This is a genomic window from Streptomyces globisporus C-1027 (genome assembly GCF_000261345.2).
GTDB lineage: Bacteria > Actinomycetota > Actinomycetes > Streptomycetales > Streptomycetaceae > Streptomyces > Streptomyces pakalii.
Map to the genome: position 1 here is coordinate 1,084,022 of NZ_CP013738.1, position 115,343 is coordinate 1,199,364.

The 115,343-nt window shown below is 71.8% G+C and carries 89 protein-coding genes, 3 rRNA genes, 1 pseudogene and 2 riboswitches (2 of these 95 running past the window's edge); of the genes and pseudogenes, 32 read left to right on the forward strand and 61 right to left on the reverse strand.

The genetic code is table 11. The features are described from left to right. Nucleotides 1–41, forward strand: partial view of a substrate-binding and VWA domain-containing protein gene (locus WQO_RS04640; RefSeq protein WP_193407167.1) — the end only. The gene continues 1,753 nt to the left of window position 1, outside the view; the window shows 41 of its 1,794 coding nt (coding positions 1,754–1,794); its start codon lies beyond the left edge, outside the window; its stop codon occupies nucleotides 39–41. A 114-nt stretch (nucleotides 42–155) separates the two neighbouring features. Here the strand turns inward: WQO_RS04640 and WQO_RS04645 are convergent, their stop codons facing one another. After that, the gene (locus WQO_RS04645; protein ID WP_010062210.1) at nucleotides 156–1,661 is read right to left on the reverse strand and encodes a glutamate-cysteine ligase family protein; all 1,506 of its coding nucleotides are present in this window, start codon (nucleotides 1,659–1,661) and stop codon (nucleotides 156–158) included. A gap of 484 nt (nucleotides 1,662–2,145) precedes the next feature. On the opposite strand from WQO_RS04645, the gene WQO_RS04650 reads away from it, so the two are divergent. Both WQO_RS04650 and WQO_RS04655 read left to right on the forward strand, forming a co-directional pair. Continuing rightward, nucleotides 2,146–2,730: a hypothetical protein gene (locus WQO_RS04650; protein WP_010062209.1), complete on the forward strand. Its 585-nt coding sequence runs from the start codon at nucleotides 2,146–2,148 to the stop codon at nucleotides 2,728–2,730. A gap of 335 nt (nucleotides 2,731–3,065) precedes the next feature. Further along, the gene (locus WQO_RS04655; protein WP_010062208.1) at nucleotides 3,066–3,272 is read left to right on the forward strand and encodes a DUF5999 family protein; all 207 of its coding nucleotides are present in this window, start codon (nucleotides 3,066–3,068) and stop codon (nucleotides 3,270–3,272) included. Nucleotides 3,273–3,391: 119 nt separating this feature from the next. Here the strand turns inward: WQO_RS04655 and gcvP are convergent, their stop codons facing one another. After that, complete coding sequence (gene gcvP, locus WQO_RS04660) at nucleotides 3,392–6,277, reverse strand: aminomethyl-transferring glycine dehydrogenase (RefSeq protein WP_010062206.1); 2,886 nt, start codon at nucleotides 6,275–6,277, stop codon at nucleotides 3,392–3,394. Between the two features lie 195 nt (nucleotides 6,278–6,472). Continuing rightward, nucleotides 6,473–6,570: riboswitch (glycine riboswitch) on the reverse strand. A 132-nt stretch (nucleotides 6,571–6,702) separates the two neighbouring features. Between gcvP and WQO_RS04665 the strand changes: the two genes are divergently transcribed. Then, nucleotides 6,703–7,077, forward strand: coding sequence for a PRC-barrel domain-containing protein (locus WQO_RS04665; protein WP_032748890.1), 375 nt, complete (start codon nucleotides 6,703–6,705; stop codon nucleotides 7,075–7,077). Here the strand turns inward: WQO_RS04665 and WQO_RS04670 are convergent. From WQO_RS04670 to WQO_RS04730, 13 genes are all read right to left on the reverse strand, one after another. Then, nucleotides 6,996–8,456: a DNA polymerase IV gene (locus WQO_RS04670; RefSeq protein WP_010062203.1), complete on the reverse strand. Its 1,461-nt coding sequence runs from the start codon at nucleotides 8,454–8,456 to the stop codon at nucleotides 6,996–6,998. The two genes, WQO_RS04665 and WQO_RS04670, sit on opposite strands and share 82 nt — an antisense overlap. A gap of 110 nt (nucleotides 8,457–8,566) precedes the next feature. Next, a complete protein-coding gene (locus WQO_RS04675; protein WP_029182452.1) occupies nucleotides 8,567–9,193 on the reverse strand; it encodes a MerR family transcriptional regulator in 627 nt (208 codons plus the stop codon). 171 nt (nucleotides 9,194–9,364) lie between these two features. After that, complete coding sequence (locus WQO_RS04680) at nucleotides 9,365–9,838, reverse strand: bifunctional nuclease family protein (protein ID WP_006123076.1); 474 nt, start codon at nucleotides 9,836–9,838, stop codon at nucleotides 9,365–9,367. 53 nt (nucleotides 9,839–9,891) lie between these two features. Next, nucleotides 9,892–10,635: a transcriptional regulator FtsR gene (gene ftsR / locus WQO_RS04685; RefSeq protein ID WP_010062201.1), complete on the reverse strand. Its 744-nt coding sequence runs from the start codon at nucleotides 10,633–10,635 to the stop codon at nucleotides 9,892–9,894. Nucleotides 10,636–10,676: 41 nt separating this feature from the next. Continuing rightward, nucleotides 10,677–11,456 carry an FHA domain-containing protein gene (locus WQO_RS04690; protein WP_029182451.1) on the reverse strand — a complete coding sequence of 260 codons (780 nt, stop codon included), beginning with the start codon at nucleotides 11,454–11,456 and terminating at the stop codon, nucleotides 10,677–10,679. 190 nt (nucleotides 11,457–11,646) lie between these two features. Beyond that, on the reverse strand, nucleotides 11,647–12,459 hold the full coding sequence (locus tag WQO_RS04695; protein WP_029182450.1) for a DUF881 domain-containing protein: 813 nt from the start codon (nucleotides 12,457–12,459) through the stop codon (nucleotides 11,647–11,649). A gap of 20 nt (nucleotides 12,460–12,479) precedes the next feature. Beyond that, nucleotides 12,480–12,812: a small basic family protein gene (locus WQO_RS04700; RefSeq protein ID WP_003970459.1), complete on the reverse strand. Its 333-nt coding sequence runs from the start codon at nucleotides 12,810–12,812 to the stop codon at nucleotides 12,480–12,482. Then, nucleotides 12,809–13,723 carry a DUF881 domain-containing protein gene (locus WQO_RS04705; protein ID WP_079055526.1) on the reverse strand — a complete coding sequence of 305 codons (915 nt, stop codon included), beginning with the start codon at nucleotides 13,721–13,723 and terminating at the stop codon, nucleotides 12,809–12,811. The genes WQO_RS04700 and WQO_RS04705 overlap by 4 nt, the downstream gene beginning before the upstream one ends. A 97-nt stretch (nucleotides 13,724–13,820) precedes the next feature. Beyond that, nucleotides 13,821–16,316, reverse strand: coding sequence for a mannose-1-phosphate guanyltransferase (locus WQO_RS04710; protein ID WP_010062195.1), 2,496 nt, complete (start codon nucleotides 16,314–16,316; stop codon nucleotides 13,821–13,823). A gap of 112 nt (nucleotides 16,317–16,428) precedes the next feature. Then, nucleotides 16,429–17,037, reverse strand: coding sequence for a CDP-alcohol phosphatidyltransferase family protein (locus tag WQO_RS04715; RefSeq protein WP_010062194.1), 609 nt, complete (start codon nucleotides 17,035–17,037; stop codon nucleotides 16,429–16,431). 156 nt (nucleotides 17,038–17,193) lie between these two features. Then, nucleotides 17,194–17,310, reverse strand: a 5S ribosomal RNA gene (gene rrf / locus WQO_RS04720). A gap of 78 nt (nucleotides 17,311–17,388) precedes the next feature. After that, nucleotides 17,389–20,513: ribosomal RNA gene (locus WQO_RS04725) — 23S ribosomal RNA — on the reverse strand. A 302-nt stretch (nucleotides 20,514–20,815) separates the two neighbouring features. Continuing rightward, nucleotides 20,816–22,341 (reverse strand): 16S ribosomal RNA (locus WQO_RS04730). Together the 16S, 23S and 5S rRNA genes form the textbook arrangement of a ribosomal RNA operon. 679 nt (nucleotides 22,342–23,020) lie before the next feature. Here WQO_RS04730 and WQO_RS04735 point away from each other — a divergent pair. Further along, the gene (locus tag WQO_RS04735; RefSeq protein WP_010057444.1) at nucleotides 23,021–23,470 is read left to right on the forward strand and encodes a PTS sugar transporter subunit IIA; all 450 of its coding nucleotides are present in this window, start codon (nucleotides 23,021–23,023) and stop codon (nucleotides 23,468–23,470) included. A gap of 76 nt (nucleotides 23,471–23,546) precedes the next feature. Next, nucleotides 23,547–25,217 carry a phosphoenolpyruvate--protein phosphotransferase gene (gene ptsP / locus WQO_RS04740; protein WP_010057443.1) on the forward strand — a complete coding sequence of 557 codons (1,671 nt, stop codon included), beginning with the start codon at nucleotides 23,547–23,549 and terminating at the stop codon, nucleotides 25,215–25,217. A 76-nt stretch (nucleotides 25,218–25,293) separates the two neighbouring features. Here ptsP and WQO_RS04745 read toward each other — a convergent pair whose 3' ends face one another. Beyond that, nucleotides 25,294–26,265 (reverse strand): hypothetical protein, encoded by a 972-nt coding sequence (locus WQO_RS04745; RefSeq protein WP_010057442.1) that lies wholly within the window; start codon nucleotides 26,263–26,265, stop codon nucleotides 25,294–25,296. Nucleotides 26,266–26,328: 63 nt separating this feature from the next. Continuing rightward, the gene (locus tag WQO_RS04750; protein ID WP_010057441.1) at nucleotides 26,329–28,308 is read right to left on the reverse strand and encodes an acetoacetate--CoA ligase; all 1,980 of its coding nucleotides are present in this window, start codon (nucleotides 28,306–28,308) and stop codon (nucleotides 26,329–26,331) included. A 217-nt stretch (nucleotides 28,309–28,525) separates the two neighbouring features. On the opposite strand from WQO_RS04750, the gene WQO_RS04755 reads away from it, so the two are divergent. Continuing rightward, nucleotides 28,526–30,889: a glycoside hydrolase family 31 protein gene (locus WQO_RS04755; protein ID WP_029181991.1), complete on the forward strand. Its 2,364-nt coding sequence runs from the start codon at nucleotides 28,526–28,528 to the stop codon at nucleotides 30,887–30,889. A 75-nt stretch (nucleotides 30,890–30,964) separates the two neighbouring features. On the opposite strand, the gene WQO_RS04760 is transcribed toward WQO_RS04755, so the two are convergent. Further along, on the reverse strand, nucleotides 30,965–31,531 hold the full coding sequence (locus WQO_RS04760; RefSeq protein WP_010057439.1) for an NUDIX domain-containing protein: 567 nt from the start codon (nucleotides 31,529–31,531) through the stop codon (nucleotides 30,965–30,967). Nucleotides 31,532–31,592: 61 nt separating this feature from the next. On the opposite strand from WQO_RS04760, the gene WQO_RS04765 reads away from it, so the two are divergent. The 4 genes and pseudogenes from WQO_RS04765 (at nucleotide 31,593) to WQO_RS04780 (ending at nucleotide 34,610) form a co-directional block, all read left to right on the forward strand. Then, entirely contained in the window at nucleotides 31,593–32,399 is an 807-nt protein-coding gene (locus WQO_RS04765) for a M15 family metallopeptidase (RefSeq protein WP_032747709.1), read from the forward strand. Between the two features lie 107 nt (nucleotides 32,400–32,506). Further along, nucleotides 32,507–32,871 (forward strand): annotated as a pseudogene (locus WQO_RS04770) (Mpo1-like protein). Between the two features lie 84 nt (nucleotides 32,872–32,955). Then, nucleotides 32,956–33,423 (forward strand): Zn-ribbon domain-containing OB-fold protein, encoded by a 468-nt coding sequence (locus tag WQO_RS04775; RefSeq protein WP_237274106.1) that lies wholly within the window; start codon nucleotides 32,956–32,958, stop codon nucleotides 33,421–33,423. Next, on the forward strand, nucleotides 33,420–34,610 hold the full coding sequence (locus WQO_RS04780; protein WP_010057434.1) for a lipid-transfer protein: 1,191 nt from the start codon (nucleotides 33,420–33,422) through the stop codon (nucleotides 34,608–34,610). Before WQO_RS04775 ends, WQO_RS04780 begins: the two co-directional genes overlap by 4 nt. Nucleotides 34,611–34,773: 163 nt before the next feature. On the opposite strand, the gene WQO_RS04785 is transcribed toward WQO_RS04780, so the two are convergent. Genes WQO_RS04785 through WQO_RS04800 form a run of 4 tightly spaced genes read right to left on the reverse strand, consistent with a single transcriptional unit; the run spans nucleotide 34,774 to nucleotide 39,338 of the window. Beyond that, complete coding sequence (locus WQO_RS04785; protein WP_010057433.1) at nucleotides 34,774–35,382, reverse strand: GTP-binding protein; 609 nt, start codon at nucleotides 35,380–35,382, stop codon at nucleotides 34,774–34,776. Then, nucleotides 35,363–35,800: a DUF742 domain-containing protein gene (locus WQO_RS04790; RefSeq protein WP_010057432.1), complete on the reverse strand. Its 438-nt coding sequence runs from the start codon at nucleotides 35,798–35,800 to the stop codon at nucleotides 35,363–35,365. The genes WQO_RS04785 and WQO_RS04790 overlap by 20 nt, the downstream gene beginning before the upstream one ends. Before the next feature lie 11 nt (nucleotides 35,801–35,811). Continuing rightward, a complete protein-coding gene (locus WQO_RS04795; RefSeq protein ID WP_010057431.1) occupies nucleotides 35,812–36,255 on the reverse strand; it encodes a roadblock/LC7 domain-containing protein in 444 nt (147 codons plus the stop codon). Next, nucleotides 36,252–39,338, reverse strand: coding sequence for a sensor histidine kinase (locus WQO_RS04800; protein ID WP_058953874.1), 3,087 nt, complete (start codon nucleotides 39,336–39,338; stop codon nucleotides 36,252–36,254). Before WQO_RS04800 ends, WQO_RS04795 begins: the two co-directional genes overlap by 4 nt. Before the next feature lie 572 nt (nucleotides 39,339–39,910). Here WQO_RS04800 and WQO_RS04805 point away from each other — a divergent pair. After that, the gene (locus WQO_RS04805; protein ID WP_030722553.1) at nucleotides 39,911–40,264 is read left to right on the forward strand and encodes a hypothetical protein; all 354 of its coding nucleotides are present in this window, start codon (nucleotides 39,911–39,913) and stop codon (nucleotides 40,262–40,264) included. Nucleotides 40,265–40,354: 90 nt separating this feature from the next. On the opposite strand, the gene WQO_RS04810 is transcribed toward WQO_RS04805, so the two are convergent. From WQO_RS04810 to WQO_RS04845, 7 genes are all read right to left on the reverse strand, one after another. Next, on the reverse strand, nucleotides 40,355–45,211 hold the full coding sequence (locus WQO_RS04810; RefSeq protein ID WP_010057427.1) for a coiled-coil domain-containing protein: 4,857 nt from the start codon (nucleotides 45,209–45,211) through the stop codon (nucleotides 40,355–40,357). Nucleotides 45,212–45,277: 66 nt separating this feature from the next. Next, nucleotides 45,278–46,264 (reverse strand): hypothetical protein, encoded by a 987-nt coding sequence (locus WQO_RS04815; RefSeq protein ID WP_010057425.1) that lies wholly within the window; start codon nucleotides 46,262–46,264, stop codon nucleotides 45,278–45,280. 97 nt (nucleotides 46,265–46,361) lie between these two features. After that, nucleotides 46,362–47,891, reverse strand: coding sequence for a hypothetical protein (locus tag WQO_RS04820; RefSeq protein ID WP_010057424.1), 1,530 nt, complete (start codon nucleotides 47,889–47,891; stop codon nucleotides 46,362–46,364). 45 nt (nucleotides 47,892–47,936) lie between these two features. After that, nucleotides 47,937–51,599: a hydantoinase B/oxoprolinase family protein gene (locus WQO_RS04825; RefSeq protein WP_010057422.1), complete on the reverse strand. Its 3,663-nt coding sequence runs from the start codon at nucleotides 51,597–51,599 to the stop codon at nucleotides 47,937–47,939. Nucleotides 51,600–51,657: 58 nt separating this feature from the next. After that, the gene (locus tag WQO_RS04830) at nucleotides 51,658–52,230 is read right to left on the reverse strand and encodes a DUF4240 domain-containing protein (RefSeq protein ID WP_010057420.1); all 573 of its coding nucleotides are present in this window, start codon (nucleotides 52,228–52,230) and stop codon (nucleotides 51,658–51,660) included. Nucleotides 52,231–52,292: 62 nt separating this feature from the next. After that, nucleotides 52,293–53,711: a HEAT repeat domain-containing protein gene (locus WQO_RS04835; RefSeq protein ID WP_058953875.1), complete on the reverse strand. Its 1,419-nt coding sequence runs from the start codon at nucleotides 53,709–53,711 to the stop codon at nucleotides 52,293–52,295. Nucleotides 53,712–54,000: 289 nt separating this feature from the next. Continuing rightward, nucleotides 54,001–54,393: an ankyrin repeat domain-containing protein gene (locus WQO_RS04845; protein WP_010057417.1), complete on the reverse strand. Its 393-nt coding sequence runs from the start codon at nucleotides 54,391–54,393 to the stop codon at nucleotides 54,001–54,003. A 330-nt stretch (nucleotides 54,394–54,723) separates the two neighbouring features. On the opposite strand from WQO_RS04845, the gene WQO_RS04850 reads away from it, so the two are divergent. Both WQO_RS04850 and WQO_RS04855 read left to right on the forward strand, forming a co-directional pair. Continuing rightward, the gene (locus WQO_RS04850) at nucleotides 54,724–54,918 is read left to right on the forward strand and encodes a hypothetical protein (protein WP_006123109.1); all 195 of its coding nucleotides are present in this window, start codon (nucleotides 54,724–54,726) and stop codon (nucleotides 54,916–54,918) included. A 37-nt stretch (nucleotides 54,919–54,955) separates the two neighbouring features. Then, the gene (locus tag WQO_RS04855; RefSeq protein ID WP_058953876.1) at nucleotides 54,956–56,626 is read left to right on the forward strand and encodes a hypothetical protein; all 1,671 of its coding nucleotides are present in this window, start codon (nucleotides 54,956–54,958) and stop codon (nucleotides 56,624–56,626) included. An 80-nt stretch (nucleotides 56,627–56,706) separates the two neighbouring features. Here the strand turns inward: WQO_RS04855 and WQO_RS04860 are convergent, their stop codons facing one another. After that, nucleotides 56,707–58,206: an SCO1417 family PLP biosynthesis transcription factor gene (locus tag WQO_RS04860; RefSeq protein ID WP_010057415.1), complete on the reverse strand. Its 1,500-nt coding sequence runs from the start codon at nucleotides 58,204–58,206 to the stop codon at nucleotides 56,707–56,709. Between the two features lie 102 nt (nucleotides 58,207–58,308). On the opposite strand from WQO_RS04860, the gene yczE reads away from it, so the two are divergent. The 4 genes from yczE to WQO_RS04880 all read left to right on the forward strand — a co-directional run bounded on the left by yczE (nucleotide 58,309) and on the right by WQO_RS04880 (nucleotide 61,847). Then, nucleotides 58,309–59,028 (forward strand): membrane protein YczE, encoded by a 720-nt coding sequence (gene yczE, locus WQO_RS04865; RefSeq protein WP_010057414.1) that lies wholly within the window; start codon nucleotides 58,309–58,311, stop codon nucleotides 59,026–59,028. Then, nucleotides 59,025–59,786, forward strand: coding sequence for a glycerophosphodiester phosphodiesterase family protein (locus tag WQO_RS04870; protein ID WP_010057412.1), 762 nt, complete (start codon nucleotides 59,025–59,027; stop codon nucleotides 59,784–59,786). The genes yczE and WQO_RS04870 overlap by 4 nt, the downstream gene beginning before the upstream one ends. Nucleotides 59,787–59,833: 47 nt before the next feature. After that, nucleotides 59,834–61,207 (forward strand): MFS transporter, encoded by a 1,374-nt coding sequence (locus WQO_RS04875; protein WP_010057411.1) that lies wholly within the window; start codon nucleotides 59,834–59,836, stop codon nucleotides 61,205–61,207. Between the two features lie 265 nt (nucleotides 61,208–61,472). Further along, nucleotides 61,473–61,847, forward strand: coding sequence for an RNA polymerase-binding protein RbpA (locus tag WQO_RS04880; protein ID WP_003959706.1), 375 nt, complete (start codon nucleotides 61,473–61,475; stop codon nucleotides 61,845–61,847). A gap of 85 nt (nucleotides 61,848–61,932) precedes the next feature. Here the strand turns inward: WQO_RS04880 and fxsA are convergent, their stop codons facing one another. From fxsA to WQO_RS04900, 4 genes are all read right to left on the reverse strand, one after another. After that, on the reverse strand, nucleotides 61,933–62,541 hold the full coding sequence (fxsA, locus tag WQO_RS04885; RefSeq protein WP_010057409.1) for an FxsA family membrane protein: 609 nt from the start codon (nucleotides 62,539–62,541) through the stop codon (nucleotides 61,933–61,935). Nucleotides 62,542–62,662: 121 nt separating this feature from the next. After that, nucleotides 62,663–63,430: a polyprenol monophosphomannose synthase gene (locus WQO_RS04890; protein ID WP_030722520.1), complete on the reverse strand. Its 768-nt coding sequence runs from the start codon at nucleotides 63,428–63,430 to the stop codon at nucleotides 62,663–62,665. Nucleotides 63,431–63,913: 483 nt separating this feature from the next. Beyond that, nucleotides 63,914–65,560: an amidohydrolase gene (locus WQO_RS04895; RefSeq protein WP_010057406.1), complete on the reverse strand. Its 1,647-nt coding sequence runs from the start codon at nucleotides 65,558–65,560 to the stop codon at nucleotides 63,914–63,916. 91 nt (nucleotides 65,561–65,651) lie between these two features. Beyond that, complete coding sequence (locus WQO_RS04900; RefSeq protein ID WP_010057405.1) at nucleotides 65,652–66,092, reverse strand: Lrp/AsnC family transcriptional regulator; 441 nt, start codon at nucleotides 66,090–66,092, stop codon at nucleotides 65,652–65,654. A gap of 202 nt (nucleotides 66,093–66,294) precedes the next feature. Here WQO_RS04900 and WQO_RS04905 point away from each other — a divergent pair, with 202 nt between their 5' ends. After that, nucleotides 66,295–66,690: a hypothetical protein gene (locus WQO_RS04905; protein ID WP_010057404.1), complete on the forward strand. Its 396-nt coding sequence runs from the start codon at nucleotides 66,295–66,297 to the stop codon at nucleotides 66,688–66,690. A gap of 422 nt (nucleotides 66,691–67,112) precedes the next feature. On the opposite strand, the gene WQO_RS04910 is transcribed toward WQO_RS04905, so the two are convergent. Continuing rightward, complete coding sequence (locus WQO_RS04910; RefSeq protein ID WP_010057403.1) at nucleotides 67,113–68,285, reverse strand: acyl-CoA dehydrogenase family protein; 1,173 nt, start codon at nucleotides 68,283–68,285, stop codon at nucleotides 67,113–67,115. A gap of 385 nt (nucleotides 68,286–68,670) precedes the next feature. On the opposite strand from WQO_RS04910, the gene WQO_RS04915 reads away from it, so the two are divergent. After that, nucleotides 68,671–69,945 carry a glycoside hydrolase family 18 protein gene (locus tag WQO_RS04915; protein ID WP_058953877.1) on the forward strand — a complete coding sequence of 425 codons (1,275 nt, stop codon included), beginning with the start codon at nucleotides 68,671–68,673 and terminating at the stop codon, nucleotides 69,943–69,945. A gap of 86 nt (nucleotides 69,946–70,031) precedes the next feature. Here WQO_RS04915 and WQO_RS35615 read toward each other — a convergent pair whose 3' ends face one another. Then, on the reverse strand, nucleotides 70,032–70,184 hold the full coding sequence (locus WQO_RS35615) for an SCO1431 family membrane protein (protein ID WP_010057398.1): 153 nt from the start codon (nucleotides 70,182–70,184) through the stop codon (nucleotides 70,032–70,034). 281 nt (nucleotides 70,185–70,465) lie between these two features. Here WQO_RS35615 and WQO_RS04920 point away from each other — a divergent pair, with 281 nt between their 5' ends. The 3 genes from WQO_RS04920 (at nucleotide 70,466) to WQO_RS04930 (ending at nucleotide 73,514) form a co-directional block, all read left to right on the forward strand. Continuing rightward, nucleotides 70,466–71,065 carry a DinB family protein gene (locus WQO_RS04920; protein ID WP_010057397.1) on the forward strand — a complete coding sequence of 200 codons (600 nt, stop codon included), beginning with the start codon at nucleotides 70,466–70,468 and terminating at the stop codon, nucleotides 71,063–71,065. 351 nt (nucleotides 71,066–71,416) lie between these two features. Then, on the forward strand, nucleotides 71,417–71,902 hold the full coding sequence (locus tag WQO_RS04925; RefSeq protein WP_010057396.1) for a hypothetical protein: 486 nt from the start codon (nucleotides 71,417–71,419) through the stop codon (nucleotides 71,900–71,902). Nucleotides 71,903–72,011: 109 nt separating this feature from the next. Beyond that, entirely contained in the window at nucleotides 72,012–73,514 is a 1,503-nt protein-coding gene (locus tag WQO_RS04930) for a PepSY-associated TM helix domain-containing protein (RefSeq protein WP_010057395.1), read from the forward strand. Between the two features lie 61 nt (nucleotides 73,515–73,575). Here the strand turns inward: WQO_RS04930 and WQO_RS04935 are convergent, their stop codons facing one another. From WQO_RS04935 to WQO_RS04945, 3 genes are all read right to left on the reverse strand, one after another. Continuing rightward, nucleotides 73,576–74,358 carry an SAM-dependent methyltransferase gene (locus WQO_RS04935; protein ID WP_010057394.1) on the reverse strand — a complete coding sequence of 261 codons (783 nt, stop codon included), beginning with the start codon at nucleotides 74,356–74,358 and terminating at the stop codon, nucleotides 73,576–73,578. 84 nt (nucleotides 74,359–74,442) lie between these two features. Next, nucleotides 74,443–77,160: a DEAD/DEAH box helicase gene (locus tag WQO_RS04940; RefSeq protein WP_010057393.1), complete on the reverse strand. Its 2,718-nt coding sequence runs from the start codon at nucleotides 77,158–77,160 to the stop codon at nucleotides 74,443–74,445. Nucleotides 77,161–77,627: 467 nt separating this feature from the next. Further along, the gene (locus tag WQO_RS04945) at nucleotides 77,628–78,995 is read right to left on the reverse strand and encodes a peptidase C39 family protein (protein WP_010057391.1); all 1,368 of its coding nucleotides are present in this window, start codon (nucleotides 78,993–78,995) and stop codon (nucleotides 77,628–77,630) included. A gap of 233 nt (nucleotides 78,996–79,228) precedes the next feature. Between WQO_RS04945 and WQO_RS04950 the strand changes: the two genes are divergently transcribed. Together WQO_RS04950 and WQO_RS04955 are read left to right on the forward strand one after the other, a co-directional pair. Beyond that, entirely contained in the window at nucleotides 79,229–79,858 is a 630-nt protein-coding gene (locus tag WQO_RS04950; protein WP_010057389.1) for a uridine kinase family protein, read from the forward strand. Nucleotides 79,859–80,217: 359 nt separating this feature from the next. Continuing rightward, nucleotides 80,218–82,122, forward strand: coding sequence for an AAA family ATPase (locus tag WQO_RS04955; protein WP_029181988.1), 1,905 nt, complete (start codon nucleotides 80,218–80,220; stop codon nucleotides 82,120–82,122). Between the two features lie 66 nt (nucleotides 82,123–82,188). On the opposite strand, the gene WQO_RS04960 is transcribed toward WQO_RS04955, so the two are convergent. From WQO_RS04960 to ribD, 10 genes are all read right to left on the reverse strand, one after another. Continuing rightward, entirely contained in the window at nucleotides 82,189–83,295 is a 1,107-nt protein-coding gene (locus WQO_RS04960; RefSeq protein WP_010057386.1) for a hemolysin family protein, read from the reverse strand. Then, the gene (locus WQO_RS04965) at nucleotides 83,292–84,650 is read right to left on the reverse strand and encodes a hemolysin family protein (protein ID WP_058953878.1); all 1,359 of its coding nucleotides are present in this window, start codon (nucleotides 84,648–84,650) and stop codon (nucleotides 83,292–83,294) included. Before WQO_RS04965 ends, WQO_RS04960 begins: the two co-directional genes overlap by 4 nt. A 191-nt stretch (nucleotides 84,651–84,841) precedes the next feature. Then, nucleotides 84,842–85,312 carry a PH domain-containing protein gene (locus WQO_RS04970; RefSeq protein ID WP_010057384.1) on the reverse strand — a complete coding sequence of 157 codons (471 nt, stop codon included), beginning with the start codon at nucleotides 85,310–85,312 and terminating at the stop codon, nucleotides 84,842–84,844. Between the two features lie 38 nt (nucleotides 85,313–85,350). Then, nucleotides 85,351–86,199, reverse strand: a complete 849-nt coding sequence (gene hisG / locus WQO_RS04975; protein WP_006123138.1) for an ATP phosphoribosyltransferase — start codon at nucleotides 86,197–86,199, stop codon at nucleotides 85,351–85,353. A 50-nt stretch (nucleotides 86,200–86,249) separates the two neighbouring features. Beyond that, on the reverse strand, nucleotides 86,250–86,522 hold the full coding sequence (locus WQO_RS04980) for a phosphoribosyl-ATP diphosphatase (protein WP_003970410.1): 273 nt from the start codon (nucleotides 86,520–86,522) through the stop codon (nucleotides 86,250–86,252). A gap of 35 nt (nucleotides 86,523–86,557) precedes the next feature. Beyond that, nucleotides 86,558–87,043, reverse strand: coding sequence for a 6,7-dimethyl-8-ribityllumazine synthase (gene ribH / locus WQO_RS04985; protein WP_003970409.1), 486 nt, complete (start codon nucleotides 87,041–87,043; stop codon nucleotides 86,558–86,560). A gap of 31 nt (nucleotides 87,044–87,074) precedes the next feature. After that, nucleotides 87,075–88,373 carry a bifunctional 3,4-dihydroxy-2-butanone-4-phosphate synthase/GTP cyclohydrolase II gene (locus WQO_RS04990; RefSeq protein ID WP_010057378.1) on the reverse strand — a complete coding sequence of 433 codons (1,299 nt, stop codon included), beginning with the start codon at nucleotides 88,371–88,373 and terminating at the stop codon, nucleotides 87,075–87,077. Then, nucleotides 88,370–89,014: a nicotinamide mononucleotide transporter family protein gene (locus WQO_RS04995; protein WP_010057377.1), complete on the reverse strand. Its 645-nt coding sequence runs from the start codon at nucleotides 89,012–89,014 to the stop codon at nucleotides 88,370–88,372. The genes WQO_RS04990 and WQO_RS04995 overlap by 4 nt, the downstream gene beginning before the upstream one ends. After that, nucleotides 89,011–89,619, reverse strand: coding sequence for a riboflavin synthase (locus WQO_RS05000; protein ID WP_010057376.1), 609 nt, complete (start codon nucleotides 89,617–89,619; stop codon nucleotides 89,011–89,013). Before WQO_RS05000 ends, WQO_RS04995 begins: the two co-directional genes overlap by 4 nt. Then, nucleotides 89,620–90,720, reverse strand: coding sequence for a bifunctional diaminohydroxyphosphoribosylaminopyrimidine deaminase/5-amino-6-(5-phosphoribosylamino)uracil reductase RibD (ribD, locus tag WQO_RS05005; RefSeq protein WP_010057375.1), 1,101 nt, complete (start codon nucleotides 90,718–90,720; stop codon nucleotides 89,620–89,622). It lies immediately after the preceding gene. 174 nt (nucleotides 90,721–90,894) lie between these two features. After that, nucleotides 90,895–91,025: riboswitch (FMN riboswitch) on the reverse strand. 321 nt (nucleotides 91,026–91,346) lie between these two features. On the opposite strand from ribD, the gene WQO_RS05010 reads away from it, so the two are divergent. After that, a complete protein-coding gene (locus tag WQO_RS05010) occupies nucleotides 91,347–93,698 on the forward strand; it encodes a chitinase C-terminal domain-containing protein (protein ID WP_010057374.1) in 2,352 nt (783 codons plus the stop codon). Between the two features lie 111 nt (nucleotides 93,699–93,809). Then, a complete protein-coding gene (locus WQO_RS05015) occupies nucleotides 93,810–94,556 on the forward strand; it encodes an SDR family oxidoreductase (RefSeq protein WP_010057373.1) in 747 nt (248 codons plus the stop codon). A gap of 16 nt (nucleotides 94,557–94,572) precedes the next feature. On the opposite strand, the gene WQO_RS05020 is transcribed toward WQO_RS05015, so the two are convergent. After that, nucleotides 94,573–95,763 carry an ROK family transcriptional regulator gene (locus WQO_RS05020; RefSeq protein WP_058953879.1) on the reverse strand — a complete coding sequence of 397 codons (1,191 nt, stop codon included), beginning with the start codon at nucleotides 95,761–95,763 and terminating at the stop codon, nucleotides 94,573–94,575. Nucleotides 95,764–95,960: 197 nt separating this feature from the next. Between WQO_RS05020 and WQO_RS05025 the strand changes: the two genes are divergently transcribed. Continuing rightward, nucleotides 95,961–97,190, forward strand: coding sequence for an MFS transporter (locus tag WQO_RS05025; RefSeq protein WP_010057371.1), 1,230 nt, complete (start codon nucleotides 95,961–95,963; stop codon nucleotides 97,188–97,190). A 229-nt stretch (nucleotides 97,191–97,419) separates the two neighbouring features. Beyond that, nucleotides 97,420–98,820, forward strand: a complete 1,401-nt coding sequence (locus tag WQO_RS05030; protein ID WP_010057370.1) for a uracil-xanthine permease family protein — start codon at nucleotides 97,420–97,422, stop codon at nucleotides 98,818–98,820. 49 nt (nucleotides 98,821–98,869) lie between these two features. On the opposite strand, the gene WQO_RS05035 is transcribed toward WQO_RS05030, so the two are convergent. Further along, nucleotides 98,870–100,072, reverse strand: a complete 1,203-nt coding sequence (locus WQO_RS05035; protein WP_010057369.1) for a glycoside hydrolase family 6 protein — start codon at nucleotides 100,070–100,072, stop codon at nucleotides 98,870–98,872. A 97-nt stretch (nucleotides 100,073–100,169) separates the two neighbouring features. Here WQO_RS05035 and WQO_RS05040 point away from each other — a divergent pair, with 97 nt between their 5' ends. Next, complete coding sequence (locus tag WQO_RS05040) at nucleotides 100,170–100,880, forward strand: DUF5995 family protein (protein ID WP_029181987.1); 711 nt, start codon at nucleotides 100,170–100,172, stop codon at nucleotides 100,878–100,880. 25 nt (nucleotides 100,881–100,905) lie between these two features. Here the strand turns inward: WQO_RS05040 and WQO_RS05045 are convergent, their stop codons facing one another. From WQO_RS05045 to WQO_RS05065, 5 genes are all read right to left on the reverse strand, one after another. Beyond that, nucleotides 100,906–102,600: a flavin monoamine oxidase family protein gene (locus tag WQO_RS05045; protein WP_010057365.1), complete on the reverse strand. Its 1,695-nt coding sequence runs from the start codon at nucleotides 102,598–102,600 to the stop codon at nucleotides 100,906–100,908. 48 nt (nucleotides 102,601–102,648) lie between these two features. Next, nucleotides 102,649–103,446 (reverse strand): carbon-nitrogen hydrolase family protein, encoded by a 798-nt coding sequence (locus tag WQO_RS05050; protein ID WP_010057363.1) that lies wholly within the window; start codon nucleotides 103,444–103,446, stop codon nucleotides 102,649–102,651. 184 nt (nucleotides 103,447–103,630) lie between these two features. After that, nucleotides 103,631–104,089, reverse strand: a complete 459-nt coding sequence (locus tag WQO_RS05055; protein ID WP_003970382.1) for an Lrp/AsnC family transcriptional regulator — start codon at nucleotides 104,087–104,089, stop codon at nucleotides 103,631–103,633. Between the two features lie 115 nt (nucleotides 104,090–104,204). After that, nucleotides 104,205–105,662: an aldehyde dehydrogenase family protein gene (locus WQO_RS05060; RefSeq protein WP_010057361.1), complete on the reverse strand. Its 1,458-nt coding sequence runs from the start codon at nucleotides 105,660–105,662 to the stop codon at nucleotides 104,205–104,207. Nucleotides 105,663–105,826: 164 nt separating this feature from the next. Beyond that, on the reverse strand, nucleotides 105,827–107,293 hold the full coding sequence (locus tag WQO_RS05065) for a GuaB1 family IMP dehydrogenase-related protein (protein WP_010057360.1): 1,467 nt from the start codon (nucleotides 107,291–107,293) through the stop codon (nucleotides 105,827–105,829). Between the two features lie 297 nt (nucleotides 107,294–107,590). Between WQO_RS05065 and WQO_RS05070 the strand changes: the two genes are divergently transcribed. Continuing rightward, the gene (locus WQO_RS05070) at nucleotides 107,591–108,667 is read left to right on the forward strand and encodes a terpene synthase family protein (RefSeq protein WP_010057359.1); all 1,077 of its coding nucleotides are present in this window, start codon (nucleotides 107,591–107,593) and stop codon (nucleotides 108,665–108,667) included. A gap of 85 nt (nucleotides 108,668–108,752) precedes the next feature. On the opposite strand, the gene WQO_RS05075 is transcribed toward WQO_RS05070, so the two are convergent. From WQO_RS05075 to fmt, 4 genes are all read right to left on the reverse strand, one after another. After that, on the reverse strand, nucleotides 108,753–109,748 hold the full coding sequence (locus WQO_RS05075) for a sugar-binding transcriptional regulator (protein ID WP_058953880.1): 996 nt from the start codon (nucleotides 109,746–109,748) through the stop codon (nucleotides 108,753–108,755). 133 nt (nucleotides 109,749–109,881) lie between these two features. Continuing rightward, nucleotides 109,882–110,565: a ribulose-phosphate 3-epimerase gene (rpe, locus tag WQO_RS05080; RefSeq protein WP_010057358.1), complete on the reverse strand. Its 684-nt coding sequence runs from the start codon at nucleotides 110,563–110,565 to the stop codon at nucleotides 109,882–109,884. Nucleotides 110,566–110,713: 148 nt separating this feature from the next. Next, entirely contained in the window at nucleotides 110,714–112,147 is a 1,434-nt protein-coding gene (locus WQO_RS05085) for an RsmB/NOP family class I SAM-dependent RNA methyltransferase (protein ID WP_010057357.1), read from the reverse strand. A gap of 118 nt (nucleotides 112,148–112,265) precedes the next feature. Next, nucleotides 112,266–113,198, reverse strand: coding sequence for a methionyl-tRNA formyltransferase (fmt, locus tag WQO_RS05090; RefSeq protein WP_010057356.1), 933 nt, complete (start codon nucleotides 113,196–113,198; stop codon nucleotides 112,266–112,268). Nucleotides 113,199–113,489: 291 nt separating this feature from the next. Between fmt and WQO_RS05095 the strand changes: the two genes are divergently transcribed. Beyond that, the gene (locus WQO_RS05095) at nucleotides 113,490–114,056 is read left to right on the forward strand and encodes a hypothetical protein (protein WP_010057355.1); all 567 of its coding nucleotides are present in this window, start codon (nucleotides 113,490–113,492) and stop codon (nucleotides 114,054–114,056) included. Between the two features lie 127 nt (nucleotides 114,057–114,183). On the opposite strand, the gene WQO_RS05100 is transcribed toward WQO_RS05095, so the two are convergent. Then, nucleotides 114,184–115,343, reverse strand: the 3' portion of a protein-coding gene (locus WQO_RS05100; RefSeq protein WP_010057354.1) for a primosomal protein N'. It continues 985 nt past the right edge of the window; only the last 1,160 of its 2,145 coding nucleotides appear in the window; its start codon lies beyond the right edge, outside the window — the gene reads right to left on this strand; it ends in the stop codon at nucleotides 114,184–114,186.

The window sequence follows — 115,343 nt, forward strand, 5'->3', positions numbered from 1 at the left end:
TCATGGCGGCGGGACAGAACGGCCGCGCAGCCCAGGAGTGACCGCCCTGACCGGCCACGCCGCGCCGCGCAGATATGACCGCCCTCACCGGCCGCGCCGCCCAGGAGTGACGGGCCGCGAGCAGGTCCCGTCACTCCCTCGCGTACGTCCGCGCCTCAGGGCGCCGGGAACCCCACCGGCCAGGTGTGCACCGGCTCTCCGGCGTGCATCAGCTCGGCGTAGCGCCGCGTCATGGCCGCGAGGGCCGCCTCCCGCCCGAGCCCGGCGTCCAGGGCCCGGTCGTACGTGGCGACCTGCCAGGAGGCCCCGTTGACGCGCCGCCTGCACCGCTCCTCGATCACGCCGAGATAGTGGTCCCGGTCCGCGGGTTCGATGTGCCAGGCTTCCAGGCCGGCGGCGGCCAGCGGCAGCAGCTCCTCCAGAACCAGCTGTACGGCGGGGATCCTGGCCAGTCCGCCGGAGCGGCCGGACCGGGGCCAGAGCATCTCGGCCTCGATGCCGTGCCGGCAGGCCTCGGTGAAATTCTCCTCCGCGGCCTCGAACGGCAGCCGGCTCCACACCGGCCGGGACTCCTCGGCGAGTGCCCGCACGAGCCCGTAGTAGAACGCGGCGTTGGCGATCACGTCGGTGACCGTCGGCCCTGCGGGCAGGACGCGGTTCTCCACCCGCAGATGGGGAACGCCGTCGGCGATCCCGTACACCGGGCGGTTCCAGCGGTAGACGGTGCCGTTGTGCAGCACCAGCTCGCCCAGCTCGGGCACCCCTCCCTCGTCCAGCACCTCCAGGGGGTCCTCGTCGTCGCAGATCGGCAGGAGCGGCGGGAAGTACCGCAGGTTCTCCTCGAACAGCTCGCGCGCGGAGCCGATCCAGCGCTCCCCGAACCAGGTCCTGGGGCGTACACCCTGGTTCGCCAGCTCCGGCGGCCGTACGTCGGTGGCCTGCTGGAACAGCGGCGGCCGGGACTCGCGCCACAGCTCCTTGCCGAACAGGAACGGGGCGTTGGCACCCAGCGCGATCTGGACGCCGGTGATCGCCTGCGCGGCGTTCCAGACGTCGGCGAACCGCTCCGGCGTCACCTGGAGATGGAGCTGGACCGAGGTGCAGGCCGACTCCGGGGCGATCGAGGGCGAGGTACAGACCAGCCGCTCGACGCCTTCGATATCCAGGGCGAAATCCTCCCCCCGGGCGGCCGCCATTTGATCGTTGAGCAGGGTGTAGCGGTCCACGTCCGAGAGATTTGCGGACACCACGTCGTGCTCCCCCAGGGTGGGCAGGATTCCGATCATCACGATCCCCGCGTCCACCTCCCCCGCCTTCCGGTGCGCATAGGCGAGGCCGGTCCGCAACTCCTCCGAGAGCTGATCGAATACCCGGCCGCCGAGGCGGTGCGGGACGATATTCACTTCGAGATTGAACATCCCCAGTTCGGTCTGGAAATCCCGGCTCGCGATGCGCTGGAGCACCTGCTGATTCATCATGCGGGGCATCCCGTCGGAACCCGCGAGATTCAGCTCTATCTCCAGCCCCATCAGATTCCGCGGACGGTCGAACCTCCGCTCCTCCAGAAGCCTCCCCAGCCCCTCCAGGCACCGGTTGAGCTTCGTCCGATACGCCTGTCGATCGGACAGGTCAAGGGCTCCCGCCACGACCTTCTCCCCCATCGAGGGGTCCCTCCTCCAGTGGGCGGCCCGCGGCCCAGGCCGCTCGCATCACGATCGATAGTGCCCAGCGAGAGTGATCCGTAACGCCCCCACGGGCCTCCGATACCCGATAGTCTGGTTGCAGGAGACCGGGGGCACATTCCTACGGCATGCGGCACGGAGCATTTTCGGCTGGTTCATGCGTGGTGAAAACACCGACGAGTTTCGGCCGTCCGTGTCATCGGAAGGGTGCCAGGTCGCCATCGACCGCAGCCGGTGAAATCCGCAGGAATACCGCGATTCGAAGGCCGGATGAAGCCTTGCGCGACATATCCGCGACTGCTAGCGGAAACACTGTGTGAACACGCTTCATATAAACTCCGCTCAACGAGGCAGAGCGTTGATACGACTCGCCCGTCACCGGCCTCCTCTGGCCCGCACGCCGACAGCGCCGTCTGCACCCGCCCACGCTCCACCGTGTCTCCGAAGTGAGAGGCGACCCACTATGCCGCTGCATGTTCCCCCGGCTCCCGCGCCCGCCCTGCGCAGCGTTCTCGCGGCCCTCGGTTCTCCCACCGCCGTCCGCGAAGCCCGAACCCCCGGTCTCCGGTCCGTCCAGGGACCGCTGAGCCCCGAACTACCGCTTCCCGTGCATGTGCTGGACCGGATCGCTCCGACCGGGACGGCGCCGCTGACCCGCCTGGCGGCCTGGCGTTTCCTGATCCGGAGCGAGGGCCGCGCGGTCGCCGCGGCGGACACCGTGCTCACCCCCGACGGCTGGACGTTCTCGCACTTCTTCGAGGGGCCCTACCTCGCCTCGACCGAGCTGGCCGTCCGGCAGGCGGAGGCCTCGGCGCCCGGCTGCCAGGCGCGGCTGCTGTCGATCCCGGAGCTGTACATGCTCACCCTGTGGCTGCACGGCGACACCGAGGCCGATCCCTCCGGCGGGGTGCTCGCGCCTACGGACGTCCTGGTGCCCCTGGCGCCGGCCCCGCCGGGCATCGCGGCCCACCGCCCGCACCGGGTCGCCGATCTGCTGCCCGTCATCTCGCTGCGGGTGGCCCCGGGGCCGCTCCTCAGCTCGGCCTGACCGACGCCGGCAGGGCCCGGGCACAGCGCCCCCGGGGCGACCCCGATCCGCCCCCGCACGACGGGCGGCGGAGAGGGATCACTGCGGGGGCACTGTGCTGCCCGTTCGGACTAGTCCCATCCGGCCACCCCGAACCACCCGAAGGGACAGTGCAGTTGCGGTGAACCGTCCGCGCGGGTGATGCGTCATGGGAGGAGTACGGGTGCTGCAGCGAAATCCCTGCGGATTCTCCCCCGTAGGGCAACACTGGGACCGGACCGACTGATACGGGGGCGGCCATGAACGACTCATCCAGCCGCAGGACACTCGACTCAACGCAGCGAAAGAACCCATCCATGTGCCAGCACCAGCCACCCTGCCCCACCGCCGATTCGCCCGACCGGGAGGCCGCCCGCCTGACGGCCCACCACCCCGAACAGGGATGGAGCCTCCTGTGCAACGGCGTCCTGCTCTTCGAGGACACCGGCGAACTGCTGCCCGACGGACAGATCATCGCCCCGCACCGGCCGCTGGCATCCGGCCGCGTGGTGAAGGCCGCCTGAGAACGTCCGTACGGAAGAAGCCATACGGAAAACGGGGCCGGCCCGGAGAGATCTCCGCACCGGCCCCCACGCATGTCCGGCGCGCGCCGCGCCCGGCGCACGCCTCACGACAGGCTGATTCAGTTGTCGTACTCGTCCAGCGGCGGGCAGGAGCAGACCAGGTTCCGGTCGCCGAAGGCGCCGTCGATGCGGCGGACCGGCGGCCAGTACTTGTCGGCGGCGGACACCCCGGCCGGGAAGACGGCCTCCTCGCGGCTGTAGCCGTGCTCCCAGTCACCGCCGAGCGCGGCGGCGGTGTGCGGGGCGCTGGACAGCGGGTTGTCGTCCGCGCTCCACTCCCCCGACGCGACCTTCTCGATCTCGGCGCGGATCGCGATCATGGTGTCGCAGAACCGGTCGAGCTCCGCGAGGTCCTCGCTCTCCGTCGGCTCGATCATCAGCGTGCCGGCCACCGGGAACGACATGGTCGGCGAGTGGAAGCCGTAGTCGATCAGGCGCTTGGCCACATCGTCGATGGAGACGCCCGTCGCCTTCGAGATCGGGCGCAGGTCCACGATGCACTCGTGCGCGACCAGTCCGGCCGGGCCGCTGTACAAGATCGGGAAGTGCGGCTCCAGGCGCTTGGCGATGTAGTTCGCGGCCAGTACCGCGACCTGCGTGGCCCGCTTGAGGCCCTCGCCGCCCATCAGACGGACGTACGCCCACGAGATCGGCAGAATGCCCGCGGAGCCCCACGGGGCGGCCGAGATCGGGCCCACACCGGTCTCCGGACCCGCGGCGGGCTGGAGCGGATGGTTGGGGAGGTACGGGGCGAGGTGGGCGCGGACGCCGACCGGGCCGACGCCGGGGCCGCCGCCGCCGTGCGGGATGCAGAAGGTCTTGTGCAGGTTCAGGTGCGAGACGTCGCCGCCGAACTTGCCCGGCTTGGCCAGCCCGACCAGCGCGTTGAGGTTGGCGCCGTCGACGTACACCTGGCCGCCCGCGTCGTGCACCTCGCCGCAGATGTCGGCGACGTGCTCCTCGAACACCCCGTGCGTGGACGGGTAGGTGATCATGAGCACGGCCAGCTCGTCGCGGTGCAGCTCGATCTTGGCGCGCAGGTCCGCGACGTCGACCTCGCCGTCGTCGGCGGTCTTCACCACGACGACCTTCATGCCCGCCATGACGGCGCTGGCGGCGTTGGTGCCGTGCGCGGAGGACGGGATGAGACAGACGGTGCGCTGGTCGTCGCCGTTGGCCCGGTGGTACGCCCGGACGGCCAGCAGACCCGCGAACTCGCCCTGGGAACCGGCGTTGGGCTGGATGGACACCGCGTCGTAGCCGGTGACCTCGGCGAGACGCTCCTCCAGCTCACGGATGAGGGTGAGGAAGCCCTGCGCCTGCTCGGCCGGGGCGAAGGGATGCAGCGCGCCGAATTCGGGCCAGGTGATCGACTCCATCTCGGCGGTCGCGTTCAGCTTCATGGTGCAGGAGCCGAGCGGGATCATGCCGCGGTCGAGCGCGTAGTCGCGGTCGGCGAGCTTGCGCAGGTAGCGCAGCATCGCGGTCTCGGAGCGGTGCTGGTGGAAGACCGGGTGGGTCAGGATGTCGTCGGAGCGCAGCAGCGCGCCGGGCAGCGTGTCGGCGACCGTGGCGTCCAGGGCCTCGATGTCGCCCTCGGCGCCGAAGGCGGCCCAGACGGCGGAGATCTGGGAGCGGGTGGTGGTCTCGTCGCAGGCGATGGAGACCTGGTCGGCGTCGACGAGGCGGAGGTTGACCCCGCGCTCGCGGGCGTCGGCGACGATTCCGGCGGCCTTGCCGGGGGCCCGGACGGTCAGGGTGTCGAAGAACGCGCCGTGCACGACGTCGGCCCCGGCGGTGCGCAGGCCGTCGGCGAGGATCGCGGCGTAGCGGTGGGTGCGGCGGGCGATCGTCCGCAGCCCCTCGGGGCCGTGGTAGACCGCGTACATCCCGGCCATCACGGCGAGGAGTACCTGCGCGGTGCAGATGTTGCTGGTGGCCTTCTCGCGGCGGATGTGCTGCTCACGGGTCTGGAGGGCCAGACGGTAGGCCTTGTTGCCGTCGGCGTCGACGGAGACGCCGACGAGGCGGCCGGGCAGGGAGCGGGCGAACTTCTCGCGGACCGCCATGAAACCGGCGTGCGGGCCGCCGAAGCCCATCGGGACACCGAAGCGCTGGGTGGTACCGACCGCGATGTCGGCGCCGAGCGCGCCGGGCGAGGTGAGCAGCGTGAGGGCCAGCAGGTCGGCGGCGACGGTGACGATCGCGCCCAGCTCGTGGGCCTGCTCGATGACGGGCTCGATGGCGCGCACGGCACCGGAGGCGCCCGGGTACTGGAGCAGGACGCCGAAGACGCCGCGCTCGGCGATCTCGGCGGGGATGCCGTCGCTCAGGTCCGCGACGACGACCTCGACGCCGGTCGGCTCGGCGCGGGTCTCGATGACCGCGACGGTCTGCGGCAGGGTGTCGGCGTCGACCAGGAAGACGCCCTTCTTGACCTTGCCGACGCGCCGGGCGAGGGCCATCGCCTCGGCGGCGGCGGTGCCCTCGTCGAGCAGGGAGGCGCCGGAGGTGGGCAGCCCGGTCAGCTCGGCGACCATCGTCTGGAAGTTCAGGAGGGCTTCGAGCCGGCCCTGGGAGATCTCCGGCTGGTACGGCGTGTAGGCCGTGTACCACGCGGGGTTCTCCATGACGTTGCGCAGGATGACGGGCGGCGTGAAGGTGCCGTAGTAGCCGAGGCCGATCATCGGGGCCAGCACTTCGTTGCGGTCGGCCAGCGAGCGCAGCTCGGCCAGGACCTCCGCCTCGGTGCGCGCCGAGGGAAGGTTCAGGGCCTCCGCACTCTTGATCACGTCGGGCACCGCGGCGGCGGTCAGCTCGTCGAGGGAGCCGTAGCCGACCTGGGCGAGCATCTTCGCCTGGGCCTCGGCATCGGGCCCTATGTGGCGCTGCTCGAACGGAATGCCCTGCTCCAGCTGGGAGAGCGGAGTGCGACGGGGGGTCATGGTGGAGGCCTCCTGGTCTGTCACGACCTGCGAGGGGCACCACGGCGCGGGTGCCCGAACGGCCTCCCCCTCTGTCATCTCAACCTGAGAGCTTCACCGGCCCGCCCGGGGGGCGTGCCGGCTTTCACCGTCGGTGAGGGTCAGGGTCCACCCGGGCCTGCGCCCGCACGGATCCGCCCTGCTTTCCAGAGTGACCTCGTCCGTGCGGTACGGGGGCCTGAGAGATTCCGGGGAGGAGTTGCTCCTTCGGCGCCTCCGGATTCTCCACCGGAGGACTCTCCCGCACGGGGTCAGCAGCCACTGTCAGCGTACCAGCGGCCTCCGCGCCGGAGCTCTCGAGTGGCCGACACCACGGATCTGCATTTGTCTGGTGCTGGTGGAGCGACAGGACCGCCTTGAGCAGTCCGCGACCAGTGGGAGGCACCGTGCAGACGGATATCGATCCGCGCCGCCTGATCGGCCGCAAGGCCTTCGATCGCAAGGGCACCAAGATCGGAACGGTGGATGAGGTCTATCTCGACGACGCGACGGGTGTGCCCGAGTGGGCGGCCGTGCGCACCGGCCTGTTCAGCAGGGACGCCTTCGTCCCGCTGGAGCCCAGCGAGTTCGTCGAGGACGCGCTGCGCGTCCCCTTCGACCGGGCGCTGATCAAGGGCGCGCCGGACTTCGGCGTCGGCCGGCACCTGTCGCCCGAGCAGGAGCTGCAGCTCTACCGGCACTACGGGCTGGACTCACCGCCCCCGGAGGCCGCGGCGCCCGAGGACCGGGACTTCGGCAGGCTGGCGGGCCAGGAGGAGTAGTCGGGGCTCTCGCGGACGAGCGGCAGCGGATCGGCGGGCCGCAGCTGCGGGTCGTCGATCCGGAAGGTGAGGACCCGGCCGGGCGCGCTCCACGGTTCCTCGAACCGGACGGTGACCCGGCCGATCCCGCTGCCCTGCACCCAGCCGTGCCCGTGCTCCTCGTGGTGCACGTCGTGTCCGGCGGGCCAGCGGCGCGCGGCGAGCTGCTCGGCGCTGTCCGCCTCGGGCTCCGGGACGGCTTCCTCCTCACCGCCCTCAGCGGTCGGCGCGTGGTGTTCCAGGGCCCGCTGTGCGAGCTCCCGGGCGTCGGCGGCCTGGGCGAACAGGTCCTCCTGGGTGTAGTCGGCGAGTCCCGTGACGCCGACCCCCAGCAGCCTTACGCCGCCCGTGGTGTCGACGGACTCCAGCAGCCGCGCCGCCGCCTCGCGGACCACGGTGGGGTCGTCCGTGGGGCCTCTGAGCGTCTCGGAGCGGGTCAGCGTGGAGAAGTCGTAGCGGCGCACCTTCAGCACCACCGTGCGGCCCGACCGGTCGGCGGCGCGCAGCCGCTCCACGCACCGCACGGCCAGCCGCTCGACCTCGGCGCGCACCCGCACCCGGTCGTGCAGGTCCACGTCGAAGGTGTCCTCCACCGATACGGACTTGGCGTCCCGCTCGGCGACCACGGGCCGGTCGTCGAGGCCCAGCGCCATCCGGAAGAGCCCGTGACCGTGGGCCTTGCCGATCAGCCGCACGAGCTCCGCCTCGCCCGCCTCGGCCAGATCGTGGACAGTGGTCATCCCGGCACGCCGGAGATGGTCGCCGGTGGCCGGGCCGACCCCCGGCAGGATGCGAACGGACATGGGGGCGAGCAGCTCGCGCTCCGTGCCCGGCTCGATGAGGACGAGTCCGTCCGGCTTCGCCTGCTCCGAGGCGATCTTGGCGAGCATCTTGGAGCCCGCGAGTCCGACGGACCCGCTCAGGCCGGTCACGGCGCGGATGGCCACCCGCAGCCCCTCCCCCGTGGCGCGGGCCGAGGCCGAGTCGTCCGCCGTCCCGCCGGCCTCCAGGTCCACGAAGGCCTCGTCCAGGCTGAGCGGCTCCACCAGCGGAGACAGCCGCCCCAGCAGCTCCATCACCTGGTCGCTCACCGTCCGGTACAGGGAGAAGCGGGGCACCAGGTAGGCCGCGTTCGGCGCGAGCCGCCGGGCCTGCGCGGTGGGCATCGCCGAGTGCACGCCCAGCCGCCGGGCCTCGTACGAGGCGGTGGCGACCACTCCGCGCGGGCCGAGGCCGCCCACCACGACCGCCTTGCCGCGCAGACTCGGCTTGGCCGCCTGCTCCGCCGACGCGTAGAAGGCGTCCATGTCCAGGTGAAGGATGGTGGGCGCGGGTCTCACACCGTCGATGCTGCCCTACGGCACTGACAACGGGACGGTCCGGCACCCCGTGAGGCCCCGGACCGTCCCGTGTCCGTCGTTCTGTCGCGTCGTACTGCTCGCCGGGCCGCTCAGCCCGCTCGGTTACGCCGCCGGGCCAGCTCGTCCGCGGGGTTGTGGCCGATGAGCGTCTCGCCGGTGTCGACCCGCTCGCCGTGCAGCTGCGAGAGCGCCGCGTCCACGTCCCGCCAGACGACGCCGACGGCGATCCCGAAGACCCCCTGCCCGCCCTGGAGCAGGCTGACGACCTCGTCGGGCGAGGAGCACTCGTAGACCGAGGCGCCGTCGCTCATCAGCGTCATACGCTCGAGATCCTGGAAACCGCGGTCCCGCAGATGCTGGACCGTGGTGCGGATGTTCTGGAGCGCGACCCCGGTGTCCAGGAACCGCTTGACGATCTTGAGGAGGACCACGTCCCGGAAACTGTAGAGACGCTGGGTCCCCGACCCGTAGGCCGGGCGCACACTGGGTTCGACCAGTCCCGTACGGGCCCAGTAGTCCAGCTGGCGGTAGGTGATCCCCGCCGCCGCGCACGCCGTCGGTCCGCGATAGCCGATGTCGCCGGCATCGCTCGCCACTGCCTCGCCGCCCCCTGCCACCGCCGCCGGTTGAACCGGCTGCCTGATGGCGTGGTCGGCTCCACTGCCGTGCTGCGGATACGGCCCACCCGCCGCCGCTCCGTCGCCGCTGCTTCTCACGCCGACCTCCGTCCTTGACCTGCCCACTCGAAGGTAGGCAGTCACTCGGGGTGCGTCAACGATCGCCACACTCGGCACGCCGAGTGATAATCACCCTGAGGGTGGTTTCCCGTGTCTCGTTTCCGGGAAAGGCTTGCCGGATGCGCTGACGGCACCCCCCTTGCGGGACGGTCACTGGCTGTTCGTACCGAAGTCCTCCGGAGAGATCTGGTCGAGGAATTCGCGGAACTTCTCCACCTCGTCCTCCTGCTCGTCGGGGATCGCGATGCCCGCATCGTCCAGCACGCCGTCACTGCCGTAGATCGGCGTGCCGGTCCGCAGGGCGAGCGCTATGGCGTCGGAGGGCCGCGCGCTCACCTCGACTCCGCTGGCGAAGACGAGCTCCGCGTAGAAGACCCCTTCGCGCAGGTCCGTGATGCGGACCTCGGTGAGCTCCTGGCCCACGGCCTCGAGCACATCCTTGAACAGGTCATGGGTCAGCGGCCTGGCGGGAGCCATGCCCTGCTGGGCGAAGGCAATCGCGGTCGCCTCCCCCGGACCGATCCAAATGGGGAGGTACCGGTCGCCTCCCACTTCACGCAGGAGAACGATCGGTTGGTTGGAGGGCATTTCCACCCGGACACCGACAACGTCGAGCTCGTTCACACAGCAACCCTAGGACGTGCTCGCCATGTTTGGGTAGTCGGGCACCGCCGAGGTCAGTGCAGACGGGTGCGCAGAGCGCTCTGCACGAGCGCCGCGTGCAGCCGGACGGACAGCTCGGCGAGCTCGTTCGCGGTGGCCTCGGCATGGGCTCTGGTCTGCGGATTACGGTGCCGGCGCAAGGGTGCGACCACCTGCTCCACCAGGCCCGCCTCCCGGTCGGCCGAGGCCCGCATGGCCCGAAGATGACGTGGTTCCAGACCGAAACGACCCAGATCCGCCACCAGCCTGGCGACGGTCACCATCTCGGCGTCGTAGCCGCCGTCCGGGGACGGGACGATGAGCCCGTAGGACTCCCACTCGGTCAGCCGCTCCTCGTCGACCTCGGCGGCAGCGAGCAGCTCCGCCCGCCCGATCCGGGCGGCGGTCGGCCCACCGGGGCCGACCTCCCACACCCCGTCGGTGAGGTCGCGCTGCGCACCCGGCGAGGGCAGCACGGGCTGCTCCCCCCGGGCCAGCGCGTCCAGGTGCTCCCGGATGACCTTCAGTGGCAGATAGTGATCCCGCTGCATGCGGAGCACCTGGGCCAGGCGCTCCACATCACGCGGGGCGAACTTCCGGTATCCGGAAGGAGTGCGCTGCGGCTCGATGAGCCCCTCGGCCTCCAGGAACCGGATCTTGGAGATGGTGACTTCGGGAAACTCCTCGCGCAGCTGGATGAGCACCGTTCCGATGCTCATCGGTCGCGCTTCCGCGGTGGCGGTGCCGTGACCGGCACCGCCTGTCGGTGTTCGCAGCATGGGCCTTCCTGGGGGTCCCCCCGGACGAGGTCCGGGGCTGGTCACACTCCCCGCGGGCTCGCGTAGAAGACCAGGCGGTACTTCCCGATCTGGACTTCGTCGCCGTTGGACAGCGGGACCGAATCGATGCGCTCACGGTTGACGTAGGTGCCGTTGAGGCTGCCGACATCGCCCACTGTGAAGCTACCTTCCGGGCTCCTGCGGAACTCCACATGACGCCGCGACACGGTCACGTCATCGAGAAAGATGTCGCTCTGCGGGTGACGGCCGGCCGTGGTCAGATCGCTGTCGAGCAGGAAGCGGCTGCCGGAGTTCGGACCGCGCCGCACGACCAGCAGTGCCGAGCCCGCGGGCAGGGCGTCGACCGCGGCCTGGGCCTCCGGGGAGAGCGAGGGCAGAGCGGTCTGGCCGGTCGCCTCCGCCTCGTACGCCTCGAGACCGGAGATGGAGATCGTGGACGTCGTCTCCGAGGGACGCTCGGGAACGCCGCCCCGCAGCGGCGCACCGCAGTTGGAGCAGAACTTGCTGGCCTCCGCGTTGCGGTGACCGCACCTCGTACAGACCGGCATCGACGAGCCCTCCGGGGTGAACCCTCCACCCGTGCTCGAGGCTGATGGTGCGCCGAAACCTATGCGCCCGGCACCGGCAGGGTCAACAGACGACACGCCGTCACCCCCCGGGGCTCCGGACACCTCGTCGCGGAAGAGCGGACGCTCCGCCTCCTGCTCCTCGCCCTGGGCGTGGCGCGGAGCGCGGTGGCGGGCAGCACTGTTGCTGTCCTCGCGTGCACTCTTCCCGAACAACTTCGCAAACAACTTCACGGGCGATTCCCCTTGACCGACATAGACCCGCCCGTGGGGCAGGACGAACCCTGATTGAACACACCTGCCGACCCGGACATCTTCACAACGTCCGTATCCACCCGACAGTTTCCACCACGCACCACCAATCCGGTGCGGCGACCCCCCGCAACCGTTCGACCCGGTCGAGCGGCCCCCGCGCTCGCCCCGCTCACGGGGAGGACGACCGAGCGTAGTCAGGCCGCTGCGCCGGTCGCAAGGCGTCGACGACGATGTCGTCGGACCGCTCCACGAGCACGGTGGCCTGCTCCTTCTCCAGCGTCTGGACCACACCGCCGGGGATGTTGAGGGCGGGCTCCAGATCCTGCGGCTTGCCGATCACCGCGAACTCGTACGGTGCTTCGATCTTCTTTCCGTCGACCTGGACGTCCCCTGCGTCCCCGGAGAAGTAGGTGTTGGCCACCACCCGCACCCCGTTGACCTGAATGGCCTCGGCCCCTGCCGCCCTCAGCTCCTGAATGGCGTCCAGCAGCATGTCGGGCGCGACCGCGCGCGCGGGGTCGGTGATCGTCAGGGTGATGCCGGGGCCCTGTGCCGCGACGGTGCCCGCGAGGATGCCGAGCTGGCGTTCCTTCTCCAGCGTCTGTTTCCGGGCCTCCTCCGCCTGGTCGGAGCTGTTCTCCAGCTCGGTGCGCTGGTCGTCCAGGCGCTGCTTCTCGTCCTCCAGGCGCTGGGTCCGGTCGTCGACCTCGTCGAGGATGCGGACCAGGTCCTCCTGCCGGGCGCCGCGCAGCGCGCTGTCGTCGCTGGTGGACCGCACCTGGATGGCGAGCCCCAGTCCGAGGCCGAACAGCAGCACGGCGACGATCAGTTGGGCCCGGCTCAGCCGCGGTGGCCACAGACCCGCCTTGAGCCGCTGCCGGCCGGTCGCCTCCTTGGCCGGGTCCGGCGGCACGGGGGCGTCCGGGACGGCGTACGCGCCGCCCCCGGGCTGTTCGCTGCGGGGATTCTCGTCGCTGTTCATCGGCTCGTTGTTCATCGGCCTCACGCCCGGAAGACGTGCCGGCGGATCGCGGCGGCGTTGGAGAAGATCCGGATGCCCAGCACGACCACCACACCCGTGGAGAGCTGGGCGCCGACGCCCAGCTTGTCCCCCAGGAAGACGATCAGCGCGGCCACCACGACGTTGGAGAGGAAGGAGACCACGAAGACCTTGTCGACGAAAATGCCGTCGAGCATGGCCCGCAGACCGCCGAACACGGCGTCGAGCGCGGCGACCACCGCGATCGGCAGGTAGGGCTCGACCACCGCCGGTACCTCGGGCCGGACCAACAGTCCGACCACGACTCCCACGACGAGGCCCAGTACGGCGATCACGATGTGCCCTTCCCTGTGTCTGCCGCACCACTGCCGGCGGCCTTCGGCTCTGCTGTACGGACGATCAGGCTCGGCGCTGCCGGAAGCTGGACCTTCGCCTGGTCGGAGATGCTGGTGCGGATGTCGAAGCTCTCCTTGAGCGCCTGCAGGTACTGGCCGTCGGCGCTGTCCTGGAACGCGGTCGCGAGCTTCTTCCCGTCCCCCACCGCGAGCACCGTGTACGGCGGTACGAGCGGTCTGTTGTCGACCAGTATGGCGTCGCCGGCGGCCCGGATGGCCGACAGGGCCGTCAACCTTTGCCCATTGATGGCGATGGCCTCGGCGCCGGACTCCCACAGACCATTGACCACGCGCTGCATGTCCCGGTCGCGCACCCGTCCGGTGTCGGCGAATCCCGAGGACTCACGGGGCCCGCCGCCTCCCTGGTCGGTGTTCTTCGCGTCGTCGACGACCAGCTTCACACCGGGGCCCTCGACCGGGGTCGCCCCGGCCAGCAGGGCCACCAGCTGCCCCTGGTCCCCGCCGTGCTGCTCGAGCGCCTTGCGCTGGCGTTCGCTCACATCGGCGCGGAGCTTGTCGACATTCGACTCCAGGGTGTCCGCGGCCTCCGTCTCGGCGTTGATGCGGTCGATCAGCTCTTCGCGCTCCTTGGCCACGACCGGAGCCGAGATCCGCGCCTCCGCGGCACCGAGGGTGACCACCAGGGCGGCCACCACCAGTCCGGCCGCGAGGCCGAGCTTCGACTGGAGCGTCCGGGGCAGCCCCGCGCTCCCGTCGGCCTTGCGCCGCGCCGAGGCCTCCGCGTACCCGTCGTCGAGGCTGTGGTCCATCACGTTGTTCAGCAGCGACATGGAGGCGTCGGGGCGTGCGGACGGCGGGGCGGTGCTCCGATCGGGGGACTGCTGCGACATGCCGCACATCGTCGCACGTCATCACGGCTACCGCCGAATGGCCCCACCGGTGCGCCGCGGCCCCCTGTCCGGGGTGTCGCGGCGCACCGTTCTCACATCAGTCCCCCGCGCTGTCCACGACCGCGGCCCACTCGTCGAGGAGCGCCTGGGCCGAGGCGTCGTCCGGGCCCTCCGCCCACAGATGGGTGACGGCTTCCGCCCGGTCGGGCAGGACCATGATCCACCGGCCGTCCGCCTCGACCACCCGCACCCCGTCGGTGGTGTCCACGCTGCGGTCTCCGGCCGCTTCGACGACCCGGCGCATGACGAGCCCCTTGACGGCCCACGGCGTCGCCAGGTCGCGGCGCAGGACGTGTGCCCGGGGAATGCGCGCGTCGATCTGGCTCAGGGTGAGCTGGGTGCGTGCGACGAGCCCGATGAGCCGGACGAAGGCGGCGGTCCCGTCGAAGACGCTGCTGAATTCGGGAACGATGAACCCTCCGCGCCCGTCTCCTCCGAAGATGGTGTCCTCTTCACGGCCGACCCGGGTCAGGTCGTCGGGCGAGGTGGTCGTCCACTCCACCTGGGTGCCGTGGTAGGCCGCCACCTGCTCGGCGACGCGCGTGGTCGTCACGGGCAGGGCGACACGGCCGCTGCGCCGCTCGGCGGCGACGAGATCGAGAAGGACCAGCAGGGCCCGGTCGTCCTCGATGATCCGGCCGAGTTCGTCGACGAGGGAGAGCCGCTCGCCCACCGGGTCGAACCGCACTCCGAAGGCCGCCCGCGCGGAGGACACGATCTCCCCGAGCCGCACCAGACCGGCCCGCCGGGTGTCGGCGGACTCGGTGGGCCGCGCCTCGTCGAGCCCGGGGTTGATCGTCAGCGCGTCCACGCCGAGCCGTCCGAGCAGGCTGGGCAGAACGAGCCCGGCACTGCCGTTGGACGCGTCGACGACGACCTTGAGCCCGGATTCCGCGATGCCCTCGACGTCGACGTTCCGCAGGAGGGACCCGGTGTACGAGTCGAACACGCTGGACGGGAAGTGCAGGTCCCCGATCTCGCCGGGGAAGGCACGGCGGTATTCCTGACGTGCGTAGACCCGGTCGAGCTTGCGCTGCTGCGCCTGCGAGAGATCCGCGCCCCGCTCGTCGATGAACATGATGTCCACGGAGTCGGGCACGCCGGGCGACGTACGGATCATGATGCCGCCGGCGCTGCCCCGGGCGGTCTGCTGGCGGGCGACGGGCAGCGGTACGTTCTCCAGGTCGCGTACGTCGATGGCGCTGGCCTGGAGGGCCGAGATGACGGCCCGCTTGAGGGCGCGGGCGCCTCGGGAGTGGTCACGGGCGGTCGTGACCGTCGACCCCTTCTTCAGGGTCGTGGCGTAGGCGCCGGCCAGGCGTACGGCCAGCTCGGGGGTGATCTCGACGTTCAGGATTCCGGAGACCCCGCGCGCGCCGAAGAGGTGCGCCTGGCCTCGGGACTCCCAGATGACCGAGGTGTTGACGAACGCGCCGGCCTCGATGGTCTTGAACGGGTACACCCGGACGTTGCCCTGGATGATCGACTCCTCGCCGACCAGGCATTCGTCACCGATGACCGCGCCGTCCTCGATACGGGCCGCACGCATGATGTCGGTGTTCTTGCCGACCACGCAGCCCCGCAGGTTGCTGTGCTGTCCGATGTAGACGTTGTCGTGCACCACGGCCCTGTGGAGAAAGGCCCCGGTCTTGACGACGACGTTGGATCCGACGACCGTGTGCTCGCGGATCTCGACGTCGGCCTCGACCTTGGCGTAGTCGCCGATGTACAGCGGCCCGCGCAGCACGGCGTCGGGGTGGACCTCCGCTCCTTCGGCGACCCATACGCCGGGGGAGATCTCGAAGCCGTCGAGCTCCACGTCGACCTTGCGCTCCAGGACGTCCGCCTGGGCTTTCACATAGCTCTCGTGGGTGCCGACGTCCTCCCAGTAGCCCTCGGCGATATAGCCGTAGATGGGCTTGCCCTCCTTCATCAGCTGAGGGAAGACATCACCGGACCAGTCGACCGAGGTGTCGGCCTGGACGTAGTCGAAGACCTCGGGCTCCATGACGTAGATGCCCGTGTTCACGGTGTCCGAGAAGACCTGTCCCCAGGTCGGCTTCTCGAGGAACCGTTCGACCTGGCCCTCTTCGTCCACGATGGTGATGCCGAATTCCAGCGGATTGGGAACCCGGGTGAGGCAGACCGTGACCAGCCCGCCCTTTTCCTTGTGGAAGGCGATGAGATCGGTGAGGTCGAAGTCGGTGAGCGCGTCACCGGAAATGACGAGGAACGTGTCGTCCTTCAACGCCTCCTCGGCGTTCTTCACGCTGCCCGCGGTGCCGAGTGGCTTCTCCTCGTTGGCATAGGTGAGCTCCATCCCGAGCTCCTCGCCGTCCCCGAAATAATTCTTGACGAGGGAGGCAAGGAACTGGACGGTCACTACGGTTTCATTGAGCCCATGCCGCTTGAGCAGCCGCAGGACATGCTCCATGATCGGCCTGTTGGCCACGGGGAGGAGCGGCTTGGGCATGCTCGAGGTCATGGGGCGAAGGCGTGTGCCTTCGCCGCCAGCCATCACGACGGCCTTCATGTCGGAAACGTCCTCCTACAAGAGACGACGGTCAGCCGACTGCGCCCGTCGGGGCATCATTCGCACCATCTGCCGCGGGCCGGCCACATTGCGCGGCACCGCATCAACGAGCTCAATCGGCTACTGCGTCCGCCTTCACCAGTCGGCGGACCTGAACCACATACAAGATTCCTGCCCACCAGTAGAGGGTTGTACCCCATCCTGCGAACGCCCATCCGAAAACGGCGGCCAGTGTGGCCAGCCAACCACTCCCGTCGCTGAGCAGCAACAAGGGGAACGCGTACATCAGGTTGAAGGTTGCAGCTTTCCCGAGGAAGTTGACCTGCGGCGGCGGATAGCCGTGGCGGCGCAGGATGGCCACCATCACGAGAAGCAGCAGTTCCCGGGCGAGAAGCAGCGCGGTGACCCAGAGGGGCAGGATCTCCCGCCAGGTGAGGCCGACGAGGGTGGAAAGGATGTAGAGGCGGTCGGCCGCCGGATCCAGGAGCCGGCCGAGGCTGCTGATCTGGTTCCACTTGCGGGCGAGCTTCCCGTCGAGGTAGTCGCTGATGCCGCTGAGCATCAGTACCAGCAGCGCCCAGTTGTCGCTGTTGGGCCCTCCGAAGACGGGGCGAAGAATCAGCCACAGGAAGAGCGGTACCCCGACAAGGCGAGCCATGCTGAGGATGTTGGGGATGGTGAGGACCCGGTCCGTCTGGACCCGGGTCTCCTGGACCTCCACCCGGGAGCCTCCTGTGAAGAACGTGCCAATGATGCCCCCTGACCTTACCCTCAGCTTCCAGCGTCGGGTGCAGCGGGGTGGAGGGTGGACCTCGGGAAAGGGTCCGGAACGCAGAAAAGCCCCGCACCAGAAGGTGCGGGGCTTTCCCCAAAAATTGTTCGGCGGCGTCCTACTCTCCCACAGGGTCCCCCCTGCAGTACCATCGGCGCTGAAAGGCTTAGCTTCCGGGTTCGGAATGTAACCGGGCGTTTCCCTAACGCAATGACCACCGAAACACTATGAAACTATGAACACCGGATGTTTACACGGCTGTTCGTTACTTCAGAACTAACACAGTGGACGCGAGCAACTGAGGACAAGCCCTCGGCCTATTAGTACCAGTCAGCTCCACCCGTTACCGGGCTTCCACATCTGGCCTATCAACCCAGTCGTCTACTGGGAGCCTTAACCCCTCAAGAGGGTGGGAATACTCATCTCGAAGCAGGCTTCCCGCTTAGATGCTTTCAGCGGTTATCCTTTCCGAACGTAGCCAACCAGCCATGCCCTTGGCAGGACAACTGGCACACCAGAGGTTCGTCCGTCCCGGTCCTCTCGTACTAGGGACAGCCCTTCTCAATATTCCTACGCGCACAGCGGATAGGGACCGAACTGTCTCACGACGTTCTAAACCCAGCTCGCGTACCGCTTTAATGGGCGAACAGCCCAACCCTTGGGACCGACTCCAGCCCCAGGATGCGACGAGCCGACATCGAGGTGCCAAACCATCCCGTCGATATGGACTCTTGGGGAAGATCAGCCTGTTATCCCCGGGGTACCTTTTATCCGTTGAGCGACAGCGCTTCCACAAGCCACTGCCGGATCACTAGTCCCGACTTTCGTCCCTGCTCGACCCGTCGGTCTCACAGTCAAGCTCCCTTGTGCACTTACACTCAACACCTGATTACCAACCAGGCTGAGGGAACCTTTGGGCGCCTCCGTTACTCTTTAGGAGGCAACCGCCCCAGTTAAACTACCCATCAGACACTGTCCCTGATCCGGATCACGGACCCAGGTTAGACATCCAGCACGACCAGAGTGGTATTTCAACGACGACTCCACAACCACTGGCGTGGCCGCTTCAAAGTCTCCCACCTATCCTACACAAGCCGAACCGAACACCAATATCAAACTATAGTAAAGGTCCCGGGGTCTTTCCGTCCTGCTGCGCGAAACGAGCATCTTTACTCGTAGTGCAATTTCACCGGGCCTATGGTTGAGACAGTCGAGAAGTCGTTACGCCATTCGTGCAGGTCGGAACTTACCCGACAAGGAATTTCGCTACCTTAGGATGGTTATAGTTACCACCGCCGTTTACTGGCGCTTAAGTTCTCAGCTTCGCCACCCCGAAAGGCAGCTAACCGGTCCCCTTAACGTTCCAGCACCGGGCAGGCGTCAGTCCGTATACATCGCCTTACGGCTTCGCACGGACCTGTGTTTTTAGTAAACAGTCGCTTCTCGCTGGTCTCTGCGGCCACCCCCAGCTCAAGCAGCAAGTGCTATCACCGGTGATGGCCCCCCTTCTCCCGAAGTTACGGGGGCATTTTGCCGAGTTCCTTAACCATAGTTCACCCGAACGCCTCGGTATTCTCTACCTGACCACCTGAGTCGGTTTAGGGTACGGGCCGCCATGAAACTCGCTAGAGGCTTTTCTCGACAGCATAGGATCATCCACTTCACCACAATCGGCTCGGCATCAGGTCTCAGACTATATGCACGACGGATTTGCCTACCGTGCGTCCTACACCCTTACCCCGGGACAACCACCGCCCGGGCTGGACTACCTTCCTGCGTCACCCCATCGCTTACCTACTACAAGTCTGGTTCATCGGCTCCACCACTACCCTCAACTCCGAAGAGATCGGGCCGGCTTCACGGACTTAGCATCGCCTGATTCAGTACTGGGCGTTTCAAAGCGGGTACCGGAATATCAACCGGTTGTCCATCGACTACGCCTGTCGGCCTCGCCTTAGGTCCCGACTTACCCTGGGCAGATCAGCTTGACCCAGGAACCCTTAGTCAATCGGCGCACACGTTTCTCACGTGTGTATCGCTACTCATGCCTGCATTCTCACTCGTGAACCGTCCACAACTCGCTTCCGCGGCTGCTTCACCCGGCACACGACGCTCCCCTACCCATCCGTACTCCCGTTGGGGATATATGTACGAATGACACGACTTCGGCGGTACGCTTGAGCCCCGCTACATTGTCGGCGCGGAATCACTTGACCAGTGAGCTATTACGCACTCTTTCAAGGGTGGCTGCTTCTAAGCCAACCTCCTGGTTGTCTCTGCGACTCCACATCCTTTCCCACTTAGCGTACGCTTAGGGGCCTTAGTCGATGCTCTGGGCTGTTTCCCTCTCGACCATGGAGCTTATCCCCCACAGTCTCACTGCCGCGCTCTCACTTACCGGCATTCGGAGTTTGGCTAAGGTCAGTAACCCGGTAGGGCCCATCGCCTATCCAGTGCTCTACCTCCGGCAAGAAACACACGACGCTGCACCTAAATGCATTTCGGGGAGAACCAGCTATCACGGAGTTTGATTGGCCTTTCACCCCTAACCACAGGTCATCCCCCAGGTTTTCAACCCTGGTGGGTTCGGTCCTCCACGAAGTCTTACCTCCGCTTCAACCTGCCCATGGCTAGATCACTCCGCTTCGGGTCTAGAGCGTGCAACTCAAACGCCCTGTTCGGACTCGCTTTCGCTACGGCTTCCCCACACGGGTTAACCTCGCTACACACCGCTAACTCGCAGGCTCATTCTTCAAAAGGCACGCAGTCACGACTGACAGCACAAGTGCTGCCAGCGACGCTCCCACGGCTTGTAGGCACACGGTTTCAGGTACTATTTCACTCCGCTCCCGCGGTACTTTTCACCATTCCCTCACGGTACTATCCGCTATCGGTCACCAGGGAATATTTAGGCTTAGCGGGTGGTCCCGCCAGATTCACACGGGATTTCTCGGGCCCCGTGCTACTTGGGTGTCTCTCAAACGAGCCGTTAATGTTTCAGCTACGGGGGTCTTACCCTCTACGCCGGACCTTTCGCATGTCCTTCGCCTACATCAACGGTTTCTGACTCGTCTCACAGCCGGCAGACTATGAAAAAGAGATCCCACAACCCCGCATGCGCAACCCCTGCCGGGTATCACACGCATACGGTTTGGCCTCATCCAGTTTCGCTCGCCACTACTCCCGGAATCACGGTTGTTTTCTCTTCCTGAGGGTACTGAGATGTTTCACTTCCCCTCGTTCCCTCCACACTGCCTATGTGTTCAGCAGCGGGTGACAGCCCATGACGACTGCCGGGTTTCCCCATTCGGAAACCCCCGGATCAAAGCTTGGTTGACAGCTCCCCGGGGACTATCGTGGCCTCCCACGTCCTTCATCGGTTCCTGGTGCCAAGGCATCCACCGTGCGCCCTTAAAAACTTGGCCACAGATGCTCGCGTCCACTGTGCAGTTCTCAAACAACGACCAGCCACCCACCACCCCGTCCTTGCAGACGAGTTCACTGGGGCCGGATCAGAAGGACAGCCACATTCGGCCGCACCCTCAGATACCCAACAACGTGCCCGGCCCGATGCCCCGTTCACCACGTTCCACGCCGAAGCAGTACTAGTAGTGACCAGATCATCGTGCCGAATAGTCAACGTTCCACCCATGAGCAACCAGCACCGGACATTCGCCGATGTACTGGCCTCTGACCAAACCGAAGCCTGGTAAGAAGTGCTCCTTAGAAAGGAGGTGATCCAGCCGCACCTTCCGGTACGGCTACCTTGTTACGACTTCGTCCCAATCGCCAGTCCCACCTTCGACAGCTCCCTCCCACAAGGGGTTGGGCCACCGGCTTCGGGTGTTACCGACTTTCGTGACGTGACGGGCGGTGTGTACAAGGCCCGGGAACGTATTCACCGCAGCAATGCTGATCTGCGATTACTAGCAACTCCGACTTCATGGGGTCGAGTTGCAGACCCCAATCCGAACTGAGACCGGCTTTTTGAGATTCGCTCCGCCTCGCGGCATCGCAGCTCATTGTACCGGCCATTGTAGCACGTGTGCAGCCCAAGACATAAGGGGCATGATGACTTGACGTCGTCCCCACCTTCCTCCGAGTTGACCCCGGCAGTCTCCTGTGAGTCCCCATCACCCCGAAGGGCATGCTGGCAACACAGAACAAGGGTTGCGCTCGTTGCGGGACTTAACCCAACATCTCACGACACGAGCTGACGACAGCCATGCACCACCTGTATACCGACCACAAGGGGGGCACCATCTCTGATGCTTTCCGGTATATGTCAAGCCTTGGTAAGGTTCTTCGCGTTGCGTCGAATTAAGCCACATGCTCCGCTGCTTGTGCGGGCCCCCGTCAATTCCTTTGAGTTTTAGCCTTGCGGCCGTACTCCCCAGGCGGGGAACTTAATGCGTTAGCTGCGGCACCGACGACGTGGAATGTCGCCAACACCTAGTTCCCAACGTTTACGGCGTGGACTACCAGGGTATCTAATCCTGTTCGCTCCCCACGCTTTCGCTCCTCAGCGTCAGTAATGGCCCAGAGATCCGCCTTCGCCACCGGTGTTCCTCCTGATATCTGCGCATTTCACCGCTACACCAGGAATTCCGATCTCCCCTACCACACTCTAGCTAGCCCGTATCGAATGCAGACCCGGGGTTAAGCCCCGGGCTTTCACATCCGACGTGACAAGCCGCCTACGAGCTCTTTACGCCCAATAATTCCGGACAACGCTTGCGCCCTACGTATTACCGCGGCTGCTGGCACGTAGTTAGCCGGCGCTTCTTCTGCAGGTACCGTCACTTTCGCTTCTTCCCTGCTGAAAGAGGTTTACAACCCGAAGGCCGTCATCCCTCACGCGGCGTCGCTGCATCAGGCTTTCGCCCATTGTGCAATATTCCCCACTGCTGCCTCCCGTAGGAGTCTGGGCCGTGTCTCAGTCCCAGTGTGGCCGGTCGCCCTCTCAGGCCGGCTACCCGTCGTCGCCTTGGTAGGCCATTACCCCACCAACAAGCTGATAGGCCGCGGGCTCATCCTTCACCGCCGGAGCTTTCAACCCCGTCCCATGCGGGACAGAGTGTTATCCGGTATTAGACCCCGTTTCCAGGGCTTGTCCCAGAGTGAAGGGCAGATTGCCCACGTGTTACTCACCCGTTCGCCACTAATCCACCCCGAAGGGCTTCATCGTTCGACTTGCATGTGTTAAGCACGCCGCCAGCGTTCGTCCTGAGCCAGGATCAAACTCTCCGTGAATGTTTACCCGTAATCGGGTGCACACACACGAGAGCGGAACAACCGGTCGGAATAAGACCCGTTGTTCACAGCGTCCTCGCTGTGTATTTCAAAAGGAACCGCGTCCCAGCGTGATGCTGGAGACGGGGTATCAACATATCTGGCGTTGACTTTTGGCACGCTGTTGAGTTCTCAAGGAACGGACGCTTCCTTCGGTCCCGTATCACCGGGGCCCTCCGGGCGCTTCCCTTCGTCTTTACTTCTTTGTCCTGCTGTCTTGCGTTTCCGACTCTATCAGACTCTTTCGTGTCCGATTCCCGGTCGAAGCGGGCCATGCAGTTTCGCTTTCCAGGTTCTTCGCTTTCGCGTTTTCCCTTTCCGGCGAGTCCGACTCTATCAGGCCTTTTCCGTCCCCTTGACCACGGCCTGCGGGCACGCCGAAGGAAGGGTCATGGTTAGGATCTGGGCTTGAAAGTCGCCGCCGACCCACGACTCAAAGTCGCGTTGGGGTCAGGCAGGAGTACGACTGTACAGGTCGCCGGGGACCGAAGCAAATCGTTTCTGGTGCACCCCTAGGCCCGCCAAGCGGTAGGTCTCGGGCGGAACCGGGACTTCATATGACTTACTCTGCTGAGCAGTACGCCGTCCCCCATCAGTCGCGGCGGCGACACCTGAATCTCCACCCCCTGGGAGGCTCCCCATGACCAACGTGACGTCCCCTCTTGCTGGACGCGCCATCGGACTCACCGCGGTTCCCGACCCGGTCTTCTCCGGCGCGATGGTCGGTCCCGGCACCGCCATCGACCCCGTACGTGAGCCCTCCGAGGCCGTCTCCCCGGTCGACGGCATCGTCGTCTCCCTCCACCCCCACGCGTTCGTCGTCGTCGACGCCGACGGGCACGGGGTCCTGACCCACCTCGGTATCGACACCGTCCAGCTCAACGGCGAGGGCTTCGAGCTTCTCGTGAACAAGGGGGACACCGTGACCCGGGGCCAGGGCATCGTGCGCTGGGACCCGGTCGCCGTCGAGGCCGCCGGCAAGTCACCCATCTGCCCGATCGTGGCCCTGGAGGCCACCGCCGAGTCGCTCTCCGATGTCCGTGAGGACGGGGACGTGAAGATCGGCGACACGCTGTTCGGCTGGCAGTAGCGCCTCGGGCGCAGTCACCAGCCAGTTGCACAAACACCGCGGTGACTCGGTCGCCGCACAACCGGAGACGGGTGAAATGGAGACAACGCTGCGAGGCGTCGGCGTGAGCCACGGTGTGGCCATCGGCGAGGTTCGGCACATGGGTACGGCGGTGCTGGAGCCGCCCGCCAAATCGATTCCCGCCGAAGAGGCCGAGCGCGAACAGGGGCGTGCCCGGCAGGCGGTGGAAGCCGTGGCGGCCGATCTGGTCGCGCGCGGCAATCTGGCCGGCGGCGAGGCACAGCACGTGCTCGAGGCGCAGGCCATGATGGCGCAGGACCCCGAGCTGATGTCCGATGTCGATCGGCGTATCGCCGTGGGCAGCACCGCCGAGCGTGCCGTGTACGACGCGTTCGCCGCGTACCGTGCGCTGCTCGCCAATGCCGGGGAGTACCTGGCGGGGCGGGTCGCGGACCTCGACGACGTACGGAACCGGATCGTGGCGCGGCTGCTCGGTGTGCCGATGCCCGGCGTGCCGGACAGCGACGAGCCGTACGTCCTCATCGCGCGGGACCTGGCGCCGGCCGACACCGCGCTCCTCGACCCGACGCTGGTGCTCGGCTTCGTCACCGAGGAGGGAGGGCCCACCAGCCACAGCGCGATCCTGGCGCGGGCGCTCGGCGTTCCGGCCGTGGTGGCGCTCCCCGGCGCCGGTGAGCTGGCCGAGGGCACGGTCGTCGCGGTGGACGGCAGCACGGGTGAGATCTTCGTCGACCCGAGTGCGGAGAAGCGGGCCGAGATGGAGGCCGCCGCCGCCGCTCGTAAGGCCGCGCTGTCCGCCTCGACCGGTCCCGGTGCCACATCGGACGGGCACAAGGTACCGTTGCTCGCCAATGTCGGCGGTCCGGGCGATGTGCCCGCGGCGGTCGAGGCGGGGGCCGAGGGTGTCGGGCTGTTCCGTACCGAGTTCCTGTTCCTGGACGACAGCAAGCAGGCTCCTTCCGAGGAGAAGCAGGTCGCGGCCTACCGTGCGGTGCTGGAGGCGTTCCCCGAGGGACGTGTCGTCGTGCGGGTGCTGGACGCCGGTGCCGACAAGCCGCTGGACTTCCTGACCCCGGCCGACGAGCCGAACCCGGCGCTCGGCGTCCGTGGGCTGCGGAGCCTGCTGGACCACCCCGATGTGCTGCGTACCCAGCTGACCGCGCTGGCGAAGGCCTCCGAGGGGCTGCCGGTGTACCTGGAGGTCATGGCGCCCATGGTGGCCGACCGCATCGACGCCAAGGCGTTCGCGGACGCGTGCCGTGAGGCCGGGCTGCAGGCGAAGTTCGGCGCGATGGTGGAGATTCCGTCGGCCGCTCTGCGGGCGCGGTCGATCCTCCAGGAGGTGGAGTTCCTGTCGCTGGGCACCAACGACCTGGCGCAGTACACCTTCGCGGCGGACCGTCAGGTGGGCGCGGTGTCGCGGCTCCAGGACCCGTGGCAGCCGGCGCTGCTGGATCTCGTGGCGCTGTCGGCCGAGGCCGCTCGTGCCGAGGGCAAGAGCTGCGGTGTCTGTGGTGAGGCCGCCGCCGATCCGCTGCTCGCTTGTGTGCTGACGGGTCTGGGGGTCACCTCGCTCTCCATGGGTGCGGCGTCCATTCCTTATGTGCGGGCCACGCTGGCCAAGTACACGCTGGCGCAGTGCGAGCGGGCGGCGAACGCCGCTCGGTCCGCCGACTCGGCCGACGAGGCGCGCAGCGCTGCGCAGGCCGTGCTCTCGGGCGAGTAGGCGAGTGGACGAGTAGACCAGCAAGGGTTCCGGGGAGGGGCCTCCCGCCGTTGGCGGGAGGCCCCTCCCTCTTTTGTCAGTGGTGGGTTTCCGGGGGTTCGGCTCCGATGTCGAATCCCGCGCAGTACTCGACGCCGGATTCCGGGGAGACGGGCTCTCCGGTGTCCGCGTCCGTGCAGTAGGCGTTGAAGACCTCGCCGGCGGTGAGCGGGGCGAGGCCGCCGTGGGCCAGGCGCCAGCCGTGGACGCGGTCCGGGCTGTCGGGGGCGCTGGTGCGCAGGACCACGCCCCCGCGTGATTCCAGGGCCACGGCCACCGCGAGGACGGTGGCGAACTCGGCGCCCTCCGCGCTGTCGAGGCGGGCCGGTCCTGTGCTGTCGCGGTGGGTGTGGAGCACGGCCAGGAGCTGGTCGTTGTCCGTCGGGACGCTGCACACCAGGTGGTGGGTGCCCGGTCCCGCCGTCTCCAGCAGCCGCATCAGGAGGTGCGAGGCGCGGTCGAAGGCCGCGCGTCCGATGTCCTGGCCGCAGTCGGCGCAGGTGCCGAGGTCGGCGAGGAGGAGGGTGGCGTACTCCCAGGTGGCCTGGCGGACCGCGCGGGAGACGAGGACGGGGATGAGCTCGTCGATGCCCTGGCCGGTGTAGGCGACCGTGGCTCCGGCGGCGGCGATCTCCGCGGTGAAGCGGCTGCGGCTGGTCCCTCTGTCGGTGTCGAGGCCCGACTCGGCGCAGAACTCCTCGTAGTCCTCCGGGTCGAAGAGGGCGACGGTGGTGTGCACGCCCTGGGCCGCGAGCGCTTTGAGCAGGGCCTCGACCTGTTGGAGGTAGGCGGTGTGGTCGTCGAAGGGGAAGGTGCTGTAGCGCCGCATGGCCGCGAAGTCCTGGGCGTCGACGAGGAGGCCGACGGTGCTGGGTGCTTCGCGGCGCAACGTGCGTCGCAGGGTGGTGGTGCGCGGGGTGCCGTGCCTCCTGCCGTGCTTCTTGCGGTGTGCCGCTTTGAGCGTCGCCTTGTGCTGGGCGTTCTGCTTGGTGTTGTCGGTCTGCGCCATGTGTCCCCCTGTGCGCGGTGAATACTTGCTCACTCAGCGTAATCAGGGGGACTGACAGTGGCGTTACGCGCGGCGCTTCGCCGCCAGGTCGGCGTAGAAGTGGAGGAGGTCGAGGTTGTCGACGGAGCCCGGGTTGACCGCCTTGGCCAGCTCGGCGCCCTGGAGCAGGCGCTTGACCGGAACCTCGATGCGCTTGCCGGTGAGGGTGTGCGGGATGGCGGGGACCTCGATGACCTCGTCCGGGACGTGGCGCGGGGAGAGGTTGTCGCGGATGGTCTGCTTGATCGCCGCGCGCAGGTCGTCGTCGAGAGTGGCGCCTTCGGTGAGGTGGACGAAGAGCGGCATCCAGTAGCCGCCGTCGGGTTCCTCGAGGCCGATGACGAGGGATTCGCGGATCTCGGGGAGCCGTTCGACGGCTTCGTAGATGTCGGCGGAGCCCATGCGGACGCCCTGGCGGTTGAGGGTGGAGTCGGAGCGGCCGTGGATGATCACCGAGCCGTGGTCGGTGATGGTGATCCAGTCGCCGTGCCGCCAGACGCCGGGGTACATGTCGAAGTAACTGTCGTGGTAGCGGCTGCCGTCGGGGTCGTTCCAGAAGCGGATCGGCATGGACGGCAGCGGGTTGGTGACGACGAGTTCACCGACCTCGTTGATCAGCGGCTTGCCGGACGGGTCCCAGGACTGGAGGTCGGTGCCCAGGCAGGGGGCCTGGAGTTCGCCGATGTGGACCGGGAGGGTGGGGACGGCTCCGGCGAAGCAGGAGCAGACGTCGGTGCCGCCGCTGACGGAGGCGATCCAGAGGTCCTCGGCGACCTCGTCGTGGAGCCAGCGGAAGCCGTCGGGCGGGAGCGGGGAGCCGGTGGTGGCGACGCACTGGACGCGGGAGAGGTCGAAGTCGCGGCCCGGGTGGATGTCGGCCTTGCGGCAGGCCATGACGTACGCGGCGGAGGTGCCGTAGAGGGTGGCGCCGGTCTGTTCGGCGACCCGCCACTGGGCGCTGACGTCCGGATGGCCGGGGCTGCCGTCGTACAGGACGACGGTGGTGCCGGTGAGGAGGCCGGAGACGAGGAAGTTCCACATCATCCAGCCGGTGGAGGTGTACCAGAAGAAGCGGTCCTCGGGGCCGAGGTCGCAGTGGAGGCCGAGCTGCTTGAAGTGTTCGAGCAGGATGCCGCCCTGGGACTGGACGATGGCCTTGGGCAGGCCGGTGGTGCCGGAGGAGTACAGCACCCAGAGCGGGTGGTCGAAGGGGACCTGCTCGAAGACCGGTTCGGTGTCGGCGGAGGTGAGGGCGGCCCAGGCGAGGGCGCCTTCGGGGGCGTCGGTGCCGAGCAGCGGGATGTGCACGACGGCGCGCAGCGTGGGCAGTTCGCGCCGCAGCTCGGCGACGGTCTCCGTGCGGTCGTGCTCCTTGCCGCCGTAGCGGTAGCCGTCGACGGTGAAGAGGACGACGGGTTCGATCTGCTGGAAGCGGTCGAGGACGCTGCGGGCGCCGAAGTCGGGGGCGCAGGAGGTCCAGACGCCGCCGACGGCCGCGGTGGCGAGGAAGGCGACGACGGCCTGCGGGATGTTGGGGAGGTAGCCGCTGACGCGGTCGCCGGGGGTGACGCCGAGGGCGCGGAGTTCCGCGGCCAGGGCGCCGACCTGACGGCGGAGTTCGGCCCAGCTGATGGGGATCTGGGTGTGGGTCTCGTCGACGTACAGGAGGGCCGGGGTGTCGGCGCGGGCCGGGTCCTCGGCGGTGCGCAGGGCGTGTTCGGCGTAGTTGAGGGTGGCGCCGGGGAACCAGGTGGCGCCGGGCATCGCGCGGTCGCCGAGGACGCTCTCGTACGGGGTGGAGAAGCGGATGTCGAACCACTCGGCCACGGCCTGCCAGAAGGTGTCGAGCTCGTCGACGGACCAGCGGTGCAGGGCGGCGTACCCGCCGTCGGCCGGGGCACCGTACCGGGTCGCGGCCCAGTTCTGGAAGCGGGTGACGGCCGCGGCCTCGATGCGGTCGGGGCCGGGCTGCCAGAGCGGGGCGTCGGGCGTGGCTGCGGTCATGAGGGCTGCTCCCTGGCTGTACGGGTACGCGGGGTGGGCGTCGGCGCGCACGGGCTGGGGTGTGCGCGTGAGCGGCTGACACGGACGATGCCATGTGATCGTCTTCGGCACCAGGGTGGCTCCGCCCCCGGGGAGGCCGGGGAGCCTCGGCCGACATGGGTGAACGGGAGTTGAACGGAGGGTTCTGCGGGTCGGGCGGGGTGGCAGGGTGTGCGCCATGGACGGTCGTGACCTGGTGCGTCGGGTGAGGTTGGTCGGTTCGGTGCGGGGGCTGCGCACGGTGCGTTCGGCGTGGCGGCGCAGGGCCGCGGACGCGGCGGCGCTGCCGGCGCGCGGCGCGGAGCGGGCCCGGGTGCCCGGTGCGGCGACGGGTGCGGAGCCGGGGCCGGGCGGGGGTGTGGTGCGGTTCGCCCGTTCGGAGCTGCGCATCCGTGTGTCGGTGGGCGGTGCGGCGTTCTGGGCGTGGGACGGGGCGGACCCGCTGCCGTCGTACGCGGTGGCGGGCGATGCTCCCGCGCCGGACGAGCGGGCGGTGCTGGAGCCGGGCAAGGACGGCGGCTGGCAGGTGGTTGCGGAGCGGCTGACGGTGGTGGTGTCGCGGACCGGGGCGGTGGAGCTGCGGACGCCGGGCGGGGTGCTGTTGCGGCGTGAGCTGCCGCCGCGCTGGTGGGAGCCGGTGGGCGGGGGTCCGGTGCGGTGGGTGCAGCGCTCGGAGGTGCCGGCGGACGCGCGGTTCTTCGGGCTGGGCGGGCGTGCGGGCGGGCCCCGGTTGCGGGACGGGGTGTACCGGCTGTGGAACACGGATCCGGGCGGGCGTTTCGGTCCCGGGGACGATCCGCTGTATCTGACGATGCCGGTGCAGGTGGTGGTGTCGGACGCGGGGACGCATCTGGCGTTTCACGACAACTCCTGGGCGGGGCGGGTGGTGCTGCGGGAGGGCGAGGAGGGCGCCGGTTCGGGGCATGACCGGCCGGGCGCCTGCGAGGTGCGGATGGAGGGCGGGCCGCTGCGCTGCTGGGTGGTGGTGGGGACGCCGGCCCGGGTGCTCCAGGGGTGGACGGCGCTGACGGGAGCTCCGGCGCTGCCGCCGTCCTGGGCGCTGGGTCCGCAGCACGCCCGGTGGGGGTTCGGCAGCCAGGAGGGGGTGCGGCGGGTCGTCGACGGGTACCGGGAGCGGGGGCTGCCGCTGTCCGTGCTGCATCTGGACATCGATCACTACGACGGGCACCGGGTGTTCACGGTGGACCGGGAGCGGTTCCCCGATCTGCCCGCGCTGGCGAAGGAGCTGCGCGGGGACGGGGTGCGGCTGGTGTCGATCGTGGATCCGGCGGTGAAGGCGGAGCCGGGTGACGCGGTGTTCGACGCGGGCCGGGAGGTGGGTGAGCGCGGTGCGTACGTCCGGGACGCGCGGGGGCGGGTGGTGGTCGGGGAGGTGTGGCCCGGGGCGTGCGTCTATCCGGACTTCACTGATCCGGTTGTGCGGGATTGGTGGGGATCTCTGTACGAGGAGCGGCTTGCGCAGGGCTTCTCGGGGATCTGGCACGACATGAACGAGCCGGTGTCCTTCGCGGCGTTCGGGGATCCGTCGCTGCCGCGTTCGGCCCGGCACGTCCTGGAGGGCGCCGGGGGCGATCATCGCGAGGCGCACAACGTGTACGCGCTGGCGATGGCGCGGGCCGGGTACGAGGGGCTGCTCCGGCTGCGGCCCGAGGAGCGGCCGTTCCTCTTCTCCCGGTCGGGCTGGGCGGGGATGCAGAGGTACGGGGGCACCTGGTCCGGTGATGTGTCGACGGGGTGGCAGGGGCTGCGGGCGTCGTTGTCGCTGGTACTGGGGCTCGGCCTGTGCGGGGTGCCGTACTCGGGTCCGGACGTGGGCGGGTTCGACGGGTTCCCGTCGCCCGAGCTGTATCTGCGGTGGTTCCAGCTGGGGGCGTATCTGCCGTTGTTCCGTACGCACTCGGCGATCGACGCGGGGCGGCGGGAGCCGTGGGAGTTCGGGCCCGAGGTGCTGGAGCACGCGCGGGCGGCGCTGGTGGAGCGCGAGCGCCTGCACCCGTACTTCGTGTCGCTGTCGCAGGTGGCGCGGCTGACGGGTGCGCCGTATGTGCGGCCGGTGTGGTGGGGGGCGCCGGGCGACCGGGCGCTGCGGGAGTGCGAGGACGCGTTCCTGCTGGGCGACGCGCTGCTGGTGGCTCCGGTGCTGGAGCCGGGGGTACGGCGGCGGGCGATGCGGCTGCCGAGGGGGCGGTGGTACGACACGGCGACCGGGCGGGCGTACGAGGGGCCGGGCCAGGTACTGGTCGACGCCCCGCTGTCGGGGGTGCCGGTGCTGGCGCGGGCGGGCGCGGTGATTCCGGTACGGGGTGCGGACGGCGAACCGGAGCTGGAGGTGTGGGCGCCCGCGCCGGGGCGCACGGGCGGCGGCCTGGTGGTGCGGGACGCGGGTGACGGGTGGGCGGAGGCGGAGGTCGAGCGGTACGCGACGCGGTGGGAGGGTGACCGCGTGGTGGTGGAGCGGGACGGCGGGAAGGGTGAGGTCGACTGCCGGGTGCGGGTGCGGGGAGTGGCGGACGCCCCGTAGGTGGTTCCCCGGGGCCTGGGACGAACGTCTGTACGCGTCGGGCGGGGCGCCGGAGCCGTTCCCGGCGCGGTGCCCTCAGCCGTAGCGGCCCGCGAACCACGCGTCGGCGGCTTCCGTGTGCAGCGGGAACGCCAACGGCCTTGGGCCGTAAAGGATCTCGTAGCCGGATGTCTCGTCGGTCGGGGCCGACGGCGGCAGGCTCGCGAGGGGGCGGGGCGGGAGGAGGCCGAAGACCAGGAGGTGGCCGGCCGTGTCGCTGAGGACGTCGGCGAGCCGTACGTCCCGGGCGGCGGCCTCGATGCCGGTCTCCTCGCGGAGTTCGCGGGCGACCGCCGTACGCCAGTCCTCGGCGTGGTCGATGAATCCGCCGGGCAGGGCCGCGCCGCCCTTCTGCGGCTCGATGGTGCGGGTGATGACGACGAGTCCGGTGGCGCTCGGGCCGTCGACGGGGAGCAGGGCCACCGCGACGGGGAGCGGGTTGCGGTAGGCGGTGGTTCCGCAGTGCGTGCAGGTGCGGGGCCAGGTGTCGGCGGGCGGGAGGGCGGTGTACGGGGCGCCGCAGGTGCCGCAGTGGGAGTCCCGTACGTACCGGGGCGGCTGCTGCGGGGCGGTCGGGGAAGGGCGGTTGCCGGGTTCGGACACGGGCGGACTGTATCCGACGGGTTCTTCCGCGGGGGCCGCCCAGCTGATAGACGGTGTGCCCATGACAGGAATGCGTACCGCTCTGCGTGCCCTGGCCGTCACGGCCGCCGCCCTTCTCGCCGCCACCGCCCTCTCCCCCACCGCGCAGGCGCGTCCCGAACCGCGAGCGCCCGAGGAGTTCGTGGCGCTGCGTTCGGTGGATCCGACGATCATCCAGGAGATGCGCTACACCACGGCGCACACCTTCATGGGCGAGCGGGTGGACGGGTACCGGCAGCCGGTGTGCATCCTGACCCGGCCCGCCGCGCGCGCCCTGCACCTGGCGCAGAAGCGGCTGTTGCGTCAGGGGTATTCACTGAAGGTGTACGACTGCTACCGGCCGCAGCGGGCCGTGGACCACTTCGTGCGGTGGGCGAAGGATCTCGACGACCAGGCGATGAAGCGGGAGTTCTATCCGCTGGTCGACAAGTCGCGTCTGTTCGAGGACGGTTACATCGCGGAGAAGTCCGGGCACAGCCGGGGCAGCACGGTGGACCTGACCCTGGTACGGCTGCCGGCCCTGCCGACCAGGCCGCACCGTCCGGGCGAGCGGCTGACCCCCTGCTTCGCGCCGAAGGATGAGCGGTTCCCCGACAACTCGGTGGACATGGGGACGGGTTACGACTGCTTCGACACCCTCTCGCACACCGACGATCCCCGGATCCAGGGCGCTCAGCGCGCCAACCGGCAGTTCCTCAAGCGCACGTTGACCGAGGTGGGATTCGTGAACCTGCCGGAGGAGTGGTGGCACTTCACCCACAAACCCGAGCTGTTCCCGGACACCTACTTCGACTTCCCGGTGGAGCGCGGGTCGGTCGGCAGGCACTGAACGGAACGGGCGACCGGGACCACCCCCGTGGGCTCCGGCCGCCCGTTCTTCATCTCGGACGCGAAAGGGGCGTGTTCGGTTGCCGATCGGGCGGCTACGGTGCCCGTATGTCACAGCAGACGTTCGAAACGTACGAGGAATTCTGGCCGTACTACGTCGCGATGCACTCCCGGGCCGCCACCCGGTGGGTCCATCTGACCGGCACGCTGACCGGGCTCGCGCTGGCGCATACGGGCTCGCGCGGGGCCGGAAACGGTATCTGGCGGCCCTGCCGCTGATCGGGTACGGCACGGCGTGGCCCGCGCACTTCCTGATCGAGAAGAACAACCCGGCCACGTTCGGGCATCCGGTGTGGTCGCTGCGCGGCGACGCGCAGATGATCCGGACGATGCTCGCGGGCCGGGACGCGGAGCTGGCGGAGACCGCGGCGAAGTGGCTGGCCGAGCACGGGGATGACAGGAAGGGCGGCTGAGGCCCTGGGGCCGGACCCCTCGCCGGACGACGGCGCCCGTGGCACACTTCTGACGTTCCGTCAGATTCAGTGCCGGGAGGGGCTTTGTCGCGCACGCGTACACCCGTGGTGGCCGGTTGGTTCACCGAGGACGCCGCGGAGGAGGACTTCCGGCTGCTGGGCACCCGCTGCTCCGGCTGCCGGACGGTCCACTTCCCCCGGGAGGACGGCCGCTGCCGCAACCCGCACTGCTCCGGCGGTGAGCTGGAGGAGACACCGCTGTCAAAGCGGGGCACGGTGTGGTCCTGCACCGACGGGCGCTACCGGCCGCCTCCCCCGTACGTCAGCGACCCCGACGCCCCCTGGACTCCGTACACCCTGGTCGCCGTCGAGCTGGCCGTCGAGCGCATGGTGGTGCTGGGGCAGGCCGCCCCCGGAGTGGGCGTGGCCGATCTCCCGGTGGGCTCGGAGGTGGAGGTGGTGCCGGGCGTCCTGGACGAGGACCGGGCGACGGGCACCGTGCACGCGACCTGGCACTGGCGGCCGGTCGCGGCGGACGGGGACGCCTCATGAGCGGCGATGTGGCGGTCCTCGGGGCCGGGATGCACCCGTGGGGCAAGTGGGGGCGCGGCTTCGTCACGTACGGGCGGATCGCCGCGCACGCCGCGCTCGCTGACGCGGGCATCGGCTGGCCCGAGGTCCGGTCGGTGGTCGGCGCGCAGACGGTGCGCGGGGGCTATCCGGGGTACGTGGCGGGGGCGACGTTCGCCCGGGCGCTCGGGTGGCAGGGGGCGCGGGTGGCGTCCGTGTACGCCGCGTGCGCTTCCGGGGCGCAGGCCATCGACACGGCGCGGGCGCAGATCCTGGCGGGCCTGGCGGACGTGGTGCTGGTGGTGGGGGCCGACGCGGCGCCCAAGGGGTTCTTCGCCCCGGCCGGCGGGGAGCGGCCGGACGATCCGGACTGGCTGCGCTTCCGGGTGCTCGGGGCGACGAACCCGGCGTACTTCGGGCTCTACGCCCGCCGCCGCATGGCCCTGTACGGGGACACACCGGAGGACTTCGCGCTGGTCAAGGTGAAGAACGCGGCGGCCGGGGCGCTCAACGAGTACGCCCGCTACCGCACTGTGGTGACGGCGGAGGAGGTCGCAGCCTCCGCTATGGTCGCCGATCCGCTGCGGCTGCTGGACATCTGCGCCACGTCCGACGGGGCGGCCGCGCTGGTGCTGTGCAGCATGGAGTTCGCGCGAAGGCGCGGGGTGCGTGACCCTGTGCGGATCCGGGCCGTCTCCACCGTGACGCCGACCTTCCCGAGGACCGTCCTGGATCTGCCGGACATCGGCACGGATTCAGCGGTGGCCGTGGACCCGTCGCCCGAGAGCTTCCGGGCCTCGATCGCGCGGACCGCGTACGAGGAGGCGGGGATCGGGCCGGAGGACCTTTCGCTGGCCGAGGTCTACGACCTGTCCACGGCACTGGAGTTGGAGTGGTACGAGGACATCGGGCTGTGCGGCCCCGGCGAGGGGACGAAGCTCCTGCGTTCGGGGGCGACCGCGCCGGGCGGCCGGGTTCCGGTGAACACGAGCGGCGGTCTGGCCTCGTTCGGCGAGGCGGTCCCCGCCCAGGCCATCGCGCAAGTCTGCGAGCTGACCCGGCAGTTGCGGGGGCGGGCGGGGCAGCGGCAGGTGCCGGGCGCACGGGCCGGCATCACGGCGAACCAGGGACTGTTCGGGCACGGTTCGGCGGTGGTCGTGGTCCGCTGATCCACAGCGGCGTCTCAACAGGTTTTCCCTGCGCTTGGCTTGACTGCCCGTCACCGCAGCAGAACACTCAGGACCCGGCGCGCCGGGCGACGTGCGGCTCGTACCCCTGTCGGCGGGGGTACGGGCCGTACGCGTACCGGGGAACGGAGCTCGCTTTCCCGGCTCAGGTGGCGACGGGTTCGCGGGCCCGTGCCGCACGCTCCAGGGCGTGTTCCACGACCGCGACCAGGACGTCGCGCACGGAGGACCGGTCCCGTGCGTCGCAGACGAGCAGCGGGACCTCGGGGTCGAGGTCGAGGGCGGCCCGTACGGTCTCGGTGGGGAACCGCTCGGCGCCCTCGAAGGTGTTGACCGCGACCGTGAACGGGATCCGCCTGCGCTCGAAGTAGTCGACCGCGGCAAAGCAGTCCTCAAGACGCCGGGTGTCGGCGAGGACGACCGCGCCCAGGGAGCCCTGCGCCAGCTCGTCCCAGAGGAACCAGAAGCGGTCCTGGCCCGGGGTGCCGAACAGGTAGAGGACCAGGTCCTCCCGCAGCGTGATCCGGCCGAAGTCCATGGCGACCGTGGTGGTCGTCTTGGACTCGACCCCTGCCAGATCGTCCACCGGGCGGCCCGCCTCGCTGAGGCGTTCCTCGGTGCGCAGCGGTCTGATCTCGCTGACCGCGCCGACCGCGGTCGTCTTGCCGACGCCGAACCCTCCCGCCACCAGGATCTTCAGGGTGACGGGCTCGACAGGCCGCTGCTTGACGCGGCTAGAGCGCCCGAAGGCCATTGATTACCTCGCGAAGAATGTTCACGTCCGGCAGCTCGGCCGGTGGAACGGGACGGGTGACGTGCACCAGCTCGTCCTCGACGAGATCGCCGACCAGGACCCGTACCACCCCTACGGGGAGGTCGAGTTCGGCGGCGAGCTCGGCGATCGACTGGGGCCTGTCGCTGCAGAGTTCGACGATCGCCACGTGTTCGGGGGCGAGCGTCTGGTCCCGGCCGGGGTCGTCCGCGGCCGGTTCCGGCACGACGAGCGCGATCAGGTCGAGGCGGTGACGGGAGGCGCTGCTGGTCCGCCCCCGGGTCATCGCGTACGGGCGGACCACCGGCCCCGCGTCCGCGTCGTACCACCGGGAGGCCTGGGGGTCGACGGTCCCGTCCGGGGATCCGGGGCCGGTGCCCCGGGGGGAGTCAGCGCTCATGCCCGCCACACTCACCCTCCGGCGGGCGTACCGGTCGTCCGTGGGGCGTTGGCCAGGTGGGCCCCCACGCGCTTGACCATCAGCGTCATCTCGTACGCGACCTGGCCCACGTCGGAGTCGGCGTCGGCCAGCACGGCGAGACAGCTGCCGTCGCCGGCCGCCGTGACGAAGAGGAACGCCTCGTCCAGTTCGACGACGGTCTGGCGCACCCGGCCCGCGTCGAAGTGGTGGCCGACGCCCTTGGCGAGGCTGTGGAACCCGGAGGCGACGGCGGCGAGATGCTCACTGTCCTCGCGGGTCAGGTCCGCCGACGCGCCGGTGGCGAGTCCGTCGCTGGAGAGCACCAGCGCCTTGCGGATGCTGGCGACGCGCTGGACGAGTTCGTCGAGCAGCCAGTTCAGTTCGCCCGAGCCGTGGCGGGCGGGGTTGTGTGCTGCGGCGTTCGGTGCGGTCATCGACCGTCCCCTCCCGGAGTGGTTCCTGGTGCTGTGCCACCGGGGTCGCCGGCGTTCGCGGTGCCCTCGGCGGATTCGGCGGTTTCGGTGGTCGTGGTGGACGCGGTGTTCCCGGTCGTCCCGGTGTGCGCCGCGTTCTCGGTGGTCTCGGCGTTCTCCCGGCGGCCGCGCTGCCAGCCCCGCTGGAGCGAGGCCATACGGTTGCGGACCTCGTCCGCGTCGCGATCGGCGTCGTCGAACGTGTCCACGGGCGCCCGCTGCACCGTGCGCTCCGCCGAGTCCTCACGGAGCTGGCGGGCGAGGCTGGCCTGCCGGACCCGCCGGGGCAGTCCGCCGATGGTCTCGGGCGCCGGCGGGGCGGCCGGCACCGGGGCCTCCTCGCGCCCGGAATCCGGCGTGCGGGGTGGCTCGGGTGCGTGCGACGGCTCGGCCGGGCGGGACGGCCCGGTGGTGCGGGAGGCGTCCGACGTACGGGAGATGCCTGGTGCTCCGCGGTGGGCGGCGGCTCGCACGGTCCAGGGTGCGTCGGCGGTACGGGGCCCGTCGGCCTCCTCGGGGACGCGGTCCGCGGTGTGCGGGACCGGCCCTGTGGCCTTCGCGGGAGGCGTGGTCGCGTCGTCGTCCGCCGCGTCGACCCGGCGGCCCCGGTCGGTGACCAGCGTCGGCGGGGTGCGGCGGGGCAGCGGTACGGGCCCGGCGGGGCGCATCGGGCGGACCTCCGCCGTGGGCTCGTCGCCGTGGTCGCGGGCCTGCTGGTGCTGGTCCCGGTCGGTGTCCCGGCGCGGGCGGGCGCCGGGCTTGTCGCGGCGGGCCTCCCGGTCGCCGTCGCGGCGCACGTCCCGGGCGCGGAAGATGCCGCCGCGCTCGCTCTCGGTGTCCTCCAGATCGGACACGCCGTCCAGGACGGGGCCGAGGGCCGGGTCCAGGGCCGGATCCGGTGAGCGGTCCAGCGGGTCGCCGGCGAAGTCCAGCGGGCCGACCGGGGCTTCCAGCTCGACCGGCCCGTCCAGGACGCCCGGTCCGGTGAGCCCGGTGGGAACCGGCGACAGGACCGCGGACCTGCCGTTGACACGGCGCTCCCCGCCCGGGGCCGTGCCGGGCGCGCCCGGTGCCGTCCCGGGGTTCCGGCCGCTGCCGATGGCGCGCTCGGCCCGGCGGTCCAGGCGGAACCCGGTGCCGTGGGTGTCGGGGGCGTCGGTGAGCAGGGCCGCCGGGATGAAGACGACCGCGGTTGTGCCTCCGTACGGCGATTTCTGCAGGGAGACCCGGACGTTCTGGCGCTGGGCGAGCCGGCTGACGACGAAGAGGCCCAGCCGGTCGGTGTCGGAGAGCTCGAAGTCGGGCGTCTCGGCGAGCCGCAGGTTGGCGTCGAGGAGGACCTCGGGGGCCATGCCGAGACCGCGGTCGTGGATTTCGAGCGTGAAGCCGTTGGAGACGCGTTCGCCGTGCACCTGGACCGCGGTGTGCGGGGGTGAGAAGACGGTGGCGTTCTCCAGGAGTTCGGCGATCAGGTGGGTGAGGTCGGCCACGGCGGGTCCGCCGACGCCGATCCGGGCCAGGCGGCGGACCTCGATGCGTTCGTAGTCCTCGACCTCGGCGACGGCGGCCCGCACCACGTCCATCAGCTGGATGGGCTTGCGCCACTGGCGGGAGGGGGCGGCGCCGGAGAGGATCACGAGTCCTTCGGCGTGCCGCCGCATACGGGTGGTGAGGTGGTCGAGGCGGAACAGGTCGGCCAGTTCGTCGCTGTTCTCGGTGCGGCGTTCCATCGCGTCCAGCAGGGTGAGCTGACGGTGCAGGAGGACCTGGTTGCGGCGGGCGAGGTTGACGAAGACCTCGGAGACGCCGCGCCGCATGTCCGCCTGCTTCACCGCGGCCTCCACGGCGGCCCGCTGGAGGGTGTTGAGCGCCTGGCCGACCTGGCCGATCTCGTCGGGCTCGTAGCTGAGGTGCGGGGCCTCGGTCTCGACGTCGACCTGTTCGCCCGCGGCCAGTCGGCGCATCACGCTCGGCAGCCGGACGCCGGAGACCTCGTGGGCGTCCTTGCGCAGCCGGGAGAGGTCGCGGACGAGTTCACGGCCGATGCGGACGGAGACGAAGATCGAGACGATCAGGGCCAGGAATCCGAGGATCCCGGCGATCCCGGCCTGGGCGAGGACCCGGTAGGCGGCCGGTTCGGCACGGTCCTGGAAACGGTTGCCCATCTCCGTGGAGTCGCCCGCCAGCCGGTCGAGGACGGGCACGGCCGCCTCTTCCCAGCGCTCGGCGTCGACGGCGCCGGGGCGCTTCGTCGGCCCGGCCTCGATCAGCGCGTCCTCGGTGGTGCGCAGCGGTTCGGTGTCGGGGCTGCCCCAGAACTGCTCGACGCGACGGCGTTCGGCGGCGGGGAGGTTCTCCAGGCTGACCTCGTAGAGCAGCTCGCGCTGCGCCACGAGGCCGGATATCTGCCGCAGTTCGGCGGTGGTGAACCGGCCGGCGATGAGGCCGGAGGCGATGAGCGCGTCCTGGCGCGAGAGCATCTCGCGGGCCCGGGAGATGCCGACCAGGGCCCGCATCTGCTTGTCCATCGAGACGTTCTGGAGGGTGTGGAGGCCGTTGAGGAAGCGGTACGAGGGGTCGACGAGGCCGTTGTAGAAGTCCAGTGCCTTGGCCCGGCTGATGGTGCGCTTCTCGACCGATTCGCGCAGCGCCTCCAGTCCGTCGACAGCGCTCAGGATCGCGTCCAGGCGGCTGCTGTCGGCTGCGCTCAGCGAGTCCCGGACGTCCTGTTCCCGGGCGTTCTCCCTGACTTCGCCCACGATGCGGTCGGTGGCGGCGCGTTGGCCCATGAGGACGGGGAGCGCGTCGGAGGCACGGGGGTCGGCGAGGAAGACCAGGGTCTGCCGCCGCTCGTCCTGGACGGCGCGGACGGCGTCCTCCAGGGGTTCGCTCACCTTCTCCACGATGGATCCGGCGCTCATCAGTTCGTCGGCCTGACGGCCGGTGATGTAGGTGGCGAAGACCCAGAGGCCCGTGAGGGAGACGAGCGGCACCAGCAGCAACGCCACGATCTTCCTGCGGATGGACTTCCCGCGAAAGCGCATGGCCTCCCCCAGATCGGCCCCGCACGGCGGCTGCGGGGATCGCCCCCGCGCGTTGCTGCGCGGGTTGTCTTCTCCGTCAATAAACGGCGCGAGCCTACTACTGACACAGAGACAACTCGAAGACACGTCCGGATGATTTTCAGCCGTCCACCTTGGAGTTGATCATGAGTTGTCCCCATTTTCCCGGAGATGAAATTCGCGAAAGCGACAGAGAGTACCGGCCGGGCTCCTCAGCACCGGCACGTCTCAGTTGGCTGGAATTCTTCGCTCCGTGACCTTCTGTGCCCTGCGCGTGGTTTTTCAGGGGAATCTTCGGGACGGGTGGTTCGTCCATATGTACGGGGTAGGCGCACGGTGGGGTCGTGCGCGGCAGGACGGACGTGTTGCGCCCGCGTAGAACCGGCGCAAGCCGGGCAGCCACCCTGAAGTCGGACAGTGGCGGGGAGTTGAAGACCTTGAGTACGCAGGAACGCGGGGGCGCCGGAGCATCGGCTGCCGCGCGGACGGAAGCCGCGGAGGGGGCACGGGTCCCGCGGCAGTTGTGGGTGGAGGAGCCGGCCTCGAAGCGGCGGATGCCCGACGCGGTGCGGACGGCCGCCGTGCGCGCCGTTCTGATCATGTCGGTGACGATCATCCAGGCGATGGTCGCCTTCCTGAGCACGTTGACCGGCTCCTGGCTGGCCTTCCCGATGGTGCTCAGCAGTGTGGCCAGCACGGTGGTCGCCACCTGGGCGGTGCTCGACGTCTGGGTCACCCGGCAGGTGTGGAACCAGCGCAACGGCGTGGTGTCGGTGCCGAGCAGCACCGCCCGTCAGATACGCCGTGAGCGGCGCCGGTCGCGCCGGGCCGAGCGGGCGGCCGAGCGGGACGGCACGGGCGGTGGCATAGGCGGCCGCCGGAGGACCGGCGACCTCTCCCGCGCCTGACGGGCACCGCCGCCGCCCGCGCCCACGCCGGAACGACCGGCGGCCGTTGCCGGCCCGGCGGGCCACCGTCGGCTGCTCCCGGCCCGGCGGTTACGCCTCGGGCTCCGGGGCGGCCGGGGGCTCCGGGGCCGCCGAGGGCTCGGTCGTGGTCGCCGGGGGCTCGGGGGTGGTCGCCGGGGGCTCGGGGGTGGTCTGCTCGTTCCGCTTGAACATCCGGGTCGCCGTGATCTCGCCGTGGACCGTCTCGCCCTCCGGGTCCTGCTGCGGCAGGCCGGGCCGCAGATGCTCCTCCACGCTGATGTACTTCAGCCCGGCCCTCAGGTCGGCGTCGTTGCGCAGCCGGATGACGAGGGGGAATTCGGCGAGCGCGGTCGTGTCGAACAGGCCGGTGGTGTACAGGAGTTGGACGCCCAGCGCGTCCGAAACGGCCCGCTGGAGCTCCAGCAGATAGGTGGCGTTGGCGCGGCCGATCGGGTTGTCGAGGAACAGGGTGCCCGCGTGCCGGTGGCGGTCGCGGCCCCGGTCGTTGCTGCGCAGGGCCGCCATCGTGCAGTAGAGGGCGATGGCGGCGGTGAGCAGCTGGCCTCCGGAGAAGACGTCGCCCATCTGCCCGACCGGGACGCGCTCGGCGCGCAGCACGGCGTCCGGCTTCAGGATCTCCACCGCGATGCCCTTGGGCCGCAGGGCCGCCTCGACACCCCGCAGCAGCAGGGACATGCCGTCCCGGCGCAGATCGGAGTTCTTCTTGAGGGCGGCGCTGGTGGCCTCGTCGATGACCTCTCCGAGGCGTTCGGTGAGGGTGGCCTGGTCGGGTTCCTCGAAGCGGATCCGGAGGAATTCCTGACCCGACCACTCCCCCAGTCCTTCGGGGAGCTGGGAGAGCCGCTGGGCGGAGCGCAGGGTGGTGAGCGCCGACTCGACAAGTCCGCGCAGCCGGTCGACGATCGAGTCGCGGTTGCGCTCCAGCTGGACCAGCTCGTCGGTGAGGACACGCAGCCGGGGGGCGAAGGCGTCGGCCCACTTCTGGGCGTGCTCGGGCAGCGCGGAGGCGGGCAGTTCGCGGATCTGCTGACGGGCGGGGGTACGGACCTGTTCGTACCGGGTGGAGTTGGCGTGCCGGACGAGGATGTCACTCGCTTCCCTCACGGCGCTCTCGGCAGCCGAGAGGTCGGCGTTGCAGCCGCGCAGGGAGCGCCGGGACTCGGCCGCGGACTGCCGGGCCTCCTCCAGACTGCCGGGGTACGGGTCGGGGTCCTCGGTGCGCTCCTCCACGCCGTGGTCGCGCAGGAGGTCCCGCAGGAGGGCCGCGGTCTCGTCGAAGCCGCCGGCGGAGTCCTCGGCGGTGCGGTGGGCGTGCAGCAGCTCGCTGTGGGCGGCGCGGGCGGTGTCCAGGGTGGCGGTGGCGTCGGCCAGTTCGGCATTGGCGGTACGCAGGAGGGCCTGGGCCCCTTCGGCGTCGGCCGGGACCAGGCCGTCCGGCAGCTCGGTGTGGTGGGGGCGTTCGTCCTCGGGGGCGAGCCGTTCGGCCTCGCCGCGCAGCCGTCCCAGGTGCTCGCTGGCCGTGGAGGCGCGGGTCTCCAGGAGCTGGACGTGTGCTTCGGCGCGGGCGGCGGCGGCCTGGCGGGACGGGCCGTCGGCTCCGTCGGTGCCCTCCAGGAGCTGGGCGGCGCGGGTGCGGACCTTGTTGGTGAGGCGGTCCAGCTCGGCCAGGGCGGCGCTCTCGTCGCTCTCGGCGCGGGCCTGTTCGGCGCGCAGGTCGGCGCCGACGCCGACCTTCTCGTACAGCTGGGACGCGGCCCGGTAGGCCTCGCGCAGGGTGGGCAGGGCGGTACGGGCCTTCGACCCGTCCTCCTCGGGGAGGACTTCGGGGACACCGGCGATCTCGGCACGCTCGGCCCGCAGGGCGCGGGCGGTGCGGCGGGCGTCGTCCCCGGCGCGCTGGGCGGCGCGGCGGTCCTCGTCGGCGGCGCGGGCGAGGTCGAGGCAGACGGCTGCGCGGGCCTCGGACTCGGCGGCCTCGTCGACCAGTTCGCGCAGTCGGGCCTGCCAGCCGGAGCGCTCGCGGAGCCGGTGGGCGAGTCCCGCGAGGGCGTCGGCGGCGCGGCGGGCCCGCTGAGCGGCCTCCTGGCGGTCGTCGCGGACCCGGGCGGTGTCGGCGGCGGCCTCGTCGGCCTCGGCACGGGCGGTGCGGGCCTCGGCGAGGACGGCTTCGGCGCTCTCGGCTGCCGTACGGGCGGTGGCGGCGGCCTCGGCCAGTTCGGCGAGCATGCCGGGCGGGCAGTCGGCACGCCAGGAGCCGATCCGGGAGGCGAGGGCGCGGTCGCCGGAGAGGCGGGCGGCCAGCGTCCGGATGTCCTCGTCGCGGGCGGCGGCACGGCTGCGCAGCGCGTGGCGCTCCTCGTCGGCGGCGTGTTCGTCGTGCATGGCCGGGTTCGGCGGGACGAGGAAGACGCCGTCGCTCGCGGACTCGGAGCCGGTGCCGGGGGCCGGGACGGGGGCGAGGAGAGCGGCGGCGGTACCGACGGCGACGGCCGATCGGGGCAGCAGGGCGGCCCCGGCGAGGACTTCACGGGCGCGGGTGTGGGCGTCGGGGTCGGTGATGACGACGCCGTCGACCAGTTCGGGGCGGGCGGCGAGGACGGCGGCGTGGTCGGCCGGGTCGACGGCCTGTGCGAGGTAACGCCAGCCGGGCAGGGCGGGGATGCCGTGCTCGCCGAGATATTCGACGGTGGCCAGGACGTCGGGGCCCGGCGGCAGCAGCCCGCCCTCGCCGAGCGCGCCGAGGATGCGGGCGTCGTCGGCGGCGGCGGTGCGCAGGTCGAAGAGGCGGCGTTCGGCGGCGGCGACGGACTGGTCGAGGAGGTCGCGCAGTTCGTCGGCGCTGCGGTCGAACTCCTCGGCGGTCAGGGGCTGCTGGGCGGTGGGCTGGTCGGCGAGGGCGACGGCGCGGTCCGGGGAGGCGTCGGGCGCGGTGCCCGTGCCGTCGCTCCGGTGGCCGGTCGTCGTGGTGTCGTCGCCGGTGGTCGTGGTGCGGGCGGTGCCCTGGTCCTGGCCCGGCGTCTCGTCGCCGGACTCCCGGCGGGGGTGCGGGACGCCGGTGCCCGAGGGCAGGCCGAGCAGGTCCGCGAGGCGGGGGTCGGCGGCGATGGACGCGGCGGCCAGGTACTCGTCCTCGTAGGCCCGCTCCGCGGCCTTGGCACCGTCGGCGGCGCGGGCGGCGGCCAGTTCGGCGCGGCTCTCGGCTGCGGCCGCCTCGCGGGCGGTGTCGGCGGCGGAGCGGGCGGCTTCGCGGGCGGTGTCCCAGGCGGCGACGGCGGACTGTTCGGCGTCGCTGGCGGCGAGGGCCGCGCGGGCGGGGTCGGCGTCGGGCGCGGTGTCGTCGAGCCAGCCGGCCCGGACGGCTTCGGCGGTCTCCTGGCCGACCTCGGCGAGGCGCTGACGCAGGTGTCCGGCCTCGCTGCGGGCGCGCTGGGCCTCGGTGGCGGCGACCGTGGCGTCGCGGTGGGCGCGTTCGCCGGTGGCCTGGAGGGTGTCGGAGCGCTCCTCCTCCTCGTTGGCGAGGCGTTCGCCCTCCTCGGCGGCCTTGTGCAGGGCGCGGACGAGGTCGGTGGCGGCGGCGGAGCGGGCGGCGAGGGCGGGGGCGGCGTCGCGTTCGGCCTCGCGGATGGCGGCGGCGACCCTGGCCGAGCGGTCGGCGGCGGCGCGGTGGCGCAGGACGGCTTCGGCGGCCTGCCAGGCTGCGTGCAGGGTGCGGGCCTCGACCAGCTCCTTACGTCCGGCGGCGGCGCTCTTCTCGGCCGCGGTGAGGGCCAGTGAGGCGTGCCGGTAGGCCAGTTCGGCGGCGATCAGGGCGCGGCGGCCCCGGGTGGACTCGGCTTCGGTGACGGTGTGGGCGGCGGCGGTGACGCGTTCGGCCAGCTCGGCGGTGCGCCCGCGCTCCTCGGCGGCGCGGGCGGAGAGCCGGCGGGCCAGGGTGCGGGTGCGTCGTTCGGCCCCGGCGTGGATGTCGCGGGCCCGGGTGCGAGTGTCGGTGGCCTCGACGATCCGGCCGAGGAGGTCGACGGAGCCCGCGGTGAAATCGCGTTCGGCGGTCAGCTCGGCGCGCCGGCCCAGTTTGTTGCCGAAGCCGCTGACCAGGTCGGCGAGGCCGTCGGTGTCGCGGGTGTCGGTGACGGCGCGGAGCAGGAGGTCGGTGAAGTCGGAGTCCTTCTTCACCGCGAAGAGGCCGGCGGCCTCGCCCTCGTCGGCGTTCATCTCGCGCTGGTAGCGGAAGAGTTCGGGGTCGAGGCCGAGGTCGCCGAGGTGTTCGTTCCAGCGGTCGTGGATCTCTTCCCAGTGCACGTCGAGGTGCGCGTAGAACTTGCCCGCGTCCATCAGCGCGTCGCGGAAGCCCTTCATGGTGCGCCGCCTGCCACGGGCGCCGGAGACGCCTTCGGCGGGGCGGCCCACGGCGGAGGCCTCGGCGACGGGCAGGCTGTCCAGGCTGAGCCCGGGGCCTGGACGGAACGAATACCAGGCTTCGGCGAACTTGCGCGGGTCGTTGGAGACCTGGCGGCCCCGCCATTCACTGACCTTGCCCACGACGACGCACTCACCGGTGAGGGTGTGCTGCCACTCCAGGGCGACGTGCCCGCAGTCGTCGGCGAGGAGGAACTTGCGCAGCACGCCGGAGCTGGCCCCACCGAGGGTGTTGCGGTGGCCGGGGAGCATCACGGAGAAGATCAGCTTGAGCAGGACGGACTTGCCGCCGCCGTTCTCCAGGAAGAGGACGCCCGCGGGCGCGGGGCGGCGGGGCGGGCCGACCGGCTCGTCCTCGAAGAACTCCGCCTGGGCGGGGGCGGGGTTGGGGACGGGTGCGCCGACGCCGCGCAGGTCGAGGACGGTGTCGGCGTAGCGCGCACCGGCAGGCCCGATGGAGTAGAGGCGGACCCGGGACAACTCGTACATGGCGGCGGACTCTCGTCGTTCGGTGAGCGGGGGTGGTGCGGCGGGGGGTGTGCGGGTCGGTCGGGGTCAGGAGTGGAAGGGCAGGCCCGCGTCGGCGGCCAGCTCCACGCTGTCGGGGTCGGGCGGCGGCAGCAGGGTGGCGGAGCCGTCGGTGACGGGGACGACGCCGAGCTCCAGCAGTTCGGCCATGGCGGCGCTGCCCGCCAGGTCACGGACCTGGAGCTGGTAGCGGGCGGTGGTGCGGTAGGCGCCGCCCGCGTCGTCGCCGGTGCGCTGGAGGAAGCCGGAGTCGGTGAGGAAGGCGACGGCCTTGCCGATGATGCCGGTGGTGGATCCGGCGAGCCGACGGGCGTCCTTGGTGGCGCCGGTGGCGCTGCGGCGGGCGTAGATCCGCCAGCCGGCTTCGAGCCCGGGGGCGTCGCTGGCGGGGTCGGTGTTGTCGCCCTGCTCCTCGGCGCGCTCCTCCAGCCGTCGGCAGGCCTGGCGTACGAAGGCGTCGACGCCGTTGACCGTGATGCGGCCGATGTACGCGTCGTCGGCGAGGTCCTCGGGACGGGGGAAGGCGAGGGCGGCGACGGCGAGGTGGGCGAGGCCGTGCAGGAAGCGGTCGGCGGCGTCGGAGGAGGCGCGGCGGGCGTAGTCGCCCATGCGGACGGCGAAGACGGAGTCCTCGCCCGCCGTGACGGCCATCCCGGCGCGCGGGGAGACCTCCAGGACGACGAGGCCGAGGCCGGTGGCGACGGCGTCGGCGAGCCGGGCGAAGGCGCTCTCCTCCCGGTAGCGCCGCAGGAGGTCGGCGTACTCGGCGTCGCGGGCGGGCAGCAGCTTGGGCTGGAGCCCGAAGGAGACGAGCCGGGCGGCGTCGGCGGCGTCGGCCGGGGTGACGGGGGTCGGTCCGGCGGGCTCGGCGGTGTGCGGAGAGCTGGTGTGCGGAGAGCTGTGCGCGGAGTCGGGCCCGTACGCCGTGGAGGGAGCCCCGTACGTCGTGGCGGGGCCGGCGTGCGCGGAGGGCTCGGTCCACGCGTCGGGGTGCTCGGCGTCGTGGTCGCTCACGGCTGGGACTCCTCGGTACGGAAAGGGTGGTGCAGGTGGGGGGAACAGGCGGCGGGGCCGGTAGCGGTGGGAACGGCGGCGGAGGGCGCGGGGCCGGTCACGAGGCCTCCTGGCGGTCGGCGGCCATCCCGACGGCGTCCAGCAGCGCGGTGCCCACGATGAGGTCGGCGCCGCCGAACTCGGGGTCGTCCAGCTCCGCTCCGTCGTCCACGGCGAAGAGCAGGCGCCGCTCGCCCTGTCGGTAGGCAGTGCCGACGGGCGGGCTGGCGGCGTGGACGGCGAGCAGGGCGACCAGGTACGGCAGGTCGGTGTCGCCGGTGCGGCGGGCCTCGGCGAGCAGTCCGGAGAGCCGGCGCGGGGCGTCGTGCTCCAGGTCGAGAAGGATCATGGCCCGGGCGAGCTGCTCCTCACTGAACCGGCTGTCGTCGGGGGTGGCGATCAGATCGGGCTCGGGCATCTCCGCGCCCAGGTGCTCCCGCTCCAGGGGCGGGGTGAGCAGCAGGTCGACCAGGTCCCCGATCCGTACGGAGGTGGGGGTGCGCAGTCCGGTGCCGTGGGCGAAGAAGGCGTCGGTGGCCCGGGTGGACTGCTCGACGGGGAGCGGGAGGAGCGGGGCGAGGAGCTGCCCGTACAGATCGAGGCCCACGTGGGGGGCGGGCGGGGCGAAGGCCTGCCGGTCCTGCTCGGCGCGGAAGAGGGGGCCCGCCTCCAGCAGCCGTGACTGGAGCTGGGTGTGGCGGCGGATGCAGTCCTTGACGATGTCGACGAGCTCGGCGGCCCGGCGCTTGTGCTCGGGGTCCTCGGCCTCGTCGCGGGCCTTGCGGATGTTGGTGAGGATCGCGTTCTCGTGGCGGTAGCGGTCGGCCACGTGGTCGAGGGCCTCGGCGATCATGTCCGGGACGGTGTGGAGCCAGTCGACGGCGCGGACGTTGCGCCGGGTGGCCTCCAGGGTGCGGCGCAGGGTCTCGGCGTACTGCACGGTGCGGTAGCGGGCCTGTTCGGCGGCGAGCTGGGCGTCGGCGAGGCGGCCCCGGCTGATGAGGACCTCCAGCTTGACCTCGGCGGCGATCTGGGCGCTGGTGACATCGGTGTCCAGCGCGCCGACGAGGACGTTGACCGCTTCGTCGGTGGCGCGGAGGTAGACCGTCCCGCCGTAGCCGGGGACCTCTTCGATCAGCTTGAAGTCGTAGTCGCGGCGGACGTAGACCCCGTCGGTGTTGAAGGTGCCGTAGACCGCGCGGAAGCCCCGGTCGACACTGCCGACGTTGATCAGGTTCTCCAGGACCCAGCGGGCGACCCGTTCGTGCTCGGCGACGGGGCGGCCGGGGGCCTGGGCGGCGACGCGCGGCAGCAGCCTGGCCAGTATCTGGTCGTGGTCGGCCCCGGTGTCGAAGTCCATGTTGAGCGTGACGTGGTCGATCGCGGCGAGGGCGACCTCCGCCATGGCGTACACCGTGTACTCGCCGGCCAGATTCGCCTTGCGGACGTCCAGGTCGTGCAGCGGCGCCGTGCACGCCAGCGCGCGCAGCCGCCGCGAGAGCCCCTCGTCGGCGGCGGGCCCCGGGGCAGGCCGCGGCCCCGCGCTGAGCTGCGGCGCAGTGGTGTCCGTGTTGGCAGGCGAAGTCACGTGGGACAGATTAGGTCCTCGCACTGACAACGGTCGAAACGGCGTTTATGCGACCGGTCCCGTACGGGGAGGCGACGCCCCTGCGGGGCCGTATCCCCCGCCGCCCGGTGTGCGCACCACGAGCACATCTCCGGCCTCCAGTTCGGCGGTGTCGCAGCCCTCCAGCGGGACCGCCTCGCCGCCCGCCCGCTCGATGTACTGCTCCCCGAGCGCTCCCGGCTCCCCGCCGTCCGCTCCGTACGGCGGGACGCGGCGGTGGCCGGAGAGCAGGGCGATCGTGACGGGTTCCAGGAAGCGGATGCGGCGCTCGACGCCGTGGCCGCCGTGCCACCGGCCCGCTCCCCCGCCGTCCTCCCGTACGGCGAAGGACTCCAGGCGGACCGGAAGCCGCCACTCCAGGATCTCGGGGTCGGTGAGCCGGGAGTTGGTCATATGGGTTTGTACGGCGTCGGCGCCGTCGAAGCCGTCCCCCGCTCCGGAGCCGCTGGCGATCGTCTCGTAGTACTGGACGTGGTCGTTGCCGAAGGTGAGGTTGTTCATGGTCCCCGAGCCCTCGGCCTGGCCGCCGATCGCCCCGTACAGGGCTCCGGTGACCGCCTGGGAGGTCTCCACGTTGCCCGCGACGGTCGCCGCCGGATAGCTGGGGTCGAGCATGGAGCCGGCCGGAATGGTCACGTCCAGGGGCTCGAGGCAGCCGCTGTTGAGCGGGATGTCCGCTCCGACGAGGGTGCGGAAGACGTAGAGGACGGCGGCCATGACGACCGAGCGGGGCGCGTTGGCGTTGCCGGGCTGCTGGGGGGAGGTTCCGGTGAAGTCGAGGTGGGCGCTGCGGGCGTCCCGGTCCACGGTGAGGCGGACCTGGATCACGGCCCCGCTGTCGGTCTCGTAGCGGCAGTGGCCGTCACGCAGTCCGGCGACGATGCGGCGTACGGACTCCTCAGCGTTGTCCTGGACGTGCCCCATGTAGGCGTCCACGACGTCGGCCCCGAACTGGTCGGTCATCCGCCGCAGTTCGGCGATGCCCTTCTCGTTGGCTGCGATCTGGGCGCGCAGGTCGGCGAGGTTGGTGTCCGGGGAGCGGGAGGGGTACGGGGCGGAGGCGAGCAGGTCCCGGGTCTCCTCCTCGCGCAGCCGGCCGTCGCGGACGAGCAGCCAGTTGTCGAAGAGGACGCCCTCCTCGTGGATCGTCCGGCTGAAGGCGGGCATGGAGCCGGGGGTGATGCCGCCGATCTCGGCGTGGTGGCCGCGCGAGGCGACCAGGAACCGGAGCTTCCCCTCGTCGAAGACGGGCGTGACCACGGTGACGTCGGGCAGGTGGGTGCCGCCGTGGTACGGGTCGTTGACGGCGTACACGTCGCCGGGGCTCAGGGTGCCCTCGTTCCGCCGGAGCACCTCCTTGATGGACTCCCCCATGGAGCCGAGATGGACCGGGATGTGCGGGGCGTTGGCGATCAGGTTGCCCTCGGCGTCGAACAGGGCGCAGGAGAAGTCGAGGCGTTCCTTGATGTTGACGGAGTGGGCGGTGTTCTCCAGCCGGACGCCCATCTGCTCGGCGATCGACATGAAGAGGCTGTTGAAGACCTCCAGCAGCACGGGGTCCACGCGGGTGCCGACGGCGGTGCGTTCGGGGCGGGGCGTGCTACGGGTGAGGACGAGATGTCCGGTGGGAGCCGCTTCGGCCTGCCAGCCGGGGTCGACGACGGTGGTGGCGTCGTCCTCGGCGACGATCGCGGGCCCGGTGACGGTGGCGCCGACGGGCAGATCCGCCCGCCGGTGGAGCGGGGCGCGCTGCCACCGCTCCTCGGCGTACAGGTCCACGGTGTCGGCCGGGGGCGGCGGGGCGTTGTGGGAGTCGGGGCCGGAGCCGGTGGCGGGCGCGCTGCCGTTGGTCGCGTCGGCGGTCCCCGTGGTGTCCGTGACCCCGGTCGCCCCGGTGGCTTCCACCGAGACCGTCTCGACGACGACGGGCTTGTCCATCGTGAAGCCGAACCGGGCCCGGTGGGCGGCCGCGAACGCCTCGGCCATGGCGGCCTCCGTGTCCAGGACCACCGGAAGCGCCGCGTCCGTCCCCGCGTACCGCAGCAGGATCCGGGCCCGGGTGGTGATCGCGGAGTCGGGCACTCCGTCGGCGCGCAGGGCTTCGCGGGTGCGGTCGGCCAGTGCGGCGCAGAGCCGCTCGACCCGCTCCCGGCAGGCCGCGTCGAGCTGTTCCTCCACCGACTGTTCGCGCATCGCCGTCGCGTCGGCCAGGCCGATGCCGTACGCGGAGAGCACCCCGGCGAGCGGGGGTACGAGCACGGTGTCGATCCCCAGCGCGTCGGCGACCGCGCAGACGTGCTGGCCGCCCGCGCCGCCGAAACCGGTCAGCGCGTAGCGGGTGACGTCGTGGCCGCGCTGCACGGAGATCTTCTTGACCGCGTTGGCCATGTTGAGCACGGCGATCTCCAGGAAGCCCGTCGCCACCTCCGCCTCGTCCGGCCGCCGTCCGGTGGCTTGCCCCACCTCGTCGGCGAGCTCGGTGAACCGCTCGCGTACGCGGTCGGCGTCGAGCGGAAGGTCGCCGTCCGTCCCGAAGACGGCCGGGAAGTGGGCGGGCTGGACGCGGCCGAGCATCACGTTGGCGTCGGTGACGGTGAGGGGGCCGCCCCGGCGGTAGCAGGCGGGGCCGGGGTCGGCGCCCGCCGAGTCGGGGCCGACGCGGTAGCGACTGCCGTCGAAGTGCAGGACCGAGCCGCCGCCGGCCGCGACGGTGTGGATGCTCATCATCGGGGCGCGCATCCGGACCCCGGCGACCTGGGTTCCCCGTTCGCGTTCGAACTCCCCGGCGTAGTGCGACACATCGGTGGAGGTACCGCCCATGTCGAAGCCGATGACCCGGTCGTGGCCGGCCTGCTGCGAGGTGCGGACCATGCCGACGACGCCGCCGGCCGGTCCGGAGAGGACGGCGTCCTTGCCCCGGAAGCGGGCGGCTTCGCGCAGGCCGCCGTTGGACTGGAGGAACATCAGCCGGATGCCGTCGAGGCGGGCGGCGACCTCGTCGACGTACCGGCCGAGGACGGGTGAGAGGTAGGCGTCGACGACCGTGGTGTCGCCCCGGGGGACGAGCCTGATCAGCGGGCTGACCTCGTGGGAGCTGCTGACCTGGGTGAAGCCCGCTTCCCGGGCCGCCTCGGCGACGGCCCGTTCGTGGGCGGGGTGGCGGTAGCCGTGCATCAGGACGACGGCGGCGCTGCGCAGTCCCCCGGCGTGGGCGGCACGCAGCTGTTCGCGTACGGAGCCGAGCTCCAGGGGCCGTACGGTGCGGCCGTGGGCGTCGATACGTTCGGGGACCTCGATCACGCGCTCGTGGACGGATTCGGGCAGGACGATGTGCCGGTCGAAGAGGCGCGGCCGGTTCTGGTACGCGATCCGCAGCGCGTCCCGGAAGCCCTCGGTGATCAGCAGGACGGTCGGTTCGCCCCGCCGCTCCAGCAGGGCGTTGGTGGCGACGGTGGTGCCCATCCGGACGGCGGCGACCCGGTCGGCGGGCACCGGTTCGCCGGGGTCCAGGCCGAGGAGCAGCCGGATTCCTGCGACGGCCGCGTCGTCGTAGCGGCCGGGGTCGTGGGAGAGGAGCTTGCGGGTGATGAGCCGGCCGTCGGGGCGGCGACCCACGATGTCGGTGAAGGTGCCGCCCCGGTCGATCCAGAACTCCCAGCGTCCGGTCATGGCGCCATTCTGTGCCCGCGCCCATGACCTCGCAGGAGCGGAAGTCCTGGCGGGGCTCTCAGTCCAGGAAGAGCGCGGCCAGCCGGGGCAGCTGCCTGCGGTTCGCCTCGTCGTCCTCGGCGTCCCAGCTCTCGCCCGCCGGTGCCGCCGGGCGTATCCGCTCGCGCAGCGCCGCCTCCACCGCGGCGTCGAGCGAGTCGGTCTCGCCCCGGACGCGCCGGTAGGCCTCGGTCACCGGGACGCTCAGCGACTCGTATCCGATCCAGCCCCGCTCGCCGCGGCCCATCCGGACCACCACCGGCAAGGCGGCCAGCGAATCGGGGTCGGCGACCGCCCGGGTGAAGGTCTCCCGCCCGAGCAGGGCGAGCCCGTCGCGGAAGTCCATGAAGCCGTCGTCGCCGCAGCCGCCCTCGATCAGGTAGGCCGCGTTCCAGAGGGGCCACCGGCAGGCGGAATCGGTCACCCCGACCGCCGTGACGGCGAACGCCGCTATCCGCTCCGGCTCCAGGGCGGCGAGCACGTCCGTCAGCGCGACCGGCAGCGGATCGTCGGGCGCGTCCCGGTCGTCCGCCCGGTCCCCGACCGCCTCACGAGCCCGTTCGACGAGCCCCCACCACTCGTTGCTGTCCATGGTGAAAAGCCTAGGAGGAGGGTCTGACAACGACCCTCCTCCGGCATCCTTGAGCTCTGGCCTCAGACGGCCGACGCGTCCGGCCCGATCCGGCTGCGTACCGCCGTCTGGACCTCGGCCTCCTCGGCCGGGTCGGCGGCGAGACGGCGCAGGCGTTCGGCGACGCGGATGTCGCCGGTCTCGGCGTGCAGGGCGGCCACCTCGCGGGTGGTCTCCTCGCAGTCCCAGAGGCACTCCACCGCGAATCCGGTCGCGAAGGACGGGTCGGTGGCGGCCAGGGCGCGGGCGGCCCTGCCCCGCAGGTGCGAGGAGGACGTCTCGCGGTAGACGTGGCGCAGGACGGGGGCGGCGCAGCCGATGCCGAGGCGGCCGGCTCCGTCGACGAGGGTCCACAGCCGGGAGGCGTCGGGTCCGTCGCCGCGTACGGCCTCCCGGAGCGCGCCGAGGACTTGGGGAGCGTCCTGGGCGGTGCCTCGGCAGGCGAGCACTCCGGCGGCGGAGGCTCCGAGTGCGTCGGGGCGGTGGGCCCAGCGCCTGGCCCGCTCGACGGCGTCGGCGCCGGTCATCCGCTCGAAGGCGGCGATGGCCGTGTGGGCGACGGTACGGGAGGGGCTGAGGGCGGCGGCCTCGATGAGGTCGAGGACGACGGGTTCGCCGGCTTCCGCGAGGTAGTGCAGGGCGGCGCAGCGGGCGCCTTCGGGGCCGCTGCGGGCGGCCTCGACGATCTGGGGAAGGTCGTCGGGCCCGGCGACGGCGGTGAGGCAGCGGGCCGCGGGGACGTGCAGTTCGCTGCCGCGTTCCAGGGCCTGCTGGGCCCAGTCGAAGACGGCCTGGACGCTCCAGCCGGGGCGGGGACCCCCGGGGCGCATCTGGCGCTGCCATCGGTCGAACGAGCCCTGCTCGCCGGCGGCCCGGACGCGGGCGCCGACCGCTTCGCGCGGGTCGTCGGCCCACAGGCGCCAGGGTCGCGGCTCGAACGAGTCGCGTACGGCGGCGGCGAGGTCGGCCGCGCCCTGGTCGGTGGCCGGGAAGCGGGCGAGGACGGGCAGCGCGAGGGAGCGCAGGCCGGCGTCGTCGTCGCGCAGGGCCAGCTCGTCCAGGGCCCAGGTCCAGTTGGCGCCGGTCGTCGCGTAGCGGCGGAGCAGGGCCAGGGCGTCGTCGCGCCCGTAGGAGGCGAGGTGGCCGAGGACGGAGAGCGCCAGACCGGTGCGGGAGTCGTCGGTATCGATGTGGTCGTCGGGATCGGCGAGGTGCCGCTCGATCTCCTCGATACCGCCGTCGAGGTCGAGGTAGAGGCGCGCGTAGTAGAGGGAGCGGTTCTCCACCTGCCAGTCGTGGCGGGGGTCGCTCACGACGCAGTGGTTGAGGGCCGCGAGGGCCTCGGGGCGCGGTGCGGCGAGCGCGTGGAGCGTGCCGTCGCCGCGGCCCCTCTGCAGCAGGCCGAGCAGGGTGCCGCTCGGCGCTATGAACGGATCGAACATGGGAGAAAGCCTCACATCAAGCTGTCGACGCAACCGGGACTGTGCAGTGCCCCGTGCCTCTCGGCACGTGGGGGTGTCCGGGGGACACCGCTACGCCGCGCAGTGACATGATCGGCCGACCGCCGTCTTTCGCCTGGTGTAGAGCATCTTCCTCTGCCTCTCGTCGGTGGCCCTGAGCGGGCCCGCGACGTCATGATGACCCAGCCATTTCGCCACCGCGACCACATTTACGACGGACCGGTCAGCGAAGCCCACGGCGGACGCGCCCAGCGGCGCCCCCGCCGGCGTCTCACCGCGCACCGAAGCGTTCCAGCAGGTCGGACTTGCCGAACATCCGGGCCGTGTCCAGCGCGGACGGTGTTCCGGCGGCCGGGTCGGCGCCGGCGGCGAGCAGCGCGTCGATGACGGCGTCCTCGCCCTTGAAGACGGCTCCGGCCAGCGGGGTCTGGCCCCGGTCGTTGGCCCGGTCCGGGTCGGCCTCGCGGGCGACGAGGGCGGCGACCGTGGCGGCGTGCCCGTGGTAGGCGGCGAGCATCAGCAGCGTGTCGCCCCGGTCGTTGGTGAGGTTGGCGGGGACTCCGGCCTCGACGTACGCCGTGAGTGCCTCGGTGTCGCCGGTGCGGGCCAGGTCGAAGACCTTGGTCGCCAGCTCGACCACCTCGGGATCGGGGGTTTCGCTCATCGGGACGGGCCGCCTTCCTTCGACTGCTGCCACGGCTGCTCGCCGCCGTGGTTGACCTGGTGGGGAGTACGGCGGGGGCCGTACGAGTGAATCGACAGGGTACTGCTCCCGGGCCGACATGACCCGGCCCGGATGCGGCAAGGGATCATCGCGGCTGATCCCTGCCCGGCACGGACCGGGTGATGCCGCTCCCCGGGAGCCGACTTCTGTGAGCCAGTCAAGTGAAAGCGCGGGATATTCACTCGATTGCACCTTTTGTCGTATAGATACTTCCCGTGATCCTGGAAGGACTCATGGTGACTGTCCCCTTCAACCAGGAGAGAACCGCTCATGATCCTTTCCATCTCGGGCGTGGTACTGCTCGCCATCATCGTCTTCCTGTTCTTCAAGAAGGACGGGCTCAAGGCGTCCCACGCCATCGTCTGTGCCCTGTTCGGCTTCTACCTGGCCGGCACCGCCATCGCACCGAGCATCACGGCGGGCGGGGCGAGCCTCGCCGGCCTGCTGGGCGGGATCAAGTTCTGACGCTCCGCAACCGCTCCCACCCCTTCAGGAGACCGACGTGGCCCGGCGACCACTCCCCCGCATTCTGAGCAGCGGCAGCGCTTCGATCACTCGCAGCAGAGAGATCGCGCGCACGGCCGCCGACAGTGCCACCGATGTCCTCCATCCGCTGATCACGGTGGTCCGCGGACTGCGGCTGCTGGCCGTGTCAGGCCGGCAGAAGTGGATCGCCACCCCCAAGGAACGGCGTGGTCCCAAGCTGTTCCTCGGCGCGGCCTGCGTGCTGGTGGTGGCGCTCGTCCCGTACGGGCCGATCCTGGCCCTGATCACGGTGATGGGCGCTGCCGCGTGGAAGGGGCGGGAGCGGACCCCCGTGCGGACCGGGCCCGACGAGTCGGAGACCGCGCGCCTGCGGTCGCTGTACGAGGCGCTCGTGCCGTACTTCTCCACGGCCGACGACCCCGATCCGCTGTTCGCCCACGGCGGCGACTGGACGAAGGCCTTCGACGCGTACGCCTTCGATCAGGACGGGCGGCTCACCAGCCTCCGGATCTCCTACCCGGCGTACTTCATGGACGGCGAGGCAGCCGCCCGCTCCCGGATCGAGCAGCTGCTCCACACCAAGTCCGGCCGGGGCCGCGAGTACCACTTCGACTGGGACGAGGAGGCCAATCGCCTCGTCATGACCGTGCTGGACGCCCTCCCCACGACGATCGCCGCCCAGCGTTTCGTCGCCGCGCCCGGCGAGACGGTCCTCGGCTTCACCGACCCGGACTCCGTCTCGCGCACCGTCCCCGTGCGTGACGGCGACACCACGGTGGACGCCTCGCCGGTCGTCTGGCGGACCGGCGGCCGCTCCACCGAACCGCATCTGCTGGCCGTCGGACAGCCCGGCGGCGGCACCACGACCCTGGTCCGCTCGATCGCCCTGCAGGCCCTCCAGCACGGTGACGTGATCATCGTCGACGGCGGCGGGAGCGGTGAGTACGCCGCTCTCACCGGCCGGAACGGCGTCCTCGCCGTGGAGTCCGGCCTCGGCGGGGCGCTGGCCACCCTGGAGTGGGCGGCGCACGAGACGGAGCGCCGCCTGATCACCGCCAATCTGGCCCGCCAGAGCGGCCGCCCGGCACCGGACGACATCCGCCGCCCCCTGTGGATCCTGCTGGACCGCCCCGGTGTCCTCGGCCATCTCGCGGCGGCCGACGGCAGGCCCGACCCGCAGGAACTGCTGCGGATCCCGCTGCGGCACGGCCGGGCGGCCCAGGTCACCGTCGTGCTGGCCGAGCAGTTCGACGCGCTGGACACCCTCTCGGAGACCGTCCGGACCCACACCCGCGCCCGCGTTGTCCTCGGGACGGCCTTCCCGGAGCAGATCGAGGCCGTCCTGGGCGCCGGACCGCACACCACTCCGCCGCCCGAGGTCCCCGCGGGCCGCGGTTACGTCCGGCTGGGCGCGGGCCCGGTCCTGCGGCTCCAGGTGCCCGCCACCCCGGACCCGTACGACGACGCCACGAGCGACGCGCACCGGCAGGCGGTGCTCGACCTGCTGCCCGGCCGGGGCGAGGTGACGGAGGCGGCGCCCGTGCCGGAGCCCGCCGACGAGGGCCCGGCGACGGCACCGGTGCCCGTGGCCGCGGAGACGGTGGCCGTTCCGGTGGAGGCGATGGTGGCCGAGGCCCGGCCGGCCGAGCCGCTGGCGAAGGCGCAGCCGGCCGGCGCCGAGAGCTGATCCGGCGCACGCGAACAGCGCGGCGGGCGGGGAGCGGGCCATCAGGCCCGCTCCCCGCCCGCCGTCGTCGTACCGGCTCCTCAGGCCACGAAGGAACGCGGGGTGTCGGCCCCCGCGCCCGCCCCGGAGCGCACCAGGTCCACCGCCGCGGCCAGGCGTACGGCCGCCTCGTCGGCGACCGGCCCGCTCACCGTGAACGGCAGCCGTACGTATCCCTCGAAGGCCCCGTCGACCCCGAAGCGGGGGCCCGACGGCACCCGGACGCCGACGCGCTCGCCCGCCACGGCCAGCCGCGACCCGGAGATGCCGCCGGTGCGCACCCAGAGCGTCAGCCCGCCGCGCGGCACGGTGAACTCCCAGTCCGGCAGCTCCCGGCGCACCGCCGCGACCAGGGCGTCCCGGTTCTCCCGCGCCTGGCTCCGCCGGACCTCGACGGCCTGTTCCCAGCCGCCGGTGCCCATGAGCCAGTTGATGGCGAGCTGTTCCAGGACGGGCGTGCCCATGTCGGCGTAGGCGCGGGCGGCGACCAGGCTGCGGATGACGTCCGGGGCCGCGCGGACCCAGCCGATGCGCATACCGGCCCAGAAGGCCTTGCTGGCCGATCCGACGGTCAGGACCGTACTGCCGGCCGGGTCGAAGGCGCAGACCCGGCGCGGCATGTCGATGCCGGCGTCCAGGCGGAGTTCGTTCATGGTCTCGTCGACGACCAGGACCGTTCCGGCGGACCGGGCCGCCTCCACCAGGTCGCGGCGCTGCTGCTCGTCGGCGAGCGCCCCGGTGGGGTTGTGGAAGTCGGCGACCACATAGGCGAGCCGGGGCGCGGCATCCCGCAGCACCTGGCGCCAGCGGTTCATGTCCCAGCCGCCGAGCCCCTCCTGCATGGCGACCGGGACGAGGCGGGCGCCCGTCTCGCGCATGAGCTGGAGGATGTTGGCGTAACTGGGGGACTCGACCGCGATCCGTTCGCCGCGGCCGGCGAAGAGGTGGCAGATCGCGTCGATGGCGCCCATCGCGCCGGTGGTGACCATGATCTGTTCGGGCATGGTCGGGATGCCGAGGGCGGTGTAGCGGTCGGCGATCATCTGCCGCAGGGCGGGCAGCCCGGCCGGGTAGTCGCCGTGCGTGTGGGCGTACGGCGGCAGCTCCTCCAGCGCCCCCTGGACCGCCCGGGTCAGCCAGGGCTCGGGCGCGGGCAGCGCCGCGCAGCCCAGGTCGATCATCGAGCCGAGCGACTCCGGCGGCAGTGGTTCGAGGCCGCGGGCCGGCAGCGGGTTGCCGGCCGGGACGGCGGTCCAGCTGCCCGCGCCGCGCCGCGACTCCAGGAAGCCTTCGGCGCGCAGGGCCTCGTAGGCGGCGGCGACGGTCGTGCGGCTGACCGACAGGGCGAGGGCCAGTTCGCGTTCGGCGGGGAGCCGCGCGGCGACCGGAACGCGCCCTTCCAGGACGAGCAGCCGTACCCCGTCGGCGAGCGCGCGGTACGCGGGCGGCTTGCGGCCGCCAGGGCCGGTGGGCCGGGCCTGCTGCGACCGGAGCTGCCGGGCGAGCTGGGCCGCTCCCACCGTCGATGTCCACTGCGCCATCGAAATCAGTCCACCTTCCTCGAATTGGCCATAGTTGGTGGCCGATCCCCTGCCACAGAGTGACATGAAGCAGTCCACCACCACTACGTCAGGGGGCACAACGTGGCCAGGACCACCGACCGGAGCACCACTCATCTCACCCGGCGGCTGGTCCAGCTGTACGTCGGTCTGGCGCTGTACGGGGCGAGCTCGGCACTCCTGGTGCGCGCGGGACTGGGTCTGGAGCCGTGGGGTGTGCTGCACCAGGGCCTCGCGGAGCGGACCGGGATCTCGATCGGCGTGGTGTCGATCATCGTGGGGGCGGTGGTGCTGCTGCTGTGGATCCCGCTGCGCCAGCGGCCGGGGCTCGGCACCGTCTCGAACGTCTTCGTGGTCGGGCTTGCGATGGACGGGACGCTCGCAGTGGTCGGCGATCTGGACGCGCTCGGCGTCCGTATCCCGGTGATGGTGCTCGGCATCGTCCTCAACGGCGTGGCGACCGGGCTGTACATCGCGGCCCGGTTCGGCCCCGGCCCCCGGGACGGTCTGATGACCGGGCTGAACCAGATCACCGGCCGCTCGATCCGGCTGGTCCGGACGGCGATCGAGGTGGCGGTCGTGGTGACCGGCTTCCTGCTGGGCGGTTCACTGGGGGCGGGCACGGTGCTGTACGCGCTGGCCATCGGCCCGCTGGCCCAGCTGTTCCTGCGGCTGTTCGCGCTCCCCGAGGCTTCCGGCCCGGGTGTCGTCGTCGCCCCGCGCGAGCCGTCCACCCCCGCGCCGGCCGCCGGTTCCGGGCCCGTTGCCGCTCCGACGTCCGGGCAGGCCATACTGCCGCAGTGAAGCCGAGCCACCCCTACCTGGACCACCCGACGCCGATCGCCTTCGCCCATCGCGGCGGGGCGGCGGACGGTGTGGAGAACACCGTGACCGCCTTCCGCCGGGCGTCGGACGCGGGCTACCGCTACTTCGAGACCGATGTCCACACCACCGCGGACGGCCGGCTGGTCGCCTTCCACGACGCGACGCTGGACCGGGTCACCGACGCCCGGGGCCGGATCGCCGAACTCCCCTGGAGCGAGGTGAGCCGGGCCCGGGTCGGGGTCGGCGAACCGCTCCCGCTCTTCGAGGAGCTGCTGGAGGAGTTCCCCGAGGCCCGCTGGAACGTGGATCTGAAGGCAGAATCGGCGCTGGAGCCGCTGCTCGCCCTGATCCGCCGGACCGACGCCTGGGACCGGATCTGTGTCGGGTCGTTCTCGGAAGCTCGGGTGGCCCGCGCACAGCGCCTGGTGGGCCCTCGGCTGGCCACGTCGTACGGGGTAGGGGGCGTCCTGGCGCTGCGGCTGCGTTCGTACGGGATCCCGGCGCCGCTGCGGGCGGGCGCGGTGTGCGCGCAGGTCCCCGAGCGGCAGGGCCCCGTCCCGGTGGTGGACGCCCGCTTCGTCCGCACAGCGCACGCGCTGGGGCTCCAGGTGCACGTCTGGACGGTGAACGAACCGGAGCGGATGGCGGCGCTCCTGGACCTCGGAGTGGATGGCATCATGACCGATCACATCGAGACGCTGCGTACGGTGCTGAGCGAGCGGGGGGCCTGGTCCTGACGCCCGGTCCGTCCACGTCCACCGGGGACGAGCGAGGGGACGCGGGGATGAACACGGGGACAGCGGGGAAGGCCGGTACTTCGGGGCAGCCACCGGACGGCACGTCCGCCGCCGCCCGCAAGCGCGAGCAGCAGGGCTGGTACTTCTACGACTTCGCGTGCTCCGTCTACTCCACCAGCGTGCTGACCGTCTTCCTCGGTCCGTATCTGACGTCGATCGCCAAGGCCGCGGCGGACCCGGACGGCTTCGTGCACCCGCTGGGCATACCGGTGCGCGCGGGCTCGCTGTTCGCGTACTCCGTCTCGGCGTCCATCGTGGTGGCCGTGGTCCTGATGCCGATCGTGGGCGCGGCGGCCGACCGTACGGGGCGCAAGAAGCCACTGCTGGCGGCAGCCGCGTACACCGGGGCGGCGGCCACGGCCGGGATGTTCTTCCTGGACGGCCACCGCTACCTGCTGGGCGCCTTCCTGCTGATCGTGGCGAACGCGTCGATCTCCGTGTCGATGGTCCTGTACAACGCCTATCTGCCGCAGATCTCCGAGCCGGAGGAGCGCGACGCGGTCTCCTCGCGCGGCTGGGCCTTCGGCTACACCTCGGGCGCCCTCGTCCTGGTCCTCAACCTGGTCCTGTACACCGGTCACGACTCCTTCGGCCTCGCGGAGTCCGACGCGGTGCGGATCTGTCTGGCCTCGGCCGGTGTGTGGTGGGGCGCGTTCACCCTCGTACCGCTGCGCCGGCTGCGCGACCGCCGGGTGCGGCCGGACGGCGAGGGGGCGGTCGGCTCCGGCTGGAAGCAGCTGCGGGCCACCCTGCGCGACATGCGGCGCCACCCGCTCACGCTCTCGTTCCTGCTGGCCTATCTCGTCTACAACGACGGGATCCAGACGGTGATCTCGCAGGCCTCGCTGTACGGCTCCGAGGAGCTGGGCCTGGACCAGACGACGCTGATCGTCGCGGTGCTGCTGGTGCAGATCCTGGCGGTGGCGGGGGCGCTCGGCATGGGGCGGCTCGCCCGGACGTACGGCGCGAAGCGCACGATTCTGGGATCGCTGATCGTGTGGACCCTGATCCTGCTCTCGGCCTACCTGCTGCCCGCCGACGCGCCGGTGTTCTTCTTCGTCCTGGCGGCGGCGATCGGCCTGGTGCTGGGCGGGAGCCAAGCCCTGTCCCGGTCGTTGTTCTCGCATCTGGTGCCGCGCGGCAAGGAGGCGGAGTACTTCTCCGCGTACGAGATGAGCGACCGCGGACTGAGCTGGCTGGGGCCCCTGGTGTTCGGCCTGGCGTACCAGCTGACCGGCAGCTACCGGGACGCGATCATCTCGCTGGTGGCGTTCTTCGCCCTCGGCGCGGTGCTGCTCGCGCGGGTCCCGGTGAGGCGTGCGGTGGAGGCCGCGGGCAACCCCGTGCCGGAACGGATTTAGACGTTGAAGTCAAAGGCCGGTAGTATACGTCTTTGGCCTGCCCGGAGGACCGTTACTGCCAGTGGAAACGGCTCAACCGTTGAGTGACAACATCCACCAGAGGTTACAAACCGGGCATGGGCGGGTACTCAACCCAGATAAAGCAGCGGCACGACGGGCGACGTATGACCCGCAACGGGAATCTTTACCGCCGACCGGACGTTGACCGGATGACGACGACAGCGACATTTTGTCCTGTGGGCGACAAGCCCGGGAGGCACGATTCATGAGTGAGCGAGCTCTCCGCGGCACGCGACTTGTGGTTACCAGCTACGAGACGGACCGCGGCATCGATCTGGCCCCGCGCCAGGCGGTGGAGTACGCATGCCAGAACGGACATCGATTTGAGATGCCGTTCTCGGTAGAGGCAGAGATTCCGCCGGAGTGGGAGTGCAAGGCGTGCGGCGCCCAGGCACTCCTGGTGGACGGGGACGGCCCCGAAGAGAAGAAGGGCAAGCCGGCGCGCACGCACTGGGACATGCTCATGGAGCGGCGCACCCGCGAGGAGCTGGAAGAGGTGCTGGCCGAGAGGCTGGCGGTTCTCCGTTCCGGAGCCATGAACATCGCCGTGCACCCGCGGGACAGCAGGAAGTCTGCCTGACCGCGTAGCACCGCACAGCATCACGAGCCGCGGGCCGTGACACAGAACGTGTGTCACGGCCCGCGGCTCGTGTGCGTACGCCCCCTCAGGGCGTGAGGGGCGGGCGAGGCCCCTGGGGGCCGTCGTCGGGCCCGCCGGACGCCCGGGGGCCGTCCTCGCGGATGACCTCGCCCTGGACGACCTTTCCGTCCGGACGGTGCATCCGGGCCTGCTGGAACGCGTCCCCGAGGCTGCCGGGCGTCGCGGCCCGCATCCGGCGTTCCAGCGAGCGCTCCGCGTACCGGCTGATCATGGTGCGCACCGGCGGGACCAGCAGAAGCAGTCCGGCCGCGTCCGAGATCAGTCCGGGGATCAGGAGCAGCAGCCCGCCCAGCATCAGCAGCCCGTTGCCCCGGGTGCCCTTGCCGCCCGCGGGGGCCTCCGGCGGCGTGGCGGGAGCGCCGGGCTGTCCCGGCATCTGCTGGAGGGTCTCGGTGAGGTTCTTGAAGGCGCGCCGGCCGGCGCTCTTGATGACCACGGCGCCGAGCACGGCTCCGGCCACCAGGATCAGCAGGACCGTGAGGCCGCCCGCGGCCGAGGCGACCAGGGTCAGGAGCCAGATCTCCAGGACCAGCCAGGCGGCCAGGGCCAGCGGCAGGAATCTACGGGCGCGCGAGCGCCGGGGACGGGTCGGGGGCGGAGTGCCGGTCGTCATGCCCCCAGTGTGCCCGTACCGGCGTGCAAGCGGCGTAAGGGGGTGATCATGAAGCGGACCGGTCGGGCGGGCGACCGGGCGCGAGTCCCGGCGCCGCCCTCGGCCGCGGGCCCCGGAGGTGTCAGAGGGTCTTGCGGCCCAGGACCTTGTTCGCGCGGGAGGTGATGCCCCAGCCGGTGACCCGCCAGAGCGCCTCGACGAGGATGTCCCGGCTCATCTTCGAGTCGCCGATCTCCCGGTCGACGAAGGTGATGGGGACCTCGACGACGTGGTAGCCCGCCTCGACCGCGCGGCGGGCGAGGTCCACCTGGAAGCAGTAGCCCTGCGAGGCGACCTCGCCGAGCCCGAGGCCGTTCAGCGTCTCGGTGCGGAAGGCGCGGTAGCCGCCGGTGACGTCCCGGACGGAGAGGCCGAGGGCGAGCCGGGAATAGAGGCTGCCGCCGCGCGAGATGACCTCGCGGCTCTTGGGCCAGTTCACGACGCGCCCGCCGGGCACCCAGCGGGATCCCAGGACCAGGTCGGCGCCCTTGAGCGCGGTGAGCAGCCGGGGCAGCTCCTCGGGCTGGTGGGAGCCGTCGGCGTCCATCTCGACGAGGACGCCGTAGCCGTGCTCGGAGCCCCACGCGAAGCCCGCGAGGTAGGCGGCGCCGAGCCCTTCCTTGCCCTTGCGGTGCAGGACGTGGACCTGGTCGTCGGCCGCCGCGATCTCGTCGGCCGCCTTGCCGGTGCCGTCGGGGCTGTTGTCGTCGGCCACCAGGATGTCGGCGTCCGGGACGGCGGTGCGCACCCGGTCGACGATCGGCTTGATGTTCTCGACCTCGTTGTAGGTCGGAATGATCACCAGAACCTTGCCGAGCGGGCCGAACTGCCTCTGACCGCCGTCGTTCACTACTGCCCCTTAGAGTCCGAACACAGGGGGACACCATATCCAGCGCACCGGCCGGAAGGTCGCGCCCCCACGGGGGAACTGCGGATCGGGGCCCGGCGCCCTTCGGGCCGACCTGGGACCCGCTGGCTGCGGGTCGACCGAAAGCCGTTGTCTACTGAACGTCCGGGCCCCACCCGGATCCCACCCTCCGCCGGCTGAATCCTTCCCTCGCCCCCGAGGCGCGGGCGCTGAACCTGGCTGTCAGCGGTGGTGCGCCGGTGCGGCACACCGCCTCATGACCCAGCGGCGTTCGACGACTACGTGGAGGTTTAACCGGTCGGACGTCCTGTGGTGGACCCGGCCGAACCTACCGGCCCGTGGGCGCTTTCTGTCAACACCTGTGCGACCTGCGACTTTTACCGAAATGGCCTGGTCAGTGCCGAAGCGGCGCAGGTCGTGGACCGGTGATCGGGCCATCGATCGGCGGTACGAAATGTCCCGACGTCACTCGTTCGGTCGCACGTAGACCGTTTGTCCGAGGACCACGGTCCGCAGGCAGACGGGCAGGTCGGCCCCGGGAGTCAGGTCCGGCAGGCCGGGTGTGCCGGACCGGGGGTCGGTGGACCAGCGGGCGACCCGGTCGTCGGGGGCCTGGACCAGCAGTTCGGAGGTCCGCCAGACGGCGTAGTCGGCGGGGGCGCCGGGCACCAGGAGGCCCGCGTCGTCGCGGCCGATGGCGCGCCAGCCGCCCCGGGTGTGGGCGGTGAACCCGGCGCGGACCGAGACGCGGTGCTCCGGGGTGCGGTGGTGGGCGGCGGCCCGCACGGTGCCCCAGGGGTCGAGCGGGGTGACGGGGCTGTCGGAGCCGAAGGCGAGCGGCACTCCGGCGCGCAGCAGCGCGGCGTACGGGTTGAGGGAGGCGGCCCGCTCCGCGCCGAGGCGTGCGGCGTACATCCCGTCCGGGCCGCCCCAGGCGGCGTCGAAGGCGGGCTGGACGGAGGCGGTGAGGCCCAGTTCCGCGAAGGCGGCGATCGTCTCGGGGGTGAGCATCTCGGCGTGTTCGACACGGTGCCGGGCGGCCCGGATCCGGTCGAGGCCGAGCGTCCCGGCCACGGCCCTGACCCCGTCCACCACGGCGGTGACCGCTGCGTCGCCGATGGCGTGGAAGCCCGCCTGGAGGCCCGCCTCGGTGCAGGCGGTGACGTGGGCGGCGATCCGGGCGGCGTCCAGGTGGGCGGTGCCGGTGTGCGGGGCGTCGGTGTAGGGCTGGTGCAGGCAGGCGGTGTGCGAGCCGAGGGAGCCGTCGACAAACAGGTCTCCGGCCGCGCCGATCGCGCCGAGTTCGCGGATGCGACGGGCGTCCTTCTCGTCCGCGATCTCCTCGGCCCAGAGGCCGAAGACGCGGGGTCCGGGCCGCTCGGCGGCGAGGGCGAGGAGGGCGGTGAAGTCCTCCTCGTCGGAGATCTCGGGCCCGCCGCACTCGTGGACGCTGCCGATGCCGAGGGAGACGGCGTGGTCGAGGGCGGCGCGCTGGGCGGCGGCCCGCTGGGCGGCCGGAAGCGCGTTGTGGGCGGCGGCCCGCACCGCGTGGTGGGCGTCGCCGGTGAGCGGACCGTCCGGGTGATACCCGCTCATCGTGGTGACGCCGGGGACCAGGTCCAGCAGGGCCGTCGTGACGACCGCGGAGTGCACGTCGATGCGCGGCAGGTAGAGGGCCCGGCCGCCGGCCGCCTCGTCGAGTTCGGCGCGTGAGGGGTGCCGCCGCTCGGGCCAGCGGGCGGCGTCCCAGCCGTGTCCGAGCAGGACGTCCCCGGAGGCGCGGCCGTGGCCGAACGCCCGGACGAGGCCGAGCGCCTCGGGCAGGGTGCGGGCGCCCGAGAGGTCGAGCCCGGTCAGGGCCAGGCCGGTGGCGGTGGTGTGCACATGGGCGTCGGTGAACGCCGGGGTGACCAGGGCGCCTTCGAGGTCGACCACCTCGTCCACGCCGCTCGCGAAGGCGTCGGCGGCCCCTTCGGACCCCACCCAGGCGACGTGCCCGCGTTCGACGACCATCGCGGTGGCGAACGGGTCGGCGGGGCTGTGGACGTCTCCGCCGCGCAGCAGGACGGTGCGGTGGTCGGGGGTGCTCTGGGGGGCGGTGCTCTGGCTCATGGGACCAGTCTCGCGCCTGGCGGGGGCCGCCCGGACCGCGGCCCCCTCCGGAGGGGCGGGGTCCCGGACCCGGACCTGGAGCTCCGCGGCTTCAGATCCGCGGGGGCCGGGCCTCGTACGGGGTGGACAGGACGACCGTGGTCCGGGTGGACACGCCGGCGAGCGTACGGATCCGGGTGAGCAGGTGCTCCAGCTCCAGCGGGGTCGCCACCCGCACCTTGAGGATGTAGTTCTCGTCCCCGGCGACGCTGTGGCAGGCCTCCAGTTCGGGCACCCCGGCGAGCCGTTCGGCGATGTCGTCGGGGGCGCTCGGGTCGAACGGCTTCACCGAGATGAACGCGGTGAGGGGCAGCCCGACGGCCTCGGGGTCGACGACCGCGGCATAGCCGCGGATCACCCCGCGCTGCTCCAGCCTGCGGACACGCTGATGAACCGCCGAGGTGGACAGGCCCGTGGCCTTGCCCAGGTCGGTGTAGCTCATCCGCCCGTCCTTGACGAGCAACTCAACGATCTGACGGTCCAGCTCCTCCATGCGGATCAACCTATGGCCCCGGGCACCGCTCGGCACAGTCGCACGGGTCACGGAACGGCACCTGCGGGCGGCATGTGACGAACGCCACAGGTTCGCGGGTCGGTAGCGGACCGCCTCGCGGTTATCGGCCACCCGCGGCGGGAAGTGCTTGCTGTGGCCGAGGCCGTGTCGCCTTGTCGGCCCACCCGAGGGGGGAATTTCCATGCAGAGCCTGAAGCTCACCGAACGCACCGAACCGGAGCCTGTCGATCCGGACGACGACGGTTTCGACGCGTACGACATGTTCGAGATGTTCCGGGTGATCTGCCCGGACTGCGCCCAGCCTATCGCGCTGCTGGCCGACGAGGACGTCCTGCCGGAGCACGCCCGGTGCCCCACGCCGTGGAACCCCTTCGTGCTCACCGTCTGCGCCGGGACCGGCCGCGGCGCGAGCGAGGCCCGGCCCGCGGACGAGACGCTGGAGCTCCAGGAGCAGGAGGCCGGGCTGCTGCTGACGCTCCCCCAGGGCCTCGACTGGCGGATGCAGCCCTTCTCGCACGCCGGAGGTCCCGGCTCCCGCCCGCTGCGCGTGCCGCGGATGCGGCGCGAGGCGGCCTGACCCGCACCCCGTACGTCCTGCCCAGCACCACGACGGCCCGCCGCCGTGGTGCCCGCGGGCTCCCCCGGCCCTCGGCCCGGGACGTGGGCCCCGCGAACGAGCGCTCGAATCGACGGGACAGTTACCCCGGCCCGCCCCGAGGCGTTGGCCCCGTATGACCACGCTGCATTCACCAGTCGGTTCGGGTCGCCGCCGGCTCGCCGCACCCGCCCCCGAAGAATCGGTTCCGCAGCCGGGAACGCCCGCTCAGCCGCTGCCCCGCTCCACGGGGAACTCACCCATGGGAGCCCCCGTGGATCCACCGATCTACAGCGCTCTGCTCAGACAGTGGGAGAGTGCCGGAAGAACCGTGCCGGGGCGCCGCGACCCGGAGTGGACCCAGGCCGCGGCCCTGCCCGCGTGGTCGGAGGGGCCGCTGCGGTTCAGCGCGTCTCGGGGCCCGCGAGGTGGCGTGCGATGACCATGCGCTGAATCTGGTTGGTGCCCTCCACGATCTGGAGCACCTTCGCCTCGCGCATCAGCCGTTCGACCGGGAAGTCGAGCGTGTAGCCGTATCCGCCGAGCACCTGGACAGCGTCGGTGGTCACCCGCATGGCAGCGTCCGTGCAGAACAGCTTCGCCATGGCGGCCTGCCGGGAGAAGGGCTCCCCCGCGTCCCGCAGCCGTGCCGCCTCCAGATACAGCGCCCGGCCGGCCTCGATCTGGGTGGCCATGTCGGCGAGCATGAACCGCAGCCCCTGGAAGTCCGCGATGGGGCGGCCGAACTGGCGCCGGTCGGTGGCGTAGCGGACGGCCTCGTCCAGGGCGGCCTGGGCGACCCCGATGGCACACGCGGCGATGCCGAGCCGCCCGGAGTCGAGGGCGGACAGGGCGATGGCGAAGCCCTGGCCCTCCTCGCCGATGCGCCGGTCGTCGCCGACCCGTACGCCGTCGAAGTGGAGCTGGGCGGTGGGCGAGCCCTTCATCCCCATCTTCTTCTCGGGGAGGGCGGCGTTCAGCCCTTCGGCGTCGCCGGGCACGAGGAAGGCCGTGATGCCACGGGCACCCTCGACGCCGGTCCTGGCCAGCACCGTGTAGAAGTCCGCGACCCCGCCGTGGGTGATCCACGCCTTGGTCCCGGTGATGACCCAGTCGCCCCCGTCCCGTACGGCCTTGGTGCGCAGCGAGGCGGCGTCGGAGCCGGAGGCGGGCTCGGAGAGGCAGTAGGCGCCCAGCAGGCCGCCGGAGAGCATCGCCGGGAGGTGCGCGGCCCGCTGCTCGTCGGTGCCGTATCCGGCGAGCGCGTGACAGGCGAGCGAGTGGACGCTGACGCCGAGTCCCACGGTGAGCCGGGCGGCGGCCAGTTCCTCCAGGACCTGGAGGTAGACCTCGTAGGGCTGGTCACCGCCGCCGTGGTCGGAGCCGTACGGGAGTCCGAGGAGTCCGGACTCGGACAGGAGGGTGAAGACCTCGCGGGGGAAGACGCCCGCTTCCTCCTCCTCGGCCGCCCGGGGAGCGATCTCCTTGGACACGATGTCGCGGACGAGCGCGACGAGCTGCCGGGACTCCTCGGTGGGCAGACGGCGTTCCACCGGCTGCGGGGCACGGTCGGACATGACGGCGCTCTCCTCCCTGTCGGGCGTTGCGGCGGTCGCGCGCTCGGGGTGGGAGAGGCGCCGCCGGGTGATCTCCCGGAGATGGTCCCGGGAAAAGCAGACTGCGCAGCCGATCCTGCCCTCCCGGGTCACGGGTGGCGCGGTCATCGGCTGTGGCGGGTTGAGTATGCCCGATCGGACGCCCTCCGTCACGGGGGCAAAAGGCAGGTCGGAGGCGTGAAGAGGGCAGAAACGATCAGCGAATTGGTCCGAACCATTGACCCAACTGGTCTAGTCCTTCTACGGTTCCCCCCAACACCAACCGCGTTCATGTCAAACCGGGCGCACCTGCCCGGTGTTCGGCCAGCACCCCCCACGCACCAGCCCTCCCCCACGAGGAGCCACGATGCTCAAGCTGCACCGTCCCCGCGCCCGGCTCCGGGCGCTCGCCGCGGCCGCCTGTACGGCGGCCCTCGGCGCCACCCTGCTCGGCGTCGCGGGCACGTCCCCGGCCGGCGCGACCCCCACCGCCCGGTCCGACGCCGCCGCCGCGAAGGAGGCCGCCCCCACGGCCGCCGCGGGTGACAAGGTGATCGGATACTTCACCAACTGGGGTACGTACGACCGCAATTACCACGTCAAGAACATCGAGACGTCGGGTTCCGCGGACAAGCTGACCCACATCAACTACGCCTTCGGCAACGTGACCGGCGGCAAGTGCCAGATCGGCGACTCCTACGCCGACTACGAGAAGGCCTACACCGCCGAGGAGTCGGTCGACGGGGTCGCCGACACCTGGGACCAGGAACTGCGGGGCAACTTCAACCAGTTGCGCAAGCTGAAGAAGCTCCACCCCGACCTCAAGGTCCTGTGGTCCTTCGGCGGCTGGAGCTGGTCCGGCGGCTTCGGTGAGGCCGCGCAGAACCCGGCCGCGTTCGCGAAGTCCTGCTACGACCTGGTGGAGGACCCCCGCTGGGCCGATGTCTTCGACGGCATCGACATCGACTGGGAGTACCCCAACGCCTGCGGGCTCACCTGTGACACCAGCGGCCGCGACGCGTACGGCAACCTGCTGGGCGAGCTGCGCAAGGCCTTCGGGAACGACAACCTGATCACCTCGGCGATCACCGCGGACGGCTCCGACGGCGGCAAGATCGACGCGGTGGACTACGCGGGGGCGGCGCAGCACCTCGACTGGTACCTGCCGATGACGTACGACTTCTTCGGCGCGTTCTCGGCGCAGGGCCCGACGGCCCCGCACTCCCCGCTGACCTCCTACCCGGGCATCCCGTCGGAGGGCTTCAACTCCGACGCCGCGATCTCCAAGCTGAAGGGGCTGGGCATCCCGTCGGAGAAGCTGCTGCTGGGCATCGGCTTCTACGGCCGCGGCTGGACCGGCGTCACGCAGTCCGAGCCGGGCGGCAGCGCGACGGGCGCCGCGCCGGGGACGTACGAGGCGGGCATCGAGGACTACAAGGTCCTCAAGGACAGCTGCCCGGCCACGGGCAAGGTCGCGGGCACGGCGTACGCGCACTGCGGGAACAACTGGTGGAGCTACGACACCCCGGAGACCATCGGCACCAAGATGACCTACAAGAACGAGCAGAGCCTCGGCGGCACGTTCTTCTGGGAGCTGAGCGGTGACACGACGAACGGCGAGCTGATCAAGGCGATCGACTAGCCGGCCGCGCGGCTGTGGGGGGTGGCGGTTCGCCACCCCCCACAGCCGTTTCCGGCGGCAGTTCGACGCCGGGCCCAAGACACCTCCTAGAGCAGGCCGAGCTGGGTGACGAGCATCGCGAACACGACGACGAAGGCCCAGCCGGCGATGTGCTCCATCAGCTTCGAGCCGTCCTCGGGGCCACCGGTACGGGCCCGGCGGGCGTGGTGGGCGTTTCCTGCGGCGCTGGTCGCGGTCATGGGCGTCTCGCTCTTCGTACGGCTGCGGCAGGGGCCCCGCCCCCTTGGTGACCCGACCAGCGTGCCAGCGCCGGGGCCCGGACAGAACGAGATCCCGGTCACGGCGCGATGCGGCCCGGGGGACGGGTGCCGTACCGCTCCCCCGTCACGGCACGGAAAAGCCGCCGCGCCGGGAGCACGGGGCCGGGGTCCGCTGTGGGCGACGCCACAGCGTGGCGCCCCGCGATCCCGGCACGCGAAATCCCGGTGAACCCGGTCGGGCCGCCCGACATGCTGGGCCCATGAATGCATCAGCCCCCAAGGACATCCTCCGCCTCTACCTGCAGGCCGCCCGTGACGCCCTGCTCTGGAAGCTCGACGGGCTCTCGGAGTACGACATCCGCCGCCCCCTCACGCCCACCGGCACCAATCTGCTGGGCCTGGTCAAGCATGTGGCGAGCGTCGAACTCGGCTACCTCGGCGATACCTTCGGGCGGCCGTCCGGTGAGGCGCTGCCCTGGGTCGCGGAGGGCGCCGAGGCCAACGCGGACATGTGGGCCACCCCCGAGGAGTCGCGCGAGCAGATCGTGGGCCTCTACCGGCGGGCGTGGGCCCACGCGGACGCGACGCTCGACGCGCTGGAGCTGGACACGGTCGGCCGGGTGCCCTGGTGGCCGTCCGGCCGCGACGACGTGACGCTGCTCCACGCCGTCGTCCGCGTGACCGGCGATACGCACCGGCACGCCGGGCACGCGGACATCCTGCGCGAACTCATCGACGGGGCCGTCGGGATGAACCAGGCCAACACCGGCGTCCCGCCGGGCGACGCGGCGTACTGGGCAGGCCACCGGGAGCGACTGGAGCGGGCCGCCGTGGCCGCCGGGAAGAAGCACGGGGGCTGAGTCCCCGGCGGGGGGGGGGGAGACCTCGCGGGGACGGCCGGGACTGCGGTGGGCCTGCGGGGTCGGGGCTCGGGCACCGGCGTCGGTGCCGGGCTCCTTTCCGGATCCCAACACTGCGGGAACTTTTTCGGCCATCCGGCCGACTACTGCCCCATGGGAAGAGACCGCGGCACCGAGCCGCACGCCGTACCCCCCGCCGAGCCTCCCGAGGCGGCTGGCTACCTTGTGTCCATGCGTGCACCGGGCGGCCTGCCGAGGCGAGCGGCCAGGGGCCTGCTCTGCGGCTCGGCGTGCCTGGCCCTCGGTGCCGCGAGCCATGTCGCGGCGGGCGGGCGGCTGCCCGGCGCGGGGGTGCTCGCGCTCCTGTTCCTCGCTCTGACCGTGCAGGGCGCCCTGCTGCTCGGCGGGCGGAAGCGGCGCTTCGACGTCGTGGTGCCGGCGCTCGGGGCGACCCAGTTCGCCCTGCACAACGCGTTCCACTTCCTCCCGGCCCCCGGTGGCGGCACGCACCCCGGGATGCCCGCCGGGCACGGGCACCAGCACCACATGGCCGGGGCGTCCGGGGACCCCGGGGCCGCGCATGCCATGGACGCCGGGATGATCCTGGCCCACGCGGCGGCCACGCTCGGGGCGGCCCTCTGCGTGCTGTACGGGGAGCGGGTGCTGCGACGCCTCGGCGCGCTGCTCGCCCCGCGCCTCGTCCTCCGGTCCGCCCCGTCCCTCCCCTGCCCGTCCCGGTCGCGCCCGGTGCCGCCGGTGGCGGCGCGGATCCGGTTCGGGGCGCTCCTCGCCCGGTCCCGGTCCCGGCGCGGGCCGCCCGTGGCGGCCTCCGCCTGACCTCTCCCCTCACCTGTCCCGACGCCGGAACCGCTCCGGCGTCCCTGAGGCATGCGTGCGGGAGCCGTCGGGCGCGCGTCCGTCACCGTCCGCCCTCCGAGGAGCATCCATGTCCCACAGAACCGAAGAAATACCGCAGAACGAGGAAGAGCAGAACGAGGGAGAGGGGAAGGCCCAGGATTCGGCTGCCGGGAGACCGGGCGGCCCCGCGAAAGCCACGTCCGGGCGGCCGCGCCCGGCCCGCTCCTGGGCGGAGGTGCGGCATCTCCTGGTCCGGCTGCACTTCTACGCCGGGGTGCTCGTCGCCCCCTTCCTGGTGGTGGCCGCGCTGACCGGGCTGGCCTACACGCTGACGCCCCAGCTCGACCGGCTCGTCTACGGCGACCAGCTCCGGGTCGACCGGGTCGGCGACGACGTGCGCCCGCTGGCAGAACAGATCGCCGCCGCGCGGGCCGCGTACCCCGAGGGCACCCTGGCGTCGGTGATCACTCCGCCGGGCCCCGAGGACACCACCCGGGTGGTGCTCGCGGTGCCGGAGCTGGGCGAGAACCAGCGCACGGTGTTCGTCGACCCGTACACCGCGGAGGTGCGGGGCGAGCTGACGACCTGGTTCGGGTCGACACCGCTCACCACCTGGCTCGACGACCTGCACCGCAATCTCCACCTCGGCGAGACCGGCCGCCTCTACTCCGAGGTCGCCGCGAGCTGGCTGTGGGTGGCCGTCGCGGGCGGCCTGGTGCTGTGGCTCGGGCGAGCCCGGGGGCTGCGCGCCAGGTCGGCCCGCGGTGTGCTGCTTCCGGACCGTACGGCCAAGGGGGTACGGCGGACCCGCGGCTGGCACGCGGCCACCGGGGTGTGGCTGGCGCTGGGGCTTCTGTTCCTGAGCGCCACGGGCCTCACCTGGTCGAACTACGGCGGCGAGCGGTTCGGACGGCTGCTGGACGCGGCGAACGGCAACGCCCCGGCCCTGGACACGGCGCTGCCGGGCGCCGACGCCCCTGCCGAGGACCACTCGGAGCACGCCGGGCACGGCGGTTCCGGCGGAGCGAGTGCCGACGCCGATCCGGCGGACTTCGACGCGGCTCTCGCGGCGGCCCGGGGCGCGGGTCTCGGCGGGATCGTGGAGGTGACGCCCCCGGCGGACGCGGCGAGCGCCTGGGTCGTGGCGCAGACCGACAACACCTGGCCGGTGCACTACGACCGGGTGGCCGTGGACACGACGAGCGGCGAGATCACCTCGCGCACCCGCTGGGCCGACCACCCGGCCCTGAACAAGCTCAGCAAGCTGGGCGTGCAGGGCCACATGGGGGTGCTGTTCGGGGTCGTCAACCAGATCGTGCTGGCGCTGATCGCCCTCGGTCTGACCGCGGTGATCGTCTGGGGTTACCGCATGTGGTGGCAGCGGCGGCCCACCCGGGGCGACCGGCCCGCGCCGGTCGGCAAGGCCCCCGAGCGCGGGGCGTGGCGGCGGATCCCGCTGCCCGCCCTCGTCCTGGGCATCCCGGCCGTGGCGGCCCTGGGCTGGGCGCTGCCGGTCCTGGGGGTGACCCTGGCCGGGTTCCTGGTGGTCGACGCGGTGGTGGGGGCGGTGCGCCGACGACGTACCGCCTGACGGTGACGGGGTGAGGCTCCCGGGGCCGGCGGCGAGGAACGCCGGCCCCGGGGACGAACCGTCACTTGCGGCCGACGCCCGCGTACATCGCGACGTCCGGCGTCGGCGTCGGGGCCCGCCACGCGGAGCACGACACCACGCCGGGCTCCAGCAGTTCCAGGCCGTCGAAGTAGCGCTCGACGGCGTCCGGGGTGCGCTGCGTGAGCTTCGGGGTGCCGTGCTCGTTCCAGAACGCCACCGCCTCGTCGACGTCCGGCATGTCGGGGTGCGTGACCGTGTGGGAGAGGACCAGGTGGCTGCCGGGCGCGAGCGCGTCCATGAGCCGGCGCACGATCGCGTACGCCTGCTCGTCGTCCTCGATGAAGATGACGACGCCGAGGAGCATCAGCGCCACCGGCTGCGAGAGGTCGAGCGTCTTCGCCGCCGCGGCCAGGATGCCGTCGACGTCGCGCAGATCGGCGTCCAGGTAGTCGATGCGCCCCTCGGGCGTCCCGACCAGCAGCGCCTGGGCGTGCGCCAGGACGAGCGGGTCGTTGTCCACGTACACGACACGGGCGTCGGGGGCCACACGCTGGGCTACTTCGTGGGTGTTGTCGGCGCTGGGCAGCCCCGTTCCGATGTCCAGGAACTGCGTGATGCCCTCCTGCTCGGCCAGATGGCGCACCGCCCGCCCCAGGAACAGCCGGTCCGCCTTCGCGTAATCGCCGATCCCGGGGTGCAGCGCCCGGATCTCGTCACCGGCCGCCCGGTCGACCGGATAGTTGTCCTTGCCGCCGGTCCAGTAGTTCCAGATGCGGGCGGTGTGCGGCCGGGTGGTGTCGATACGCGATTCGATGTCGGTCACACGTTCAACATAGCGCGCCCCTCTGGCAACTCCGTTACGCCGGGGGCGCTTTGCTCACATCCGGTCCGGCCGCGGCCGCCCGGGTCAGACGGGCAGCGCCGCGTACGTTCCGAGCCATCCCGACGCCAGCCGGTCGCCACGGGTGAAGACGGCCGCGCCCCGGCATCCGTCCCCCGCACCGGCCGGGCCGGCGGGCGGCAGGAGCAGCGTGGTCTCCTCGCCGTCGGCGATGTGCAGCGTCGTGGTCGCCCCGCTCCACAGGCGGATGGCCGCCCCCGGCGGGGCCCAGACGCGGACTTCTTCGCCCTGGAGGGTGAGGCGGGTTCCGGTGACCCGCTCCGCGAGGAGAGCGCGGTAGCCGTCCCGGGAGATGGCGCAGTCGCCCGGCGGCGTCGTGCCGTTCCAGTCGGGCGCGTCGATGCCGCGGGCCCGGGCCGCCTTCCACATGCGGGGGACGAGGCCGGGCGCGAGCGGGGCCGTGGCCATGCGCTCGCACATCCAGAGGAGGCGTCCGGCTCCTCGGCCGGCCCCCAGCGTGCGCCAGCGGATGCGCAGCGAGAGGTCGGCGGCGACGACGGCCACCCACGGGTGGACCGTGCCGAGGGGGCCCTGCGCACCGAGCCAGGCCAGGTAGCGCCGGGCCTCCTCCAGGATGCCGGTCATGGAGTCCACGGGGATGCCCAGGACGTACGCGGGACGGCCGCGGAAGAGGGCGGGCCGGTGCGCCGCGAGGAGCAGGACCGCGCGGGCCAGGTCTCCGGCCCGGGGCCGCTGTTCGTCCTCGGCAGGCGCCGGTGCCTCCGCAGGGACCGGCCGCCGGGGGGTGTCCGGCTCGTCGGCCGCCCGTCCGGTCTCCCGGAGGGCCGCGCGCAGGGCCGTCTTCGCCCGCTCGGTGAACGGCGCCTGTTCGAGTACGGGCAGGCAGGTGCTGAGCAGGTCCGCGAGCAGGTTCTCGGCGGCGAGCGGGTCGTCGGGCACCGGGGCCTGCCGCAGTGCCGTCGCCAGGTCGTCGGCGAGCACGGCGTCGACCATGAAGCGGCTGGTCAGCCGGCCCAGCGCGCTGGGCTCCAGCCGGTCCTCGTCGGCAGCGGGCCGCAGACAGCCCACCGAGGCGAGGAACTTCGCCGCCTCGTGCAGCGGTTCGACACTGTCGTGGCCCTGGTACGCGGCGAACGTCCCGGCCCACCAGCTCCCCGCCTCTTCGAGGGTCGACAGCCGCTGCTGCACGGCCTCGGCGAGGCGATGGTCGGCCACGTGGTCGGCCAGACGTGACCGCACGGTGTATCCGGCGGCCAGCCTCGCCTGCCAGTGGGCCCGCTCCGCCGGGTCGGTGAGCAGGAACGCCCAGCCCTCACGCTCTCCGGCGCCGATGCGGCCTGCGCGGCCGAACATCTGCTGGACCATCGACACCTCGACGCGGTCCATGCCGAGGGTGGTGTCGCTGACGATCACCGCGCGGGCGGGCAGATTGACGCCCGCAGCCACCGTGGAGGTGGCGACCAGGACATCCGCCTCGCGGGCCCGGAAGGCCTGTTCGGCCTCCCGCTTGTACGGCCAGTCCCGGTAGTGCAGCCGCACCCCGGCCCCGGTGCACAGCCGCTCCACGGCTTCGGCGTCGTCCGCGTCCACGCCGACGGTGGAGACGCCCCGGTCGGCGGCCAGCGCGAGCGCCGTCGAGCGCACCCGGCGCTTGCTCCCGCAGAAGACGAGGACGCTGCCGCCGCCGTCGGTGACCTGCCGGGCGATCCGCACGGCGGCCCCGGTACGGACGGCGGCCCGCGCCGCCCAGTCCGTCTCGTCGACCGGGTCCAGGAGGGGCAACTGCCAGGTGAGCCGGGTCGGGCGCCAGGTGGTGCGGACCAGGCGGGCGCCCAGCCACCGGGCCACCTCCTCCGCGTTGGCGACCGTCGCGGACAGGCCGACGATGCGGGTGCCCGCGCTGTCCTCCCGGACGCGGGCGAGCAGCGCCTCCAGTACGGCTCCGCGCGTCGGGTCGCCGAGCAGATGGATCTCGTCCACCACCAGGCAGCCGACCTCCGCGAGGGCGTCCCGCAGCGAGCCCGCGCGGCAGATCGCCTCGAACTTCTCGGTCGTGGCCACCCAGACGTCGGCCGACCGGATCAACTCCGTGTCCACCGCGGCCTCGCCGGTCAGGCGCACCACCCGCAGCCCACGGCTCCGCCACAGCTGGAGGTCACGGTCGAGTTCGTCGGTGAGTGAACGCTGCGGCACCAGCCAGGCCGCCTTGCGCCCGCGGGCGTAGGCCTCCAGCGCCGCGACCATCCCGATCGGGGTCTTCCCCGCGCCCGTCGGCGCCACGACGACCAGATGCTTCTGACCCTCCAGCACCACCGGGACGGCGGCGGCCTGGACCGGGTTGAACGACGGGTGCGGCAGCAGCTCCGCCCAGTCCGCCGGCACCAGGGCGCCGACGGGCACGTAGGTGTCGGCGTCGCCCTCCGGCAACTCCTCCAACGCGTCCCACTGGGCGGCGAAGGCGTCCCGGGCGGCGACCGCCCAGGGCCCCGCCGCCGGGGCCGCGCCCTGGGGAACCGCGACCAACTCCGTACGGCCGCCGGTGTCGTTCACCGTGCCGACCTGCTCGGCCTCTTCCCAGTGGCGGCTGACGCGGTACGGGACGTCACGCTCCTTCAGCCAGCCCCGCAGCTCCTCGTACTCCGGGCCGTCGGGGAGGATCACCCGCGCGTCCTCGGCCGCCGCGAGCGCCGCTTCGGCCGGGCGCCACGTCGGGTCGGCGGCCTTCCACCACGCCAGGGCGCGCGGCTCGGCCCCCTCGGGCACGGGCAGGTCCTGGGGGCCATGCCGGGCCGCCGCCCGCGCGTGCCCCCGGCCCCGGCTGCGCCGGAACCTTGGCGATCGCCGTGATCGTGAGCCCCGGCCGCTCCTTGCGGGTCAGCTGGTCGTACCGCTTCACCCCGAGGTCGGCGAGAGTGAAGACGGCGGGGCAGGTGGGGCAGACGAGCGCCGTGTACTGGTAGATACGGCCCTGCGACTCGTACGGTCGGCGCAGGGCGTGCAGTTCGCCCTCGCACGCCGGACAGCGGCGGTCGACGGCCTCCTCATAGCTCCACCCCGCCTCGGCGAACCGCGCCGGGAACGGCTCTCCCAGCGCGACTCCCCACCGCTCCTGTGCCAGGTCGGCGACGGAACCCTGTGTGCCGACCTCGTCACTGCGCATGCTTCAACTGTGGCATCCCATGATCACCGCGCGCATACGTTTCGGGGGGATTCCCCTCGATCCGGCGGGGTCACACCAGCCCGAGCGACCTGAGGACCCGCTGCCGGGAAGGCGTCGGCCGGTCGGGCCAGTACACGTAACACACCCCGCCCGTCCCGCTCCTGACCTTCCCCTCGGCGTCGTACCGCTTGGTCCTGAGCCACACGTTCTCGAACTCGCGCCTGCGGTAGACCCGGCGTACCGCGTCGTTGTCGGGTGACGCGGGGTCGTTCGCGATGACGTCGCCCTCGGGGGTGAAGCCGATGACCGTCATCAGGTGGCCCGACGTGCCGTATCCGGCGCCGGTCAGCTCTTCCTTCAGGAAGGACTGGGAGGTGATGACGGGGATTCCGGCGCGGACCAGCCGCTCCACGTCGGTGAGCGAGCCGAGCCGGGTGACGACGGCGTTCATGTCGCGGTACGTGGCGGCGTAGGCGGCGTTGAACGGCCAGTTGCCGCAGCCCCCGTACTGGTAGTCGTAGGTGCTGCGGGCGGCGTGGCAGACCTGGGGGTCGGGCAGGCCGGGCTTGACCCAGGCGAGGTCCTCGGCGGTGGGCTTGCGGCCCCAGTACTCGATGATCATCTGCGAGGAGGTGGGGCTGCACCACGCCTCGCCGCCGTTGTCGTACTCGGGGTACTGCCCGATGTGGATGTTCTGCGAGTAGCGGGGCACGGGCAGTTCGCGGGCGGGCCCGGGGGCGGTCTCGGGCACGGTGAAGCGGTCGGGCACGCCGGAGGCCATCGCGCCGACCCGCCACACGGTCGGGGTGAGGCGGCTGCCGGGGGCGCGGTACAGCGTCAGCCGCAGCCGGAAGGAGACCAGGCGTACGCCGCTCGCCGGGTCGTCCACCGAGAGGGTGTCCGTCCACACGGTGCTGCGCGGGTCGCCCTGGCCGTCGACGGACGTACGCCGGATGTCGCCGTCGCCCGCCGCCCAGCGGCCCATCACGAACCAGGGGGTGTCGGTGCCGTCGGCGTACCGGCCGCTCAGCTCGACCTGGATCCAGGTGCCGGCCGGCGTACGGGCGTTCCAGGAGGCGATCACCTCGGTGGCCGGGACGGCGGAGCGGTGGACGGGCGAGGTCCAGGTGGCGTAGTCCCAGGCGGCCGTCTCCCCGGTGTGCGGGTCGGTGTGGTCGACGCGGCCGGCCGGGGTGGCGATCACCAGGCCGGGGCGGGCGCCGGGGAGGATCCGGGTGCCGTCGCCGGTGCCGCAGCGCCAGTCGGTGTAGGTGTGCCAGAAGCGGTTGTCCACGAGGGCCGCCGGGGGTGCGGAGGGGCCTGCGGGTGAGGACGGGGCGGCGGACGCGGGCGCGGCGGACGCGGCCACCGTGCCGGCGCCCGCCGCGGCGGCGAGCGCGGCGGTCAGAACGGTTCTGCGCGAAGTCGGACTGGTCATGGTCGTGACCCCCGGTCGGATGCGGAAGGTGGTCTGCGGATGCCGTGCGGTTCGGTGCGGTGGGGATGCCGTGCGGTTGGGTTCGGATGCCGTGCGGTTCGCCAACTATCCCGGCTCCGGGGCGGATCGGGCCAGCGGTTCGGCGGTCGCCGCCGAACCAATATGGGTCTGGACCACTGGCATGACCTGCGGCGGTTCCCCGGCGCCCGCGTGCCGGAACGTACCCTGGGGCCATGGACGACCTGGCCCGCCACGCCGATGACCTCGCCGCACTGCCCCCCTCCTGCGGGCCGGTCCGGCTCGTCGCGGTCGACGGACACGCCGGTTCGGGCAAGAGCACCTTCGCCACCCGCCTCGCGGCGGCGCTGGGCGGTGCCCCGGTCCTCCATCTGGACGATCTCGCCACGCACGAGGAGCTGTTCGGCTGGACGGGGCGGCTGCGGGAGCAGGTGCTCGGACCGCTCTCGCGCGGCGAGCGCGCCCGCTACGCCCCGTACGACTGGACGGAGCGCCGCTTCGCACCGGCGCGGGCCCTGGAGCCGGCCCCGGTGGTGCTGGTGGAGGGGGTCGGCGCGGGACGCCGGGAGGTGCGGCCGTGGCTGGCGGCGCTGTGCTGGATGGAGCTGGACCGGGAGACGTCCTGGGAGCGGGGCCGGCGCCGGGACGGGGCCGGGCTCACCGGGTTCTGGGACGGGTGGACGCTCGCCGAGGAACGCCACTTCGCGGGGGACCCCTCCCGGCCGTACGCCGACGCGCTGGTACGCCAGTTGCCCGAGGGGTACGCGTGGCTGCCGGGGCCCGGGGCGACAGCGGGAGCGAACCGGAACGTGACATACCGTAGCCACGGCACCGCGCCATACTGAGCAGTCGGAAATCAGCTCAACAGAGCCTCAACTCCGCTTGACCGGCGGGCCTTACTGGTCTTACGTTCTCATTGTGCGGCTTTTCGGAGCCCCCGCAGACGCGAAGCCCCCGGTTGTTCCCCCGTGATCGGGGGCTTCGCTCTGTGCTCACCGCACCGCTCCGGCGACTACGCAGAGCGATCCACTCACCCTCGGTGACCACCCCTGAGGGTCGGCCGTTGCGCCGCCACTCCCCCTGTGCGCGGGTACGATGCACCTCGGTGTGGTCAATTCCCTTCCTCCACGCCGTGATTCAGCACGCTCAGGTGGGCATGCTGTGCGGGCGGGACATCCTGGGGGCACGGTTTGTGGGGGACCTGATGGACATCGGCACACAGGGCGCTGGAGCCCCCGCCGACCTCGCCTGGCTGCGTGGCCTGGACGCCTACACGATGGGCGCCTACCCGCAGGCCGAGGAGGAGTTCAGAGCCGCGGTGCGGTTCGATCCCGGCATGGCGGACGGCTGGCTCGGCCTCCACGCGCTGCGCATCGACACCACCACGGCCCTGCTACGCATGTACCGGCACCGCGACCGCTTCGGCGAACAGCGCGCCCGCCACCGCCGTACGCTCAACTCCTGGTACTGGCTGGGCTGGTGGGTGCAGCCGGTGCTGGAAAGCCCGCGGGATCTGCTGCTGGCGCACGCCTCGCACTGGCTGGACGGGCGCCATGTACCCGAGCTGGACCGGGCGTTGGCCGGTCTGCCGCCGGTGGACACGGACCCGCAGGTGCGGTTCCTGCACGCCTGCCGCTCGTATCTGGTCAAGGACTGGGAGCAGTTGGTGCGCTGCACCGAGCAGCTCGTCGACGATCCGATGCTGGGCATCGAGGCGGGTCTGTTCGGCGGGATGGCCCGGGTGCGGCTGGAGATGTTCGGGCAGGCGGAGCCGCTGCTGTCGGCCGCGCTGATGCGCTGTCGCAGCGAGCAGCCGCAGCGCAAGGAGCTGCGCTACTGGCTGGCGCGGGCCCATGAGGGCACCGGCCGCAGCGCCGCCGCCCTGCCGCTCTACCGGGCGGTGCACCGGGTGGACCCGGCGTTCATGGACACCTCCGCCCGGCTGGCGGCGCTCGTGGAGGGCGACGGGTTCGACGAGTCGGCGGATCTGGCCGCCGTGTCCCTGACCGGTTTCGGTTCGGGGGGCGCGGGGGCGGAGGCCCAGCCGGAGGGCGACGCGCTGCTCGGCACCGATCTGGTGGAAGGGCGCGAGTCCTGGCCGGTGAGCGAGGCGGGGCTGCTCGGCGACGATCCGGTCCCCGGTCCGCCCGTTCCCGTCGAGGGGGCCCGGCGCACGAAGACCCGCAAGCCGCCGCCCTTCCCGGCCGGACCCAGCGATCCCGTCCTGCTGGCCGAAGCACTGGCACAGCTGGAGCGGATGGTCGGCATGGAGCCGGTCAAGCGGCAGGTCAAGGCGCTGTCGGCGCAGTTGAACATGGCCCGGCTGCGCGCCGAGCAGGGGCTGCCCGTGCAGCCGCCGAAGCGCCACTTCGTCTTCTCCGGGCCCTCCGGCACCGGCAAGACCACGGTGGCCCGCATCCTGGGCCGGGTCTTCTACGCCCTCGGGCTGCTCGGCGGCGATCACCTGGTCGAGGCCCAGCGCTCGGATCTGGTCGGGGAGTTCCTGGGCCAGACGGCGGTGAAGGCGAACGAGCTGATCGACTCGGCGCTCGGCGGGGTGCTGTTCGTCGACGAGGCGTACAGCCTGGCCAACTCCGGTTACAGCAAGGGCGACGCGTACGGCGACGAGGCGTTGCAGGTGCTCCTCAAGCGGGCCGAGGACAACCGGGACCATCTCGTCGTCATCCTCGCGGGGTATCCGGAGGGCATGGACCGGCTGCTCGCCACCAACCCGGGGCTCTCCTCCCGGTTCACCACCCGGGTCGACTTCCCCAGCTACCGGCCGCTCGAACTCACCGCGATCGGCAGTGTCCTGGCCGCGGAGAACGACGACGTGTGGGACGAGGAGGCGGTGGACGAGCTGCGCTCCATCAGCGGCCATGTGGTGGACCAGGGGTGGATCGACGAGCTGGGCAACGGCCGTTTCCTGCGGACGCTGTACGAGAAGAGCTGCGCCTACCGTGATCTGCGGCTCTCCGGCTACCCGGGCGAGCTGACCCGCGAGGACCTGTCGACGCTGCGGCTGGCGGATCTGATGCAGGCCTACGGCGAGGTGCTGTCGGGGCGCGGTGCGGTGGGCCGGGGCAAGCAGGAGCCGGGCGCGGTGTGAGGGCCGGGCCGGGAGCGTTCGCTCCCGGCCCGGCCCTCACCACCGGTTCAGCGCACGAAGGCTGTCTCAGTGCACCAGGGCCCCGGACGGCGGCCGCCCCGGTGTCCCGGGGACGTCCACCGTACGTCGGGGCACGGACACCACCCGGTGGGCCGGGTCGCGTACCTCCCCCACCAGCATCTCCAGGACGTCCTCCATGGCGACCAGGCCGAGGACCCGGCCCGATCCGTCGGCGACCTGGGCCAGGTGCGTCGCGGCGCGGCGCATCACGGTCAGCGCGTCGTCCAGCGGGAGTTCGGCCCGTACGGTCGCCATCGGACGCCAGATCTGCTGCGGGACCGCGCGGTCGGCGTCCTCCAGCTCCAGGACGTCCTTGACGTGGAGGTAGCCCATGAAGGGGCCGCCGCCCTCCGCGCAGACCGGGAAGCGGGAGAAGCCGGTGCGTACCGTCAGCTCCTCGATCCGGCGCGGAGTCACCGACGGGTCGACGGTGATCAGGGACGCCCGCTCCAGCAGGACGTCGGCGACGGGCCTGCTGCCCAGTTCGAGGGCGTCCTCCAGGCGCGTCGCCGCCTCCGGTCCGAGGAGGCCGGCCTGTCCGGAGTCCTCCACCAGCCGGTTGAGCTGCTGACTGGTGAAGACGGCCTCCACCTCGTCCTTCGGCTCGACGCCGAAGAGCCGCAGCACCAGGCCGGCGCAGGCGCCGAGCGCGGTGGTGACCGGGCGGCAGAGCCGGGCGAAGGCGACCAGGCCGGGGCTCAGCCACAGCGCGGTCCGCTCGGGCGCCGCCATCGCGAGGTTCTTCGGGACCATCTCGCCGATGACCAGGTGCAGAACGACCACGGACAGGAGCGCGAGGGCGAAGCCGAGGGGGTGGACGAGCCCGTCGGGGACGTGCGCCGCGTGGAAGACCGGCTCCAGGAGGTGGGCGACGGTCGGCTCGGCGACGGCTCCGAGGGTGAGGGAGCAGACGGTGATGCCGAACTGGGCGGCGGCCATCATCTGCGGCAGGTTCTCCAGGCCGTGCAGGACGGTGCGGGCCCGGCCCGACCCCTGTGCGGCCAGCGGTTCGATCTGGCTGCGGCGGACCGAGACGAGGGCGAACTCCGCGCCGACGAAGAAGCCGTTCGCCAGCACGAGCAGGGCGGCGAGGAGGAGTTGGAGCAGGCTCATCGGGCGGCCTCCAGCAGACCTGGTACGGCCGGTTCCGGCAGCGGGTCGCCCGTCCGGGTGAACCGGACGCGTTCGGCGCGGTTGTGGCCGACCTGGCGGACGGTGATCCGCCAGCCGGGGAGTTCGGCCCGGTCGCCGGGGGCGGGGATGCGGCCCAGGAGTTCCGCGACGAGCCCGGCGACGGTCTCGTACGGTCCGTCGGGGACGTCCAGGCCGCCGCGGCGCAGGGTGTGGACCCGGCAGCTGCCCTCGGCGTCCCAGGCGGGGCGGCCGTCCTCGGCGGTGGCGGCGGTCAGCTCGGGGCGGCCCGCGCCCTCGGCGTCGTGCTCGTCGCGGACCTCGCCGACGAGCTCCTCGATGATGTCCTCCAGGGTGACGACACCGGCGGTGCCGCCGTACTCGTCGACGACCACGGCTATCGGCTGTTCGTGGCGCAGCCGCCGCAGCAGATGCTCCACCGGCAGGGTGCCGGGCACCAGGAGCGGGGCGACGGCGATCCGGCCGGCCGGGGTGCGCAGACGCTCGTGCGCGGGGACGGCGAGGGCGTCCTTGAGGTGGACCATGCCGATGACCTCGTCGATGCGGTCCCGGTAGACCGGGAAGCGGGAGAGGCCGGTGGCGCGGGTGAGGTTGAGGACGTCCTCGGCGGTGGCGGAGGAGTGCAGGGCGCTGACCTTCACCCGGGGCGTCATGACGTGCTGGGCGGTGAGTCCGGCGAGCGAGAGGGTCCGGACGAAGAGGTCGGCGGTGTCCTGTTCCAGGGCCCCGGCCTCGGCGGAGTGCCGGGCGAGGGAGACCAGTTCGCCCGGGGTGCGGGCGGAGGCCAGTTCGTCGGTGGGCTCGACGCCCAGAAGGCGGACCAGCCGGTTGGCCAGGGTGTTGAGGAGGGTGATGACCGGGCGCAGGAGGGCCGCGAAGCGGGCCTGCGGTCCGGCGACGAAGCGGGCCACCTGGAGCGGCCGGGAGACCGCCCAGTTCTTCGGCACGAGTTCGCCGACGATCATCTGGACGGCGGAGGCCAGCAGCATGCCGACGACGACCGCGACACCGGACACGGCGCCCGCGGGCAGTCCGGTGGCCGTGAGCGGTCCGGCGAGCAGCTGGGCGAGGGCCGGTTCGGCGAGCATGCCCACCACCAAGGAGGTGAGGGTGATGCCGAGCTGGGTGCCGGAGAGCTGGAAGGAGAGCTCGCGCAGGGCGCGGACGACGGTACGGGCCCGTCGGTCGCCCTCGGCGGCGGCTCGTTCGGCGTCGGGCCGGTCCACGGTGACGAGCCCGAATTCGGCTGCCACGAAGAAGCCGTTGGCGAGGATGAGGAGGAAGGCCGCCGCGAGGAGCAGCAGAGGGGTGGTCATGAGGCCGCCGCCTCCGGGGAAGGGGCGGCGCAGGTACTACCGGACGATCCGTCCATTGCTGGAGGGAGTCACTCCTTGGGTCGCAGGAAGAACCCCGCGGGCCCGGTGGGGCCGTGGTACGGGCGGGGCGGGGCGCACGGGGCGCCGCCGCCCACCAGAGTAGACAAGAAGGCCCCGTGCCGGGCAGGGGCTCAGCCGCCGGCGGGAGTGTCGGCGCCGCCGGCGCCGCGCGCCTCGGCGAGGGAGCGCAGCGCGCGGGCGTCGCGGATGGCCTGCTCCTTGGCCAGACCGGGCTGGATGCCGAGGGCGGGCAGGCTGGTGCCGTCGCTGAGGTCGAGGAAGACCCAGGGGTCGCCGGAGCGCAGGTTGACGCGGAGGATCTCCTCCCACGCCAGCCTGCGGGTCCGGGTGAGGTTGACGACGGTGACCCCGGTGTCGTCGGCGGCGACCCGGGGCCTGCTGAGCAGGGCCAGGACGCCGAAGAACAGCGCCGCGATGAAAACGAAGCTGGCCCGCTCCCCCGGGTTGAGCCGCTCCAGCATCAGCGCGACGGCGGTGATGACGAGGAACATCGCCAGGCCCACGCTCAGCAGGACCACCCGGGTGAGGGTGGGCCGGAAGGTGACCGGCAGGGTGGGGAGTTCGGGCCTGGGCGCGGACATCGGGGTCTTCTCTCGGGAGGTGCGGGCGGCCGGGGCCGTCAGAGGCGGCAGGCGTGGATGGCCGTGGTGAGGATGGCGCGGGCGCCGAGCTCGTACAGGTCGTCCATGATCCGCTGGGCCTCCTTGGCGGCGACCATGGAGCGGACGGCGACCCAGCCCTCGTGGTGCAGCGGGGAGATGGTCGGCGATTCCAGGCCCGGGGTGAGGGCCACGGCGCGCTCCAGGTGCTCGACGCGGCAGTCGTAGTCCATCATCACGTAGGACCGGGCGACCAGGACGCCCTGGAGGCGGCGGAGGAACTGCTGCACCTTGGGGTCGTCGGCGGGGGCGCCGGTGCGGCGGATCACCACGGCTTCCGACTTCATGATCGGCTCGCCGATGATTTCGAGGCCCGCGTTGCGCATGCTGGTGCCGGTCTCGACGACGTCGGCGATGATCTGGGCGACGCCGAGCTCGATGGCGGTCTCGACGGCGCCGTCGAGGTGCACGACGGAGGCGTCGACGCCCTCGTCGGCCAGGTGCTTGGCGACGATGCCCTCGTAGGACGTGGCGATCGTCATGCCGGTGAAGTCCTTGGGGCCGGTGGCCGTGCCGGGCTTCGTGGCGTAGCGGAAGGTGGAGCGGGCGAAGCCGAGCTGGAGGATCTCCTCGGCGTCCGCCCCCGAGTCCAGCAGCAGGTCGCGTCCGGTGATGCCGATGTCCAGCTTGCCGGAACTGACGTAGATCGCGATGTCGCGCGGCCGCAGGTAGAAGAACTCGACCTCGTTCGTCGGGTCGACGAGGACCAGTTCCTTCGACTCCTTGCGCTGCCGGTAGCCCGCCTCATGGAGCATCGCCATCGCAGGCCCGGAGATTGCACCCTTGTTGGGGACGGCGATGCGCAGCATGAGGTCAGGTTTCCTTTGAGCGAAGGGGTTGTGGGACGGACGGGGTGTGCTCAGAGATGGGCGTAGACGTCGTCGAGCGAGATCCCGCGGGCGACCATCATCACCTGGACGTGGTACAGCAGCTGGGAGATCTCCTCGGCGGCGGCTTCCTTGCCCTCGTACTCGGCGGCCATCCAGACCTCGGCGGCCTCCTCGACGACCTTCTTGCCGATGGCATGGACGCCCTTGTCCACCAGCTCGGCGGTGCGGGAAGTCGCGGGGTCGCCCTCGGCGGCCTTGAGCTGGAGCTCGGTGAAGAGCTCTTCGAAGGTTTTGTTGGCCATGATGGTCCTCAGAATACGGGGTCGCCGGGGCGCACTCAGCGCCAGGGTTCGCTGACGGTCCGCAGCGTGGCGGCGGTGGCGACGGCGGCGGTGACCGCTTCGTGCCCCTTGTCCTCGTTGGACCCTTCGAGCCCGGCCCGGTCGAGCGCCTGCTCCTCGGTGTCGCAGGTCAGTACGCCGAAGCCGACGGGAACACCGGTGTCGACGGTGACCTGGGTGAGGCCGAGGGTGACGCCCTGGGAGACGTACTCGAAGTGGGGGGTGCCGCCGCGGATGACCACGCCGAGGGCGACGATCGCGTCGTAGCCGCGTCCGGCGAGCACCTTGGCGACGACGGGCAGCTCGAAGGAGCCGGGGACCCTGAGCAGGGTCGGCTCGTCGATGCCCAGCTCGTGCAGGGCGCGCAGCGCGCCGTCGACGAGTCCGTCCATGACCTTCTCGTGCCACTGGGCCGCGATCACGGCCACGCGCAGGTCGCCGCAGTTGCGTACGGACAGTTCGGGTGCACCCTTGCCGCTCATGTCTCTCCTGTTGCTGGTTAAGAGGTGATCGTTACTGGTTGGCGCAGGTAGACGCCGGGGTTCCGTCGAGCCACGGCAGATCGTGGCCCATGCGGTCACGCTTGGTGCGCAGGTAGCGCAGATTGTGCTCGCCCGCCTGGACGGGCATGGGCTCGCGGCCGGTGACGGCGAGTCCGTGGCGGACGACGGCCGCGGTCTTCTCGGGGTTGTTGGTCATCAGCCGCAGGCTGGTGACGCCGAGGTCCTTGAGGATCCGGGCGCCCGCCGCGTAGTCGCGGGCGTCGGCGGGCAGGCCGAGCTCCAGGTTGGCGTCGAGGGTGTCGACGCCGCGCTCCTGGAGTTCGTACGCGCGGAGCTTGGAGAGCAGGCCGATGCCGCGTCCCTCGTGGCCGCGGAGGTAGACGACGACGCCCCGGCCCGCTTCGGTGATGCGCCGCATGGAGGCGTGCAGCTGGGGGCCGCAGTCGCAGCGCTGGGACTGGAAGATGTCGCCGGTCAGGCATTCGGAGTGGATGCGGACGAGGACGTCCTCGCCGTCGCCGATGTCGCCGTGGACCAGGGCGACGTGTTCGACGCCGTCGGCGATGGAGCGGTAGCCGTACGCGGTGAAGTCGCCGAACGCGGTGGGCAGCCGGGGCTGCGCCTCGCGGCGGACGGTCGGCTCGTTGCTGCGGCGGTAGGCGATCAGGTCCTCGATGGAGATGATCGTCAGGCCGTGCTTGCGCGCGAACGGGACCAGCTCGGGCAGCCGGAGCATCACGCCGTCCTCGCCCGCGATCTCGACGATGGCCCCGGCGGGGCGCAGTCCGGCGAGCCGGGCGAGGTCGACGGCGGCCTCGGTGTGGCCGTTGCGGACGAGGACGCCGCCGGAGCGGGCGCGCAGCGGGAAGATGTGGCCGGGCCGGACGAAGTCGCCGGGTCCCGCGACGCCGCCCGCGAGCATCCGCAGGGTGGTGGCGCGGTCGGCGGCGGAGATGCCGGTGGTGACGCCGTGGGCGGCGGAGGCGTCGACGGAGACCGTGAAGGCGGTCTGCATCGACTCGGTGTTGTCCTCGACCATCTGCGGGAGTTCGAGGCGCTCCAGCTCGTCGCTCTCCATGGGCGCGCAGATCAGGCCGCGGCACTCGCTCATCATGAAGGCGACGATCTCGGGGGTGGCCTTCTCGGCGGCGATGACGAGGTCGCCCTCGTTCTCGCGGTCCTCGTCGTCCACGACGACGACGGGGCGGCCGGCGGCGATGTCACGGATGGCCTGCTCGACCGGGTCCAGGGAGAGGTTCTCGGCGAGCGGGTCGTGGCCGGGGTGCAGCCAGGTGGGCTGAGCAGTCATGCCGTGGCTCCTTCCAGAGCGGGTGTCCGCGTACGCAGCCACCAGTCGCGCATGCCCCACAGGACGAGGGCGCCGTAGATGATGTAGACGAAGCCGGAGAAGGCGAAGCCGTTGGCGAAGTTCAGCGGGACGCCGACGAGGTCGACGAGCAGCCAGGCGAACCAGAACTCGACCATGCCGCGGGCCTGGGCGTACATCGCGACGACCGTGCCGACGAAGATGTACGCGTCCGGCCACGGGTCCCAGGACAGCGAGGGGAAGGCGGTGAACAGGCCGCCGACGGCGAGGGTGCCCAGCGCGGCGCCGCCGATCAGCACGCCGCGCTCGCGCCAGGTGGCGAAGCGGACGGCGATGGAGCCGTCCTGGGCCTGCTGCCTGCCGCGGTTCCAGGACCACCAGCCCCACAGGGCGACGACGATGACGACCAGCTGCTTGCCCGCGCTGCCGGAGAGGTGGGCGGAGGCGAAGGCGACGAGCAGGATCACGCCGGAGAGGAGCTGGGCGGGCCAGGTCCAGATGGAGCGCCGCCAGCCGAGGGCCAGGGCGATCAGGCCGATGATGTTGCCGATCATGTCCGACCACTTGATGTGCTGGCCGAACACGGTGAAGGCCTCGGAGTTGAGCCAGGACGCGGCGTTCATCGCGGGTCCTGTCCGGCCCGGTCGCCGAGCATCCGCTCGACGTACTTGGCGATGACGTCCACTTCCAGGTTGACCGGGTCGCCGGGCTGCTTGTGGCCGAGCGTGGTCAGGGCGAGGGTGGTGGGGATGAGGCTGATGGTGAAGTAGTCGGCCGCCGCGTCGACGACGGTGAGGCTGACGCCGTCGACGGTGATGGAGCCCTTCTCCACGACGTACCGGGTCAGCTCGGGCGGCAGGGAGACCTTGACGATCTCCCAGTGCTCGGAGGGGGTGCGCTCGACAATGGTGCCGGTGCCGTCCACATGGCCCTGGACGAGGTGTCCGCCGAGCCGGCCGCCGAGCGCCATCGGGCGCTCCAGGTTGACCCGGGAACCGGGGGCGAGCGCGCCGAGGCTGGAGCGCTTCAGCGTCTCGGCCATCACGTCGGCGGTGAATTCCCCGTCGCCGGTGTCCACGACGGTGAGGCAGACCCCGTTCACCGCGATGGAGTCGCCGTGCTGGGCGCCCTCGGTGACGAGGGGGCCGCGCAGCCGGAAGCGGGAGGCGTCGGCGAGCTGCTCGACGGCGGTGACCTCACCCAGTTCTTCGACAATTCCGGTGAACACTCAGTTTCCCTTCCGAGCAGGGGCGGGGACGGCGGTGACCCGCAGATCGGGGCCGATCGGCACGGTCTCGGTCACATCGAGGCGCAACGCCTGGGAGATGGTGGAGATTCCGGCGTCGGCGAGGGCGGCGGGGCCCGCGCCGAGCAGGACCGGGGCGAGATAGCCGACGACCTTGTCGACCTTTCCGGCGGCGACGAAGGCGCCCGCGAGGGTGGGGCCGCCTTCGAGGAGTACGGAGCGGACGCCCCGGGTGTGCAGGGCTTCGAGGAGGGCGTCGAGGTCGAGTCCGGGGCCGGTGGCGGCGCGGGGCAGCCGCAGGACGGCGGCCTCGGGGAGGTGGCCGGCCGGGGCGTCCTCGGCGACGGCGATCAGGGTGGGCGCGGTGGCGTCCAGGACCCGGGCGCCGGGCTTCACGGCGGCGGCGTTCGTGTCGACGACGACCCGCAGCGGCTGGGTGGCGCCGTCGATGCCGCGTACGCCCAGCTGGGGGTCGTCGGTGCGGGCGGTGCCGGAGCCGACGAGCACGGCGTCGGCCTCGGCGCGCAGCCGGTGGACGTCGGCGCGGGCCTCGGGCGAGGTGATCCAGCGGCTGGTGGCGTCGGCGGCGGCGATACGGCCGTCGAGGGTCGCCGCGTACTTCCACAGGACGTACGGCCGCCCGAGGCGCACCGAGGTCAGCCAGGCGGCGTTGCCCGCCTCGGCCTCCTCGGCGAGGAGGCCCTGCTCCGCCTGGACACCGGCCGCGCGCAGGGTGTCGGCGCCGCCGGTGGCCTGCGGGTTCGGGTCGCCGACCGCGTACACGACGCGGCTGATCCCGGCGGCCAGGAGGGCCTGGGCGCAGGGGCCGGTGCGGCCGGTGTGGTTACAGGGTTCGAGGGTGACGTATGCGGTGCCGCCACGGGCCCGGTCGCCGGCCGCGCGCAGGGCGTGGACCTCGGCGTGCGGCCCTCCGGCGCGCTGATGGAAGCCTTCACCGGCCACAGCTCCGGCGGCGTCGGTGATCACACATCCGACGACCGGATTGGGGCTGGTGGAGCCGAGACCGCGGGCGGCGAGCGTGATCGCTCGGCGCATGGCGGTGATGTCGGCTGCGGTGTCCACCGGGTCCTCCTGCCTCTTCGGGCACGGACTCCGGGGCCTGTCGATGACGACAGAGAAAGCAGATCACCAGCGAGAACGCCGCGAACCCGAGGACGGGAAACGCCAGGAACGCACGGCGTCCCGGGACATTCCCGGCCATGCGTCCGCCGACGGCGGCGTACCGATGACGAACCGCCGCGCACTGCCTCCCATCCGGACTTTAACCGTCGGTCCAGGAATTTCACCTGGTCAACCGGCCGCTGGCTGCGGACGGGTCGCGGACTGTAACCGCCGGTTCGGAATTGCACCGACCCCGGAGTGCGCTGCTACTGGTACGGAACCAGTCTGCCACGGACGTCTCTCGACCATGCGGGTGAGCACTGTGGGCTGGGTCACAGGATCCATGGATGGCGTCACGTTGGGTCACGGAAAACGTGGCGCGTTCCCGTCGGGACGAACGCGACAACGTAGTCATTCACGAAGTTGAGCCTTAAAGGTCCATACCTATTGACGCACTGGTCTAGTCCTCTTAATCTCTGCGTCACCTCCGAGGTTCGGTCCCACGGTGGGCGCACACCGGGACCCCGACAGACCCACCCCCTTTTCGCCAGTTGTGTTCTGCCGACCTCCCCAGGAGGAACGACCACATGCTGTCCCCCACCCGAGCGAGAGCCACGCTCCTCGCCGCCGGCGCGGCCGTCGCCGGACTGCTGCTGAGTTCGCTCGCCGCAGGCCCCTCGGCCGCCGCCGACCAGAACTCCTGTCGCCCCGACGGGCTTTACCAGACCCCCGGCGTCAACGTCCCGTACTGCTCCGTCTACGACGCCGACGGGCGCGAGAAGATGGGCGCCGACCACAAACGCCGCGTCATCGGCTACTTCACCAACTGGCGTACCGGCAAGGACGGCAAGGACGCCTACCTCGTCCCGGACATCCCGTGGGACAAGGTCACGCACCTCAACTACGCCTTCGCGCACGTCGACGGCTCCAACAAGCTCTCGGTCGGCCCGGACAGCGCCGACAACGCCTCCACCGGGATGACCTGGCCCGGTGTCGCAGGCGCGGAGATGGACCCGACGCTCCCCTACAAGGGGCACTTCAACCTGCTGACGAAGTACAAGAAGCAGCACCCGAACGTGAAGACCCTGGTCTCCGTGGGCGGTTGGGCCGAGACCGGCGGCTACTTCGGGCCGGACGGCAAGCGCGTCGACTCGGGCGGCTTCTACTCGATGGCGACCAACGCCGACGGCTCGGTCAACCAGGCGGGCATCAACACCTTCGCCGACTCGGCCGTCTCCTTCATCAAGAAGTACGGCTTCAACGGCGTCGACATCGACTACGAGTACGCCACCACGATGAAGGACGCGGGCAACCCGCTGGACCACACGCTGGCCAACGGCCGCCGCGCGGGCCTGGTCAAGGGGTACGACGCCCTGATGAAGACGCTGCGCGAGAAGCTCGACCGCGCGGGCGAGGCCGACGGCAAGCACTACCTGCTGACCGTCGCCGCCCCCTCCTCCGGCTATCTGCTGCGGGGCATGGAGACGTACCAGATGCAGAAGTACCTGGACTACGTCAACATCATGTCCTACGACCTGCACGGCGCCTGGAACGAGTACGTCGGGCCCAACGCCTCGCTGTTCGACGACGGCAAGGACAACGAGCTGGCGCAGGCGGGTGTCTACACCACCTCGCAGTACGGCGGCCTCGGCTACCTCAACACCGACTGGGCCTACCACTACTTCCGCGGCTCGATGCCGGCCGGCCGGATCAACATCGGCCTGCCGTACTACACCCGCGGCTTCAAGAACGTGCAGGGCGGCACCGACGGCCTGTGGGGCAAGGCGGCCACGACCGACTGCCCGGCGGGCGCGGGGCTGACCAAGTGCGGTGACGGCGCGGTCGGCATCGACAACCTGTGGCACGACAAGGACACCAACGGCAAGGAATCGCCCGCCGGTTCCAACCCGATGTGGCACGCGAAGAACCTGGAGAAGGGCATCGTCGGGGACTACGTCACCGACTACGGCTTCGCCGCGAACACCAAGCTGACCGGCACGTACGCCCGTAAGTACGACTCCACGCTGGTCGCCCCGTGGCTGTGGAACGCCGAGAAGAAGGTGTTCCTCTCCACGGAGGACGAGCAGTCGGTGAAGGCCAAGGCGGACTACGTCGTGGACAAGGGCATCGGCGGCACGATGATCTGGGAGCTGGCCGGCGACTACCAGTGGAACGCTGCGAAGGGCCAGTACGAGACGGGGTCCACGCTGACCACCGCGATGTACGACGCGTTCAAGTCGGCCACCCCGTACGGCGCGAAGCGCGCCACGACCGCCCTGCCGACCGAGGCGCTGAACATCGACGTCTCCTTCGGGCAGTTCCCGCTGGGCGACTCCAACTACCCGATCAGCCCCAAGCTGAAGATCACCAACCGGACCCAGGCCACGCTGCCCGGCGGTACGGAGTTCCAGTTCGACTACTCCACCTCCGCCCCGGCCAACGCCAAGGACCAGTCCGGCTTCGGTACGTCGATCATCCGCAGCGACCACACGGCGGCCAACAACATCGGCGGTCTGAAGGGCGACTACAACCGGGTCTCGCTGAAGCTCCCGGCCTGGCAGAGCCTGGCCCCCGGCGCCTCGGTCGAGCTGGACTTCGTCTACTACCTGCCCACCTCCACCCCGTCGAACTGGACCGTGACCTTCGGCGGGAAGTCCTACTCCCTCGCCGGTGACCTGGCCCGCGGCACCACGGTGGTCGAGCCCGGCACCGGGACCAACCCGACGCCGACCCCGACCCCGGACCCGACGCCCACCCCGACCCCGACGCAGCCGGGCGGCAGCTGCTCGGCCCCGGCGTGGAACGCCGCCACCGAGTACGGCGGCGGCTCCACCGTCAGCCAGGGCGGCCGTCAGTGGAAGGCGTCCTGGTGGACGAAGGGCGAGAAGCCCGGCACCACCGGTGAGTGGGGCGTCTGGAAGGACCTCGGCGCCTGCTGATCCCTCCCGTATGGTCCGGCCCGGTGTGAGCGGCTCTTCCCGCTCACACCGGGCCGCGCGGTTCTCCCCGGGTCGCCGCCGGGCCGGACCGTGCTCTGGCAGGCTGGCCCCATGACGACGATTCTGGTCACCGGCGCCACCGGAACCCTCGGGCGGCAGGTCGCGGAGCGCCTCCGCACGGAAGGGGCAGACGTCCGGGGGCTCAGCCGCCGCTCCCCCTCGTACGCCGTCGATCTGCGCGACGGCCAGGGCCTTGACGCGGCGGTCGAGGGCGCGGACGTGATCGTCCACTGCGCCACCACCCCGCGCGGCGGCGACGACCGGGCGGCCGGCTTCCTCATCAACGCGGCGAAGCGGGCCGGGACGCCGCACCTCGTCTACATCTCGATCGTGGGCGTGGACCGGCTGCCGCTGGGCTACTACACGGTCAAGCACCGGGTCGAGCGGATGATCGAGGACTCCGGGCTCGGCGCGACGATCCTGCGGACCACGCAGTTCCACGACCTGGCCCTGCGCATCCTGTCCGGCGCGGCCCGGCTGCCCGTCCTGCCGGTGCCCGCCGGGGTGTCGCTCCAGCCCGTCGACAGCGGCGAGGTCGCCGGCCGCCTGACCGCCCTGGCGCTCGCCGGACCGGCGGGCCGGGTGCCCGACCTGGGCGGCCCCGAGGTCCGTACGCTGACCGACCTCGCCGGGGCGTACCTGCGGGCCACCGGGCGCAGGCGGCGGGTGGTCCCGGTCCGGCTGGCGGGCCAGGCGTACGCGGGCTACCGGCGCGGTGACCATCTGACGCCCGAACACGCCGGGGGAACCGTGACGTTCGAGGAGTTCCTCGACCGCCGCCACCGGCACCCGGCCTGAGCGGAGTTCCTGGGCGTCAGCCTCCCGGGGCGAACAACACGTCCTGCGCCGCGTCCCGGGCGGTGAGCAGCGCACCGCGCAGCACGGCCCCGTCGCCCAGCGAACCGGCGCGGACCTCGGTGCGCAGCGGCGACATGGCGGCCAGCCGCTCCTCGACCCGGGCGGCGAGCGCGGCCCCGCCCGCATGGCCGACGGCACCCGCGAGCAGCACACAGCCGGGGTCGAGCACCGAGACGACGGCGGCGGACCCGAGGGCGAGGCGGTCGGCGACCTCCTTCAGGAAGGGCTCGCCCGCCTCCCCCGCCTCCAGGGCGGCCCGCACGGCGTCCACGGCGGCCGCCTCCTCCTGCCCCTCGGCCACGGTCCCGCGGTCCACGAGCCCGTGCGCGGCGGCGAGTTCGCACAGCGCGCCGGAGCCGGCCAGGGAGTGGAACCCGCCCTCGCAGTTGACAGCCGAGGGCAGCCCGCTCACCCCGGGGACCGGAAGGAAGCCGATCTCCCCCGCGCCGCCGGAGGCCCCCTGACGCAGCTTGCCGTCCAGCATCACGGCGGCCCCGATCCCCTGGCCCAGCCAGAGCAGGACGAAGGTCTCCCGGTCGTGGGCCGCGCCCTCCCGGTGCTCCGCGACGGCCGCGAGGTTCGTCTCGTTCTCCACCAGGACGGTGGCCGGGAGCCGCCGCTGGAGCTCCCGGACCAGGCCCCGGTGCCAGGCGGGCAGGCCGGAGCTGTCGCGGAGTTCGCCGGTGGCCGGGTCGATCAGGCCCGGGGCGCCGATGCCGACGCTGTGCAGGGGTACGGGCCCGGCCGCGCGGGCGGTGCGCTCCAGGAGGGCGGCGGCCCGCTCGACGGCGGGTTCGGTGCCGGTGTCGCTGCCGATGGGCAGCGAGTCCTCGGCGAGCGTCGTCCCCAGCAGATCGGTGACGACCGCGCTGACGCTGCCCAGGCGCACGTCGAGCGCGGCGAGATGGGCCCGGTCGGCCACGATCCCGTACAGCTTGGCGTTGGGGCCGCGGCGGACGGCTCCGGACTCGCCGACGACCTGGATCAGACCGGCGCTGCGGAGCCGTTCGACCAGGTCGGCGACGGTGGGCCGGGAGAGTCCGGTCAGCGTCTTGAGCTGGGTGGCCGTCAGCGGGCCGTCCTGCTGGAGCAGCCGCAGGGCGAGCCGGTCGTTGATGGCCCGAGCCGTGCTCGGAGATGCGGGCATACCGGGATCCTTCCAGATGGCCGCCCCGCCGCTTTTCCGGCCGCTTTCCGGGCCGATGAGAAACGACTATTTATCAGGCAGGGTTCCTGATAGTTTACGCCACGCATTGGCCCGCATCGTCGCGCGGAAGCGCCGGAAGCGCCGGAAGCGCCGGAACGGCCGGCATCCGAGGATTCCCAGGGGAGGGGCTCGACGGCATGACGAAGGACTCGACCGTCACGGTCTACAGCACGGAGCAGGTGAAACGGGCGCGGATCGCCGTCGCCGCCGTCTTCACCGTGCACGGGGCGGTGACCGGCAGCTTCGCGACCCGGGTGCCGTGGATCCAGGACCACGCAGGGGTGAGCGCGGGTCAGCTCGGCCTGGCGCTGGCCTTCCCGGCGATCGGCGCGTCGATCGCGATGCCGCTGGCGGGCCGGATCAGCCACCGGTTCGGCGCCCGGACCGCGCTGCGGGGGCTACTGGCACTGTGGACGCTGGCGCTGATCCTGCCCGCGCTGGCACCGAACCTGCTCACCCTCTGCGCCGCGCTGTTCGTCTACGGGGCGACGGCGGGGATGTCCGACGTGGCCATGAACGCGCTGGGCGTCGAGGTGGAGAACCGTCTCGACAAGTCGATCATGTCGGGTCTGCACGGCATGTGGAGCGTGGGCGCGCTGATCGGTTCGGCGGCGGGCACGGTCGCGGCCCACACCGCGACCGACGCCCGGACCCACCATCTCGTCGCGGCCCTGGTGCTCACGGCGCTGGGCCTGATCGCCTGCCGCCACGTCCTCGACATCCAGAGCCACCCGGACGAGGAGCCGCCGCCGCGGTTCACGCTGCCGCCGAAGTCTGCCCTGATCATCGGGGCGGTCGGATTCTGCGCGGTGTTCGCCGAGGGGGCCAGCCTGGACTGGTCGGCCGTCTACCTGCGGGATGTCCTGGGCAGTTCGGACGGTCTCGCGGCCGCGTCCACCACGGCGTTCGCCCTGATGATGGCGGTGGCCAGGATCGCCGGGGACCGGATCGTCGACCGGTTCGGCGCGGTCCGCACGGTGCGGACCGGCGGAGTGATGGCCACCGCGGGCGGGCTGCTGGTCGTGTTCTCGCCCTCCCCCGCGGCCGCGATGTGCGGCTTCGGGCTCCTGGGCCTCGGCGTGGCGGTCGTGGTCCCGCTGGCCTTCGCCGCGGCGGGGCGCAGCGGGCCGAACCCGAGCCAGGCCATCGCGGGCGTCGCCACCATCACGTACACCTCCGGTCTGATCGCCCCCTCGGCGATCGGCTCGCTGGCCGAGGCGACCTCGCTGGTGGTGTCGTTCGGCGTGGTGACGGTGCTGGCCTTCGGCCTGGTACTGGGCGCGGGGGTGCTCCGGTCGGCCGACCGGAAGGTCGCCGGCTCGGCGGTCGGCGCGGGCACGACGACGAAGAGCGCGGCCGGAAGCTGACGCGGCGGCGCGCGGCGGGGTGACCGATCGCGCATGAACCCGGCGCGGCGGCGCGGGGTGGGGCGACCGATCGCGCATGAGCCTGGCGCGGCGGCGCGCGCGGTGGGTGACCTCCGCGCGGCGGCCACCGGACGCACCACTACCATGGCGCTGATCTTTTCCGCAGGTGAACACCGAACCCCGGCTCGCAGACCGGTCGGCACACCGAGCAGACCTTCAGGGAGCAACCATGAGCCTCGGCGTGCGCTGGACCTTGCACGGCGACGGGAAGACCCCCGCGCCCGGGGCGGTGGTCCGCCCCGACGAACGGCTCACCTGGCCCCGTACGTTCGGGCTCGGCGCCCAGCACGTCGTCGCGATGTTCGGGGCGTCGTTCGTCGCCCCGGTCCTGATGGGCCTGGACCCGAACCTCGCGATCATGATGTCCGGTGTCGCGACCGCGATCTTCCTGCTGGCGACCAAGGGCCGGGTGCCCAGCTATCTGGGCTGCTCGCTCTCCTTCGTCGGCGTCGCGGCCACGATCCGGGCGAGCGGCGGGGACAGCGCGACCGTCACGGGCGCGGTGCTGGTGGTCGGCGCTGCCCTGTTCCTGGTGGGTCTCGCCGTGCAGCGGTTCGGCGCGCGGATCATCCACGCGGCGATGCCGCCGGTGGTGACGGGCGCGGTCGTGATGCTGATCGGCTTCAACCTGGCTCCGGTGACCGCCTCCACGTACTGGCCGCAGGACCAGTGGACGGCGCTGGCGGTGATGCTGTTCACCGGCCTCGCCGTGGTGTGCCTGCGCGGTTTCCTCTCCCGGATCGCGATCTTCCTGGGGCTGGTCTTCGGGTACGTGCTGTCCTGGGTGCTGGACCTGGTCTTCGGGAAGATCCACTCCCCGGCCGGCGGGGCGGAGGCCGTCGACCACTGGCGCCTGGACCTCTCGGCCGTCGGCCAGGCCGACTGGATCGGGCTGCCGTCCTTCCACGCGCCCGCCTTCGAGTGGTCGGCGGTCCTGGTGGCGCTGCCCGTGGTGATCGCGCTGGTCGCGGAGAACGCCGGGCACGTCAAGGCCGTCGGCGAGATGACCGGCGACCCGCTGGACGACAAGCTCGGCACCGCCATCGCGGCGGACGGCGCGGCCTCCATGCTCTCCACCGCCGTGGGCGGGCCGCCCAACACCACGTACTCCGAGAACATCGGCGTGATGGCCGCCACCCGCGTCTACTCCACGGCCGCCTACTGGGCCGCCGCCTGCTTCGCCCTGCTCTTCGGCCTCTGCCCCAAGTTCGGCGCGGTCGTCGCCGCGATCCCGGGCGGGGTGCTCGGCGGGATCACGGTGATCCTGTACGGGATGATCGGCCTGCTCGGCGCCCAGATCTGGCTCAACGGCCGGGTGGACCTGCGCAATCCGCTCAACCTCGTGCCGGCCGCCGCGGGCATCATCATCGGCGTCGGCGGGGTCAGCCTGAAGATCACCGACAACTTCGAACTGGGCGGCATCGCGCTCGGCACGCTCGTCGTGATCACCGGCTACCACGTGCTGCGGGCCTTCGCCCCGGCCCACCTCAAGACCGAGGAACCACTGCTGGACGCCGGGACGTCGGCGTACGACGAGAAGCCTGGGCCCGAGGGGCCCGAGAAGGGCTGAGCCGTACGGGAGCGGCCCCGGGATCAAGCCGTACGGGATCGGCCTGGGCTCACCCCGTGGCCAGGGCATAGGCGTACTCCGGCGTGAAGGAACCCGCCGCGCCCGAGCAGCCGTCCGACTCCCCCGGCAGCTTCACCCACAGGTACGCGTCGATCCGGGCCTCGCCGGTCTGTGTCGTCGGGGTCTGACCGAGCGCCCGGCCCGCCGGGTCGCACCACTCACCGGCTGCGGGCGCTCCGTTGCCGTTGCGGCTGGTGTCGATCACCGCGCCGAGGCGGGGCGGGCCGCCGAGCACGGTGAGGACCCGGCGGGCGTAGGCGGTCTCGTCGGCGGTGCGGTGGAAGTTGGCCACGTTGGTGAAGATGCCGTCGCCATGGGTGGCCGCTCCGGCGGCCCGCAGCGCGGCGGCCTGTTTGGCGGGGGTGTGCCAGCCCGAGTGGCCGCCGTCGAAGTAGACCCGGGCCCGCGGATTGGCGGTGCGCAGGGTGTGTCCTGCGCGGGCCAACGAGGCGAAGCGGGCGGCCCGTTCCGGGGCGGTGAGGCAGTCGGAGAGGGCGATGGCGTCCGGTTCCAGGATCACGATCGCCGCCCCCGCGCCGAGCCCCTCGGCGAACTCCCGTATCCACGCGTCGTACGCGGCGAGGTCCGGGGCGCCGCCCTGGGACGCGCCGCCGCAGTCCCGGTCGGGTATCGCGTACGGGACGAGCACCGGGGTCCGGCCCGCGGCGGCCGCGCCCCGGGTGACCGCACGGACCTGCCCGGCTATCTCGCCCGGGTTGTGGGCGGTGAACCAGACGGCGGCGGGCCGCTCCGCGATCCGGGACTCGATGACCGGGCGGCGCGGGTCGTCGGGGTTCGCCCGCACCCAGTCCAGGACCTGGGAGTGCGGGTGCCGGAACAGGCGGTTACGGGGCGCGGGTGCGGGCGCCGTCGGCCGGGCGGGCGGGGGCGTGAGGGCGGCGCTCGGGCGGGCCGCGGTGCGGGAGGGGGACGGGGCCGGAGCGGGGCGCGCGGAGGAGGCGGACGGGGCGGGGGCCGTGGGCGTGGGGACGGCGGGGAGCGGCTGGAGGACCGGCGGGGGCGTGGGTTCGGGGCGGGCCGTGTCGCGCCCGTCCTGGTGACCCGCGTCGATCAGCCCGGCCGTAGCGCCGATCGCCACGACCGCCGATGCGACGGCGAGCAGGGCGTGGCGGCGGGCCGCGCGGCGGCGTTCACGGTGAGCGGTGCGGCGTCGTACGCGGGTGCCCGGCACTCCTCGATCCCCTTTTCCGGCACCGCTGTTCGTCCGTTCCGATGAATAGTCGGGCCGGTCGGTGCCGTGGCGAGCCTAGGCCTGGGACGCTCCGCGCATGACGCAGATCGAGCAGTCCGCAGTACCGGCCCCAGGTGGTGGCCCGCCGACGGGCGGCTCCCCGGTGATCGAACGTATGCGGCAATTGCGTTCCCGGTGGCCGTCCGGGGAGGGGGTGGCGGTCTTCAACACCGCCTATCTGGAGGTCGTCGAGCGGGTGGCCCCGGACCTCGGCAGGGGCGGTTTCGACGACCGGGAAGCCGCCGCCCTGCTGGGCGTACGGTGCGCGGAGCACTATCTGTCGGCCGCCGAGACGGCCACGGCGGGCGGGCGGCCGCCGGCGTGCTGGCGTCCGCTGCTGCCCTGCCGCCGCCATCCCGGCGTACGTCCGCTGCAGTTCGCCCTCAGCAGTCTCCAGGCGCATGCGGGCCACGACCTTGTCCTGGCGGTGGTGGACACCTGTCGTAGGCTCGGCTGCGAACCACCGGACCTGGAAGGGGAGTTCGAGCGCGTGGGCGAACTCCTCGCCTTGCTGGAGGAGCGGATCCACGACGAACTGATGCCGGGGCCCGACCTGTTGGAGATCGCGGATCCGCTGACCCATCTGGTGAGTTCCTGGAGCCTGGAGCGGGCCCGCGAGACGGCCTGGTCGGCGGCCCGGACGCTCTGGCGACTGCGTGAATTCCCCTCGCTGGCCGAGGAGTTCCGGCAGCGGACCGACGCGGGCGCGGGGCTGGTGGGGCGGCTTCTGCTCACCCCGTGCCGCTGACGCCCGCGTCGGTAGGGCCCCGGACTCAGTCCTCCGGAAGCTCCACCGGCGCGATCTCGTCGAAGACGTCGCCGGGGCCCGGGTTGGTCGCGTCCGTCGCCCCGCCGAACTGGTGCATGACGCCCCACACGGCGTTCAGCGCGGTCTGCACCGCGCCCTCGGCCCAGCCGGCCGTCCAGGAGATGTCGTCCCCGGCGAGGAAGATGCCCCGCTTGTCCTCCGGCAGGCGGTCCTGCATGAAGTGGGTGAACAGCCGCCGCTGGTAGCGGTAGTGGCCGGGCAGGTTGGCCTTGAACGCGCCCATGAACCAGGGCTCGTTCTCCCAGGAGACGGTGACCGGGTTGCCGATGATGTGGCTGCGGATGTCGACGTTCGGGTAGATCTCGCCGAGCGACTTGAGCATGACCTCCATGCGCTCCTTCGAGGAGAGCGGCAGCCACTTCAGGCTGTCGTCGCACCACGTGTAGGAGAGGCAGATGACGGCGGGCCTGTCCGGCCCGTCGTCCAGGAGGTACGTCCCCCGGGTCATCCGGTCGGTGAGCGTCATCGACATGGTGTCGCGGCCGGTGGTCTCGTCCTTGTCCAGCCAGAACGGCCGGTCGACCGGCACGAACAGCTTGGACGACTCCATGTAGTGGGTGCGCTCCATCGCCGTCCAGTGGTCGATCGGGAAGAGCGCGTCATCGCAGGCGATCTTGGAGAGCAGCAGCCAGGACTGGCCGGTGAAGACCGCGGCCCGGAAGGTGCGGATGTCGCCGGTGGCGTCGGTGACCGTGATGCGGTTGCCCGCCGTACGGGTCAGCCGGGTGACCGCGCCGCGCGGCTCGCCGCCGTGCAGGGAGGAGAGCGAGGTGCCGAGCGGCCAGTGGACGATCTTCTGCGGCTCGCGGTCCCACAGGCGCAGCGGAAGCTGCTGGCTGCCGCCGACGATGCCGCGGTGGTGGTCGTCGGCCTCGGTGTAGACGACGCGCAGGATCTCCAGGATGGAGTTGGGGAAGTCGGTGTCCCAGCCGCCGGTGCCGAAGCCGACCTGGCCGAAGATCTCGCGGTGCCGGAAGGACTTGAAGGCCTCGGACTCGCAGAGGAAGCCGTAGAAGGTCTGGTTGTCGAGCCGCTCGACGAGCTGCGACCAGATCTCCCGGATGCGCGGGACGTCACGCTCGCGCAGCGCCCGGTTCATGTCGGAGAAGTCGGCGCCCTCCTCCAGGCACGCGCTCCAGGCCTCGGCCACGTCGCGGTAGACCTGCGGCAGGTCGTCGATGGTCTCGGCGTAGTGCGACTCGCCCTTGAGGTCGACGACGGTCGAGGGCGTGGCCGGGGAGAGCGGGTTGGGGAAGGGCTGCGTCTCCAGGCCCACCAGGTCGATGTAGTGCTGGAGCGCGGTGGAGGAGGGCGGGAAGCGCATCGCGCCCATCTCGGCGGTGAGCGAGGGATCGCAGCCGTCGAAGCCGACCGTGCGCAGCCGGCCGCCGATCTGGTCGGCCTCGTAGACGACGGGCTTGAGGCCCATCTTCATCAGCTCGTACGCGGCGATGACGCCCGAGAGCCCGCCGCCGATGACGGCGACCTCCTGGCCGTGCTCGGTCGCCGGTACCTGCCCGAGTCCCGCCGGGTGGGCGAGGAAGTCGTCGTACGCGTAGGGGAAGTCCGGCCCGAACATGGTGATCGGCGGGGCGGCCGCGTCGGTGTGCTGGACGGCGTTGGGCACCGTGGACGTCATGGGGTACGGACTCCTTGCGCGGTACGGAGGTTCAGGGAGGGGGCGGGCTCAGGCGAGGGAGCCGTAGAGGCCGGGGCGGCGGTCCGCGAGATACGGGTTGGCGGCGCGCGAGGCGGCCAGGAACTCCGGGTCCACCTCGCCGATCACGAGTTCCTCGCCGCGTCCGGCGCGGGTGCGCACCACCCCGTCGGGGCCGGCCAGGCAGCTGAGCCCGACGAACTCGAACTCCCCTTCCGGGCCGGTGCGGTTGACGTACGCCACGTACATCTGGCTCTCGAAGGCCCGTACGGGGACGACGGATTCGGCGACGAACTGGAACGGATGCATCTGCGCGGTGGGCACCAGCAGCAGATCGGTGCCGGCCAGGGCGTGCGCCCGGACGTTCTCCGGGAACTCGACGTCGTAGCAGATCAGCAGGCCGATGCGGATGCCGTCGAGATCGGCCTGGACGACGGTCTGCTCGCCGGGGGTGAACCACTCCTGCTCGAAGCAGCCGAACAGGTGGGTCTTGCGGTAGTTCGCGAGCCGGACGCCGTCGGCGCCGATGAGCTGGGAGGCGTTGAAGATCCGCTCCCCGTCGCGCTCGGGGTAGCCGTAGAGGACGGCGAGGCCGTGGCGTACGGCGATCTCGGCGATCGCCGCCGAGCCGGGTCCGTCGGCGGGCTCGGCCAGCTCGGGCACGGCGTCGCCGATGGCGTATCCGGTGAGGAACAGCTCGGGGGCGACCAGCAGCCGGGCTCCCGCGTCGGTGGCCCGGGCGGCGGCCTCGTCGAGCGCCTTCAGGTTCTCGGCGACGGCGCCGGGCCGTCCGGAGCTCTGGAGCAGGGCGGTGCGCAACGACGGCATGGCTGACCTCGGGCGGTGCGGGCGGGGTGGGGAGACGTATCGAAGGTACGTGGCCCCGATCGGCCCGGACAAGGCGCGAGCGTTGCGCGTCGACCGTTGATTCGTTGCGCGGGAAGGGCCGAAGGCGGCGAATCGTTGCGTCGGGCATCACCGCAGGTCAGCGGGGTGATGTGCGCCACCCGTTTCAGGCCGGCGGGGCCTCCGCGGAGTACCGGCGCAGCAGCGGCGAGAGCACCAGCACCGACTTCGTACGCTCCACGTACGGCTCCCCCGCGATGCGCTCCAGGACCTGTTCGAAGTGGCGCATGTCGGCGGCGAAGACCTGCACCACCGCGTCCGCCTCGCCGGTCACCGTGGAGGCCGAGGCGATCTCCGGGTAGCGGGCGAGGCCCTGCTTGATGGCGTCCGGGGAGGTGTTGCGGCTGCAGTAGATCTCGATGAACCCCTCGGTCTCCCAGCCGAGCGCCGCCGGGTCGACCCGCACGGTGAAGCCGGTGATCGCGCCTTCGGCGCGCAGCCGGTCGACGCGGCGTTTCACGGCGGGGGCGGAGAGGCCGACGATGGCGCCGATGTCGGCGTAGGAGCGCCGGGCGTCTTCGGCGAGGGCGTGGACGATGCGTTCGTCGAGGTCGTTCAGGCGCACGTCGGGCGGTTCACTTCTCTGCGGTGGGTCGGCTTGCGGGAGGCGGTGTGTGCCGCCTCCCGCAGTAGACCACGGGCCGCCGCCCTGGGCGCGCCCGGTGCGGCGGGGCAGGCCGTCAGAAGGGGAACTGCGAGCGGCCGTGCTGGATGGAGATCCACTTCTGGGTGGTGAAGGCCTCGATCATCGAGTCGCCGTTCAGCCGGCCGAGACCGGAGCTCTTCTCGCCGCCGAAGGGGACGATCGGCTCGTCGTGGACGGTGCCGTCGTTGATGTGGATCATGCCGGTGTGGATGCGCTGCCCGACCCGGACGCCACGCTCGATGTTGCCGGTGTGGACGGCGCCGCTGAGGCCGTACGGGGTGTCGTTGGCGATCCGGACGGCCTCGTCCTCGCCGTCGAAGGGGATCAGCAGGGCGACGGGCCCGAAGATCTCCTGGTGCAGGACGGGCGAGTCGGCGGCCAGGCCGGTCAGCACGGAGGGGCTGACCAGGTTGCCGTCGGCGCGGCCGTGCAGAAGGGCCGTCGCCCCGGCCGCCACGGTCTGGTCGACGAGCTTGGAGACGGACTCGGCCTGCGAGGAGTTGATCAGCGGGCCGATCTGGGTGGCCGGGTCGGCGGGGTCGCCGACGGTGAGGGACGCGACCTTGGCGACGAACTTGTCGGTGAACTCCGCCGCGACCGCGCGGTCGACCAGGATGCGGTTGGCGGCCATGCAGACCTGGCCCTGGTGGACGTACCGGCTGAAGACCGCCGCGTCGACGGCGTAGTCGACATCCGCGTCGTCGAGCACGATCAGGGCGCTGTTGCCGCCGAGTTCGAGGACGGCGCGCTTGAGGTTCTGGGCGCAGACGGTGGCGACGTGGCGGCCGACCTTGTCCGAGCCGGTGAAGGAGATGACCTGCGGCACGGGGTGCTCCAGCAGGGTGTCGCCGATCTCCGCGATGTCGGTGATCACGACGTTCAGCAGCCCGGCGGGCAGCCCGGCGTCCTCGAAGACCTTGGCCAGCAGGGTGCCGCCGCAGATCGGGGTGTTCTGGTGCGGCTTGAGGACGACGGCGTTGCCGAGGGCCAGCGCGGGCGCGACGGACTTCAGCGAGAGCAGGAAGGGGAAGTTGAAGGGGCTGATCACGCCGACGACGCCGACGGGCACGCGGTAGACGCGGTTCTCCTTGCCCTCGGTCGGCGAGGGGAGGATCTGTCCGGCGGGGCGCAGCGCCAGCTGGATCGCCTCGCGGAGGAACTCCTTGGCCAGGTGCAGTTCGAAGGCGGCCTTCAGCCGGGTGCCGCCGAGCTCGGCGACGATCGCCTCGCCGATCTCCGGCTCGCGCTCCTCGACGATGCGCAGCGCCTTCTCCAGGACGGCCCGCCTGCTGTACGGGTTGGTGTCCGCCCATGCCTGCTGCGCGCGCTCGGCGGCCCGGTAGGCCTGGTCGACCTCGTCGGCGGTGGCGACCGGGATCGAGGCGAGCTTCTCCCCGTCGAACGGGTTGAAGTCGATGATGTCCCAGGACCCCTTCCCCGGCCTCCACTCGCCGTCGATGTACTGGTGGGCCAGGTCAGTGAAGAAGGACATGAGATCCCTTACCGCAGAGAGGCAGGCAGCTGATTGCGGTTCATATTACTGAGATCTCAACAGAGTTGAAGCGCTCCCCCGGCCACTCGGGCAGGCCGGAAACGACGCCGCCCCCGCAGGCGTGAAACTGCCTGAGGGGGCGGGGTCGTTGGGGTGATCCAGGATCAACTCCAGCTGGCGTGCAGGGGCTTGCCCTCGGCGTAACCGGCGGCGCTCTGGACGCCGACGACCGCCTTCTCGGCGAACTCCGCCAGCGAGCCGGCACCGGCGTAGGTGCAGGAGGAGCGGACGCCCGCGATGATCGAGTCGATGAGGTCCTCGACGCCCGGGCGGGTCGGGTCGAGGAACATCCGCGAGGTGGAGATGCCCTCCTCGAAGAGCGCCTTGCGGGCGCGGTCGTAGGCGGACTCGTCCGAGGTGCGGTTCTTCACGGCGCGGGCCGAGGCCATCCCGAAGGACTCCTTGTAGAAGCGGCCGTCGGCGGACTGCTGGAGGTCGCCGGGCGACTCGTAGGTGCCCGCGAACCAGGAGCCGATCATCACGTTGGACGCGCCGGCGGCGAGCGCCATGGCGACGTCGCGCGGGTGCCGGACACCGCCGTCCGCCCAGACGTGCTTGCCGTGCTTCTTCGCCTCGGCGGCGCACTCCAGGACGGCGGAGAACTGCGGCCGGCCGACGCCGGTCATCATCCGGGTGGTGCACATGGCGCCGGGGCCGACGCCGACCTTGACGATGTCCGCGCCCGCTTCGATCAGGTCGCGCACGCCCTCGGCGGCGACGATGTTGCCCGCGACGATCGGCACCTGCGGGTCGAGGGCCCGTACCGCCTTCACCGCGCTGATCATGGATTCCTGGTGGCCGTGGGCGGTGTCCACGACGAGGACGTCGGCGCCCGCGTCCAGGAGCTGCTTGGCCTTGCCGGCCACGTCGCCGTTGATGCCGACGGCGGCCGCGATGCGCAGCTTGCCCTCGGCGTCGGTGGCGGGGCTGTAGAGCGTGGCGCGCAGGGCGGCCTTGCGGGTCAGGATGCCGACGAGGCGGCCGTCCGCGTCGACCGCGGGGGCGAGCTTGCGGTTGGCGCCGTCGAGCTTGGTGAACGCGTCGCGCGGGTCGATGTCCGCGTCCAGCAGCACGAGGTCCTTGGTCATGACCTCGGAGAGCTGGGTGAAGCGGTCGACGCCGCTGAGGTCGTGCTCGGTGACGACGCCGACGGGGCGGCGGTCGGCGTCGACGACGACGCCCGCGCCGTGCGCCCGCTTGGGCAGCAGCGAGAGCGCGTCCGCGACGGTCTGGCCGGGGGCCAGCTCGATCGGGGTGTCGAGGACGAGGTGGCGCGTCTTGACCCAGGAGATGACGTCGGTGACGACCTCGATCGGGATGTCCTGGGGGATGACGACGAGGCCGCCGCGGCGGGCGACGGTTTCGGCCATCCGGCGGCCCGCGATGGCGGTCATGTTGGCGACCACGAGCGGAATGGTGGTACCGGTCCCGTCGGGTGACGAGAGGTCCACGCCCTGGCGGGAGCCGACCGCGGAGCGGCCCGGGACCATGAAGACGTCGTCGTACGTGAGGTCGTACGGGACCGCGGGGGACTCTGTGTAACGACCGGTGCCCGGCTCAAGAAAACGCATAACTCTCATTTTTTCATACGAAACCGCGCAGGTCGTTTCCCCGAAGACACAGCAAAAGACCCCCGCTTTCGTTTGATCCTCCGAAGAGGCGGCCGGGGGTCCCGGGCAAGTGAACCTGCCTTACCCACGGACTGTACCCGAACGGGATTCGAATCATTCGTGATCACCATCCCTGGACCGGGTGACAAGGGGTCAGGTAGCTTCAAAGCCGCAGGTCTCGGGGGTGTCGGAAGCGTCGATCCGGCTCGTCGGCAACCCTGGGCACACCGTATGACCGGAGAGGATCCCGATCCGCCTGTGGACAGCGAACTGCCGGACATCTACTGCCCGTTCCCGCAGCGGACCAACCCGCACGTGGGACACACCCGGGGGCATCTGGACGCCTGGACCAGACGGACGGGTCTGGTCCATCGCGAGTCCGCGAGGAACCGATTCGAACAAGCCGATTTCGGGGCGTTCGTCGGCATGGTCTACCCGACGGCCGACGAGGAACACCTCGATCTGGTGGCCGACTGGTTCGTCTGGCTCTTCCTGGTCGACGACCAGCTGGACGACGGCCACCTCGGCCGTTCACCCGACCGGGTGAGAAGCGTGGTCGAACGGATGCGCGCGGTCGTCGACGGCTCAGCCCCCGAGCCGCTGCCGGGGGAAGACGTCCCCGCCGCCGTGACCGCCCTGGCCGATCTGTGGAAACGTACGACGCCGAACGCGGCCCCGCACTGGCGGACCCGGTTCGCCTGGCATCTGGTCACCTACCTCACGACCGCCACGACCTGGGAGGCGGGCAACCGCGCCGAGGACGTGGTGCCCTCGGAGGAGACGTACATCGCCAAGCGGCGGCACACCGGGGCCATCCACGTCTGCATGGACCTCATAGAGATCGTGGCGGGCATCGAGGCGCCGGAGTCGCTCCACAACGACCCCCGCTTCATCACCGCCCTGGAGGCCGCGTGCAACCACGTCTGCTGGGCGAATGACGTGTACTCCTTCGAGAAGGAGCAGGTGCTCGGCGAGATCCACAACCTCGTCCACCTGGTCCGCCACCACCGGGGCCTCGGGGAGCAGCAGGCGCTGGACCACGTCGCGGAGCGCCTCGCGATGGAGACCGAGCGGTTCCTGACCGCCGAGGACGAGCTGCTGGAGCTGTATCCGGAGCTGTCGGGGCTGCTGGTGCCCTACCTCGACGGGATGCGGAGCTGGATGCGCGGCAACCTGGACTGGTCGCGCCAGACGCCCCGCTACAACCCCGCGGACGTGGGGCAGTACGAGGAGCCCGAGGAGTATCTGGAGGAGACGGTGCTGGGCGTCCCGCCCGCGCGCAGCGAGGCCGCCGCCCCCGCCCCGAGCACGGCCAAGGCGCCCCCGGCCGTCTGAGGGACCTGGGGCGAAAGGCCCCAGGGACGACATGCCGGGGGCCGTGCACCCCGCAAGGTGCACGGCCCCCGGCGCGTCCTCGGTGTCACTCCCCGTCGGGGTCGGCCCGCTCCAGGGCCGGGCGGACCCCCGCGGCGGACTCGGTGAGCAGGTAGTCGGCCGCTGCGGTGTCCGTGACCAGGCTGGTGACCAGGCCGGAGCGGAGCACCGCGCCGATCGCCGCCGCCTTGCGCTGGCCGCCCGCGATCGCGACCACCTCGGGGATCCGGCGCAGCCGGTCCGCCTCCACGGTGATGCAGCGCTCCCCGAGGTCGCGGCCGACCCGGCGGCCGTCGGAGTCGAAGAGGTGCGCGGACATCTCGGCGGCGACGCCGAGCGAGGCGTAGTGGGCGCGCTCCTCGTCCGAGAGCATGTCGTGGACCGTGGAGATGCCCGGCTCCCAGGAGCCGATGGAGACGGCGGCGACGGTGACCTTGTCGAAGTACTCGAAGGCGCGGGCGATGCCCGTCTGCTCGCGCAGCGCGGCGGCCGTCGCGGGGTCGGGCAGCAGCATCGGGGCGTAGATGGGGTGGGCCTCGCCGCCGGAGACCTGGGCGGCCCGGCGGACCGCCTCGACCGAGCCGCGCTCGGCGGTGCCCGCGTCGTACACCCCGGTCAGCTGGACGACCGTGCAGGGCGGCAGCCGGTCGAGGGCGGCCGCCATGTGGATGGTGGAGCGCCCCCAGGCCAGGCCGAGCACATCGCCCTCGGCCACCAGCTCACCCAGGAGATCGGCCGCGACCTCGCCCAGGTTCTCCGGGTCGGGGGCGTCCTCCTGCTCCTCGGCCGGGGACTCGACGACCACCGCGTGCCGCAGCCCGTAGCGGGCGCGCAGGGCGTCGGAGCGTTCGGCGTCCAGCTCGGCCGGGACCCGGATCTCAATGCGTACGAGATCGCGTTCGAGGGCGGTCTCCAGGACCCGGGCCACCTTGAAGCGGCTCACGCCGAACTCCTCGGCGATCTGGATCTTGGACTTGCCCTCCAGGTAGAACCGGCGGGCCATGGCCGCCGCCTGCACCAGCTCCGCGGGTCCCATCCGCATGGCTGACCGACCCGCCGAGATGCCAGACACCGCGATCTCCTCACTGCTGTTCACACGCCCGATACGCCGTTCATCCTGTCAGATCCGGCGATCCTTGATCGGCCCTGTCGGACCGCGTTCATCTGCCCTTGGTTCAGTGGTCGCACGCCCAGGGCGCCGCGGCCGTCGCCACGTCCGCCAGGGCCCGCAGGTCCCGCACCGCCGCCGCCGGGTCCGCCGCCCCGTAGACCGCGGATCCGGCCACGAAGACGTCGGCTCCGGCCTCGGCGCAGCGCTCGATGGTGGCGGCCGAGACCCCGCCGTCCACCTGGAGCCACAGTTCGAGGCCGTGCTTGCTGATCAGCTCCCGGGTGCGGCGGATCTTCGGCAGCATGATGTCCAGGAAGGCCTGCCCGCCGAAGCCCGGCTCGACCGTCATGATCAGCAGCATGTCCAGCTCGGGGAGCAGGTCCTCGTACGGCTCGATGGGCGTCGCGGGCTTGAGCGCCATCGAGGCGCGCGCCCCCTTCGCCCGGATCTCCCGCGCGAGGCGCACCGGCGCGGCGGCGGCCTCGGCGTGGAAGGTGACGGACCCGGCGCCGGCCTCCACGTACTGCGGGGCCCAGCGGTCCGCGTCCTCGATCATGAGGTGGCAGTCCAGCGGGGTGTCCGTGGCCTTGCTGAGCGCCTCGACGATCGGCACGCCGAGAGTCAGGTTGGGCACGAAGTGGTTGTCCATGACATCGACATGGAGCCAGTCCGCGCCTTCGACGGCCTTCGCCTCCTCGGCGAGACGCGCGAAATCGGCGGACAGGATGCTGGGGTTGATCTGCGCCATGACCCAAGCCTGCCACGTCTGAGGCCGGTTCCCCGCCTCGATGCCCTCCGAAGCCTCACACGGCCCTCACAGTCCGCACATTCTGGGCATTTTGCCAGCGCTTTACTGTTCCTTTGCCGTACGGGCGGGAGCCCTGACGCGGTGATATTCAGCCGGTCCGGCGCAGCAGAGCCAGATACATCGCGTCCGTGCCGTGCAGATGCGGCCAGAGCTGGATGTCGGGCCCCTCGCCCAGCGCGGGCACCCCGGGCATCAGCGGGCGGGCGTCGATCCACTCCGCCTCGACCGGCTCCCCGCCGCGCCCCTTGAGCACGTCCTCGACGACCACCCGGGTCTCCGCGAGATGCGGCGAGCAGGTGGCGTAACCGACCACGCCGCCGACCCGTACGGCCTTCAACGCCTCGCGCAGCAGGCCGCGCTGGAGCGGGGCGAAGGCCTCCAGGTCCTCGGCGCGACGCCGCCAGCGGGACTCCGGGCGGCGGCGCAGCGCGCCGAGTCCGGAACAGGGCACGTCCACCAGGATGCGGTCGAAGGTGCCGGGCAGCCACGGCGGGCGGGTGCCGTCGGCGGTGATCACCTGGTACGGGCCGGGGTTGCCGGCGAGCGCCCGCTCGACCAGCCGGGCGCGGTGGGGCTGCTTCTCGGCGGCGAGCAGTGTCGCGCGGCGCTCGGCGGCGAGCGCCGCGAGCAGGGCGGCCTTGCCGCCGGGTCCCGAGCAGCCGTCCAGCCAGCGGTCGTCGCGGCCCTCGACGGGGGCGGCGGCCAGGGCGGCGGCGACGAGCTGGCTGCCCTCGTCCTGGACGCCCGCCCGGCTCTCCCGGACGGCCTCCAGCGCGCCGGGCTCGCCGCCCTCGGCCATCCGGACCGCGTACGGCGACCAGCGGCCGGGCAGGGAGTTGTCGTCGCCCAGGGCCTTGACCAGTTCCTCGGTGGTGGAGCGGCCGGGGCGGGCGACCAGGGTCACCTCGGGCCGCTCGTTGTCGGCCTCCAGCAGATCCTCGATGCCCGCCCGGCCGCCGCCCAGCGCGTCCCAGAGGGCGGAAACGATCCAGCGGGGGTGGGAGTGGACGACGGCGAGGTGGTCCTCGGCGTCCTGGTCGTACGGCGGGGCGACCTTCTCCACCCAGCCGTCCAGGTCGTGCGCGGTGACCTTGCGCAGCACCGCGTTGACGAACTTCGCACGCCCCTCCCCCAGCACCACCCGGGCCAGCTCCACACTGGCGGAGACGGCCGCGTGGGTGGGGATCCGGGTGCCGAGCAGCTGGTGGACGCCCATGTTCAGGACGTCCAGGACCGGCGGGTCGACCTCGCGCAGCGGCCGGTCGATGCAGGCCGCCACGATCGCGTCGTACGTGCCCTGGCGGCGCAGCGTCCCGTAGACCAGCTCGGTCGCCAGCGCCGCGTCCCGGCCGTCGAAGTCGCCCTTGGCACGGGCCTTCTTCAGCAGCGGGGGCAGCACGAGGTTGGCGTACGCGTCGCGCTCGTCGACGGCCCGCAGCGCCTCGAAGGCGAGGAAGCGGACCGGGTCCTTCTTGGGCCGGCGGTGGGGCTTGGCGGGACGGCGACGCGGCTGGTCGTTCACGTGAAAGGTGCTCCGCTGATGGTGAGAGGTGCGAACTCTCCCAGCGTACGACGCCGCCCGCGGCCGCCCGAACGGCAGCCCGGGGCTCGCGGACGCCGCCCCGGGCCCCGGAAGCCCGCTACAGGCCCAGCAGCTCGCCGTGGGCGATGCGGACGCCGCGCGCCCAGTCCGCGGCCCGCATCGGCTTCTTGCCCTGCGGCTGGACCCAGAGCAGCTCGACGGCGTGCGATCCGGTGCCCACGTACACGTTGTTCTTGGCGGCCGACAGCTCGCCGGGTGCCAGGTCCGTACGGTCCAGGACGGGGATCGCCTGGATCAGCTTGAGCCGCTCGCCGCGGAACAGGGTCCAGGCGCCGGGGGCCGGGGTGCAGCCGCGCACCACCCGGTCGACCCGCAGTGCGGGCGCGGACCACTGGACCTGGGCGTCCTCGACGGTGATCTTCGGGGCCAGCGTCACGCCCTCGTGCGGCTGGGGCACGGCGTGCAGCGTGTTGTCCTCGATGCCGTCCATGGTGGCGGCGAGCAGCCCGGCCCCCGCGAAGGCGAGCCGGGTGAGCAGATCGCCGCTGGTGTCGGTGGGGCGGATCTCCTCCGTGAGGACGCCGTAGACCGGGCCGGAGTCGAGCCCCTCCTCGATCAGGAAGGTCGACGCGCCGGTCACCTCGTCCCCGGCCATCAGGGAGTGCTGCACGGGGGCCGCGCCGCGCCAGGCGGGCAGCAGCGAGAAGTGCAGGTTGACCCAGCCCCGGGCGGGCACCTCGAGGGCGACCTTGGGCAGCAGGGCGCCGTAGGCGACGACCGGGCAGCAGTCCGGGGCGATCTCGCGCAGCCGGGCGAGGAACTCCTCGTCCCGCGGCCTGACGGGCTTGAGCACCTCGATCCCGGCCTCCTCCGCCCGCTCGGCCACCGGGCTCGCGACGAGTCGGCGGCCCCGCCCCGCGGGGGCGTCGGGACGGGTCACGACGGCGGCCACCTCATGGCGGTCGGAGGCGATCAGGGCGTCCAGGGCGGGGACGGCGACTTCGGGGGTGCCGGCGAAGACGAGCTTCATGGGTGGCTGACTGCCTCTCGGGCCAAGACGTACGGTGACGAGCAGCACACCAGTCTAGGGTCTCGGGTCGGACCGGGCCCGGCCGCTCCCCTGTCGCGGGGGCGGCGACTCCCTTGCGCGGGGCGGCGACCAGGGGGCGTACGCGCGCCGCGCACGCCCCGTGCATATGCACATACGCCCCGATAGCGTGACCACATCCCCGGCTCGGGCGTTGGTCAAAGGAGATTGACCGAAGCGGGCCGCCCCTATTGCGGCCCGATCCCTTTCAACGCCGGTTCGAGAGGCTTCTTCATGGCCGACCACGCAACGCACGACGCCCAAGCGCGGGCCAGTCTGCATCTTCTGGTGCGGGACATCGAGCGGGTCAGGCGGCAGGTGGACGCGCTGCGCACCCTCACCGCCCAGCTGGGCAACGTCTACCGTCCGCGCCGCTCCGGCCCTTCCGCGGGCTTCGTCGTCTACGGCAGGGCCCCGGCCCCCACCGTCCGCCTCGCGCAGGAACTGCGGGACAGCGTCGAGACCCTGGTGACGGCCGCGGTGGACTTCGACCGCTCGCTGGGCTTCTCCTGGGACGCGGTGGGCTCCGCCCTGGGCGTCACCAAGCAGGCCGTCCACCGCCGTTACGGAACACGCCGCGCCACCCCGCAGCCCGCCGCCGAGGCGGGTGGCGAGAACACCGCCGCGCCGCGCCCGGTCTCCGTCGGCACCGGCCTGACCGGATCCTCCGCCAAGGGGTCCGGCTCCCCGGTGCCCTCGGTCCCGGCGGCCCGCTCGATGCCGCCGCAGCCGTCGGCGGCCCCGCAGCCGGCCCGCGAGGAGCTGCGCCCCGGCGCGTTCCCGGGCCCGCGCAACGGCTGACCGCACGCCGCCCTTCTGCCCCACCGTGCCGGTCGCACGGCGGGGCAGTTCCCTGTCCGGGGCCCGGGCCCCGAGGCCCGCGAGGCGGCTCCGGCCCGGACCCGCCTCGCGGGACTCCGGCACCGGCTCAGCCGATGTCGGGCGGGTCGATCCTGATCCGTATCGGTTCGCTCGCGCCCTTGGCCGTGCGGGCCGCGAGCGCCGTCTTCAAGGCGCGGGCGAGCGCCGCCCCGCGCCCCGGGACCACCCGGACCAGGGCCCGCTCCCAGGTCTCGCCCGGCGGCGCGTCCCCCGGCCTGCGGGCCCTCCCGGGCGCGGCCGAAGGGGCCGGCACCGGTCCCAGGATCTCGGCCTCCGGCGGCAGCCCGGCGTTCTGCAGGAACGCGGCCAGGGCCTCGGGCGGGCCGGTCACCGAGGCCATCCGGGAGACCGGCGGGAAGCCCAGCTCGGCCCGCTCCGCCAGCTCCCGCCGGGCGAACCCCGCCGGATCCCAGCGGACCAGCGCCTGCACCGCACGCTCCGTCGGCTCGGCCACGACCACCACCGTGCCGCCCTCCTCCTGCCCCCGCACCAGCGCCGACGCCGCCAGCCACCGGCGCAGCGCCTCCTCCCCCGCGCGCAGGTCGGGCCGGCCGAGCATGGCCCAGCCGTCCAGGAGCAGGGCCGCCGCATACCCGCCCTCGGCGACGGGCTCGGCGCCGGGCGTGGAGACGACCAGGGCCGGGGCGTCGGGCACCGCGTCGAGGATGTGGTCGCGCCCCGAGGTGCGGACGGGCACGGCGGAAAAGGCCCGGCCCAGCTCCTCCGCGGTGCGACGGGCGCCGACGATCCGGGCACGCAGCCGGGTGGAGCCGCACTCCGCGCAGCTCCACGCCCGCTCGGCCTGCCCGCACCAGGCGCAGTTCAAGTCCTGCTGGTCCGGCGCCTCCAGGGGACCCGCGCAGTGCCGGCAGCGGGCGGGGGTGCGGCAGCGTTCGCAGGCGAGGCGCGGGGCGTAACCGCGCCTCGGGACCTGGATCAGCACCGGTCCGGTGCGCAGTCCGTCGCGCACGGCTCCCCAGGCGAGGCTGGGCAGCCGGGCGGAGCGGGCGGCCCCGTCCCGGGCCAGCTCGCCGTCCCCGACCGTACGGATGAGGGGTGCGGCGCGGCGCAGCCGTTCGCGGTCCGCGAGGAGCGGCAGCGCCCAGCCGCTCTCCACGAGCTGGGCGGCCTCGACCGTGCAGCTGGTCCCGCCGAGCAGGAAACCGCAGCGCCCTTGGGCCGCCCGCAGCTCCAGGACCTCGCGGA

Bases quoted from the DNA above. Each gene is read 5' to 3' on its own strand.
- WQO_RS05050 (WP_010057363.1), bottom strand. From the start codon at position 103,446: ATGCCGTCGTTGCGCACCGCCCTGCTCCAGAGCTCCGGACGGCCCGGC.
- WQO_RS04655 (WP_010062208.1), top strand. From the start codon at position 3,066: ATGTGCCAGCACCAGCCACCCTGCCCCACCGCCGATTCGCCCGACCGG.
- ribH (WP_003970409.1), bottom strand. From the start codon at position 87,043: ATGAGCGGCAAGGGTGCACCCGAACTGTCCGTACGCAACTGCGGCGAC.
- WQO_RS04735 (WP_010057444.1), top strand. From the start codon at position 23,021: ATGACCAACGTGACGTCCCCTCTTGCTGGACGCGCCATCGGACTCACC.
- WQO_RS04965 (WP_058953878.1), bottom strand. From the start codon at position 84,650: ATGACCACCCCTCTGCTGCTCCTCGCGGCGGCCTTCCTCCTCATCCTC.
- WQO_RS04705 (WP_079055526.1), bottom strand. From the start codon at position 13,723: ATGTCGCAGCAGTCCCCCGATCGGAGCACCGCCCCGCCGTCCGCACGC.
- WQO_RS05015 (WP_010057373.1), top strand. From the start codon at position 93,810: ATGACGACGATTCTGGTCACCGGCGCCACCGGAACCCTCGGGCGGCAG.
- fxsA (WP_010057409.1), bottom strand. From the start codon at position 62,541: ATGACGACCGGCACTCCGCCCCCGACCCGTCCCCGGCGCTCGCGCGCC.
- WQO_RS04645 (WP_010062210.1), bottom strand. From the start codon at position 1,661: ATGGGGGAGAAGGTCGTGGCGGGAGCCCTTGACCTGTCCGATCGACAG.
- WQO_RS04800 (WP_058953874.1), bottom strand. From the start codon at position 39,338: ATGCGCTTTCGCGGGAAGTCCATCCGCAGGAAGATCGTGGCGTTGCTG.
- WQO_RS04695 (WP_029182450.1), bottom strand. From the start codon at position 12,459: ATGAACAGCGACGAGAATCCCCGCAGCGAACAGCCCGGGGGCGGCGCG.
- WQO_RS05040 (WP_029181987.1), top strand. From the start codon at position 100,170: ATGACGCAGATCGAGCAGTCCGCAGTACCGGCCCCAGGTGGTGGCCCG.
- WQO_RS04755 (WP_029181991.1), top strand. From the start codon at position 28,526: ATGGACGGTCGTGACCTGGTGCGTCGGGTGAGGTTGGTCGGTTCGGTG.
- WQO_RS04805 (WP_030722553.1), top strand. From the start codon at position 39,911: ATGCCCGACGCGGTGCGGACGGCCGCCGTGCGCGCCGTTCTGATCATG.
- WQO_RS04745 (WP_010057442.1), bottom strand. From the start codon at position 26,265: ATGGCGCAGACCGACAACACCAAGCAGAACGCCCAGCACAAGGCGACG.
- WQO_RS04950 (WP_010057389.1), top strand. From the start codon at position 79,229: ATGGACGACCTGGCCCGCCACGCCGATGACCTCGCCGCACTGCCCCCC.
- WQO_RS04900 (WP_010057405.1), bottom strand. From the start codon at position 66,092: ATGGAGGAGCTGGACCGTCAGATCGTTGAGTTGCTCGTCAAGGACGGG.
- ftsR (WP_010062201.1), bottom strand. From the start codon at position 10,635: ATGCTGCGAACACCGACAGGCGGTGCCGGTCACGGCACCGCCACCGCG.
- WQO_RS04710 (WP_010062195.1), bottom strand. From the start codon at position 16,316: ATGAAGGCCGTCGTGATGGCTGGCGGCGAAGGCACACGCCTTCGCCCC.
- WQO_RS05020 (WP_058953879.1), bottom strand. From the start codon at position 95,763: ATGCCCGCATCTCCGAGCACGGCTCGGGCCATCAACGACCGGCTCGCC.
- WQO_RS04875 (WP_010057411.1), top strand. From the start codon at position 59,834: ATGAACACGGGGACAGCGGGGAAGGCCGGTACTTCGGGGCAGCCACCG.
- ptsP (WP_010057443.1), top strand. From the start codon at position 23,547: ATGGAGACAACGCTGCGAGGCGTCGGCGTGAGCCACGGTGTGGCCATC.
- WQO_RS04835 (WP_058953875.1), bottom strand. From the start codon at position 53,711: ATGTTCGATCCGTTCATAGCGCCGAGCGGCACCCTGCTCGGCCTGCTG.
- WQO_RS04825 (WP_010057422.1), bottom strand. From the start codon at position 51,599: ATGACCGGACGCTGGGAGTTCTGGATCGACCGGGGCGGCACCTTCACC.
- WQO_RS04970 (WP_010057384.1), bottom strand. From the start codon at position 85,312: ATGTCCGCGCCCAGGCCCGAACTCCCCACCCTGCCGGTCACCTTCCGG.
- gcvP (WP_010062206.1), bottom strand. From the start codon at position 6,277: ATGACCCCCCGTCGCACTCCGCTCTCCCAGCTGGAGCAGGGCATTCCG.
- WQO_RS05010 (WP_010057374.1), top strand. From the start codon at position 91,347: ATGCTGTCCCCCACCCGAGCGAGAGCCACGCTCCTCGCCGCCGGCGCG.
- WQO_RS04765 (WP_032747709.1), top strand. From the start codon at position 31,593: ATGACAGGAATGCGTACCGCTCTGCGTGCCCTGGCCGTCACGGCCGCC.
- rpe (WP_010057358.1), bottom strand. From the start codon at position 110,565: ATGGCGCAGATCAACCCCAGCATCCTGTCCGCCGATTTCGCGCGTCTC.
- WQO_RS05045 (WP_010057365.1), bottom strand. From the start codon at position 102,600: ATGACGTCCACGGTGCCCAACGCCGTCCAGCACACCGACGCGGCCGCC.
- WQO_RS04955 (WP_029181988.1), top strand. From the start codon at position 80,218: ATGGACATCGGCACACAGGGCGCTGGAGCCCCCGCCGACCTCGCCTGG.
- WQO_RS05030 (WP_010057370.1), top strand. From the start codon at position 97,420: ATGAGCCTCGGCGTGCGCTGGACCTTGCACGGCGACGGGAAGACCCCC.
- WQO_RS04790 (WP_010057432.1), bottom strand. From the start codon at position 35,800: ATGAGCGCTGACTCCCCCCGGGGCACCGGCCCCGGATCCCCGGACGGG.
- WQO_RS04995 (WP_010057377.1), bottom strand. From the start codon at position 89,014: ATGAACGCCGCGTCCTGGCTCAACTCCGAGGCCTTCACCGTGTTCGGC.
- WQO_RS04860 (WP_010057415.1), bottom strand. From the start codon at position 58,206: ATGGCGCAGTGGACATCGACGGTGGGAGCGGCCCAGCTCGCCCGGCAG.
- WQO_RS04920 (WP_010057397.1), top strand. From the start codon at position 70,466: ATGAATGCATCAGCCCCCAAGGACATCCTCCGCCTCTACCTGCAGGCC.
- WQO_RS04905 (WP_010057404.1), top strand. From the start codon at position 66,295: ATGCAGAGCCTGAAGCTCACCGAACGCACCGAACCGGAGCCTGTCGAT.
- WQO_RS04795 (WP_010057431.1), bottom strand. From the start codon at position 36,255: ATGACCGCACCGAACGCCGCAGCACACAACCCCGCCCGCCACGGCTCG.
- WQO_RS05095 (WP_010057355.1), top strand. From the start codon at position 113,490: ATGGCCGACCACGCAACGCACGACGCCCAAGCGCGGGCCAGTCTGCAT.
- WQO_RS05075 (WP_058953880.1), bottom strand. From the start codon at position 109,748: ATGCGGATGGGACCCGCGGAGCTGGTGCAGGCGGCGGCCATGGCCCGC.
- WQO_RS05065 (WP_010057360.1), bottom strand. From the start codon at position 107,293: ATGCGTTTTCTTGAGCCGGGCACCGGTCGTTACACAGAGTCCCCCGCG.
- WQO_RS04895 (WP_010057406.1), bottom strand. From the start codon at position 65,560: ATGAGCCAGAGCACCGCCCCCCAGAGCACCCCCGACCACCGCACCGTC.
- WQO_RS04850 (WP_006123109.1), top strand. From the start codon at position 54,724: ATGATCCTTTCCATCTCGGGCGTGGTACTGCTCGCCATCATCGTCTTC.
- WQO_RS04930 (WP_010057395.1), top strand. From the start codon at position 72,012: ATGTCCCACAGAACCGAAGAAATACCGCAGAACGAGGAAGAGCAGAAC.
- WQO_RS04780 (WP_010057434.1), top strand. From the start codon at position 33,420: ATGAGCGGCGATGTGGCGGTCCTCGGGGCCGGGATGCACCCGTGGGGC.
- WQO_RS04845 (WP_010057417.1), bottom strand. From the start codon at position 54,393: ATGAGCGAAACCCCCGATCCCGAGGTGGTCGAGCTGGCGACCAAGGTC.
- WQO_RS04960 (WP_010057386.1), bottom strand. From the start codon at position 83,295: ATGAGCCTGCTCCAACTCCTCCTCGCCGCCCTGCTCGTGCTGGCGAAC.
- WQO_RS04910 (WP_010057403.1), bottom strand. From the start codon at position 68,285: ATGTCCGACCGTGCCCCGCAGCCGGTGGAACGCCGTCTGCCCACCGAG.
- WQO_RS04830 (WP_010057420.1), bottom strand. From the start codon at position 52,230: ATGGACAGCAACGAGTGGTGGGGGCTCGTCGAACGGGCTCGTGAGGCG.
- hisG (WP_006123138.1), bottom strand. From the start codon at position 86,199: ATGCTGCGCATCGCCGTCCCCAACAAGGGTGCAATCTCCGGGCCTGCG.
- WQO_RS04945 (WP_010057391.1), bottom strand. From the start codon at position 78,995: ATGACCAGTCCGACTTCGCGCAGAACCGTTCTGACCGCCGCGCTCGCC.
- WQO_RS04650 (WP_010062209.1), top strand. From the start codon at position 2,146: ATGCCGCTGCATGTTCCCCCGGCTCCCGCGCCCGCCCTGCGCAGCGTT.
- WQO_RS04785 (WP_010057433.1), bottom strand. From the start codon at position 35,382: ATGGCCTTCGGGCGCTCTAGCCGCGTCAAGCAGCGGCCTGTCGAGCCC.
- WQO_RS05060 (WP_010057361.1), bottom strand. From the start codon at position 105,662: ATGTCCTTCTTCACTGACCTGGCCCACCAGTACATCGACGGCGAGTGG.
- WQO_RS04750 (WP_010057441.1), bottom strand. From the start codon at position 28,308: ATGACCGCAGCCACGCCCGACGCCCCGCTCTGGCAGCCCGGCCCCGAC.
- fmt (WP_010057356.1), bottom strand. From the start codon at position 113,198: ATGAAGCTCGTCTTCGCCGGCACCCCCGAAGTCGCCGTCCCCGCCCTG.
- WQO_RS04810 (WP_010057427.1), bottom strand. From the start codon at position 45,211: ATGTACGAGTTGTCCCGGGTCCGCCTCTACTCCATCGGGCCTGCCGGT.
- WQO_RS04880 (WP_003959706.1), top strand. From the start codon at position 61,473: ATGAGTGAGCGAGCTCTCCGCGGCACGCGACTTGTGGTTACCAGCTAC.
- WQO_RS04915 (WP_058953877.1), top strand. From the start codon at position 68,671: ATGCTCAAGCTGCACCGTCCCCGCGCCCGGCTCCGGGCGCTCGCCGCG.
- WQO_RS35615 (WP_010057398.1), bottom strand. From the start codon at position 70,184: ATGACCGCGACCAGCGCCGCAGGAAACGCCCACCACGCCCGCCGGGCC.
- WQO_RS04990 (WP_010057378.1), bottom strand. From the start codon at position 88,373: ATGACTGCTCAGCCCACCTGGCTGCACCCCGGCCACGACCCGCTCGCC.
- WQO_RS05025 (WP_010057371.1), top strand. From the start codon at position 95,961: ATGACGAAGGACTCGACCGTCACGGTCTACAGCACGGAGCAGGTGAAA.
- WQO_RS04980 (WP_003970410.1), bottom strand. From the start codon at position 86,522: ATGGCCAACAAAACCTTCGAAGAGCTCTTCACCGAGCTCCAGCTCAAG.